101 protein-coding genes and 1 other RNA gene (2 of these 102 only partly in view) are annotated in these 115,343 nt (G+C 40.2%); 70 read left to right on the top strand and 32 right to left on the bottom strand.

Features of this window, described 5'->3' with window-relative positions; genetic code table 11:
- From Q0993_RS08755 to Q0993_RS08715, 9 genes are all read left to right on the top strand, one after another.
- A protein-coding gene (locus Q0993_RS08755) for an aldose 1-epimerase (protein WP_367279597.1) crosses the window boundary here: on the top strand, positions 1 to 687 show its 3' portion. It extends 93 nt beyond the left edge of the window; only the last 687 of its 780 coding nucleotides appear in the window; its start codon lies beyond the left edge, outside the window; it ends in the stop codon at positions 685 to 687.
- Positions 684 to 1,319 (top strand): Crp/Fnr family transcriptional regulator, encoded by a 636-nt coding sequence (locus Q0993_RS08750; RefSeq protein ID WP_299531941.1) that lies wholly within the window; start codon positions 684 to 686, stop codon positions 1,317 to 1,319. Before Q0993_RS08755 ends, Q0993_RS08750 begins: the two co-directional genes overlap by 4 nt.
- A gap of 178 nt (positions 1,320 to 1,497) precedes the next feature.
- Entirely contained in the window at positions 1,498 to 2,088 is a 591-nt protein-coding gene (locus Q0993_RS08745; protein ID WP_299531939.1) for a hypothetical protein, read from the top strand.
- 223 nt (positions 2,089 to 2,311) lie between these two features.
- A complete protein-coding gene (locus Q0993_RS08740; protein ID WP_299531937.1) occupies positions 2,312 to 3,505 on the top strand; it encodes a cytochrome c peroxidase in 1,194 nt (397 codons plus the stop codon).
- A gap of 44 nt (positions 3,506 to 3,549) precedes the next feature.
- Positions 3,550 to 5,280 carry a SulP family inorganic anion transporter gene (locus Q0993_RS08735; RefSeq protein WP_299531934.1) on the top strand — a complete coding sequence of 577 codons (1,731 nt, stop codon included), beginning with the start codon at positions 3,550 to 3,552 and terminating at the stop codon, positions 5,278 to 5,280.
- An 89-nt stretch (positions 5,281 to 5,369) separates the two neighbouring features.
- Positions 5,370 to 6,779, top strand: coding sequence for a rhodanese-like domain-containing protein (locus Q0993_RS08730; RefSeq protein WP_299531932.1), 1,410 nt, complete (start codon positions 5,370 to 5,372; stop codon positions 6,777 to 6,779).
- 171 nt (positions 6,780 to 6,950) lie between these two features.
- Positions 6,951 to 7,157 (top strand): DUF2892 domain-containing protein, encoded by a 207-nt coding sequence (locus Q0993_RS08725; RefSeq protein ID WP_299531930.1) that lies wholly within the window; start codon positions 6,951 to 6,953, stop codon positions 7,155 to 7,157.
- A 111-nt stretch (positions 7,158 to 7,268) separates the two neighbouring features.
- Complete coding sequence (locus Q0993_RS08720; RefSeq protein ID WP_299531928.1) at positions 7,269 to 7,406, top strand: hypothetical protein; 138 nt, start codon at positions 7,269 to 7,271, stop codon at positions 7,404 to 7,406.
- A gap of 216 nt (positions 7,407 to 7,622) precedes the next feature.
- Positions 7,623 to 7,772, top strand: a complete 150-nt coding sequence (locus Q0993_RS08715) for a hypothetical protein (protein WP_299531927.1) — start codon at positions 7,623 to 7,625, stop codon at positions 7,770 to 7,772.
- A 91-nt stretch (positions 7,773 to 7,863) separates the two neighbouring features.
- Here the strand turns inward: Q0993_RS08715 and Q0993_RS08710 are convergent, their stop codons facing one another.
- Positions 7,864 to 9,258, bottom strand: a complete 1,395-nt coding sequence (locus Q0993_RS08710; protein ID WP_299531925.1) for an exonuclease domain-containing protein — start codon at positions 9,256 to 9,258, stop codon at positions 7,864 to 7,866.
- Between the two features lie 5 nt (positions 9,259 to 9,263).
- Here Q0993_RS08710 and Q0993_RS08705 point away from each other — a divergent pair, with 5 nt between their 5' ends.
- The 6 genes from Q0993_RS08705 (at position 9,264) to Q0993_RS08680 (ending at position 19,064) form a co-directional block, all read left to right on the top strand.
- Positions 9,264 to 10,559, top strand: coding sequence for an AraC family transcriptional regulator (locus Q0993_RS08705; RefSeq protein WP_299531923.1), 1,296 nt, complete (start codon positions 9,264 to 9,266; stop codon positions 10,557 to 10,559).
- A gap of 117 nt (positions 10,560 to 10,676) precedes the next feature.
- Complete coding sequence (locus Q0993_RS08700) at positions 10,677 to 11,432, top strand: CPBP family intramembrane glutamic endopeptidase (protein WP_299531921.1); 756 nt, start codon at positions 10,677 to 10,679, stop codon at positions 11,430 to 11,432.
- Between the two features lie 199 nt (positions 11,433 to 11,631).
- The gene (locus Q0993_RS08695; protein WP_299531919.1) at positions 11,632 to 13,245 is read left to right on the top strand and encodes an arylsulfatase; all 1,614 of its coding nucleotides are present in this window, start codon (positions 11,632 to 11,634) and stop codon (positions 13,243 to 13,245) included.
- A 6-nt stretch (positions 13,246 to 13,251) separates the two neighbouring features.
- A complete protein-coding gene (locus tag Q0993_RS08690) occupies positions 13,252 to 14,799 on the top strand; it encodes a sulfatase (RefSeq protein WP_299531916.1) in 1,548 nt (515 codons plus the stop codon).
- Between the two features lies 1 nt (position 14,800).
- Positions 14,801 to 16,957, top strand: coding sequence for an alpha-galactosidase (locus Q0993_RS08685; RefSeq protein WP_299531913.1), 2,157 nt, complete (start codon positions 14,801 to 14,803; stop codon positions 16,955 to 16,957).
- Between the two features lie 10 nt (positions 16,958 to 16,967).
- The gene (locus Q0993_RS08680) at positions 16,968 to 19,064 is read left to right on the top strand and encodes an alpha-L-fucosidase (protein ID WP_299531911.1); all 2,097 of its coding nucleotides are present in this window, start codon (positions 16,968 to 16,970) and stop codon (positions 19,062 to 19,064) included.
- Positions 19,065 to 19,072: 8 nt separating this feature from the next.
- On the opposite strand, the gene Q0993_RS08675 is transcribed toward Q0993_RS08680, so the two are convergent.
- Positions 19,073 to 20,092, bottom strand: coding sequence for a hypothetical protein (locus Q0993_RS08675; protein ID WP_299531908.1), 1,020 nt, complete (start codon positions 20,090 to 20,092; stop codon positions 19,073 to 19,075).
- Between the two features lie 523 nt (positions 20,093 to 20,615).
- Here Q0993_RS08675 and Q0993_RS08670 point away from each other — a divergent pair.
- From Q0993_RS08670 to Q0993_RS08585, 19 genes are all read left to right on the top strand, one after another.
- On the top strand, positions 20,616 to 22,001 hold the full coding sequence (locus tag Q0993_RS08670; RefSeq protein WP_299531906.1) for an MraY family glycosyltransferase: 1,386 nt from the start codon (positions 20,616 to 20,618) through the stop codon (positions 21,999 to 22,001).
- A 52-nt stretch (positions 22,002 to 22,053) separates the two neighbouring features.
- The gene (rfbD, locus tag Q0993_RS08665; RefSeq protein WP_299531903.1) at positions 22,054 to 22,929 is read left to right on the top strand and encodes a dTDP-4-dehydrorhamnose reductase; all 876 of its coding nucleotides are present in this window, start codon (positions 22,054 to 22,056) and stop codon (positions 22,927 to 22,929) included.
- A gap of 7 nt (positions 22,930 to 22,936) precedes the next feature.
- Positions 22,937 to 24,052 (top strand): GDP-mannose 4,6-dehydratase, encoded by a 1,116-nt coding sequence (gene gmd / locus Q0993_RS08660; RefSeq protein ID WP_299531900.1) that lies wholly within the window; start codon positions 22,937 to 22,939, stop codon positions 24,050 to 24,052.
- Positions 24,053 to 24,994 carry a GDP-L-fucose synthase gene (locus Q0993_RS08655; protein ID WP_299531898.1) on the top strand — a complete coding sequence of 314 codons (942 nt, stop codon included), beginning with the start codon at positions 24,053 to 24,055 and terminating at the stop codon, positions 24,992 to 24,994.
- Positions 24,984 to 26,246, top strand: a complete 1,263-nt coding sequence (locus Q0993_RS08650) for a polysaccharide biosynthesis protein (RefSeq protein ID WP_299531895.1) — start codon at positions 24,984 to 24,986, stop codon at positions 26,244 to 26,246. The genes Q0993_RS08655 and Q0993_RS08650 overlap by 11 nt, the downstream gene beginning before the upstream one ends.
- A 23-nt stretch (positions 26,247 to 26,269) precedes the next feature.
- Positions 26,270 to 27,427 (top strand): EpsG family protein, encoded by a 1,158-nt coding sequence (locus Q0993_RS21880; protein WP_367279596.1) that lies wholly within the window; start codon positions 26,270 to 26,272, stop codon positions 27,425 to 27,427.
- Between the two features lie 63 nt (positions 27,428 to 27,490).
- Entirely contained in the window at positions 27,491 to 28,645 is a 1,155-nt protein-coding gene (locus tag Q0993_RS08645) for a glycosyltransferase (RefSeq protein WP_299531892.1), read from the top strand.
- A gap of 6 nt (positions 28,646 to 28,651) precedes the next feature.
- Positions 28,652 to 29,893: a glycosyltransferase gene (locus Q0993_RS08640; RefSeq protein ID WP_299531889.1), complete on the top strand. Its 1,242-nt coding sequence runs from the start codon at positions 28,652 to 28,654 to the stop codon at positions 29,891 to 29,893.
- Positions 29,894 to 29,961: 68 nt separating this feature from the next.
- Positions 29,962 to 31,011, top strand: coding sequence for a glycosyltransferase family 4 protein (locus Q0993_RS08635; RefSeq protein ID WP_299531887.1), 1,050 nt, complete (start codon positions 29,962 to 29,964; stop codon positions 31,009 to 31,011).
- A gap of 30 nt (positions 31,012 to 31,041) precedes the next feature.
- Complete coding sequence (locus Q0993_RS08630) at positions 31,042 to 31,935, top strand: ATP-grasp fold amidoligase family protein (RefSeq protein ID WP_299531884.1); 894 nt, start codon at positions 31,042 to 31,044, stop codon at positions 31,933 to 31,935.
- A gap of 15 nt (positions 31,936 to 31,950) precedes the next feature.
- Entirely contained in the window at positions 31,951 to 34,041 is a 2,091-nt protein-coding gene (locus Q0993_RS08625) for a glycosyltransferase (protein WP_299531881.1), read from the top strand.
- 79 nt (positions 34,042 to 34,120) lie between these two features.
- Complete coding sequence (locus Q0993_RS08620; protein ID WP_299531878.1) at positions 34,121 to 34,843, top strand: WecB/TagA/CpsF family glycosyltransferase; 723 nt, start codon at positions 34,121 to 34,123, stop codon at positions 34,841 to 34,843.
- Between the two features lie 27 nt (positions 34,844 to 34,870).
- Positions 34,871 to 35,923, top strand: coding sequence for a sugar-transfer associated ATP-grasp domain-containing protein (locus Q0993_RS08615; protein ID WP_299531876.1), 1,053 nt, complete (start codon positions 34,871 to 34,873; stop codon positions 35,921 to 35,923).
- A 156-nt stretch (positions 35,924 to 36,079) separates the two neighbouring features.
- Positions 36,080 to 37,534 carry an MBOAT family protein gene (locus Q0993_RS08610; protein WP_299531874.1) on the top strand — a complete coding sequence of 485 codons (1,455 nt, stop codon included), beginning with the start codon at positions 36,080 to 36,082 and terminating at the stop codon, positions 37,532 to 37,534.
- Between the two features lie 5 nt (positions 37,535 to 37,539).
- Positions 37,540 to 38,505: a hypothetical protein gene (locus Q0993_RS08605; RefSeq protein ID WP_299531871.1), complete on the top strand. Its 966-nt coding sequence runs from the start codon at positions 37,540 to 37,542 to the stop codon at positions 38,503 to 38,505.
- A gap of 238 nt (positions 38,506 to 38,743) precedes the next feature.
- Positions 38,744 to 41,059, top strand: coding sequence for a tyrosine-protein kinase family protein (locus Q0993_RS08600; protein WP_299531869.1), 2,316 nt, complete (start codon positions 38,744 to 38,746; stop codon positions 41,057 to 41,059).
- Positions 41,060 to 41,124: 65 nt separating this feature from the next.
- The gene (locus Q0993_RS08595; RefSeq protein WP_299531867.1) at positions 41,125 to 41,880 is read left to right on the top strand and encodes a glycosyltransferase; all 756 of its coding nucleotides are present in this window, start codon (positions 41,125 to 41,127) and stop codon (positions 41,878 to 41,880) included.
- Positions 41,881 to 42,438: 558 nt separating this feature from the next.
- Positions 42,439 to 42,867, top strand: a complete 429-nt coding sequence (locus Q0993_RS08590; RefSeq protein ID WP_299531865.1) for a hypothetical protein — start codon at positions 42,439 to 42,441, stop codon at positions 42,865 to 42,867.
- A gap of 545 nt (positions 42,868 to 43,412) precedes the next feature.
- Positions 43,413 to 44,585: a Gfo/Idh/MocA family oxidoreductase gene (locus Q0993_RS08585; protein ID WP_299531863.1), complete on the top strand. Its 1,173-nt coding sequence runs from the start codon at positions 43,413 to 43,415 to the stop codon at positions 44,583 to 44,585.
- Positions 44,586 to 44,617: 32 nt separating this feature from the next.
- On the opposite strand, the gene Q0993_RS08580 is transcribed toward Q0993_RS08585, so the two are convergent.
- On the bottom strand, positions 44,618 to 44,902 hold the full coding sequence (locus Q0993_RS08580; RefSeq protein WP_299531861.1) for a DUF2188 domain-containing protein: 285 nt from the start codon (positions 44,900 to 44,902) through the stop codon (positions 44,618 to 44,620).
- 629 nt (positions 44,903 to 45,531) lie between these two features.
- Between Q0993_RS08580 and Q0993_RS08575 the strand changes: the two genes are divergently transcribed.
- From Q0993_RS08575 to Q0993_RS08530, 10 genes are all read left to right on the top strand, one after another.
- Positions 45,532 to 46,707, top strand: coding sequence for a hypothetical protein (locus tag Q0993_RS08575; RefSeq protein WP_299531859.1), 1,176 nt, complete (start codon positions 45,532 to 45,534; stop codon positions 46,705 to 46,707).
- A gap of 57 nt (positions 46,708 to 46,764) precedes the next feature.
- Positions 46,765 to 47,796, top strand: coding sequence for a GNAT family N-acetyltransferase (locus tag Q0993_RS08570; protein ID WP_299531857.1), 1,032 nt, complete (start codon positions 46,765 to 46,767; stop codon positions 47,794 to 47,796).
- A gap of 408 nt (positions 47,797 to 48,204) precedes the next feature.
- Complete coding sequence (locus Q0993_RS08565) at positions 48,205 to 48,669, top strand: hypothetical protein (RefSeq protein ID WP_299531855.1); 465 nt, start codon at positions 48,205 to 48,207, stop codon at positions 48,667 to 48,669.
- A 29-nt stretch (positions 48,670 to 48,698) separates the two neighbouring features.
- On the top strand, positions 48,699 to 50,762 hold the full coding sequence (locus Q0993_RS08560) for a S8 family serine peptidase (RefSeq protein WP_299531852.1): 2,064 nt from the start codon (positions 48,699 to 48,701) through the stop codon (positions 50,760 to 50,762).
- Positions 50,756 to 52,006 (top strand): MBL fold metallo-hydrolase, encoded by a 1,251-nt coding sequence (locus Q0993_RS08555; protein WP_299531850.1) that lies wholly within the window; start codon positions 50,756 to 50,758, stop codon positions 52,004 to 52,006. The genes Q0993_RS08560 and Q0993_RS08555 overlap by 7 nt, the downstream gene beginning before the upstream one ends.
- A gap of 49 nt (positions 52,007 to 52,055) precedes the next feature.
- Complete coding sequence (locus Q0993_RS08550) at positions 52,056 to 52,319, top strand: hypothetical protein (protein ID WP_299531847.1); 264 nt, start codon at positions 52,056 to 52,058, stop codon at positions 52,317 to 52,319.
- A complete protein-coding gene (locus Q0993_RS08545; RefSeq protein ID WP_299531845.1) occupies positions 52,316 to 53,215 on the top strand; it encodes a hypothetical protein in 900 nt (299 codons plus the stop codon). Before Q0993_RS08550 ends, Q0993_RS08545 begins: the two co-directional genes overlap by 4 nt.
- Before the next feature lie 58 nt (positions 53,216 to 53,273).
- Positions 53,274 to 54,182 (top strand): hypothetical protein, encoded by a 909-nt coding sequence (locus Q0993_RS08540; RefSeq protein WP_299531843.1) that lies wholly within the window; start codon positions 53,274 to 53,276, stop codon positions 54,180 to 54,182.
- On the top strand, positions 54,175 to 55,371 hold the full coding sequence (locus Q0993_RS08535) for a hypothetical protein (protein WP_299531841.1): 1,197 nt from the start codon (positions 54,175 to 54,177) through the stop codon (positions 55,369 to 55,371). Before Q0993_RS08540 ends, Q0993_RS08535 begins: the two co-directional genes overlap by 8 nt.
- Complete coding sequence (locus tag Q0993_RS08530; protein ID WP_299531839.1) at positions 55,349 to 57,637, top strand: hypothetical protein; 2,289 nt, start codon at positions 55,349 to 55,351, stop codon at positions 57,635 to 57,637. The genes Q0993_RS08535 and Q0993_RS08530 overlap by 23 nt, the downstream gene beginning before the upstream one ends.
- 290 nt (positions 57,638 to 57,927) lie before the next feature.
- Here the strand turns inward: Q0993_RS08530 and Q0993_RS08525 are convergent, their stop codons facing one another.
- The 7 genes from Q0993_RS08525 to Q0993_RS08495 form a co-directional block, all read right to left on the bottom strand.
- Complete coding sequence (locus tag Q0993_RS08525) at positions 57,928 to 59,928, bottom strand: hypothetical protein (protein ID WP_299531837.1); 2,001 nt, start codon at positions 59,926 to 59,928, stop codon at positions 57,928 to 57,930.
- Positions 59,929 to 59,943: 15 nt separating this feature from the next.
- A complete protein-coding gene (locus Q0993_RS08520) occupies positions 59,944 to 60,672 on the bottom strand; it encodes a hypothetical protein (RefSeq protein WP_299531835.1) in 729 nt (242 codons plus the stop codon).
- A 229-nt stretch (positions 60,673 to 60,901) separates the two neighbouring features.
- Complete coding sequence (locus Q0993_RS08515; protein WP_299531833.1) at positions 60,902 to 61,537, bottom strand: N-acetylmuramoyl-L-alanine amidase; 636 nt, start codon at positions 61,535 to 61,537, stop codon at positions 60,902 to 60,904.
- Positions 61,538 to 62,063: 526 nt separating this feature from the next.
- Complete coding sequence (locus Q0993_RS08510) at positions 62,064 to 63,188, bottom strand: hypothetical protein (RefSeq protein ID WP_299531831.1); 1,125 nt, start codon at positions 63,186 to 63,188, stop codon at positions 62,064 to 62,066.
- A 5-nt stretch (positions 63,189 to 63,193) separates the two neighbouring features.
- Positions 63,194 to 63,988, bottom strand: a complete 795-nt coding sequence (locus Q0993_RS08505) for a hypothetical protein (protein ID WP_299531829.1) — start codon at positions 63,986 to 63,988, stop codon at positions 63,194 to 63,196.
- 283 nt (positions 63,989 to 64,271) lie between these two features.
- The gene (locus Q0993_RS08500; RefSeq protein WP_299531827.1) at positions 64,272 to 64,784 is read right to left on the bottom strand and encodes a hypothetical protein; all 513 of its coding nucleotides are present in this window, start codon (positions 64,782 to 64,784) and stop codon (positions 64,272 to 64,274) included.
- A gap of 767 nt (positions 64,785 to 65,551) precedes the next feature.
- Entirely contained in the window at positions 65,552 to 65,884 is a 333-nt protein-coding gene (locus Q0993_RS08495) for a hypothetical protein (RefSeq protein ID WP_299531825.1), read from the bottom strand.
- A 111-nt stretch (positions 65,885 to 65,995) separates the two neighbouring features.
- Here Q0993_RS08495 and Q0993_RS08490 point away from each other — a divergent pair, with 111 nt between their 5' ends.
- The 5 genes from Q0993_RS08490 to Q0993_RS08470 all read left to right on the top strand — a co-directional run bounded on the left by Q0993_RS08490 (position 65,996) and on the right by Q0993_RS08470 (position 71,853).
- Entirely contained in the window at positions 65,996 to 66,211 is a 216-nt protein-coding gene (locus Q0993_RS08490) for a helix-turn-helix domain-containing protein (protein ID WP_367279595.1), read from the top strand.
- Between the two features lie 82 nt (positions 66,212 to 66,293).
- The gene (locus Q0993_RS08485; RefSeq protein WP_299531823.1) at positions 66,294 to 66,623 is read left to right on the top strand and encodes a very short patch repair endonuclease; all 330 of its coding nucleotides are present in this window, start codon (positions 66,294 to 66,296) and stop codon (positions 66,621 to 66,623) included.
- 82 nt (positions 66,624 to 66,705) lie between these two features.
- Positions 66,706 to 68,316 (top strand): DNA cytosine methyltransferase, encoded by a 1,611-nt coding sequence (locus tag Q0993_RS08480; RefSeq protein WP_299531821.1) that lies wholly within the window; start codon positions 66,706 to 66,708, stop codon positions 68,314 to 68,316.
- Positions 68,317 to 68,391: 75 nt separating this feature from the next.
- Positions 68,392 to 70,524, top strand: coding sequence for an ATP-binding protein (locus tag Q0993_RS08475; protein WP_299531819.1), 2,133 nt, complete (start codon positions 68,392 to 68,394; stop codon positions 70,522 to 70,524).
- Between the two features lie 6 nt (positions 70,525 to 70,530).
- Positions 70,531 to 71,853 (top strand): hypothetical protein, encoded by a 1,323-nt coding sequence (locus Q0993_RS08470; protein WP_299531817.1) that lies wholly within the window; start codon positions 70,531 to 70,533, stop codon positions 71,851 to 71,853.
- A gap of 51 nt (positions 71,854 to 71,904) precedes the next feature.
- Here Q0993_RS08470 and Q0993_RS08465 read toward each other — a convergent pair whose 3' ends face one another.
- Positions 71,905 to 73,080 carry a hypothetical protein gene (locus Q0993_RS08465; RefSeq protein WP_299531815.1) on the bottom strand — a complete coding sequence of 392 codons (1,176 nt, stop codon included), beginning with the start codon at positions 73,078 to 73,080 and terminating at the stop codon, positions 71,905 to 71,907.
- A 163-nt stretch (positions 73,081 to 73,243) separates the two neighbouring features.
- Between Q0993_RS08465 and Q0993_RS08460 the strand changes: the two genes are divergently transcribed.
- Positions 73,244 to 73,564 (top strand): hypothetical protein, encoded by a 321-nt coding sequence (locus Q0993_RS08460; protein ID WP_299531813.1) that lies wholly within the window; start codon positions 73,244 to 73,246, stop codon positions 73,562 to 73,564.
- A 39-nt stretch (positions 73,565 to 73,603) separates the two neighbouring features.
- Here Q0993_RS08460 and Q0993_RS08455 read toward each other — a convergent pair whose 3' ends face one another.
- Together Q0993_RS08455 and ssrA are read right to left on the bottom strand one after the other, a co-directional pair.
- Positions 73,604 to 74,845, bottom strand: a complete 1,242-nt coding sequence (locus Q0993_RS08455) for a site-specific integrase (protein ID WP_299531811.1) — start codon at positions 74,843 to 74,845, stop codon at positions 73,604 to 73,606.
- A 234-nt stretch (positions 74,846 to 75,079) separates the two neighbouring features.
- Positions 75,080 to 75,478: a transfer-messenger RNA gene (gene ssrA, locus Q0993_RS08450) on the bottom strand.
- 241 nt (positions 75,479 to 75,719) lie between these two features.
- On the opposite strand from ssrA, the gene Q0993_RS08445 reads away from it, so the two are divergent.
- The 4 genes from Q0993_RS08445 (at position 75,720) to Q0993_RS08435 (ending at position 80,489) form a co-directional block, all read left to right on the top strand.
- Positions 75,720 to 76,928: an NAD(P)-dependent oxidoreductase gene (locus Q0993_RS08445; RefSeq protein WP_299531809.1), complete on the top strand. Its 1,209-nt coding sequence runs from the start codon at positions 75,720 to 75,722 to the stop codon at positions 76,926 to 76,928.
- Between the two features lie 62 nt (positions 76,929 to 76,990).
- Positions 76,991 to 77,722 (top strand): sterol desaturase family protein, encoded by a 732-nt coding sequence (locus Q0993_RS21875; RefSeq protein ID WP_367279594.1) that lies wholly within the window; start codon positions 76,991 to 76,993, stop codon positions 77,720 to 77,722.
- The gene (locus Q0993_RS08440) at positions 77,719 to 79,599 is read left to right on the top strand and encodes a beta-ketoacyl-ACP synthase III (protein ID WP_299531807.1); all 1,881 of its coding nucleotides are present in this window, start codon (positions 77,719 to 77,721) and stop codon (positions 79,597 to 79,599) included. The genes Q0993_RS21875 and Q0993_RS08440 overlap by 4 nt, the downstream gene beginning before the upstream one ends.
- 11 nt (positions 79,600 to 79,610) lie before the next feature.
- A complete protein-coding gene (locus Q0993_RS08435; RefSeq protein WP_299531805.1) occupies positions 79,611 to 80,489 on the top strand; it encodes a hypothetical protein in 879 nt (292 codons plus the stop codon).
- A 366-nt stretch (positions 80,490 to 80,855) separates the two neighbouring features.
- Here Q0993_RS08435 and Q0993_RS08430 read toward each other — a convergent pair whose 3' ends face one another.
- From Q0993_RS08430 to Q0993_RS08405, 6 genes are all read right to left on the bottom strand, one after another.
- Positions 80,856 to 81,506, bottom strand: coding sequence for a DUF1361 domain-containing protein (locus Q0993_RS08430; RefSeq protein ID WP_299531803.1), 651 nt, complete (start codon positions 81,504 to 81,506; stop codon positions 80,856 to 80,858).
- A 16-nt stretch (positions 81,507 to 81,522) separates the two neighbouring features.
- Positions 81,523 to 81,816 carry a hypothetical protein gene (locus tag Q0993_RS08425; protein ID WP_299531801.1) on the bottom strand — a complete coding sequence of 98 codons (294 nt, stop codon included), beginning with the start codon at positions 81,814 to 81,816 and terminating at the stop codon, positions 81,523 to 81,525.
- Positions 81,813 to 83,219 (bottom strand): DUF4173 domain-containing protein, encoded by a 1,407-nt coding sequence (locus Q0993_RS08420; RefSeq protein ID WP_367279593.1) that lies wholly within the window; start codon positions 83,217 to 83,219, stop codon positions 81,813 to 81,815. Before Q0993_RS08420 ends, Q0993_RS08425 begins: the two co-directional genes overlap by 4 nt.
- Before the next feature lie 11 nt (positions 83,220 to 83,230).
- Positions 83,231 to 83,686, bottom strand: a complete 456-nt coding sequence (locus Q0993_RS08415; protein ID WP_299531796.1) for a hypothetical protein — start codon at positions 83,684 to 83,686, stop codon at positions 83,231 to 83,233.
- A gap of 46 nt (positions 83,687 to 83,732) precedes the next feature.
- On the bottom strand, positions 83,733 to 84,023 hold the full coding sequence (locus Q0993_RS08410) for a transcriptional regulator (RefSeq protein ID WP_299531794.1): 291 nt from the start codon (positions 84,021 to 84,023) through the stop codon (positions 83,733 to 83,735).
- Positions 84,024 to 84,088: 65 nt separating this feature from the next.
- Positions 84,089 to 84,736: a hypothetical protein gene (locus tag Q0993_RS08405; RefSeq protein WP_299531791.1), complete on the bottom strand. Its 648-nt coding sequence runs from the start codon at positions 84,734 to 84,736 to the stop codon at positions 84,089 to 84,091.
- 127 nt (positions 84,737 to 84,863) lie between these two features.
- Here Q0993_RS08405 and Q0993_RS08400 point away from each other — a divergent pair, with 127 nt between their 5' ends.
- Positions 84,864 to 85,223, top strand: coding sequence for a DUF1801 domain-containing protein (locus tag Q0993_RS08400; protein ID WP_299531788.1), 360 nt, complete (start codon positions 84,864 to 84,866; stop codon positions 85,221 to 85,223).
- A 108-nt stretch (positions 85,224 to 85,331) separates the two neighbouring features.
- Here Q0993_RS08400 and Q0993_RS08395 read toward each other — a convergent pair whose 3' ends face one another.
- From Q0993_RS08395 to kdsA, 6 genes are all read right to left on the bottom strand, one after another.
- Positions 85,332 to 86,942 (bottom strand): sulfatase, encoded by a 1,611-nt coding sequence (locus tag Q0993_RS08395; protein ID WP_299531786.1) that lies wholly within the window; start codon positions 86,940 to 86,942, stop codon positions 85,332 to 85,334.
- The gene (locus tag Q0993_RS08390) at positions 86,939 to 88,267 is read right to left on the bottom strand and encodes a sulfatase-like hydrolase/transferase (RefSeq protein WP_299531784.1); all 1,329 of its coding nucleotides are present in this window, start codon (positions 88,265 to 88,267) and stop codon (positions 86,939 to 86,941) included. Before Q0993_RS08390 ends, Q0993_RS08395 begins: the two co-directional genes overlap by 4 nt.
- Before the next feature lie 33 nt (positions 88,268 to 88,300).
- Positions 88,301 to 90,280 (bottom strand): DUF3857 domain-containing protein, encoded by a 1,980-nt coding sequence (locus Q0993_RS08385; RefSeq protein ID WP_299531782.1) that lies wholly within the window; start codon positions 90,278 to 90,280, stop codon positions 88,301 to 88,303.
- 93 nt (positions 90,281 to 90,373) lie between these two features.
- Positions 90,374 to 92,344: a hypothetical protein gene (locus Q0993_RS08380; protein ID WP_299531780.1), complete on the bottom strand. Its 1,971-nt coding sequence runs from the start codon at positions 92,342 to 92,344 to the stop codon at positions 90,374 to 90,376.
- A 215-nt stretch (positions 92,345 to 92,559) separates the two neighbouring features.
- On the bottom strand, positions 92,560 to 93,438 hold the full coding sequence (locus Q0993_RS08375; protein WP_299531778.1) for a hypothetical protein: 879 nt from the start codon (positions 93,436 to 93,438) through the stop codon (positions 92,560 to 92,562).
- A gap of 357 nt (positions 93,439 to 93,795) precedes the next feature.
- A complete protein-coding gene (gene kdsA / locus Q0993_RS08370) occupies positions 93,796 to 94,626 on the bottom strand; it encodes a 3-deoxy-8-phosphooctulonate synthase (protein ID WP_299531776.1) in 831 nt (276 codons plus the stop codon).
- A 73-nt stretch (positions 94,627 to 94,699) separates the two neighbouring features.
- Here kdsA and Q0993_RS08365 point away from each other — a divergent pair, with 73 nt between their 5' ends.
- From Q0993_RS08365 to Q0993_RS08355, 3 genes are all read left to right on the top strand, one after another.
- Positions 94,700 to 95,284: a hypothetical protein gene (locus Q0993_RS08365; RefSeq protein ID WP_299531774.1), complete on the top strand. Its 585-nt coding sequence runs from the start codon at positions 94,700 to 94,702 to the stop codon at positions 95,282 to 95,284.
- Between the two features lie 140 nt (positions 95,285 to 95,424).
- Positions 95,425 to 97,224, top strand: a complete 1,800-nt coding sequence (typA, locus tag Q0993_RS08360; protein ID WP_299531771.1) for a translational GTPase TypA — start codon at positions 95,425 to 95,427, stop codon at positions 97,222 to 97,224.
- A gap of 193 nt (positions 97,225 to 97,417) precedes the next feature.
- On the top strand, positions 97,418 to 98,206 hold the full coding sequence (locus tag Q0993_RS08355) for an SDR family oxidoreductase (RefSeq protein WP_299531769.1): 789 nt from the start codon (positions 97,418 to 97,420) through the stop codon (positions 98,204 to 98,206).
- A gap of 88 nt (positions 98,207 to 98,294) precedes the next feature.
- Here Q0993_RS08355 and ppgK read toward each other — a convergent pair whose 3' ends face one another.
- The 3 genes from ppgK to Q0993_RS08340 form a co-directional block, all read right to left on the bottom strand.
- Positions 98,295 to 99,044, bottom strand: a complete 750-nt coding sequence (gene ppgK / locus Q0993_RS08350) for a polyphosphate--glucose phosphotransferase (RefSeq protein WP_299531767.1) — start codon at positions 99,042 to 99,044, stop codon at positions 98,295 to 98,297.
- Positions 99,045 to 99,128: 84 nt separating this feature from the next.
- Positions 99,129 to 100,676 carry a sulfatase gene (locus Q0993_RS08345; protein ID WP_299531766.1) on the bottom strand — a complete coding sequence of 516 codons (1,548 nt, stop codon included), beginning with the start codon at positions 100,674 to 100,676 and terminating at the stop codon, positions 99,129 to 99,131.
- On the bottom strand, positions 100,673 to 101,803 hold the full coding sequence (locus Q0993_RS08340) for a serine hydrolase (RefSeq protein ID WP_299531764.1): 1,131 nt from the start codon (positions 101,801 to 101,803) through the stop codon (positions 100,673 to 100,675). Before Q0993_RS08340 ends, Q0993_RS08345 begins: the two co-directional genes overlap by 4 nt.
- Before the next feature lie 196 nt (positions 101,804 to 101,999).
- On the opposite strand from Q0993_RS08340, the gene Q0993_RS08335 reads away from it, so the two are divergent.
- The 6 genes from Q0993_RS08335 to Q0993_RS08315 all read left to right on the top strand — a co-directional run bounded on the left by Q0993_RS08335 (position 102,000) and on the right by Q0993_RS08315 (position 108,404).
- Complete coding sequence (locus tag Q0993_RS08335) at positions 102,000 to 102,848, top strand: endonuclease/exonuclease/phosphatase family protein (RefSeq protein ID WP_299531761.1); 849 nt, start codon at positions 102,000 to 102,002, stop codon at positions 102,846 to 102,848.
- 349 nt (positions 102,849 to 103,197) lie between these two features.
- Entirely contained in the window at positions 103,198 to 104,136 is a 939-nt protein-coding gene (locus tag Q0993_RS08330) for a GTP-binding protein (RefSeq protein ID WP_299531758.1), read from the top strand.
- Between the two features lie 316 nt (positions 104,137 to 104,452).
- Positions 104,453 to 105,112 (top strand): NAD-dependent epimerase/dehydratase family protein, encoded by a 660-nt coding sequence (locus tag Q0993_RS08325; protein WP_299531755.1) that lies wholly within the window; start codon positions 104,453 to 104,455, stop codon positions 105,110 to 105,112.
- A gap of 31 nt (positions 105,113 to 105,143) precedes the next feature.
- Entirely contained in the window at positions 105,144 to 105,596 is a 453-nt protein-coding gene (locus tag Q0993_RS08320; RefSeq protein ID WP_299531752.1) for a nuclear transport factor 2 family protein, read from the top strand.
- A gap of 379 nt (positions 105,597 to 105,975) precedes the next feature.
- Positions 105,976 to 106,329: an SdpI family protein gene (locus Q0993_RS21870; protein ID WP_367279592.1), complete on the top strand. Its 354-nt coding sequence runs from the start codon at positions 105,976 to 105,978 to the stop codon at positions 106,327 to 106,329.
- A gap of 575 nt (positions 106,330 to 106,904) precedes the next feature.
- Positions 106,905 to 108,404: a glycoside hydrolase family 88 protein gene (locus Q0993_RS08315; protein WP_299531750.1), complete on the top strand. Its 1,500-nt coding sequence runs from the start codon at positions 106,905 to 106,907 to the stop codon at positions 108,402 to 108,404.
- Between the two features lie 55 nt (positions 108,405 to 108,459).
- Here the strand turns inward: Q0993_RS08315 and Q0993_RS08310 are convergent, their stop codons facing one another.
- A complete protein-coding gene (locus Q0993_RS08310; RefSeq protein WP_299531747.1) occupies positions 108,460 to 108,777 on the bottom strand; it encodes a helix-turn-helix domain-containing protein in 318 nt (105 codons plus the stop codon).
- Positions 108,778 to 108,900: 123 nt separating this feature from the next.
- Here Q0993_RS08310 and Q0993_RS08305 point away from each other — a divergent pair, with 123 nt between their 5' ends.
- The 5 genes from Q0993_RS08305 (at position 108,901) to Q0993_RS08285 (ending at position 111,863) form a co-directional block, all read left to right on the top strand.
- Positions 108,901 to 109,752: an MBL fold metallo-hydrolase gene (locus tag Q0993_RS08305; RefSeq protein WP_299531744.1), complete on the top strand. Its 852-nt coding sequence runs from the start codon at positions 108,901 to 108,903 to the stop codon at positions 109,750 to 109,752.
- Complete coding sequence (locus Q0993_RS08300; RefSeq protein WP_299531741.1) at positions 109,749 to 110,072, top strand: hypothetical protein; 324 nt, start codon at positions 109,749 to 109,751, stop codon at positions 110,070 to 110,072. Before Q0993_RS08305 ends, Q0993_RS08300 begins: the two co-directional genes overlap by 4 nt.
- Positions 110,073 to 110,207: 135 nt before the next feature.
- The gene (locus tag Q0993_RS08295; RefSeq protein ID WP_299531739.1) at positions 110,208 to 110,678 is read left to right on the top strand and encodes a Crp/Fnr family transcriptional regulator; all 471 of its coding nucleotides are present in this window, start codon (positions 110,208 to 110,210) and stop codon (positions 110,676 to 110,678) included.
- Positions 110,679 to 110,749: 71 nt separating this feature from the next.
- Positions 110,750 to 111,208: a hypothetical protein gene (locus tag Q0993_RS08290; protein WP_299531737.1), complete on the top strand. Its 459-nt coding sequence runs from the start codon at positions 110,750 to 110,752 to the stop codon at positions 111,206 to 111,208.
- 175 nt (positions 111,209 to 111,383) lie between these two features.
- Positions 111,384 to 111,863: a nuclear transport factor 2 family protein gene (locus tag Q0993_RS08285; RefSeq protein WP_299531734.1), complete on the top strand. Its 480-nt coding sequence runs from the start codon at positions 111,384 to 111,386 to the stop codon at positions 111,861 to 111,863.
- A 2-nt stretch (positions 111,864 to 111,865) separates the two neighbouring features.
- Here the strand turns inward: Q0993_RS08285 and Q0993_RS08280 are convergent, their stop codons facing one another.
- Positions 111,866 to 112,843: a M28 family peptidase gene (locus Q0993_RS08280; protein ID WP_299531732.1), complete on the bottom strand. Its 978-nt coding sequence runs from the start codon at positions 112,841 to 112,843 to the stop codon at positions 111,866 to 111,868.
- 188 nt (positions 112,844 to 113,031) lie between these two features.
- Between Q0993_RS08280 and Q0993_RS08275 the strand changes: the two genes are divergently transcribed.
- Positions 113,032 to 113,874 (top strand): DNA alkylation repair protein, encoded by an 843-nt coding sequence (locus tag Q0993_RS08275; RefSeq protein ID WP_299531730.1) that lies wholly within the window; start codon positions 113,032 to 113,034, stop codon positions 113,872 to 113,874.
- Between the two features lie 41 nt (positions 113,875 to 113,915).
- On the opposite strand, the gene Q0993_RS08270 is transcribed toward Q0993_RS08275, so the two are convergent.
- Both Q0993_RS08270 and Q0993_RS08265 read right to left on the bottom strand, forming a co-directional pair.
- Entirely contained in the window at positions 113,916 to 114,800 is an 885-nt protein-coding gene (locus tag Q0993_RS08270; protein ID WP_299531728.1) for a dienelactone hydrolase family protein, read from the bottom strand.
- A gap of 99 nt (positions 114,801 to 114,899) precedes the next feature.
- Positions 114,900 to 115,343, bottom strand: partial view of a LytTR family DNA-binding domain-containing protein gene (locus Q0993_RS08265; protein WP_299531725.1) — the 3' portion only. The gene runs 258 nt beyond the window's last position; 444 of the gene's 702 nt are visible here — the last part of the coding sequence; its start codon lies beyond the right edge, outside the window — the gene reads right to left on this strand; its stop codon occupies positions 114,900 to 114,902.

Here is a 115,343-nt window from a genome sequence, read left to right as displayed (position 1 = left end):
CAAAAGGGAAGTCCGGGTTGGCGAAGTTCGGATACGGAGATGTTCCCGATAATCGGGCCGACGGCCGAAGCGGATTTTAAAGTTATAACTCCTAGGGGAGAAGCGGTTCAAGACCAACATGGGCTGCTTCGTGAAATGGACTATGAGCTTTTTTTGCAATCCACTACCGAAGTGAGGTTCCAAAAAAAGTATATGGCCGGGAGCAGGGTGAGGAATATGAAATACCCGGAAAAATCTTCTCAAGCAATGTTGTTTTGGCCTTACGATTTTCAATTTGAGAAGCACTTTGTACTGACGAACAAGGGACTTGAAATCACTTTTTCAATTTCTGGGGATAAAGATATGCCGTTTATGTTGGGCTACCATCCAGCCTTTAAACTACATTCAAAAAATCCAATTATACATACAGGAGCCCAGACTATTACTTTAGCAGAAGTCCTGGCTGTGGGGAGCAGGGCATTGCAAGTACCCGACTGTACTGAAATAGTACTAAAAGATGAAAAGGAATTGCGTATCAAGACTCAAGGTTTTAAACACTTTATGCTATGGACGGAAGTCCCAAATATGGTTTGTGTAGAACCGATTACTTTTTACCCCTACGCCGTTGATCAGAAGAATTTGCAACAGGGTTTTCGGAACTTGAAGGATACTCAGGAAGAATTTAAGGTAACCATAGTTCCGGTATGATCAAGGAAGCCTTACATCAAAACTACGGGTATCTCTTTGAGCCGGAATTGCTCAAGGAAATAGGCGGAGTGGCCGTTTATAAAAAAGTAAGGGAAGGTGAACTTTTAATGGACATTGGTCAGACCATTACCCACATGCCGCTGTTGCTCAACGGGGCGATCAAAATACTCCGGGAAGATGATAAAGGGGATGAATTGGTACTTTATTATATTGAAAGGGGAGATACTTGCACCTTGACCTTTTCCTGTTGTATGGGTAAAAATACAAGTGAAATCCGCGCTGTGGCCGAAACGGATACCGAACTTTTCATGATTCCTGTGGGGAAACTGGAAATCTGGATGGCAAAATACCAAAGTTGGCGGGAGTTTATTCTGGACAGCTATCATATACGGGTGAAAGAGCTCTTGGAAACAGTGGACACCTTGGCCTTTATGCGAATGGATGAGCGACTCCTAAAACATTTACGTGACAAGGCCAAAGTGAACCATAATGAAATAATCTCAACCACACATCAGGAAATTGCCTATGATTTAAATACCTCCAGAGTGGTAATTTCCCGATTGCTAAAAAAACTGGAAAAGGATGGTAAGCTTCAAATGCACCGCAACCAGATCAAAGTGTTGGAGTTGTAGATTGTGTAGGATATCATTCCTATCCATTGGCCACTCAGGTCGTCATGTTACCCTGGGCGCAGTTAAAGGATAGTTAAGCGATCCAAGGGTAATTTAATATTAGGGTTTTGGTTGTAAAAAAGCCCATACATAAGAGCATTGTTCGTAAGTTTGGCTCTCAAAAACTCTAGTATCTCCAATGACAAAAATCTTGACCCCACTTTTCCTTTTCATTTGTATCACCTTAAATGCCCAAAATACCATGCTTGATTCCATCCCTTATGCTACCATCCCGGAGGCTCCGGAATTCGTTACTCCCGGTGCTATGGTTTCCAGAATGATAGATGGCCTTGGTTTTCGCTACTACTGGGCCACGGAAGGACTCACACCGAACGAATTGGAATACCAACCGGGCAATGACAGCCGTACCATAGCCGAGACTATGGACCATGTATATGGTCTTTCATTGACCATCTTGCGATCGGCCCAAAAGCGACCACGTGATGTCTCCAAAAAACAACCACAGATGGATTACGTTGAAAAACGGAAAAAAACTTTGGAAAATCTGGCCGAGGCCGGTGCACTATTTAAAACAACAAATGACCTTGCCCAGCACAAGATTGTTTTCTTACGACCCAAAGGTACTTCCGAGTTTCCAATTTGGAACCAGATAAATGGCCCTATAGAGGATGCGGTTTGGCATGCAGGACAGATGGTCATGCTACGTCGAATAGCGGGCAACCCGATAAACCCGAAGGTCAATGTATTTTTAGGGAAGTTGAATGATTGATTTTATCGAATCGGTTACGCCGCGGAAATAAAACCCCAGGTTGGTACATATTTTTTAGGCCTACCACGAAGAATGGGCGATAGCATCATACTACCATAAGACTTTTTCTGAGGAACAGATTCTGGACTAAAGCCTTTGCCCCAATACCATTTTTTGACCTAATGAGTATTGGATTTTTCTGCTATTTTTAAGTATTTTCGTTAGCTATGCTTCATTAATCGATGTGGGAAAAGTTACCTTTGGTTCATTTTTTTTGGTTTGGGCGCTACTGTTTTCAGGGTGCAAGGATGCCGATATAAAAGAGAAAAGGTCTGCTGAAAGACCTACGACGCTAGTTCGGTTTGTAGCCCTGCCGGAAACCATAAAATCACCCCAGGGAAATCCCATGACACCGGAAAAAGTAGAATTGGGGAGACTACTTTTTTATGATCCCATTCTTTCCGGTAATAAGGATGTGGCCTGCGCCACTTGTCACCATCCAAATACAGGTTACGCCGAATTTTTGGATATTTCCATGGGTGCCAACGCCCATGGGTTGGGCAGCAAGCGTAGATTTAATGTTCCCAATGATATTCCTTTTGTAAAGCGCAACGCCCAGACTATTATTAATACTGCTTTTAACGGCATGGATGTCTTCAATAGCTATACACCAGTAAACGCGCCGATGTTCTGGGATGATCGGATAAGGAGTTTGGAAAAACAGGCCTTGGAACCTATAAAGGCCCTCGAGGAAATGCGAGGTCATGCGCATTCCGAGGAAGGAATATTGGAGGTGATTGTCGAGCGTTTAAAGGGAATACCGGAATACCAAAGACTTTTCAGGCTTTCCTTTGAGGAAAACGACGCCATTTCCACAGAAAACCTGGGTAAGGCCATTGCCGCTTTTGAACGCAGTCTGGTCACCAACAATTCCCGGTTTGACCAATACATGAGGGGAGATAGGAAAGCCATTCTTATCTCGGAGCAGGAAGGTTTTGAATTGTTCCAAAAGGTAGGTTGTGCCAATTGCCATAATGGCCCCATGTTCTCCGATTATAAACCCCATGTCCTCGGGGCTCCGGAAAACGGAAAATTGTCGGCTCCCGATACGGGAATCGGGGACAGTTTTGCCTTTAGGACCCCTACCTTGAGGAATCTTCGCTTTACCGCACCGTATATGCATAATGGTAGTTTAAAGAGTTTGAAGCGTGTACTTGAGTTTTATGAGGATATTGCCAACGGTAAAGAGCGAAATCCCCATGTGTCCAAAGAAAAATTTGATCCCTTTGTTCGAGAACTGAAATTGAGCGTTAAGGAAATGTCATTGATTATTTCCTTCTTGAATACCTTGAACGATGATAGCTTTGATAAGGAGATTCCCCAGTCCGTACCCAGTGGTCTGCCCGTGGGCGGCAACATCCACGAGATTGATTCGTAACCTAGGTTACCGGGGCATTCTTCTATTATTGGTACATTTGATCCATGCAACGTTTCTTTCCGTTCCTGCAGTGGTTGCCCGGGTATACCAAAAGTTGGCTGGCCAAGGATGTAATGGCTGGATTTACGGTGGGCATAATCCTTATTCCACAGGGAATGGCCTATGCCATGATTGCTGGCCTGCCACCCGTTTATGGACTTTATGCCTCGCTTCTCCCAGTATTGGTATATGCCTTTTTGGGGACCTCGAGACAATTGAGTGTTGGTCCGGTAGCCCTGGATTCCCTATTGGTTGCCGCTGGCCTTGGGGCCCTTTCCATTACAAGTGTAGAAAACTATATCGCTATGGCTATTTTCATGGCCTTTTTAGTGGGGACGATCCAATTGATCTTAGGGTTTTTTCGAATGGGTTTCCTGGTAAATTTCTTATCCAAACCGGTTATAAGCGGATTTACCTCTGCTGCGGCTTTTATCATCATTTTTAGTCAATTAAAACATCTCTTGGGCATTTCTGTTGAAAACGGTAATTATTTTCACGAGTTGATCGGTGATATCTTGGCGAAAGCAAGTGAGACCAATACCCTTGATTTCGCCATAGGCGGCCTTGGAATTTTGATTATCGTATTGCTTAAAAAATGGAACCCAAAGATTCCTGGTATTCTCTTGGTGGTTTTACTTGGAATTTTGGCTGTTTTTGCCCTGCAATTGGAGTCCTATGGCGTTCATATCGTAGGGCCTATACCCAAGGGATTGCCAAGTTTTCAGATACCCAGGATTCAACTGGAGGGCATATGGAATACCTGGCCAATTGCCCTTACCTTGGCCTTGGTAGGGTACATGGAAGCCATTTCCATAGGGAAATCCCTAGAAGGAAAAAATGGAAAGGAAACCTTGGATGCCAATCAGGAATTGGTCGCTTTGGGCTCCTCCAATATAATTGCGTCTTTTTTCCAGTCTTATCCTATTGGTGCTAGTTTTTCGCGCTCTGCCATAAATCAAGGTTCGGGCGCAAAGACCAATTTGGCATCCGTCTTCAGCGTGATTCTTGTTGTTATCGCCCTTCTTTTTTTAACGCCGATATTTTACCATTTGCCCAACGCCATACTGGCCAGTATCATCATGGTCTCGGTTTTTGGCCTTATCGATATGGAATATCCAAGAAGACTTTTAGTTTACCGTAAAGACGAATTTGCAGTTTTGGTAGTTACTTTTCTTATTACGCTTTTTGTGGGCATTCCCCAAGGTATTTTGATTGGAGTACTATTTTCCTTGATTTTGATGGTCTATAAGAGTTCCAAACCTCATTTTGCAGTTTTGGGCAGGATCAGGGAGTCCGATTATTATCGGAACATAGACCGATTTGGCAATGAAATCGAGTTGCGCGATGAGCTTCTCATTGTACGTTTCGATGCACCATTATATTTTGGCAACAAGGATTACTTTAAGAAGCAATTGTACAAACATATCAAGGCCAAGGGCAAGGAATTGCAAGCCGTGATACTCAATGCCGAACCCATGAATTATATTGACTCTACGGCCACTCAGATGTTGGTACGGATAATAGAGGAATTGCATCAAAAGAATATTCAGTTCTATATCGCGAGGGCAACCGGACCTACTCGGGATATTATCTTTAGCAGTGCCCTGATAGAAGTGCTCGGCAAGGAATCTCTCTTTGCACGAACAAAGGAGGCGGTAGACTACTTTGATCATATAAAGACCCCCACGGAACTTGAGGAAAGGGTAGCGTATCAAAATCTCACGAAACGTAACTAAGGTTACGCAAGATTGCTATAAATCGCCGTACTTTTACAGTAAAGATTAGGAACGTATTATCGATTTGAAAGGAAATAAAAATTGACACTATGAACATAGAACAGATATATACCGGGTGCTTGGCCCAAGGGGCCTATTATATTGAGAGTGATGGAGAAGTTGCCATTGTGGATCCCTTAAGGGAGGTTGGGCCTTATTTAAAAAGGGCCAGGGAGGACAATGCGCAGATCAAATACGTTTTTGAGACCCATTTTCATGCAGATTTTGTTAGTGGCCATATTACCCTGGCCAAGGAGTCCGGAGCTTCCATTGTGTACGGACCCACAGCCCAACCTTCCTTTGATGCCATTATAGCCGAGGACGGCCAAGAATTTCAAGTGGGAAAATTAACGATTACCGTTTTACATACACCGGGTCATACCATGGAAAGTACCACCTATCTCTTAAAGGATGAAAAGGGGGAGGACCATGCCATTTTCTCTGGAGATACCCTATTCCTTGGCGATGTAGGTAGGCCAGATCTTGCCCAAAAAGCGGCCAATATGACCCAAGAACAGCTAGCCGGGTTATTGTACGACAGCCTTCGCTCAAAAATAATGCCCTTGGCGGATAACGTCATCGTTTATCCGGCCCATGGTGCCGGATCGGCCTGTGGGAAGAACATGATGAAAGAAACTGTGGATACATTGGGCAATCAGAAAAAGATAAACTATGCACTTCGCCAAGATATGACCCGGGAAGAGTTTATCGAAGAGGTAACGGAGGGATTGCTCCCGCCCCCAAAGTACTTTCCGCAAAATGTAAGGATGAACAAAGAAGGATATGCCGATATTGATGAGGTCTTGGAGCGAGGTACCCGAGCACTTTCACCAGATGCTTTCGAAGCCGCTGCCAATGAAACAGGGGCTATAATCTTGGATGTGCGCCATCAGGAAGAGTATGTTAAAGGACATGTGCCACGCTCCATATTTATTGGGTTAAATGGCGATTTTGCGCCATGGGTAGGAGCCCTGATAGCCGATACGGCTCAGCCCATTCTTCTACTTGCGCCCGAAGGCAAGGAGGAGGAAACCGTTACACGTTTGTCCCGCGTGGGCTTTGATAACACCTTGGGCTATTTGGATGGAGGTTTCGAGACTTGGAAAAAGGCCGGAAAAGAGTTCGATACTATTGTTTCCGTATCCGCGGATGTAGTTACGAAAAGTCTGGAAAATCACAAAGTTCCTGTCTTTGATGTCCGCAAAGAGAGTGAATACAAATCGGAACATCTATTGAGCGCGGAAAATACACCTCTGGACTTCCTCAATGACCATATGGCCAAATTTCCAGGAGAAGGGACATTTTATGTGCACTGTGCAGGCGGGTATCGTTCGGTAATTGCGGCATCGATTCTAAAAAGTAGGGGCTTCCACAATTTGATTGATATCGCGGGTGGTTTCGGGGCACTTAAGAAAGAGGGCGCCGCAGTGACCGATTATGTCTGCCCAACAACGCTCTAGCATTCGTGGATATGGTATGACGTAGGTCATGGCAATTCGTAAATCGCATATCTAACTTTATATCCATGAGAGCAAGCAAAACCGGTAAATTTCTTTTGGTTTGCCTTATATGTGTCGGTATAATTACCGCAATAGTAGTCATGGTCGAATCTTTAACAAAAACAACATAAAATGAAAAAAAACATGGGAGGCTCCGACAAGGTCGTACGTATTTTATTGGCCGTAGTAGCCGGACTTTTGGTCTATTTTGAGGTTATACAGGGAACACTTTCCTATATTGTATTGGCGTTGGCGGCCATTTTTGTTTTGACGAGCCTAGTGAGTTTTTGCCCTCTTTATGGCATCTTCGGCTTAAATACCTGCGGTCTTAAAAAATAGGTTGCCAATTAAACGGAGCCATTCGAGGAAATTTTTGTTTCGTGATTTATATCATATTTTCAAAAATTTTCGTGATTTACCTTTATTCCCAAAACAATCAAACCCTTAAAAATGCAAACACTACTTCCCTTGGTGAATTGGAGCAATGGCATAGTTATGATCGGCGTTTTTGCCCTTGTAGTCATTACTTTGATAGCGATATTGGTCAGTCTTATGAATAGCGGTAAAAAGGATGAAAGCCAATCTTGATTCCCTTTTTTGCCCTCTTCTTTCCTACGGGATGACATTTTAGAGGCATTTCATTGCTTTTTATACGAATGTATTAATTCTTAATCCGTATCTTTCCGAATCCTATAAATGTTAATAAAATCTTAATATTTTGGGAAAATCGGAGCAAACTAATACGTATATTTAACAGGAATTACTTTACTAATGCTTAAAAATTTTATTGAACGAGTAGGGGTAATGAATTGTTTATTACTTCTGGTAGTACTTTCCATCATCGTTGTCTCGGAATATCTATTTCTAAGCGGAAAAAAAATGGATGCCATTTTTGTAGCCTTTTGGGCACCGACCATTTTAGGTTTTATGAATTATTTAAAGTATAAAAAGTAATGGATTTTATCTTAATATATTCCATTTTCGTAGCCATCATATTTATGGTTTGGCTTCTTTTTATAATTCGTATGTATCGGAAAATGGAAGACTAGGTCTGCGGGCTACTTTCCGTTAGATAGGATTCCACCAAAGTTTTTTCCCCCATTTTGTTTAGAAAGGATGTTAGGATGCCTTGAACTTCCACGGTATCTTTCTGAGGCAACAGGAAGGTTTCCAAATCCTCGAACGAGTTAATGGCAACGTCTTTTTCTATAAACCCATAACCCAAGTAGGTATCGTTGCGTACCAAAACAAAGGCATCTTCCGTTGGGGTCCTTCCCTTTTGTCTGATAATAAAGTCAGTTTTTTTGGAACGAATATGTGCAATGGCTCTTTGCACTTTCTCGTTGTACTCGCGTATGGATTCCGTTCCTCGGCACACCCCGCCACAGGTCGGAATGCGATAGTGATTGCAGGTGTTCACATTTTCCTGCAAATGGCAATATTTGGGACAAAGACCAAAGATCTTGCACAATTCCTCCAAATACAGCCTACAGTTGGTTGGACTGTAAAAGGTGGCTAGCGCATTCGGGGCCATTTTCAGATGATTAAAGGCCAGATGTAGGATGCCCTTACGGTCTTCATAACAAAAAATGCCATAAGGCCGTAAATTTCGTTTTTGGGAGCTGTTGTATTCCGGATAATGCTTTTTGATGGCGGCAGATTCCATAAGGAGCGCCAAAAGATTGCTGCCGGAAAGTTCAAAATCGATATGGTTGGTCTCCCTGCACATTCGCACTTCTTTGTTGGCCTTGTCATAAAAGTGGCTCAACACCCTTTTTTTAATATTTATGGCCTTCCCCACATAGATAATTTTCCCTCTGGCATTTTTAAAATAGTAGATGCCGGGTTTGGTCGGCAAATTCTCAAAAACGTCCTTAGGAAGGGATGGAGGCAGGGTAGCTTCCTGTGAACGGGCGTTAAGGAACATTTTAAATACCTTTTCCGCTCCTGGCGCACGCAATAATTTTTGAAACAACAACACCGTAGCCTGGGCATCTCCGCGCGCCCTATGCCTATCCTTTAGGGGAATATCCAGCGAAGTACATAGCTTTCCAAGGCTGTAGGAGTGGTAACCCGGAAAGAGTCTTCTGGAAAGGCGTACCGTACATAACTTCTTTCGAACAAAGTCGAGACCAATTTCCTTGAATTCGTTTTTGAGGACATTGTAATCGAAGTTAACGCTATGGGCCACAAAAATACAGTCTTTTGTAAACTCCAGAATAGTAGGCGCCAGAGTCTCAAAAGTAGGCGCATCACGGACCATTTGATTGTCAATTCCCGTCAGTCCTGTGATGAAATAAGGAATCTCACATTCTGGGTTTATCAAGGAAGTAAACTCGTCCACAACGGCATAACCATCATATTTAAAGATGGAAATCTCGGTTACCTTGTTCCCCTTTATCCCGTTTCCGGTTGTTTCTATATCTACTACAGTATACACAGGTTATGCTTTTTAAGACGAATTCCCTTCATTTAGGTGTACTAACATCGAATCTTCAAAAGGTTGCCAGAGGATTGTCGAGTATGGGTGTTCCTTCGGAGATTGCATCCCTAAAAATAGTCGATTTTCTCCATACCTCCCTGAACACGAAAATCATTTTTTACATTTGCTTTGTTGTGAAGTACTTTCCGGACATGGACCTAATTCTTTTACTTACCATAATTTCAGTTACCCTTTTTACGGTATTGGGGCTCTTTCTTTGGGTCACAAAAAAAGGGAACAATAGGGCCAATAGACTTCTGGGCCTATTTTTTTTGTTATGGGCCCTGGACTTTTTGGATGGTGTGCTGCTACTTCAAGGTTTTTACCTGAATTATCCAAATTTTGCTTTATGGGCGGAACCTTTCATTTTGTTATATGGCCCTTTGCTGTATTTCTATACCCTACAGCTTACATCCCCCAAGAAAACATGGAATTACCTCCAATTGTTTCATTTGATTCCCTTTTTCGCTGGAATTCTGGCAATGGTTCTGGTGTACCATGTACATCCTATGAACCAGAAATTGGAAATATTGAACAGTATTGTTGGTATGGAACAGGATTTTAGATCTCTGGTGGGTTTCGTATTGGTGTACGTTCATCTTTTCTACTATATCCATATTTCCAAAAAAGAGATCAAAAGTGTTACCAAGGATGTGGAATTGTACTATTCCCAACGGTATTTGGTATGGTTGGATAAACTATTGAACGCCCTTATCGTGGTTCTTCTGATTTCCATAGTGAATGGCATATTTCAATACAGCTCCTTAAAAATGTATTTTGAAATAAGTCTGATTGTTGTTCTGATATTGGTCTGCCTATTTATAGTAAGGCTTATCCTCAATGCCTTGGACGAACCCTTTGTTGTCCCTAAATCGGATGGAATGAGAAAAAATTCGGGAATCTCCCTGGACCCTCAGGAGTCCGAAGAGATCTTTGCCAAAATTCAGACAGCTCTAAAAGAGAAACGTCTTTTCATGGAATCGGACCTTACCTTGGGCCACCTTTCGGAGGCAATAGGTAGTACCAGTAGAAAAGTATCCCAAGTCATCAACGATAGAATGGGCCATAGTTTTTTCGATCTTATCAACACCCATCGCATAGCAGAGGCACAGAGAATACTCAAGGAACGCAGGGATCCCAAACTTACGGTCCTAGAGGTAATGTACGAGGTAGGTTTCAATTCCAAGTCCTCGTTTAACACCCAATTCAAGAAAAAAACGGGCCTTACACCATCTGAGTTCTTAAAATTGAATACCTAGCGTTCGACTTTCTACATGTGCAAACTCGAACCTATAAAAAGGGTTCGACTTCGTTTAATCGGTCGCCGGACTCATTTCCATGCCTAAAATTTGCGGTGAAACCATAAAACAAGCATCATGGAAAAATTATTTGACGTAAACGAAGACCAGATTACCTTAAAGAAACAATTGTGGTATCATTTTTATCCAGGTATTGCCATTACCTTGGTATACATTCTTATTAGCAAATACTTGGTAGATTTGGGCTATCCGGGATTGACGGCTCTCTTATTTGTAGAGGTTTTTGTGCTAGCACCCATCGGCATGGCCCATTTGGCCCGTAAGGGATATCAACTGAACGGAAAATACTCCCTAAAGAATGTCATTGCCTTTACACAAAGGCTTTCAATAGGGCAATATCTAAAATGGACACTTATCGGTATTTTGGGGTGTGCCCTGATTTATGTGCCCCTTTATCCCTTAGGATTATATCTAAAGGATAGTGTATTCCATTGGTTGCCACAATGGTATTTTGATCCAGGCTTTGGGACATCCAATATGGATTTGATCGCCAAGGTTTTCCTCTTTGGTATTTTTATTGATGGTATTGTAGGACCGGTAGTTGAGGAACTTTTCTTTAGGGGATATCTTTTACCCAGAATGGCCTATCTAAAAAATTGGGCCCCCATCCTCAACGGAATCCTTTTTGGGCTCTATCATTTCTGGCAACCCCATAATTATCTTGGGATTATTGGGGTAGGTATTATAATCAGCTATGTAGTTTGGAAAAAGAAGAACGTATATCTCGGGATAGCCATACACTGCACCCTAAATATTCTGGGAGCATTGGGTGGTTATCTCGCTGCCAGTGGGGGAGAGTTGATCGTACGCTAGACCACTGGGGTGGTGTTATTGAGGTTGCCGCATCCCTGACTAGGAATTGTCAAACATTTTATGTTCCTGGCCCAAGTCTTTCCTCGTTTTGTACTTTCAAAACTAAGGGCGTATCCTATACGAGGATTTTATCAGGTACTTTTGGTAAAACCCAAATGATATACAATGTTTATGTATTTTTAGGCCAAATCCGATACAAATGAACGTAAAAAAATATGGCATCCTCGGATTGGGATGCTTTGGTTTGTTATTCTATGCCGGCTCATGCAAGGAAAAACCAGAACCCGTCACCGAAAACCCGAAAAAACACCCCAATATTATTTATATCCTAGCAGACGATTTAGGATATGGGGATATTGGAGCTTTTAATCCAGAAGGGAAGATAAAGACCCCGAATATCGACCGGTTGGCACAGGGAGGCATGAAATTTACAGATGCGCATAGCCCATCCGCCGTTTGTACGCCCACGCGATATGGGATTCTTACGGGCCGTTATAGCTGGCGTAGCCCTCTAAAACAGGGGGTGCTGACGGGTAAATCCAATGCCCTGATCCCGGAAAACAGAACTTCGGTGGCATCGCTCTTAAAGAAAGGAGGTTATCAAACGGCATTTATCGGGAAATGGCATTTGGGTTGGAATTGGGCGGTAAAGGATTCCAATAACCTAGGAGGAGACGGTTGGAATCCCGAGGATTTTGATAATCTGGACTTTACCAAAAGCGTAACGCACACACCCAATGATCTAGGGTTTGATTATGCTTACGGACATTCGGGATCGTTGGATATGGCCCCTTACGTATACGTTGAGAACGGAAAAATTACTTCTGAAGTTGACACAATAACCGAGGATACCGGAAAATATACCTGGTGGCGTAAAGGACCTACGGCTTCCGATTTTGTTCATGAGCAGGTGACGCCCAATTTTTTCCAAAGATCCATTGACTACGTAAAGGATAGGTCCGGGGATGCCGATCCGTTTTTCCTGTATCTGGCCCTACCTTCCCCGCATACCCCGATTTTGCCTACCAAGGAATGGTTGGGAAAAAGTGGATTAAATCCATATGCCGACTTTGTTATGATGATAGACGACTATGTAGGACAGTTAGCCAAAGCGCTTACCGAATCTGGAATTGATAAAAATACCATGATCGTCTTTACGAGCGATAACGGCTGTTCACCACAGGCGGATTATGAGATTTTGGCAGAGTTTGGACACGATCCCAGTTACGTGTATCGCGGTCACAAGGCGGATATTTTTGAAGGGGGGCATCGGGTGCCCTTTATCATAAACTGGCCGGGACATGTTTCGCCGGGCTCCGTTTCGGACAGAACAATTTGCCATACCGATTTACTGGCAACCTGTGCCGATTTAATCGGAGTGCCTCTTGATGCCAATGAAGGTGAAGATAGTTTTTCCCTTATGCCCCTATTAAAGTCCAACGCTACGGATTATACGCGTGAGGCTACGGTACACCATTCCGTAAACGGAAGTTTTGCCATTCGAAAAGGAGACTGGAAGCTCATTTTTTGTCCTGGATCGGGAGGCTGGAGTAGCCCTAAACCCAATTCAGAGGGAATAGATGACCTGCCCAAGTTTCAGCTATACAACTTGGCCGAGGATGTGGCCGAACAAAAAAACCGGTATCTCGATAAGCCTGGGAAAGCAGAAGAATTGCAGAAGCTTATGATATCCTATATCGAGAATGGAAGGAGCACCCCTGGAGAGAAACAAACCAATGCGCCGAAGGATTTGAAGGGCAAGGCATGGAACCCATTATCTACAGATGCCTCATTTGGGATTCCAGAACCATAAATTGAAATGAAAAAGGGAATGATTCGAAAAGCACTTGTATATCTCGGGTTTTTATCCATAATTCTGTTTTCTTGTGAATCCGAGGAGTCAACGGAAACCCCACCAAATATTGTGTTGTTCCTGGTAGATGATATGGGTTGGCAGGATACTTCGGTACCTTTTTGGAAACAAAGCACGCCATTCAATGCCCGGTATAACACCCCTAACATGGAACGTTTGGCACGGGATGGTATGAAGTTTACCCAAGCCTACGCTACTCCGGTCTGCTCGCCTACACGTATCAGTCTGATGACGGGAATGAACGCGGCCAGACATCGGGTAACCAATTGGACGTTGGAAAAGGACTCCATCAAGCGAATGGAAAAGAACCACCCTGATTTAATCTTTCCCTATTGGAATGTCAATGGTATGAGCCCGGTTTCCGGAGATAGTCTTGCCATACACGCCATGCCCCTACCGCAAGCTTTGCACGATGCGGGCTTTTTTACGATTCATGCCGGTAAGGCGCATTTGGGAGCAATCGGGACGCCAGGAGCGGAACCTTTAAATCTGGGCTTTGATGTAAATATTGCCGGTCATGCCGCTGGTGCCCCAGAAAGTTATTGGGGCACCGAGAATTTTGGCAACGGAAAGGAGGGCAAGGAAGTTTGGGCGGTACCCGGTCTGGAAGCCTATCATGGCCAAGATATCCATTTGACCGAGGCGATTACCCTAGAAGCCTTGAAGGCCATCGATTCCGTTGCGACCACACGGCAACCTTTCTTTCTCTATATGGCCCATTATGCCGTACATACCCCTATTATGGCCGATCAACGCTTTGTACAGAAGTATCTTGAAAAGGGATTGGATTCCATTGAGGCCAAGTATGCCTCCATGGTCGAGGGCATGGACAAGAGTTTGGGCGATATTATGAACTACCTGGAGTTAAAGGGGATGGAAGAAAACACCATAATTCTGTTGATGTCGGATAACGGTGGATTGAGTGCGCATGCCCGCGGAGGTGAGCCCCATACGCATAACAAACCTTTGGCCAGCGGTAAGGGCTCCATGTACGAAGGCGGCATCCGTGAACCTATGCTTGTGAAATGGCCTGGGATAACGAAGCCTGGATCCAATACGGACCATCAGGTCATTATTGAGGATTTTTATCCCACTATTCTGGAGATGGCCCAAGTTGATAGTTTACAGACGGTACAAGAAATCGATGGCGAAAGCTTTGTGCAAGTCTTGACCGGGGAATGGAAATACGAAGGGGTTCGCCCCTTGTACTGGCACTACCCCAATGAATGGGGACCGGACGGTCCGGGTATCGGTGCAGCGAGTACGGTGCGCAAAGGGGATTGGAAATTTGTGTATTTCCATGCGGATAGGCGAATGGAACTGTTCAACTTAAAGGAAGATATCGGAGAGACCCAAAACGTGTTGGTGGAACATCCCGAAAAAGCCAGGGAATTGGCGGAGACCTTGACCAATCACCTAAAATCGGTTCAGGCCCAAATGCCTATTGATAAAAAAACCGGGGAACAAGTAGAATATCCGATTGAACTGCTGTAATATGGGCAAAATACGTCTTTTGGTATTTAGAACGTTCTGCGTCATCTCCTTGGCCTGCTATGGCCAGAATAAGGAACAATCCAGGGATTGGCTTATTGAAAATACCGCATACACCGCTAAGGTATTCACCACGGCGGACCGTATTGTTTTGGATAATGGGCTAGTGCGGCGTGAAATTCAATGGGCTCCGAATGCGGCCACAGTAGAATTCAAAAATTTGACTACAGGCGAAACCTTGCTCAGAAGCCTGCAACCTGAAGCCGAGGTATCGCTCAATGGAAAGGTGTATCACATAGGCGGCTTATATGGTCTAAAGGAGCACGGCTACCTTTTGGAGGAATGGTTGAACGATTTAAAATCGGATTCCGAAGCCTTTCAGTACGTGGACTATACGATTCACCCGATACGACCCAAACTACAATGGAGCGGCCAAAAACGACTCCATATGGCCGAAAAGATTGTTCCGACGGGAAAAGAACTGATATTGAAGTTTCAAAATACTTCTCCTGTGTTGAAGGGGGTGATTGTAGAAGTGCATTATGAACTGTATGATGGTATACCCCTGCTCTCAAAATGGATAGTGGTCAAGAACAATTCTTCGGAAACTTTGAGCCTAAATAGTTTTAAGAGTGAGCTTTTGGCCTATCCGGAAGTTGAAAATCCGGTAGAGACCCCAAATGTTTGGAAACGCCCGAACCTGCACGTTGAAAGCGACTATGCCTTTGGCGGGTTTACCACTGGGGAATCCAACGTGACCACTTTTTGGGAAACCGACTCCACCTATACCTCCCAGGTCAATTGGAAAATGGAAACCCCCTGTTTGTTGATAAGTCGATTGCCCGTAGGACCCAATGTCGATTTAAAAACAGGCACCGCCTTCGAAAGCTTTCGTACATACGAATTGTTATTGGATGGAAGCGACCGGGAACGAAACACCTTGGCCATGCGAAAGATGTATCGCCTGCTGGCACCTTGGTCTACGGAGAATCCTATTTTTATGCACTTGACCACCACGGATGAGGATAAGGTAAAAGAAGCCATAGATCAATGTAAGGCCACTGGTTATGAAATGGTAATATTAAGTTTTGGCAGTGGTTTGAACATGGAGGACAACAGTCCGGAGAATATTGCAAAATTCAAGGCCTTGGCGGATTATGCCCATAGCAAGGGAATTGAATTGGGAGGGTATTCCTTGTTTTCCAGCAGAAAAATTGCGGATTCCGTTGATGTAATCGATAAGGAAACGGGAAAACCAGGTGGAGCCAAATTTGGAAATGCCCCTTGCCTGGCCTCTGAATGGGGATACGATTATTTGGAGAAAATCAAATATTTTTTGGAACGTACTGGCTTTGATCTTTTAGAGCACGATGGCCCTTACCCCGGGGATTATTGTGCCTCTACTACGCATAAATTCCATAAAGGGTACGAGGATTCACAATGGAAGCAATGGAGCATGACCAAGGAATTTTATCATTGGCTGCGGGAAAGGGACATTTACCTCAATGCCCCTGACTTTTACTTTTTGCAGGGGTCCAATAAATGTGGTATCGGATATCGAGAGGTCAATTGGTCATTACCCCGGTCGCAACAGCTGGTTTTGGGAAGACAGAATATCTATGACGGCACTTGGGAAAAAGCCCCGTCTATGGCATGGACCTTTGTTCCGCTTAGCGAGTATCACGGTGGCGGTGCGGCCGCTACTTTGGAACCTTTAAAAGACCATTTGCCCGCCTACAAGGCCCATATGGTCCAGAATTATGGATCCGGTGTACAGGCCTGCTATCGTGGCCCCAGGCTTTATGATACCGAGGTTACCAAATCGCTGGTCATAGATCAGATCAAGCATTATAAAAAGTATCGTAGGATATTGAATGCGGATATCATTCATTTAAGAAGACCCAATGGTCGATCTTGGGACGGTTTTATGCATGTTGACCCAAAAGGGGAGCATAAAGGGTTTGTGTTGTTGTTCAACCCGACCCAAAAAGATATCAGGGAGAAAATAACAATACCGCTATATTACACGGGTTTAATGGATTATGCCACAATAATGGACCAGGAAGGAACAGAAAAAAAATTCGAACTGAACAGAAGTTTTGATATTACTTTGGAAGTTACCATTCCGGCAGCATCATCCACATGGTTCGTAATACGCTAAAGAGATGAATATGAAACTATATCAATTTTTGTTGCTTGTGGTTTGGGTCGGGCCAATTTCATGCTCCAGGGTACAGCCACCGACCCCGGTGGGCCCCACCTCTTCCGAACGGCAATTGGCCTGGCAAAATTTGGAGTACTATGCCTTTATCCATTTCAATATGAACACCTTTACCGACATGGAGTGGGGCACAGGGGGTGAATCCCCGAAACAGTTCAACCCTACCGAACTGGATGCCATGCAATGGGCCAAAGTGGCGAAAGGGGCCGGAATGCAGGGTATCATTATTACGGCCAAACATCATGACGGTTTTTGCCTCTGGCCGACCAAGACCACGGAACATTCCGTAGTGAATTCCCCGTGGAAAAAGGGTCAGGGCGATTTGTTAAAAGACCTTTCCGAGGCCTGTAAGACGTATGGGCTCAAATTTGGGGTGTACCTTTCCCCTTGGGACCGGAATCATGCGGACTATGGGAAACCGGAATACGTAAAGGTTTTCCATGAGCAGTTGCGGGAGCTATTGACCAACTATGGACCGGTCTTCGAAGTTTGGTTCGATGGCGCCAATGGCGGCTCTGGTTTTTATGGGGGCGCCAATGAAACCCGGAAGATAGACAATAAGACCTACTACCAATGGGATAAGGCCGTAGCCATAGTCAGGGAACTACAGCCGGATGCCGTTATTTTTAGTGATGGAGGGCCTGATATCCGTTGGGTGGGCAATGAAGAAGGTTGGGCTAACGAGACCAATTGGAGTATCATGAGGCGCGGCGAGATTTATCCAGGCTGGCCCAGGTACAAGGAATTGCGTTCCGGCCATGAGGACGGGACACATTGGTTACCGGCCGAGGCCGATGTTTCCATACGTCCGGGGTGGTACTATCATCCAAGGGAAGATCATCAGGTAAAGAGTTTGCCACATTTGCTGGACATATATTATAAATCGGTTGGGAGGAATGCCGCTTTATTATTGAACCTTCCTGTAGATAATAGAGGTCTTGTCCATGAGACGGATGTACGGCAATTAATGGCCCTTCGCAATCAATTGGACAAGGATTTTGCCATTGAACTTGCCAAAGGTCAAAGAATCATGGCAACGGACGAGCGCCAAAACGGTTCGGACTTTTCAGTAGAAAAAGCTATTGATGGTAATCCGGACACCTATTGGGCTACGAATGACGGTGTAACAAGTGCATCCCTTACCCTTATGTTTGACAAGCCGACCGAGGTAAATCGCGTTTTACTTCAAGAATATATTCCTTTGGGCCAACGGGTTCAAGATTTTAGCTTGGAAGCTAAAGTTGATGGAGCGTGGGTCGAAATCGAAAGGCAAACTACCATAGGATACAAACGCATCCTACGTTTTAAAACGGTAGAGGCAATGGGAATTCGGGTGAATTTCTTAGCGGCCAAAGGACCTTTGACCATCGCAAATCTGGAATTGTACCGTGCGCCGAATCTTTTGGTGCCACCAGAGATCAAAAGAAACAAGGAGGGACTAGTGACCCTTGAAATTCCGGACAATGCCATAGAAATCCACTATACTTTGGATGGCACCGAACCTTCTGCAACCTCCCCAAAATATGCCGAACCATTTCTTTTGGAGACCCCCGCTTCGGTTAAGACAATGGCGTTGGACCCCAGTACGGGGGAGCATTCGGTGGCTTCGGTAAAACATTTGGACATCGCCAAGAAAAATTGGAAGGTACTTCGCGTCTCCTCGGGAGATTTGGAACAGGCCAATGCAAGTATCGATGACGACCCCGACACTTTTTGGGCCACGGACGAGGGAGTAAACGTCCCTCAGGAAATTGTCATCGATTTGGGGAATGTATATGACCTAACTGGGTTCACCTATTGCCCTATCCAAGAACGCTATCCCTTTGGTATCATTACGACCTATGAATTCTCCACGAGCACCAACAAGGCGAACTGGAAAATTACGGCCACAGGGGAATTCGGAAATGTGGTCAATAACCGTATAGAGCAACGGGTAGATTTTAAGACCACAAAGGCCAGATATATCAAATTAAAGGGAATCAAGGTAGATGGTGCCGACTTCAGGACTTCTTTTGGAGAAGTAGGCATTGTTACTGCAGCAGAATAGCGACTAATTTATCTGTTCGAAAGAATTATTTCGGTAAGCCGCTCCTCTACCAAGTTTCCGGGAAGTTCATTGGGCATATCCGGATGATAATAATAACTGATGAGTTTTCGGTCCAACTCGGTAAAATCCCGACCCGCTAGGCCCACACCACCGCACATAATACTATTGTCCCCACTGAAAGCGCATTGACTTTGGGGCGAATGTGCCAATCCGATCATATGGCCCATTTCATGTTTTAACGTGGGTGAATTATGGGCATAATCCGCGATCCATATTCTATCGCCGCCTGCAATACCGCCAAGTCCGGGATTTTCTAGGGCAAGCTCATGGAAGTCCGACCACTTATCGGCCAAATCATCCACACTACTGGAGTAGAGCTGTACATTGGCGGCCAGGGAATCCGCTACAATGCCTATTTCAAAACCATCGGAAAACAGAGCATTGTATTCGTTGACACTGGCTTGTGTAATATTTTCCAAGATAGGTGTTACCGATCCCGATAAATAGATTTCTGCTTTTTCGGTACGTTTGAACAATGGAAATTCTATATCATCGAACAATATTTGAAAAAGAAAGCTGTCTACTATGGCTTTTTCTAAATTGGTAAGGGGGCCATCATCAATGTCTTCTATGACCAAGGTAATCCTTGCCGTCCTATTGGTTTGGCCATCGTTGACGGTAACATCAAACTCGAATTCCACATAGGTTTCATAATCGGCAATGGGACTAAACGGGGAAAAACTTAATTCGCCGGTTGCCGAATCTATTTCCAAACCCACTATGTCCGGATTCAGAAATTGAAGATCGTCCCCATCGGGATCAGAAGCCACTAACGTACCAATAACACTACCTGATTCGGTATTTTCCAATACTAAAAAAGTCTGGTCCGCAAAGGACGGGGCCGTATTGGGTTCTGCTACAGGATTTTCCACTGGACTCTCGTTTATACTATCGCTAGTTGGGCTAGAATCACCGGAATTGCAGTTTATTAAAATGAGGCCAACAATGCAAAGTAAAAATCGCTTCATAATCCAGTTTAGGTTTGGTGTTTCCCCTTATTCGCGGAAGGTTTGTTAAATATAGAAAAAATGAACTAACGAGTATCCGTGAATAGTTATAAGAAAACTTGATAGTGCTTTTATATCCTTGTATTCATGCCCTAAATACAGGACTATAATATGCGTTCCCTACAAGACTTTAAAATAGTAGGTTATGTATTAATCAATTGTAAGCCTTTTCATAACTTTTTGATAACTAATTTGCCAATAACAGAAAAAAATGGATATCTAACCTTAGATTTCACCCAGATATTGATTAAAAATTACATTTTAGGGAAAATCGTTCAAATACATAACCATTTGTATCTCAAAAAATATAAATAATACTACTTTTATCATGATAAGATGAATATTAGTTGAATGCCCAAATTTTATATGATGAGCACAATTGTAATCCAATATGGAAAAGTGCATGGAGCTGTGAGGGAACTGGGTAGATTTCAGCGAAGAATAAGGAAAGCTTTGATTGAAACCGCTATAACCCCCACAATTTATGGCCCAAATTTCCTATTTATTTGACAATCTTTATTTTTTAACCACCTGTTCGGTGGCGGCAACGCTTCTGATTTCGTTTCGATTGTATCCCATTATTATCTACGTGGTCAATAGAAAAGGATTGATGGATGATCCCGATGAACGCAGCTCACATACCAATAAAGTGCCCACCTTAGGCGGTATGGGTTTGTTTATAGTTTTTTCCCTTACCATTATGTTATTAGGCGTTTTAGCGAATTTATCCCGGCCGGAATTGCTTGAATTAGTGTCGCTATTGGCGGCTACCCTGCTGCTCTTGATTATGGGTGTTAAGGATGACTTAGTGCTCATGTCGCCCAAAAAAAAATTGGTCGGGCAACTTTTAGCGAGCAGTATAATGCTTTTTTTGTCCGATGTCCGGATTGAGCATTTTCAAGGACTATTGGGGGTTGGGGAGTTACCCTATTGGGCTTCTGTGGGCTTTACCTTTTTTGTATTTATTTTGGTCATCAACGCAGTTAATCTTATTGACGGTATTGATGGTCTGGCAGGATCTATAGCCATACTTTCGAGTACTACTTTCGGTATTTTCTTTTTGCTCAACGAGCAGTACTTATTATCGTTGGTTTCCTTTGCCCTGATCGGCTCCGTAATCGGTTTTTTATATTATAACCTATCCAATACCCAAAAACTTTTTATGGGTGATTCCGGCTCACTTTTGATAGGTTTTTTACTGGCCTATCAGGGAATTGCTTTCCTGGGCGTCAACGAGAATGCCTTGGCCCCTTTTGCGGTTCCGAATGCACCGATCCTTCTTTTAGCCATTTTATCCTACCCATTATTGGACACCTTACGGGTCTTTAGTATGCGGGCCTGGCAAGGACGGAGTCCATTCAGTGCTGATCGCAACCATATCCATCATCGCCTGTTGGATTTGGGCAATGCCCATGAGCAGGCTACCTTGATTGTTTGTGTGTGTAACCTTTCGATTATTGGTTTGGTATTTTTAATAGGCGATTGGAATATCAATGTTCAGCTGATTATCAGTATTTTGGTAGGTTCGTTTTTATATTTATCACCATTTTTGAAAATTTTTGAAAAACGTCCACTTTCCTTGTCTGAAGAAACGAAAGATACCAATGGTTTTTTAACTAGTGAATCGAGAATACCGATTGAAAACCAAAAGTATAGCCCCAATTCGTCGGAAACTTCCGGGGTAGTCCAAATGGAAAATTCTGCCTTGGAGGATACGTCGTCACCATCAGGTGTACCGGTCATTAATCGTTATATTGGTGCAACAAAAGATTTTAAAAAGCAAAATTTCATCTCGGAACGGCCAGATCCGGAAAATTTAAAGACCATGGATATAAAGGGAGTGGGTAAAAATATGAGGAAACAATCCTAGGGAACCTCCGTCTGTTAAGAGATTAGAACATTTTAACTCCCCATCACCAAGTATGAAAACAATTTGGATCACAGGCGCAAACGGACAATTGGGTTCTGAGATACGGGAGTTGAGCACTTCTCAAACGGCTCATAATTTTATTTTTACAGATGTCAATGAATTGGACATTACCGATTACAATGCTGTGGCTAGCTTTGTAATAAAACGTGAAATTGATGCCCTGATTAACTGTGCCGCCCATACAGCTGTGGATAGCGCGGAAACCGAGACGGAAAAAGCGGATGCCGTTAACCATTTGGCCGTAGGCCATTTGGCAAGGATAGTAAAAGAAAATGATTTGGCCTTTATTCATATCTCCACGGATTATGTCTTTGATGGCAGGGCCTCTGAACCTTATAAGGAAACCGACGCGCCGAACCCGAAAAGCGTATATGGAAGGACCAAGTTGGATGGGGAAAATGCCATTTTAAAACTTAATCCAGCACGCACTCTGATTATTCGGACTTCTTGGATGTATTCCAGCTATGGCTCCAACTTTGTAAAAACCATGTTGCGTTTGGGGAGCGAAATGGAGGAGATTATGGTTGTGGACGACCAAGTAGGTAGTCCTACCTATGCTAGAGATTTGGCTAAAGCGGTTTTAGCGATGCTCCCAAATTTGAATGCCCCGAATACCGAAATATATCATTATGCAAATACTGGAAAGTGCACCTGGTGCGAATTTGCAGAGGCGATTTTCGACATCGCAAAAATAAAGGTTAGAACAAATCCCATCCCGACTACGGAATATCCTACACCGGCCAGAAGACCCACGTACAGTGTGTTATCTACTGAAAAGATAATCCGGGACTTTGGGATTGAAATTCCAGAATGGAAAGAGGCCTTGAAAAAATGTCTAAACAGGAAGAAATTAAAACCCACACAATAGAAAACCAATGAATAAGGTAGCTTTTATTACAGGAGTAACAGGACAGGATGGAGCCTATCTAAGCGAGTTTTTATTAAAAAAAGGATACATCGTACATGGTTTAAAAAGAAGATCTTCTTCATTTAATACGGACCGAATAGACCATCTGTATCAAGACCCCCATGTAGAAAACCGTAATTTTATTCTACACTATGGGGATATGACGGACAGTACCAATTTAATTCGTCTAATTCAGGAAATACAACCGGATGAGATCTATAACCTGGCCGCTATGAGCCATGTTCAGGTTTCGTTTGAAATACCTGAATATACTGCAAATGCGGATGGCATGGGAACCTTACGTATCTTGGATGCTGTACGGTTATTGGGGCTTGAAAAGAAAACTCGTATTTACCAAGCCGCAACATCGGAGTTATATGGCAAGGTCCAGGAGGTTCCGCAAACGGAGAAGACACCCTTTTATCCCCGTAGTCCTTATGGTGTTGCCAAATTATATGCCTATTGGATAACGGTCAACTATAGGGAGGCCTATGAAATGTTCGCCTGCAACGGTATCCTTTTTAATCATGAATCGCCTATCCGTGGGGAGACTTTTGTAACCCGAAAGATAACCAGAGCCGTTTCCCGAATTGCCATGGGCCTTCAGGATACCTTGTATTTGGGAAATTTGAACGCCCAGCGGGATTGGGGACATGCCAAGGACTATGTACGGATGATGTGGATGATCCTTCAGGCGGAAGAGCCCGAAGACTGGGTCATTGCCACGGGAAAAACCACCACGGTGCGGGATATGGTGAGTATGGCTTTTGGCGAGGTAGGTATTCAATTGGAGTTTACAGGAGAAGGAGCAGAGGAAAAGGCCTTGGTGGCATCCTGTGAAAATGTGGACTATCAACTGCCCATTGGGAAAGAAGTGGTACAGATCGACCCCCGCTACTTTAGACCTACGGAAGTAGACCTTTTGGTAGGAGATGCTACCAAGGCCCGCACCAAATTGGGATGGGAACCGATTTATGACCTAAAGGCCATGGTAAAGGAAATGATCGAGAGCGACCTTCAGCTCATGGAAAAGGACAAACATCTCAATCATGGGGGGTTTACAACCTTTAATTATTACGAATAAATGAGGAAAGACTCCAAAATATATATCGCCGGTCATACCGGCATGGTAGGTTCGGCTATCTGGCGTACACTGAAGGGTTTGGGCTATACCAATCTTATCGGTAAGGTCAGTGGTGAACTGGATTTGCGAAACCAACAGGCGGTTGCCGATTTTTTCCAAAGGGAAAAGCCGGAAATCGTGGTGGATGCCGCGGCCAGGGTGGGGGGTATTTTGGCCAATGCGAAGGATCAATATGGTTTTTTGATGGAAAATATGTTGATACAGAATAACCTGATTAATGAGTCAAATAAAAGTCATGTAGAAAAGTTCATATTTCTAGGGAGTTCCTGTATCTATCCAAAGTTGGCGCCTCAACCCTTGAAGGAAGACTATTTATTGACAGGTCCCTTGGAACCCACCAATGAGGGGTATGCCATTGCCAAGATCTCCGGGGTAAAATTATGCGAGGCGTTGCGCCAACAGCATGGTAAGTATTTTGTAAGTCTTATGCCCACCAATTTATATGGCCCTAATGATAATTTTGATTTGGAGACCTCTCATGTACTCCCGGCGATGCTCCGAAAATTTCATGAGGCCCAGGAAAATGGAAATGCGCCGGTAACCCTTTGGGGTAGTGGTACTCCCTTACGGGAGTTTATGCATGTAGATGACGTGGCCAAAGCTGTGGTCTTTTCCTTGGAAAACGAATTGCCCGGGCATTTGTACAATGTAGGTACGGGAATTGATATTTCCATTAAGGACTTGGCATTATTGATACAAAAAGTGGTGGGACATTCTGGTGAAATTCTATGGAATCGTGAAAAACCTGATGGTACCCCACGCAAATTGATGGAGGTGTCCCAATTAAAGGCCTTGGGTTGGGAGGCGCAGATACCTTTGGAAACCGGGGTCATAGCAACTTATAAGTGGTTTTTGAAGCAAAAGATATATCTTGCTAGTTAATTCTATTTTTAAAGGAAAAAGCTCCAAGGAACTTCAAAAACTCTTAAGTGTTTTGGTGGACCAATTCTTTATGAGTTTAACCACCTTTGGAACAACCATTATTCTTGCCAGAACTTTTGACGTATTGGTCTATGCGGATTTTGTTTTGCTTATGACCATCACGGTGTTCGTCTTGGGGTTTCAAAGCTCATTGATTTCTAAGCCTTACACTATTAACCTAAGGGATTTTAAGAAAATAGATGGTAAAGATTACTTTCAATTTACTTTAAATAGTAAGTTATTGTTCACCCTCATTGTTTTGGCTGTTTTCCCATTTACGTATTACTTATTGTTCAAAGAATGGAACACAACAAATGTTGCAGTTTTTACCTTGTTTATTGTTTCCTACACTTTCTACTACTTCATTAGGGAGACACTCCTGAGCGAACGAAAAACTAGAATTAATATGAACTATGGTTTGATTTGTTCTGTATTCCTAATCGGCCTGCTTTTTATTATTTGGATATATAAAATAAGCAACATTTATTTTTATCTTTTTTTTGCCTCCTGTATATATTTGGGTTTATCCACTTATTATTTGACTAGAAACTACAGACGGAAAAGTAACTTTTTTGATAATTTCCTTAAGTTTTTCCGAAGAAATTGGAAGGTGGGGAAATGGCTTATCGGCTCAAATTTCCTGTTCCATTTGGCGGGGAATATATACCCTTGGTTATTATTGCTTCTGACGGAGAAGCGGGATGTTGCTGTTTTGGGCGTCCTATTAAGCATTGCAAGTATAATTAGTCCGGTACTCAAAGCTCTTGAATCATATTTGTTGCCGCTATTTGTGGGTTTTCAAAATGATTTGGCCAAGATAAATTCATTAGTAAAAAGGTGTTTTTTATTATTTGGTGTATTTGCATGTATTGTCCTGATTACAGGCTATTTTTTTGGTCAGAATTTAATGAGTCTGTTTTTTGGCGAGAAATATAACAATTTGGGAGCCGTCGTGTTCTTTCCATTTTTAATTCAGGCCGTAGCTATTTTTTTTCAACCCCTAAAAATTACCTTAATGGCCATAAAACGTACGGATATAGATTTTTGGGTGTTCATTCCAAGAAGCTCAATTGCGGTAATTTTAGGTTATGTATTCGTTAAGCAATTTGGCATATATGGGGTTTTTTATACGATGCTTGTTGAGATTGTTTTTTATCAATTCATTTTATACGGTATTTATTTGAATATCTTGAAATCCAAGACTGGATATTGAAGGTTCCTTAGCAACCCGTTTATATGCACTTTTTATTCTCAACACTATTATTTTTAATTTCACCTGTTTTGGGAGTGTTATTTGCTTTCTTGCATGTGCTAAATGCAAGGGAAGTCAAAACCCAAGAAGTCTTTTTTTTAATTGTTTTGTTCTCGACTTTGCTTGGGATTCTAAATGCATGCAAAATTCCCGAGAGCGATTTGGAAGTGTACAAACTTTGGTACGAGGATGTAGCACATTATAGTTTCTTGGACTATTTGTTTTATTTGGGAAAAGAACCGCTGTTCTTTCTTTATAATTACTTGATGTATTATCTGACCTTTGGTTTTTTTGAACTCTATCTAATTTTAAACACGGCGATTTGCTACACAATTATGGGCTATGCTCTATTGAAAATGCATAAAGCTTTCAAGCTCCCCAATGAATATTTTTTGATTGGTTTGATTTTTTTGTTCTTCTTTCCAAACTTGTTCACGCTATCGGCTCATATAAATCGACAATTTTTGGCATCTTCCTTATTGGTTTTATTTATAGTTGATTTTGTTTTTTATAGCAAAAAGAGGATAGCACTACTATTGTCAACCATATTTATCCACACAAGCTCTGCAATTTATGTTCTTTTGTTTTTCTTAAGAAAATTAAATTCAAACCGGTGGACAATATTTCTGGTAAGCTTAATTTTCATTATTGTCTCCTACTTTCTAAATCAAATTTCTAGACTATTTTCTATCCAGTCTATTGATAATTCGAATGCCATTAACTATGGACTTAGCAGAATACAAAATAGAGAAGGAGCAATAGAATTTGAAACTTTAGGAATTCTAAGTTATGCTTTGTGCCTTTTTGTCGTTTTAGTTTTTTATTGGCTTAAGCAAAGATGGCGGTCTAATAATAGAGCTATTCTTTTATATATTTCACTCTTCATACTGACATTTATTACGGTTAATTATTTTGATACGGAATTAGCGTCAAGATTTTCCTTTTTCATGTATTTTTTGTTCCCCATCTCCTTATACTTTTTTTTGAAATTAATTGAGCTCAAAAAGTTCTGGTTTGATAGAAAAGCAACAGTCCTTTTTTTTCTTTTGATTTTTGGTTATTGGTTTACCTATAAGATTATTTATGGAGTTTGGGAGTACGAAAATATCGAGAGAGTAATATTTACTGGATTTTGGAAGTAATAAACTGTTAATTGTGGATTTTCAATCTGGTAACAATTAATTATTTGCTAACAATAATATTTAATGGAAGTAGCAGTCGTTTGTAAACTAATGCCTTTATACCGTCTGGGTCTTTTTAAGGAACTTTCCAGGAAAAGGCGAGATGTAAATGTAACTATTCTCGGTGATACCAAAGGGCAAAAGGGGATACGTACCATAAGCCTCGAAAATGTTCATTATGAAGAACTGAAAAAATTGAATTGGGCCAAAACCAAAAACTACTTCTACAGGCCGGATTTGCTACTCTGGCAAACAGGTATTGTTAAACGCATTGTAGGGGGAAAATTCGAGGTTTTTGTTTTTGAGGGGGCTATCTCCCATATTGGTATTTGGATTTTTGCCATCTTATGTAAACTTTTTAGGAGGAAGGTTATTTTTTGGACGCATGGTGACAAAGGGTTAGACCATGGTCTAAAACGCCAATTAAGAAAATTGCTTTTTGATGTCCTTGGTGACGGATTGTTTTTGTACGGCCGTACCCAAAAGCAAATTATGGTTTGCAAGGGGTATAATCCACAAAAATTATTTGTTATCAATAATTCCCTCGATTTTGAAAGGCAGCTATTGGAACAGTCCAATTTAAAGGCAACAAAAGTGACTAGATTGAAGTCTCAATTATCTTTTAAAAATAAAGCCTTTACCATACTATTTATTGGGAGATTGGTCCCCAACAAACAAATTGATGAAGTTGTTAAAGCCGTTGGTAGTTTAAAGAATCGAGGACACCTGATCAATTGTATAATTATTGGTGAAGGTCCGGAGAAAGATTGTTTATTGGGATTAGTAAAGGAATTATGCTTGGAGGATCAAGTAAGGTTAGCTGGTGCGATTTATGAAGAAAGGGAACTCGCTAAGTATTTTCAGATTAGCGATTTGTTGGTTTCTCCCGGTAATGTTGGCTTAAATTGTATACATGCCCTGGCGTATGGTGTTCCTGTCTTGACCCACAATGATTTTTCCTTTCAAAACCCGGAAGTAGAGGCCATTGAAGATGGAGTTAGTGGAACTTTGTATGAATATGGTAATATGTCCGATATGACCGACAAATTGGAATATTGGTACAAGAATAAAGCCAAGAATTCCGAAATGAAAAAAAAATGTCGAATGGAAATTGAAAAGAGATATAATCCATCTTATCAATCGGAGCAGATGATCAATGCCTTGAAGAAGTTAACTTAGAGATTCATGCACAGAAGATTAAACATATTGATTTCCGCATACGCCTGTAGTCCCGGAAGAGGATCGGAACCTGGAATGGGTTGGAATTTTGTTTCTGAACTATCAAAGTTTCATACTATTCATGTGATTACCGAGGAACATGAGTTTAGAGAAGCTATCGAGAGTTTTTTGAAAACAAATGAAAGGTTTCGGAAAATTACATTTCACTTTGTTCCAATTGTGAAGAATGATACTTTAAGGGCTATTTGGCCACCAAGCTACTATTGGTATTACAGGAAATGGCAAAAGAAAGCGTATGAAACGGCCTTAAAACTTGAAGCTCAACATAACTTCGACTTAATCCATCAGCTAAATATGGTAGGTTATAGGGAACCTGGTTATTTGTGGAAGATAGACAAACCATTTGTATGGGGCCCTATTGGCGGTTTGGAAAACTCTCCTTGGCACTTTTTACCATCCTTGGGTTTAAGAGGATTTGTATTTTATTTCTCTCGGAACATCATCAATCTATGGCAACGCAATTTTAGTAAAAGGCCTCGGTTAGCGGCCAAAAGGGAAAAAATGGCTTTGATTTCTGCAACAAAAAATGTGGCTCGACTGGCCAAAGAACTGTGGTCAAAGGAACCATTTGTAATTGCTGAGGTTGGCCAACTACAGGATATAAGTCATAGCCGAGCCGGTAATCGATGTTTGGGGGAACCTTTAAAAATAATTTGGAGCGGAACACATACTCCTGGCAAGAATTTACCTTTACTGCTAAGGGCATTAAGGATGACTTCAATTGATTATGAATTAGATGTACTTGGGGACGGATCCATGAACAAAAATTGGAAAAGTTCTGCCAGAAAAATGGGAATCGCCGATAACATTAAGTGGTATGGATGGCTAACCCAAGATAGGGCTTTGAAGATAATGAAATCCGGTCATGTATTTGTCATAACTAGTATAAGCGATTTAACGGCCACAGTTACCTTAGAGGCTCTTTCCTTGGGTTTGCCCATAATTTGTTTGAATCACTGTGGTTTTTCGGATGTAGTAAACGAAAACTCCGGTATAAAGATTAAAGTTTCAAATCCTAAAAAAGCAGCTTACGATTTAAGAATAGCCTTGGAGAGGATTTACAATGATGAAGGATTTCGTTCAAAGTTAAGCAATGGTGCAAAAAATAGATCAACGGAGTATAGTTGGGAGGCCAAAATCCAAATGCTTAATACTATTTACAATTCTTTGGTGACTACAGTTAATTAATTATGAAAAATAAAGTGTTGGTTTTGCACCCTGCATTGGCTCCATACCGTATAGACTTTTTCAATGAATTGGCCGGTTATTTTGATGCCTCCTTTTATTTTTATTACCCGAATCAAGGGTATCACACCTTTTCTGAAAATTATTTGACAAACCAATGTACATTTAAGATTAATTATCTAAAAAAGGGCTTTACCGTTTTTAATAGGTTTTTCTTTTGGGGCGTATCAGAATTGCTAAAACGAGAAAAACCAGACATAATCTTATGTTGTGAATTTAGTCCAGTAACGCTATACGTGTTTTTGAACCGTTGGTTTTTTGGAAAGAAATTTAGATTGTATACTTTATGTGATGACAGTCCTGAAAATACAAAGAAAAGAAAAGGTTACCGTTTATTTGTAAGTCGGCTTATTTCAAAAAACATTGATGGCGTAATTTTTCCAAGTAAAACTACGGGTAATATTTTTAATCAATACGTCGCCGAAAAAGCTAGTGCCCTGGAGCTGCCAATAATACAAAGCGATGAAAGGTTTAGAAACCAATTGAAACAAAGTCTAGATTTATCGAATAATTATATTGAGGAATATCAATTAATCAATACCAAGATAATTCTATATGTGGGACGTTTGGATCAAGAGAAAAACTTAACTATTTTACTAGCGGCCTTTTCCAGACTGAGGTTGGAGCATACCACTAGTGTATTGTTTATTATTGGAACTGGCCGTTTAGAAGCTTCTCTAAAACGAGAGGTTGATGTTTTGGGACAATCCATGGATATTCGTTTTCTGGGCAGAAAAGAAGGTTTGGAGCTTTTTGCATGGTATAACATTGGACAATTATTCGTGTTGCCCAGTACTTTTGAACCTTACGGTGCGGTTGTCAATGAAGCCTTATTGAGCGGTTGTAAGGTTTTGTGTTCTAAATTGGCTGGTGCATCTACGCTTATCAACCGAAGTAATGGTATGTTATTTGATCCCTATGACATTGATGAATTGCAAGATAAAATGTCAATCCTTTTAAACGATACAGCACCTATTGAAAGTCCTTTAAAAGAAGTAAGGGGGAATTATATGCCTTTTTCGTTTAATGAAAAAGTCAACAACTTGCTTTCCGCCTTGTAAAGGATATAGAAATGGGTGAACCGTAAAAAGATGAATACAAAGGAAAGCAAACTTAAAACAAACTTAAAGAGGATACTTCTACAAGTCTTGCGTAAAGTAACCTCGGATAAACTATACTACCAAATTCGCTATTTTATTACCTTTAAGAGATTTCTAAACCTTAAAGCGCCGGATACACTAATGGCCAAAATCATCTGGCAGAATATATACGATAGGGCCTCGATCTACACAAAATTGGTGGACAAATATGCTGTCAGGGATTATGTGACACAGAGAGTAGGTGAGAAATATGTAAACACCCTCTATGGGGTTTACGAGGATTCAGAGGCTATCGATTTTGGGAATTTGCCCGAACAATTTGTTTTGAAAGGCACCCATGGAGCCGATATGATCTTGATCTGTAAGGACAAATCCCAATTCGATATTCCTAGAGCTAAAAAAACCATGCAAAAATGGTTAGATACCAATTTTTATGAGCTTTGGGGGGAACATGCTTACGATAAGGTGCCTCCACGAATCATTTGTGAGCAATACCTGGCCAATGCCAATGAAAGCGCGCTGGTAGATTTTAAATACCACTGTTTTCATGGGGAGCCCAAACATATTCAAATCGATCGGGACCGTTTTACGAATCATACGCTTAATTTTTATGATTTGGAATGGAATCGTCTGCCCTTTGGGCTTTGGTATCCCCAGGCTAAGGAAGATTTGCCCAAACCCAAAAATCTAGAGGTGATGACCCAATTGGCCCGGACTTTGGCCCAAGGATTCAAGTTTGTACGGGTGGATTTTTACAATGTAAACGGGCAAATCTATTTTGGGGAGATGACCTTTTATCCCTGCAATGGCTTTGGTGTTTTTGATCCAGTGGAAAAGGATTTTGAGTTTGGAAGCTGGGTAAATTTAAAAGAAGGACAATCCTAAAAATTCGGTAGCCCATTGAAAATACTGTTTATCCATAACAATTATGCCAGCAACAACAGCGGAGAAGAGCATGCAGCCGAGGCTTTACGGGAGGTTTTGGTAGCCAATGGTCATCAGGTAAAATGGTTTCGACGGTTTTCCGATGTTATCAGCGATTCTTTTTGGAAGAAGGTACAGGCCTTTTTTTCAGGGATGTACAATCCCAAGGCTATAAAGGAACTTAATGGTATTTTAGAGGATTTTGAACCCGATGTTGTCCAATTACAAAATTTGTACCCCTTTATTTCTCCGGGAATTATCAGGATCATAAAACGTAGGGGTATACCTTTGGTGATGCGTTGCCCCAATTATCGTTTGTTTTGTCCCACGGGTCTTCATTTGGATCGTAAGGGGAACATATGTGAGAGGTGTTTGAGTGGCAGCCGTGAACTTAACTGTATTTCCAAAAATTGCGAGAATAACCTGCCCAAAAGTATTGGGTATGCATTGCGGAATTTTTTGGCCCGTACGGTTTGGGGGGTTACCAGGACCATGGATGCCTATATTGTACAGACCGAATTTCAGCGGCAAAAGTTCATAGAAAATGGTATCCCGTCTTACAAGCTATTTATTCTTCCGGGACTAACACCCATAATCCACAAATCGAATAATTCCGTAAAACCGATATACGTTTCTTTTATAGGCAGGGTTAGTGAAGAGAAAGGAATAATAGAGTTCCTAAACGCGGCGAGAATGCTTCCCCAGATACCTTTTAGGGTAATGGGCGGTCTAAAAACTTCAATGGATTATTTGAGAACAAGCTCGCCAAGCAATGTATACTGGAGTGGTTTCGTAGCCGACAAGGCCTTGGATAAAGCAATCAAGCAATCAAAATTCGTGGTGGTTCCTAGTAAATGGTATGAAGGCTTTCCCAATGTGATTACAAGGGCCATGCAACATGGAAAACCGGTTATAACCAGTGATTTAGGAGCAATGTCGGACATTATAGATAACGATGAAAATGGATTGCTCGTAGAGCCAGGCAAAGTGGAGAGCTTAAAAAAGGCAATTGAAACATTGTATTATGATGAATTGAAATGTGGTGTTTTTGGTGAAAACGCCAAGAAAAAAGCGAGTAGTTTATACTCGTCCAAAAATATTTACCATGATTTAATAAATCTATATTCAGGATTAATTCAATATGAACAAAATGATAAAACTGTTATTACCAATGGATTTCGATTGATGTCAGAATCCTCGGTGGCGATATGTTCCATTGTTCGTAATTCCTATAAGGGTTTAGTGAAAAACATTCCTACTATAGAGGAACTTCGATTGCATTTCAAACATAGTCATGTAATTGTTTTTGAAAATGATAGTACCGATAAGACAAAATCAATTCTAAAAAAATGGAGTAAAACTTCTGAGAATGTAGACGTTGATTGCCAGGATTTTGGTGAAAAAACTATTCCAAAGGATGATGTAAATGGCTTTAACAAGTACTTTTCGGCTTTCCGTATATCAAAAATGGCCCGTTATCGAAATCAATACTTGGAGGCACTGGAAAGTAGGAGAAAATCATTTGACTTTGTAATCGTAATAGATTTGGATATTGAAAAATTCTCAATTGAAGGCATTGCTCACTCTTTTGGGTTAGCAAATTATTGGGATGCCGTTACCGCCAATGGATATTCATATTCCCCTTCCTTTCGCAAAAGATACCATGATACTTATGCATTGGTTGGGAATGGTAAGGAGTCTTCCGTACAAAACGAAAAAACCATTTTTGAGAATCAAAAAAAATGGGCCGGTCTTAAACGCGGCGATAAATTGGTTCCTGTGTATTCCGCCTTTGGCGGATTGGCCATTTATCATTACAACGCTATCGCAGAAAAAAGGTATAAGACCATCGAAAACAATGATGATAGGGTTCAGGTTAGGTGCGAACACTTTTCAATTCATCATCTCATGCAGTGTGACGGTTATTCAAGAATTTTTATCAATCCAAACATGCCTGTGTTTTATGAAAAAATTACATTTGATAGGGTCAGGAATTATTTTTCTCATTTCATTTCACAGAAAAAGGAATATTTTTTCAAAAAATATTTGAAGCCCATAATTAGTTAAGGTGTCTTAGGGTTAAATTGAAAATTGACATATCAAATTTTGGTGAGAACATATGATTGGAAATCTAGATAAAATTTAAATGAGACTTTTAGGGTACAACATCTCCAAGGACTACCCGGAACTTCCTGCTAATGGAGGAATGATAATTATTAACACTTTAAATCCACATAGTTATTGTATTTCCAAGAAAGATAGGGAATTTGAAGAGGCCCTGCAGGATTCCGATGTTCTACTTCCGGATGGTATCGGTATTGTTTGGGCAGCTCGAACCTTGCAAAGGAAAAAAATACAAAAAATTGCGGGCTATGATATCTTTATACATATCATGGAATATTTGAATCAGGTCAAGGGTTCCTGCTTTTTTTTGGGAGCTTCTGAAGAAACCTTAGCGTTGATCCGTAATCGTGCTAAAAAAGATTATCCTAATGTAAAGGTCCATACCTATTCACCACCCTATAAAGCCAAATTTAATCTGGAGGAGAGTAATAGTATGTGTTCCAAAATTGAGGCCTCCGAAGCCGATGTGCTCTTTGTGGGCATGACGGCCCCCAAACAGGAAAAATGGGTTTATCAAAATAGGGCGGTGCTTTACCCTAACATTGTTTGCTGCATAGGGGCCGTATTTGATTTTTATGCAGGTACGGTAAAAAGGTCACACCCCTTCTGGATCAAACTGGGATTGGAATGGTTGCCGCGCTTCCTTAAGGAGCCCAAGAGGTTGGCGGAGCGCAATTTGGTCTCTACCCCAAAGTTCATTTTAGAAGTATTCTCCTATAAACTTTTTAAAAGAGGTTTGTTATAACCTTAAAAATCCTATCTGGCGTACAAAATGAAAATAATCCATTCCCTAAAATTGGTGATGAGCAAAGCGGAAACCTGGCGTTTCCATTTTTTGCATAAAAGGGAGGCAAATGAAATCCTGTGCCAAATTGAAAAGGAAAAAGGCAAACTTTCCGTACAGCTTAGGAAAAGGGCCTCGGAATATGCCCTGGACGTTTTTGGGACGGAGCGCTATGCGCCATGGCTTTACGTCTATACGGCATTTGCGGGAACCTTTAAGGAAGGTTGGATTCCCGATAATTATTATAGGGAAATTGTAGTGCCTAAAACACAAGGTGCCTATGGCAAATTGTCGTTTAATAATATGCTTACGAATTCTTTTTTTAAGACCGAGCAATTTCCGGATTCGGCCTATTTTATCAACGGCCAGTGGCTTTCAAAGGATTTACGGATAGTACCATTTTCTCAAATAAAGGAAATACTTTTTCAAAATCACGCAGAAGTTGTGTTCAAATTGGACCAATCCTTTCAGGGTAAGGGGATTTATCTTTTCAATAAAGCCACTTTTGAGGAAAAGGTCATACGGCGCTTGGGCAATGGGGTATTTCAATATCGGGTGCAACAACATGGTTTTTTTGATGATTTTGGATCTTCTGCCTTGGCCACTTTTAGATTGACTACGGTTATTGACCCCTTAGGCAACCCCTCCTTGCGTTCGGCCTACCTAAAATTGGGTAGACAGGGAGAAACACATATTCATGCCAATGCTGCAGTTTCGGTGCCCATAAAGATTTCTTCGGGCAAACTTGCTGATGAGGGCCATTTGACCAACGGAACAACAACACTTTGCCATCCTGATACAAAGACGAATTTTAAAGGTAAGATCATCCCGAACTTTGGCGAAGCAGTACAATTATGCAAAGACTTGCACCTTAAGGCACCCTATATTAGGATTATCGGTTGGGATGTGGCCATTGATTATTTGGGGAAGGTACAGCTCTTGGAATGGAATGGATACCACAATGACATCAAGTATTCCGAAGCGACCCAAGGGCCTTGCTTTGCGGACTTGGGTTGGGAACAGCTTTGGAAGGATAATTGAATAGTGAACAGGCATAATATTTTTTACTTAAATTCTTTCTTTTTATTGGTAAACCGAGGGTATTTGGGTTTATTTGCAGCTTTGACAAAAAAAGTTTTGGAAATCTCCCCTAAACAAAACTTGGTTGATTTTAGTTAGGATTAAAAAAGTTTCCAAGTGCTTTTTAACTCGGTACAGTTTGCCCTTTTTCTACCCATAGTTTTCCTAGGCTATTGGGTAGTGACCAAGATTAATCGCAAAGCACAAAATTTTCTTTTAATAGTTGCTTCCTATATCTTCTATGCGTGGTGGGATTGGCGTTTTCTGGGGCTTATCGCTTTCAGTACGGGGGTGGACTTCGTAGTAGGTCAACGCATTTATGTACACCTGGACGACCGTAAAAAAGCCAAGGCCTGGCTCTTGTTGAGCGTAGTTGCAAATCTAGGGTTATTAGGATTTTTTAAGTACTACAATTTTTTTGTGGACTCGCTTGTGGATAGCCTTCAGGTATTAGGGTATAGTGTAAAAAGCAAGTATACCCTAAGTATTATTCTTCCTGTGGGGATATCCTTTTATACCTTTCAAACGCTGTCCTATTCCTTTGATATTTACTATAGAAGGTTAAAACCAACGACCAATTTTGTGGCATTTGCTGCTTTTGTCTCCTTCTTCCCCCAATTGGTAGCCGGGCCCATAGAACGGGCATCCAATCTATTACTACAAATAGAACGGCCCAGGAAGTTTCAATACACTCAGGCTGCTGATGGGCTTAAGCTTATTCTTTGGGGATTGTTTAAGAAATTGGTCATTGCCGATTCCTTGGCACCTATGGTCGATGATATTTTTGCCAATTATGGGACATATCCGAGCTCCACACTTATTTTAGGCGTGGTGATGTTTAGCTTTCAAGTTTATGGGGACTTTAGCGGCTATTCAGATATTGCCATAGGTACGGCCAAGCTTTTCGGGATAGAGCTGATGTCCAATTTTCGATTTCCCCATTTCTCACGGAATGTGGCCGAGTATTGGCAACGGTGGCATGTGTCCCTCTCCACTTGGTTTCGACACTACCTCTATATTCCTTTGGGAGGTTCCAGGGTGAGCAAACAACGTGCGGTTTTCAATATCCTCGTCGTTTTTTTGGTGAGTGGACTTTGGCATGGCTCCAATTGGACTTTTGTTTTTTGGGGTGGTTTCCACGCCTTGTTATTTATCCCGGTTTTTTTATTGAAACGAAATCGGATTTATATGGATAGTGTTATTGGACAGAACACCTATCTTCCCTCTTTGAAGGAGACAGGGCAAGTGCTGTTGACCTTTGGTTTGGTTACCTTTTCACGTATTTTTTTTCGTTCGCCCAACCTTGCGGATGCCTTTGCCTATATACGCGGAATTTTTACCGATTTTCAAATGGAGTGGTATACGCATCCCCTCGGTTACCGCATGGTGGATTATTACATTTTGATGTTACTTTTTGTGGTGTATGAATACCGGATTCGGAAAAATGAACGCAGTCCGTTCCATTTTAAATCGCCTTTTGTAAGGTTTGTGCTCTACGTGTTGGCTATTTTTGGCATATTGTTGTTTTATGATGATGGTATAAATAGGTCGTTTATCTATTTTCAATTTTAACAGGAATGAAAAAGTTTATTTTCAAAACGGTAATATACTTTGGATTGATTCTGATGGCGTTGGAGCTGTTGGTAAGGGCCTTTCATCTGCATGCGGACGATCCCCCAAAAATGATAGATGAATTTGGCGTAGAGAAGCGGGTACCGGGAAGCACGGGGCATTACGTAAAGGGCAACCGTAGGCAGAATTTCACCCATTTCTCGATCAACAACTCCGGTTTTAATTCCTACCGGCAGTTTAATCCTTCCGAAAGCAAGTATGAGGTGGCCCTGGTGGGGGATTCCTTTATCGAGGGGTTTCATCAGAATTTTGATAATTCCTTAGGGAAAAAGATTGAACGGTTGCTGCCGGAGTTGGAAGTCTATGAATATGGTTATACAGGTTCAACCATGGCCTATCAGATGCATCTGGTCAATGCATATCAGGAAGAGTTCCGGAATATAGATAAGATAATCTTGTATATGAAGTTCAAAAATGACTTCGATACCCATGAGCATGAAGCGAACTATGAATTGATACGAACACTAAATACACTTCCCTTTAGGATACGAAAAAATTGCAAGCTATGGGTGTATGGATCCAATTATGGCATGACGATGCCCATAAAGAATATTGCAAGCGCTATTTGGAAAGGGTTTATTTTTTTAAGGGGAAAGGGCAACCTGGAGGTTGCCATTCCCGAAATGGAAGCTACCTCGGTAACCGACCGTATCGAAAATTTTAAAAAATTGATAGCGACTTATGGATTGGATACCCAAAAGACCGTATTGCTGCTGGATAGTCGGGTTACCGATAATCAGTTTTTAGATTTTTGTAAAGAAAACGGCATAACGTACCTTGATTTTTCGGAAGCGTTTCAAAAGGCTCTGGACCCCGTGACTTTGATATATGACATGCATTGGAACGATTATGGCCGGGAATTGTTAGCCGAAAGTATAGCAGATTATCTCCAACGGGAAATCGACCGTTAGAAGCGTTACTGCTTTTGTCCCTTCAAAGATAAAACACTCCAAGTCTGTTGGAATATCAATTTTTGTTGAAAAGGAGATGAGTCTTGCCACACTTTCAAAAACTATCATCGATATGAAAACCACTTGGCAAATAAGGACTATCGATGAACGGTGCGGTAATCGACCTTGAAATAGAGGTTGCAGGCTATCTTTTCAAGATTGTTTCCCTATTTTTACCAAAGTTTTTGAATTGTAAAAGATGTCGGAATCACCCTTCAGTTTAGATTATGACGAGGCAGAGGAATCTGTCAATATATGGGAGCTCACCAAAAAATATCTTCGGTACTGGCCCTGGTTCGTAATGTGGGTCTTAGTCTGCCTAGGTCTAGCTTATGCCTATATGCGCTATGCCCCCATAGTTTATGAATCTGTCGCCAAGATCAAGATTATTGATGAGGCCAAGGAAATGGATATCACTCCAGATCCCGTGGCCATGCTTAGCGGAAATGCAGGAATCAATTTGGGCAATGAGATACAGGTCCTAAAGTCGTACCGTATTTTACGGCAGGTGGTGGAGGCCCTACATCTGGATGTGTCCTATTTCCACAAAGGGAATATAAAGACTACCGAAATTTGGAACCCCCCTTTTGCCATTACTAAACTGATCGCCGAGGACAGCATAGGAAAGACTAGGATCTATGATATTACCATGGATGCCTTTAAGGCTCAAATTACGGATGGGAACGGCGAAATGACTACTATCGGTTTTACGGAACAAGATACTTTACCGACAGGACTTCCCTTCAATATCACGTTTTTGGAAAGTGCCCAGCCTATGGAATATGAGGGTATAGAATTTAGGATTGTCCTAAAATCGATAAAGGATGCGGTGTTCGATCTGTCCAACAAATTGCAGGTGAACCCTACCGATAAGAAAAGCGAGGTACTTTCCCTTTCCATAAAAGGGCAGAGCCCTGATAGATCGGAAACCGTAATCAATGAATTGATTAATAAATTTAACCAAGATGGTATTATTGATAGGCAGTTGATTTCCAAACGTACCCTGGAATTTATCGATGAACGGTTCGTTTACCTATCCGGGGAACTGGATTCCATAGAAGTGGGAAAAGAAAGTTTTAAGCGGGCCAATGCATTGACCTATATTGAATCCGATGCTGATTTTTCCTTACAGCGGAAAGCGATAACACAGGATGAAGTGACCAACCTGGAAACCCAGATTTCCTTGGCTTCCTTACTCAAAAATGCGGTTGTGGGGCAATCGGCCTATGGCTTGTTGCCCGTTGATGTGGGATTGGAAAATAGCGGTATTAATTCCTTGGTAGCCGAATACAATGAGATGGCCATACAACGAGAAAAATTGGTGGCCACCGTAGGTGAAAATCACCCTACCCTGGTTACGCTGTCTGGTCAATTGGAGAATCTAAAGGTAAATATTCTAAGGTCCTTAAATGTATACCAAACCCAATTGAAGTTATCCCTGAGACAACTGAATCGCGAAAAGAGCCAGGCCAATAGTATGTTTTCCCAACTTCCTGAAAAGGAAAAAACCTTGAGGGCCATAGAGCGACAACAGAGTATAAAGGAAAATCTTTTTCTTTTGCTATTGCAAAGGCGTGAGGAAGCCGCTATGAACTATGCCACTACCGCGCCTTCCATAAAAGTTGTCGACTATGCCTTGACCAGCACTGAGCCTTTGTCTCCAAAAAAGCGAATCGTATACCCAATTGGCTTGCTTATGGGTTTGCTACTGCCCTTTGGACTCCTGTATCTTAAGTTTTCGATGAACGGCAAGATTGTAGAACGTTCGGATATTGAAAATAGCCCATCGGAAATTTCAGTATTGGGTGAAATTCCCCATTTAAGAAAGATAAAAAAGTTCCATAACGCCCATGACCGATCTATTCTGGCCGAATCGTTTCGGATTTTGGCAACCAATGTGAATTATTTTCTGCCAAAATCCGATAAAGGACAGGGTAGGGTCATTTATGTGACCTCATCTATAGAGGGTGAAGGCAAGAGTCTATTGGCCTATAACTTATCGGTGGCCTTTGCAAGTTTAAACAAGAAGGTACTGCTACTGGACGCTGACTTGCGAAGTCCTACGCTCCATGATTATTTTGGTATGGGCAAAAGTACTAAGGGTTTGGCGGATTATTTGAAAGACCCTAGGATACATTGGAATGAATTTGTGTACCCCGGACTGGAGAATAATAGATATCACAAAGTGTGCCTAAGCGGGCCTGTTCCCCCCAACGCTCCGCAATTGTTGTCCAATGAAGGTTTTGAAACTTTTATCACTTCCGCCAAGGAAGCTTACGATTATATGGTTGTAGATACAGCCCCTACGATGTTGGTGGCCGATACACTGTTAATTTCAAAATATGCTGATATTACGCTTTATGTAATGCGCGCCGGCTTTACCGACAAAAAGCTCTTGAATTTTTCCAAAGACTTGCACAACAAAAGGAAACTTGCCAATATGGCTTTCGTACTTAATGATGTGAGTCCCAAAGATTCAAAACAGTATGGCTATGGTTATGGGCAGAAGTCATGATTGGAGGTGATTTAGCTTAATTCCAGGGCGGCCTCGTAATTCCCAATGGAAACAACCGTTTGTATATGCCCATCAAGAAAAAGGCATTTAACGATATAACAATGATACCAAAAATAATACATCAAACGTGGAAAAATGATGAAATCCCATCGGAATGGATATTATATGTAGACAAGGTAAAACAACTAAATCCGGATTGGGGATATAAACTTTGGACAGATGATATCATGCAAAAGTTCGTAGAAGAAGAATTTCCCGATTTTTTGGAAACTTATTTGGGTTTCCCTACGAATGTGATGCGAGCCGATGCTTTTCGCTATCTAATTATGTTTAAAATCGGTGGGGTGTATCTGGATTTGGACTATGAAGTTCTTCATCCTTTTGATTTTGATACTCATAGAGTTGTACTTCCTTATAATAGACAACTAAAGTATGGTGACAAGTTTGACGGTATCGGTAATTGTTTCTTTGCCTCAGAGCCAAGTCATCAATTTTGGCTTGATGTTATTGAAGACCTAAAAAGTGGGAGAAATCGGAATCTGAATAAAAATGAACCGTATTCCACCTTAGAAGAGGAAACCACGGGTCCAGCCTTTTTGACTAGAGTTTTTAAGCAAAATAATTATCCTGATATCTTCAACCCAGACAGATTAAGTTATCATCCTCCGACGCCAAGGAACAAAATGCAGATGGGAAAAATAAAAAACAACGGCGTATCCCTGGGAATACACCATTGCGCTGGTAGTTGGAGAGAAAAGGGGTTAAAAAAGCGTTTTTTGACAATGTGTAAAAAAACACTAAAGCTTTCTTACATAAACTAAGGGGATAGCATTGATACATGCTTTCTGAGTTTTAATTCTGCCCTCGTTGGTTTTGACACCTTAATTGATTATCAAGGTATTTAACATCGATTAAGTACAAAATCACTAAAAAATCTTTGAGCCTCCATAAAGATAGTTTTCCAGAGTAAGATCGTAGATAACTCTACCGTAAAGTACAGAGGGAATAATTTTATCTAAAAGTTAAATTTTTGTTTTTTTAACATTAATTTTTTTTAGAAAAAATGCTCTTATCCTAGTATTTATTTGATATTTTCAAATCCTAAATTGTTTTAGTTTGAATTACCTAAACCATTTTTCCCACAAATGGACTAACTTTTTTTATCTTTTCTGATAATAATAGATTTCGGGTTTATTCTTTTGCACTTAATCCTTCCGTTTGTCAATAAAAGAGTGGAATTTTTAAATTTAGGTTATGATGGAGGCTTACCAGAGATATTTCAATATATAAAATTTGCCATAATCTTATTAATCATAACGTACCTTATATTTCAAAAAAAGAGAAAATTCCTTTTTTGTTGGTTTGTACTTTTTCTGGTAATGCTTTTGGACGATGCTTTTAAACTCCATGAAACTACGGGCAAATTCTTGGTAACATATCTGGATATTCAACCCATTATGGGTTTGGAGTCTGTGAATTACGGAGAGTTGCTCCACGCATTTATTGCTGGAATAACAATTTTACCATTGATTGCCTATTGCTATATCTCAGGAGATAGAACTTATAGAAAATTCTTTCTGGATTTGACCCTCCTACTTACTGTTTTACTGTTTTTTGGAATATTCATAGACATAATACATTCCTATTTTTCGGATACCTATCTCTTGGGAGGTTTTTTTGGATTAATTGAAGACGGGGGTGAGATGATTGCACTAAGTTTGATTGCTTGGTATGTTCTGTTTATTGCAATTAGCAACAATGGGAGGCAAGTATATTTGCACAGTCCACTCTTTAAAATGATAAAATAGATGCTCAAGTCATATAAAGTTGGGCAGTGCTACAAATGGACACTCATTGCAAACGGCCTGGGTAAATTAAATCTCTTATGACCACTTCCGAGCTGTTATCGCCTTAGCCATGGAAACCCAAATTATATCATTGTGTATACGGCTCATACCATTGTGATAGCCGATTCACTACTAACATGAAATGGCTCTATATGTGAAGCCGGCCGGCTAAAAAGCTCTTGAATTTGTACATCGAAGGGAAACTTACCAGTATAGCTACGGATATGGAAAAAACCTGAAGGAAAATTTGGTATCCCGGGTTTTGAACTGCACCTGGATTTAGAGTTATTTCCACCTGCGGAATGGACCAAACATATTCATGAGTCTCGTACTCCTAAAAATGTTGACTATTGTCTTGATTAAAGTTGTTAACCTCGATTTGTAGTTTTGTATACTGATGAAGTTGTCCTGTCCTATACCTTCAAAGCCAAATTCAGATGCCAAGGCGAAAAGAAATTCCTTAATTTAGAACGAACCGTATATAAATACTTAAACGAACAAAGCTTATGGAATTTGGCAGACGCAATTTTTTGACAAAAGGGGTTTCTTCGGTGGCGGTAATCGCTGCTGCTTCAATGATACCAACTTCATTATTTGGGCAGAATTTACACACTGCATCGCAACTCCAAGAAATTGTCATAAAGCTCCAAAAACGGTCCGCGCCAAAACATACCATTCGATTCTCGGTAATAGGGCTTAATCATGGCCATATCTATGGGATGGTCAATTCGTTGTTGGATGGAGGTGGAACCTTGGTGGCCGTATATGCCAAGGAGCCGGATTTATTGCAGAGCTTTACCAAGCGATATCCCCAAGCGACCATTGCCAAGAGCGAGGATGAAATAATTGAGGACACCACTATACAATTGGTAGCCAGTGCCTCCATTCCCGTAGAGCGTGCCCCGTTGGGAATTCGGGTTATGAAATCGGGCAAGGACTTTATGGCGGATAAACCCGGCATTGTCACTTTGGAGCAGCTGCGTGAGGCAAAGCAGGTACAAAAGGAGACCCAACGTATTTATTCCATTACCTACAGTGAACGTTTGGCCAATCCCGCTTCGGTTCAGGCTGGGAAACTGGTGCAGGATGGGGCCATTGGTAAGGTGGTTCAACTTATAGGCCTAGGCCCTCACCGTATGCGGCCCAAGAGCAGACCGGATTGGTTTTTTGAACCAGATCGAGCCGGGGGTATATTATGCGATATTGGCTCCCACCAATGTGATCAGTTCCTGTACTATACCAATTCCAAACAGGCCGAGGTTAGTTTTGCACAGACCGGAAATTTCAATATTCCCGACTATCCCGATTATCAGGATTTTGGGGACATGAGCGTTCGGAGCAAGCATGCTACTGGTTATATCCGGATAGACTGGTTTACCCCGGAAGGCCTGGGCACTTGGGGCGACGGGCGTACTTTTATCCTAGGCACCGAAGGGTATATTGAAATGCGAAAGTATATTGACGTAGCAGGCCGTGAAGGCGGTAACCACTTATTCCTTGTCAATCAAAAAGAGACCAAGTATTTTGATTGTAGTGAGGTATACATGCCTTATGGGGAACAGTTGGTCACCGATGTGGTGGAACGTACGGAAACGGCTATGACACAGGACCACTGCTTCCTAGCTGCGGAATTGGCCATTACGGCCCAGGATATGGCGTTTCGGCTGAATACTTTGTGACCTTCGGAATAGGGCTTTAATGAATCTAGTTTCTACTCACCATAATTAATCCGGTCTCGCATCCCTCCGCTAGCGCGGTGGATAATGACATCCGCCTTGTATTTTCGAGCCAACCTTTTGGCCTTATTGATGGCCGTACTCTGTTTTCGGTGTTTACTTGTTATCCGTTGGTTCCCTTCACGGCGCACCGCCCAGCCTTCTTTATAGGGCACCACATGTTGGTGCCAGGTTCGGCCGCGTTTGTTGCGTTGCGCGCTATTCAAAAAGACTTCAATGAGGTCTATAAGGGTTCGTAACCAAGAGGTGCCTTTGGACATGGAATTGTATCGTTGGTTTCGAAGATAGGGGTATTCGCTGAATTTCTACCCATAAAATGTCCTCCAAAGCTAAAGTATATCACGTAGCGAGGGGGAGGTTTGTCCATCGGAGACGTCCCAACGTTAATAAAATCTGTTGGACTTTTTTGGTACTTGGACCACTTTGCCATTCTTTGCTTGCTGCTGCAAAATGTACACCGCTTTTTTATTGTTACTGGAAACGTATGCTTTATTTTTAGTCGTTGGTATCTGACCGAAAAATCTTACCCTTACGGATTCTCCTTGTAATCGTCCTCTACTGTTATTTGGAAAAGTTATGTCTTGATTTTCGAAAAATTAAAATTTAGAACCAAAAAATTCAGAAAATCATTAAAAAATGTGTCCTACTTCGTGGCATTGATAAATAAATCTTGCTATAGCACTTGATTACCCGTGTAGCTTTAATCGTTAAAATTATCTGAAGTACAGAATTATCTTATCGGAAATTAAGGATGCTTTATCGATTAATTCTTATGGAGTATCCTTTCTCATACTATATTGGCCCCCAATACATTTGGCCATCAATCTTGCTCTTTGGTTTTGATTTTGGTGGACCTCATAGTTAAAATCGGATATATAGTATTAAAAAGATGCGTAAATCACTAGAAATTTCTTCAATTGCCCCTTTGGATGCCGCTAACGATGTGTTCACTACAGCATTGGCACATCGTTCTGAAACAGAGAACAGTAGAAAGTTAGCTCCTAAACTTGTAGCACATCTTAAAGAAACGGGACTATTTAGGATGGGTCTGCCCAAATTTCTAGGGGGTTGGGAAGATGATCCGGTAGAAGTCTTAAAGGCCTATGAGATTCTAAGCAGTGGGGAAGCCGCTGCTGGATGGAGTGTATGGAACAATCATTTGGCCTGTACCTTTGGTCGTTTTCTCAATGAGGAAAGTATGTATGAGGTATATAATAATCCATCCCATGTTTATGCCAATTCAGCCCGCCCAGAGGGGGTAGCTCAAATAGTACCCGATGGTTATCGGATAAATGGTAGATGGACTTTGGTTTCCGGCTGTGAGTTGTCCGACTGGTTTGTACTGCGTTGTTTGGTTACGGGTGAAGGTCTACCGACCGTCCTTGGGCCCGGTGCAAAGTTGAAACTTTTCTTTATACCCAAAGAGGCTATTGAAATCGTGGATACTTGGCATGTTGGGGGATTACGAGGCACGGGTAGCCATGATGTTATAGTTAAGGATTGGTTTGTTAAGGAAAGTTACGCGGTAGACTTCGAAAGTCCCGTAGCTATAGACAATGACTATAGCCGTTTACCGATCGGGTGCTATAATTCCGCCGGTAACGCTGCAATCGCACTAGGCATATTCAAGGCGGCAATGGACGATTTGGTGAACATCTGTTTTGAAAGGATAACACCCGGAAATAGTCCAGATTTAAGAGACCGGGAACGTGTGCAAAATGTTATTGCCAAAAGCAAGGCATTGCATAAGGCAATGAGAAAACAATTACATGACGCCATGGCTGTTATCTGGGAAGAATCCAAAAAAGGCAATCGCTATACTGATGAGCAGTTAGCGGATGTATGGTCTTCTTCGGTTCAGGCCGCGGAAATCTCCAGAGGTATGGTCTCCGAAATTTATGCTGCCGCGGGAACCGTTTCCTTGTACAATGAAAATAGGATAGAAAGGGCACATAGAGATATTCATGCCGTTCTTCAGCATGGAATTATTCAACCCCATTGGCTTAATCAGGCAGGTATGGCTTACTTGGGCATACAACCGAAAGGTGCCATGTTCAGAATTTAATTTGTTAGACGGAATTTCAAAATATTTTCCCCTAATCAAAATTATAATTCGCAAAAAATGATTGAAGCAATTACATGTAAAACCAAATGGCAAGAGTTACTGTCTTTGGCGGAAAATCCCGATTTTTATTATACGCATAGTTATCATCAAGTTTCCAAGAGCACTAATGAACATCCCGTACTTTTAAATTATACAAATGGGAATTCATCGGTATTGTTACCCCTGCTGATTCGGGATATTGAAAATACGGGATTAAAGGATGCAACTTCCGTTTACGGATATGCAGGTCCCTTAACTATAAATTTAGATTCAAATTTTGATCAAGAAAAATTTGGAAAGGAATTGGACACATTTTTTAATGAACATAATATTGTGTCCGTCTTTTCAAGATTACACCCCTACATGGAACATCAAGAAACTATTCTTGAAGGGCTAGGTCACGTAAATACACTTGGAAAAGTGGTAAATATCGACTTAACCGATACGATTGTAGATCAAAGGGCTAAATTTAATAGAAGGCTAAAAACCTACCTTAATAAATCGCGTAAGTCCTGCACGGTCATTAAAGGAGATATAGAGGAACATCTGGATGATTTTATTCGCCTCTATCACCAGAATATGAATCGGGTAAATGCCGGTGAGGACTACTATTTTTCTAAAGACTACTACAAATCAATATTGACCAGTGATGAGTACGAGTCGGAATTGTCCCTTTGCGTATGCAATGAAACAAAAGAAATCATCGCAGCCTCAATGTTTATGAAAAAAGGGAAAATTGTTCAATATCATTTGTCCGGATTGAGTGAGGCCCACTTTAAATTAAACCCAATAAAGCTCATTATCGATGAAATGCGGATAAAAGTTACAAATGAGGGATATACCTACTTTAATCTTGGTGGTGGTTTGGGCAGTAGGGAAGATTCACTCTTTAGATTTAAGAGTGGTTTTTCCAAGGATTTTAGAGAATTCAAGATATGGAAATATATTGTTGATGAAGAGGCATACAGAGAACTTAGCAGTACCATGTTAAATGGACAAATCAATGGCAATACTTCGAATTATTTCCCCCTATATCGGCTAAAAAATTAAATGACACTTTTAAGCTAAATTAACCTCGCATATCTTTATCTTTCAGTACTACTGATAGGCCTTTTTGGCCCATCGACTTCCGAAGGCGAAACGAAAAAAGCCACCCTAAAGGTGGCTTCTGAAGTGGAGCCGGAGGGACTAGAACCTGTCTTTGAAAACCTTACAAAATAAAGGCTTCTCACCAACATGGAAATTCATGCTCACCGAATAGGTGACTTCTACATAAAAAACATCCAAAATTGAGGAAAAACCTCAGTTTTTTTAAGGTTTTCGTGCAATTACTTCTTATGTTTTTTTAATACTTTTCAACTTCCCCTCCCCAAAGAATTGCAAAATTAAATCTTTCTGGCTGAGCTCAGCTACCTCAGTTTGTGGCATAATTCTTTAGTAAACATTAAAATATTTGAAATGAGCAGATTATATTATGAGAAAGTTACAAGTCCAAGAAGAACTACAATAGCCACTGCAGATGGCGACCACCCTGAAGTAAACAACAATCAGAATGTAAGAGGTTACCTAGAAAAGGTCTCAAGTTTGATTCCCGCAGAAGTAATAGCGGGATATTTGGCAATGTTTGGTTTTGTGCCGTTGATTGATGAAACCACACAGGGGAGTCTTTCTAATACTGAAACAACTGTAGCCTGGATTATATTCTTTTTCTGCTTTTTGCTAACCCCAATATATCTCAACTACCAAGCAGAAAAAGGAAAACCAAAACAAATTCACTTGTTTATTTCTACTATTGCCTTCGTGATATGGTCTTATGTTACTACCGGTGCATCATTGATTCCAGATTATTACAACGCTGCTGTTGGATCAATTTTTCTAGTTGCCTTTAGTTTGATTAGCGGAGTTATTAAACTAAACAAATAATCGGTTACATAAATACCATGTAAAAATCTATGAAGTCTTCAATAACATCAAAAAAGTGTCATGCGAAAATTAGGATGTATTCAAATGCAGGGCCAAATGTAAATAAAAATCGGGCTGAACTAAGTAGTTCTTTAGGTATCCGGAAGTCAATGAAGTTAGATTCATCACCAATTTTTACGCAAAAAAAGTTTGAAAGCGAAAAAATGGAGATTACAGGTGGACAACTAAAATCTAAAGGAGCTAGCAAAAAAGAAATTTATAATTCATGGTCAGATATTAAATTAAATGTATTCATTGAATACAATCCTTTGGTTGTTGATAAAATAAGGAAAGAAAAATGGGAATTAAATCGAAAAGGAAATATAGTAATTGCCAACATAAGTCTTCTAGACTTAGATATTTTACTAGAAAATGATAAAGAGGTCAACAATATTTTTAATGTTGAATTAGGACAGACATTGAAGATACCTAAACCAAAAAAACGAAAACCAACAAAAAACAATTTAAAAGTTTCCCCTCCTTTTTTGGCTGATGACCAGAGTGGATCGTCCAATGTCTTAATTGGAATTATTGATGTAGAAGGATTTGATTTTTCACATCCGGACTTTTTGGATAAAAATGGTAATACCAGATTTATATCCATTTGGGACCAAGGAGGAACCCATAGAGAGTCTCCAAGAGGAGGAAACTTTGGATATGGATCGGAGCTTACAAATGAACTAATGAATTCCGCAATTGAAAGTTCAAATGAATATAAAGTTCCAGCTTATGAATTGGAGCCTCAATCTACAATGATCCCAGGATCTCATGGTACTCATGTGGCTAGTATAGCAGGTGGTAATTCGGGAGTTTGCCCTAATTCCTTGCTTGCGGGTGTTTTAATACATCTAACTGATAGAGATTTCGATCGAAGGAAATCATTTTATGATTCAACGAGATTAGCAAATGCAGTTGATTATTTGCTGAGCCTCGGTGATGAAATGGGATTACCCGTGTCAATAAACATTAGCCTAGGTACTAATGGTCATGCTCACGATGGATCGGCTCCGGTTTGTAGATGGATTGATTCTGAACTAAAAATCCCCGGACGAAGTGTTTGCGTAGCCGCTGGGAATGCAGGTCAAGAAAATCCAGAATATGTAGAAGATTTAGGTCACTTCATGGGAAGAATTCATACGTCTGGAAGAATACCTGCGAATGGATTGGAGAAAGACATCGAATGGATTGTTAAGGGAGACGGTATTGTAGATATTTCAGAAAATGAACTGGAAATATGGTATAGTTCACAAGATCGATTTGCCATTTCGCTTAAACCACCAGGTCAAGAGTGGATTGGGCCAATTGAACCAGGAGAATACATAGAAAATTTTCAACTAAACGACTTAAGTTTTGTCAGTATATATAATGAACTTTATCATACGTCAAATGGTAGTAATTACATAGCGATTTATCTTACACCTGACTTAGAAGACAGGAACAATATAAAAGGGGTGCCTCATGGAATGTGGAAGGTACGCTTATATGGGAGGCAAATTCGAGATGGTAGCTTTCATGGGTGGATAGAAAGAGATGACGTTTTTCAATATGAAGAAACAAATTTCTTTGGTGGCACAAAATGGTTTTTCCCTTCATACTTTACAGATACTTCCAATGTGAATGACTATTCTATAGGTTCACTCGCTTGTGCTAACGAAGTGGTAGGCGTAGCAAATTTGAATCCAATTAATAATGCAATTAATTCTTCCAGTAGTCCTGGACCAACCAGAGATGAAAGATTTAAACCAGAGGTTGCTGCTCCTGGAACAAACGTTCAAGCGGCTAATGGATTTGATTACGATGATTTGTGGATTGAAATGACTGGGACTAGTATGGCCAGTCCGTTTGTATGTGGAGTAATAGGCTTAATGTTTAAGGAAGAAAGAAACTTAACAGCTTCTCAAATAATTGGCATTCTTAAATGTACAGCTAGGCCACTACCAGGAATGAGTTATGATTGGGACAACGATTCTGGTTATGGTGTAGTAGATGTAGAGGCTTGTATTGAGCATGCAAAAAAAATAAACAAGAATACTGATATTACTAAAAGATGGTAGTAAGAGTTTTTCAATCTGACAAGGGCGATTGTGTGCTTTATCAAGGGAAAGATGAGAAGATGATTCTGATTGATGGGGGAATGGCTAAGTCCTATAATAAGTACGTTTCCAAATTTCTTGAGGGTAAGACGCTTGACTTGTTATGTGTATCACATATTGACCAGGATCACATACAAGGAATACTTGAGATGATGAAGCATATTATGAAATGGCGTGTTTACGATTACCAAACGACACAGAATAATCGAAGGTTTAAGAAACCCAACCTTCCCAAACCTCCTAATGTTTTATCAGTTTGGCATAATGCATTTAATGATAGTGTTTTAGAGAATGATGGTAGAATCGAAGATATGTTAGCCGCAGCTTCGGCTATTCATTCGTTGACAAATATGTCAAATTCTAATTTATTTCACAGCAAAAGAGAAGCGATACTACTTTCTAATAGGCTAAGACCTTCTCAGCTTCATATCCCATTGAATAAAGAGTTCAATGGCAAGCTCGTTTATTATGATAGGAGTTCAGCAAAACAGGCAATAGGTGGAAGCAATATTATTATAATTGGTCCTTTCAAAGATGATTTGGATAGGTTAAGACATGAGTGGAACAAATGGTTAAGAGAAAGCCGAAGTGTTATTGCTCGGCTTAGGAGGAAGGCTGAGGAAGATTCTGATCTATTGGGAAATGCAGGTAGAACAGAAGCAATGAGCTTAAGTGAACTAGGTATACGAAGTAAAGTTTCGACTCCCAATCTAGCTTCAATAATGTTTTTAATAGAAGAAGATGGCAAAACTGCATTGTTTACTGGGGATGGTCATGCAAAGGATATTTTGAAAGGTTTAAAAGTGAACAGGAAACTTGATAGAAATGGACGCCTACATTTAAATCTACTAAAAGTTCAACATCACGGTTCTGAGCATAATATAGACTTGTCTTTTTGCAAATCAATTACTGCTGACAATTATGTTTTTTGTGGCAATGGATCACACGAAAATCCAGACTTAGAAGTCGTGAAGACTATCATTGATTCCAGAATAGGGATTGCCAAAAACAGAAGCCCCAATGAAGAGGTAAGCAATAAATTTAAGCTTTGGTTTAACAGTAGTGAAAGTAACACTTCAGGTGACGAATCTAGGCATATGAAAAAGCTAAGGGACTATGTACAAAAAAGGGCTAAGTCAAGTAGAGGAAAGATGAGTTTTTTCTTTATGCCGAAAGGAAGAAGTTCATTTAGTTTGGAAGTTTAGTATTTGAAATTTAAGGGAGCTACTTAATAATGATATAATTAGAAGTATAATGAGTCAAAAGGTTATCAAAGATGTAAAGGCCTATATAGGTTCTCATACAGGCATTAATCCTAATAGGATTAAAGATGAATATGTTTTAAAAAAGCACCCCTTAAAATTTGATGATGCGAAGCTTGCTTTTTTGGCTTTATCCTTGAGAGGTTACATCAAATCACATAATCCCTCAGCTACAATACTTGTCAAAGAACTGCGAAAAAAGGATTTAGACGTAAAGAAGACCTATGAATTGGTAATCCAGAGAATAGGTCAATGAAAAAAGTTGTCTTCTATGTTCTGTTTCTTGTGACAAACTATTCGTTTTCACAAAATTCGTTTCTTTCTAAACTTGAAGAATGGTTCGAGAAACATAGTTTTAGTGTAAGAAATACGTTTGATGGTTCCAAAAATGAACAGAAACCAGCAAGCATTTTCTTTCGGGAGAATCACAAATCGGATAATGATTTTTTAAATGTAGATTTAGCTTTTAAAATTTCAGAGTTTGAACTATTTGTTAACAAGCCAATGGCCTTAATCATCTATCCTAAGGTAGAATGGCATAAATCGACTGATACCACAGATATTAAGGATAAACTGGATGGGGGGATTAATCTAGAATGGATTCCATTTGCCCTTAAAAGTCCAGACTTGGACGAGGCTCTTGATAACCCCGGGGTTAAATTGTCCCCATATTTTCAGGGAATCTCTTCCTTTAAAAGAAATTTCATTGACAATGTTTACGAAACGAAGTTATCGGGGAACATTTCTTTTGTAAGTAACTATAAATTTATGCCAGGGTCGGATTTTCGGAACAACAATGACGATTTTTTAGGGCGATATTATCCTTATTTAGGAGTTGAGTATAATAGGATTCCTGACTTATTAGTCGATGGAGAAGTAGAGGAATTCACCACTTACTTTTTTAGGGTTTTCATTGAGAGCTGGGTAATTCCTCAGGACTTACAGCTAAATCTTGATTACACATTTCGAAGAAATCTAAGTTCAGGGTCAGATATTAGGAAATCATTGCCAGTTTTCATTTTGTCCCTTAATTACTACCCTGGTAATCAAGAGTCAGTTGGTTTGGGATATGAATATAAAAATGGCTATGATAATGAGGGTCGATATAACTTAATCGAAACCTCTTCACTTAAGTTGAATGTCAAATTTTGAGCTAGTTGGATACTATTCAATTGTGCTTTTCGGTGTTTTCGAAAAATCCGTTTAGATTATGAGTTGGAACGAAATTCTGGATTATTTAAGGCAAAGTATTAGTCCTCACTTAAAAAGTGTAGAGATTCAAAAAAGATTCGCAAACTGGCTTGAGGGCTTACAGTATTCAACGGAAGGAATGAGACTGGGAATATGTCTCTATATAGACCTAAAAAGTAATTCAATCAATAAAAAAATGTTGGTATTGCTTTTTAACGAACTTCCTTTGAAATTCTCTGACTCTCAACAGATTTTTGCCTTGACTTTAAACAAAATCAAAGGGATGGATCGATTTGTATGTTATTCCTCCTTTAGAGCAAAAAGTAGGTATGTTTATTCTAGAATACTTTACGGAGACGAGCTTCTTTATTTAATTCAAAAGAATTTCGGGAATAAGTACGGGAATGATTTAGACTATATAATGGAAAACGTACTAGATGAGAATAAAAAACTGGAGGTCGATTTTTCATTTTGGACCAATAAGAGGAGTTCTGGATGGTTAATGAAAACAGAAGACTTTAATCAAATACAGGAGAGAGTTGCTAAACTTACTGGTAAAAACGATACTAAGAAATTGGTCCAGATTCTTGTTAATGAACTTGGCTTAACTCATTATAAAGATGGTTGGAGAGTTTTTCATATTCAATTACCAATGAATATTTCATTTTCACGTGTTGGTAAACCATCTGTTTTTGACAATAATTGGAAATACGAAAATGATAATTACTTGTCCAGTCCAGAAAAACATGAGTTCGGTTCTTCCTTTAGTATTGATGGTCTGGGAGTCTCGCAACTTGAACAGGTTTTTTTTAAGCCTAAGGAAGAAAAAATAAAAATCTTCATTGAAGAAATAGACATTTATTCTTTTATAGGCAATGATAGAAAAGCGTTGATTAGCGAATCTTTCAAAAGAGCAAAAAGTGCATAAGGATTTTTTAGATTTTAACATTGATAATTGGAATAAATGGGTTGAGGCCTTTTTTTCTGAGGAATTGGAGTTGGTGCCGTCTTTGCAATCAGGAAAAAGCCTTGATCAAGAAGCATTGCTGGATTTATACCTTTATTTGGCAGAGAACTTTAAGACTGAGGACTTCATAAAATGCTTACAATCCCTATTGGAAAATGAAAGTAATAAAAGTGTTAAGGATGACTATAGGGTTTTTATGATTCTTAAGCTTTTTGAAAAAGCCAAACCTTATCAAGTAGAATATCAGCTTAAATCAATGATAGCAGACGGTAAGTTCATAAATTCATTTCACCACAATATTAGTAATAGGGCTCTCCTTATTGGCACTTACTTTTCAGTTTCTTGCTTACAAAGTGCTCAGTCGTCAGATAACAGAAAAACTTCAAAACATGTATGGGAATTTCTTTTAAATCTTGGGGTAAGAACCAAGTTTAATCAAGAAAAAATCGAAATATTAAGGCTTTTCAAGACCTATAATATCGAGTATTTTTTAATTCTTCTTGATTATCATTTTAATAGCTCTAATAAACTTCCAAAGGAGCACTTGGAGATCTTAATAGATGGTATGAAGGAATTCATTTATAATTATGGGGCTGGAAGAATTCTTGAGTACTTTATCGATAAAGTTGAAAACAAAGATGAATTTATTGGGGCTTTTGAAGATACCACTTTGAATGAGTGGGCTTCCAAAATCTTATTATCTCATTTTGAAAGCTCACATAAAGTATTACTTGCTTTTATGATTCATTCTGAATTTAACCTCATCTCCGCCTCATTAATTTCCAAAGTGATGGTATTTATAATCAATTCAAATCTAAATTTAGAGGAGGAAGTGGATTTTATATTCGGTAGATACTTTATTAGAGTTAGCAGCTCCAAATTTTGGTCCAAGTATATCAAAGTTGAACCAGGGCAAAAGGAGGTACAAGACTTCCTTTATGAAGATTCAACTGATGATGTACCAAGTCCTCAGAATAGAGACAAGTATATTATCTATTCTTATTTGAATGAAAAGCATTTGCGTAGTAAGTTTCAACCGCAAATAGGAATGATTCCATATAAGAAACCTAGAGAAATAGCTTATTGTAACATAATAATAAACTATCTTAATAACTATTACAAGAAAGATGAATGGTTACACCAAAAATGATTCGATTATATATCACCTTACTGATGGTGATATTGAGGAATTATTGATTGAGTTAGAACTTTTAGAAAAGGGTTTTTCCTTTTTTTATGTTGTAGATACATTCGACTTACTTGATTATTGCTTTCCTTTTGGAATTTATTCTACAAAAGCGGATGACTATTCTTTTCATGAAATCATTGACAATCAAATAGCTCTTTCAGAAGTCTTTCACATTCATAAGAATAAACCTATTCTTATGGACGAGTATTATAGCGAAATTAAAAACAAGTTGAGATCAATAAGTAGACTTGCCAATAAAGATAACATACTTATCAATCAGTTAGATGATTTCTACACATTATCAGGATACGACTCTAACAACCTGGAACTCCTGAAATCATCAGATTTCGAAGGACTTCTAAATGAATTGAAAGCAAATCTAAGTTCATTGCTTACCATTGCCTTTGGCATTTTTAATCAGGGCGTGAATCGGTTGAAACAAATTGTGGATGGACGTATGATGTTGAAAGAATTTGACGCAGGTAATAATGAAATAGATTCAAAATCAATTACTGCGAAGTTTAAAAATACTATTGAATCACCTTTGGCTAAAAAAATAATGGATCATTATGATAAAGCCCATCTGAAGGATAAAAAGAACTATTTGGACTATATCAGAATGAAAAAGTCTTTGAAAAATGATGCTTTAGTAATTGACAGAGTTTTACAAATTAACAAGAAGTTGTTTGCCGAAAAAATTATTATACTCTATTTGTCGTCCAATGAACGGAGCAGACGAATTTTTGATTTTCCGGAAGTGAAAAACGGAAGTGTCAGACTTAATGAAAACATAATTAATATAAGAAGAACAAGAGCACAATTGTTCGCAAAAATGGTGTTAAATGAAACTAACAATTTTCAGAAGAAAAAAGAAAATCTTGAAATTCTTAAAAGAGTTATAAAAAAACGAGTAAAACTCTTAAAAAAGGATACTAGGTACGATTTTGAAAGATTTTCTCCAGAGAGACTGTTTCTTCATAGCAAAATTTCAAGAGCCCGTGAAAGACATGAAAACCTTAAGATATTTACGAACAAATTTCAAGATTACAAAAGATTTTTAAATGAACTAAGTAGAGTAAAGCACCTAGAAGAACGTGATGGAATAGTAATTCATATTCTTCAAAAGTTCTACGGACAGAAGAAAATTAAGCAAGTGGCAAGTGATTATGCTAAATCCAGTTTATATCTGTTCGAACTGCAGTTTAATTACGACTATGTTCTGTATGATATTATTTCGGCTAGTGACCCAGATTTCAGAAGCTATTTTCGAGAAGGGCGAGATACTGTTCAAGGTGTATTTCAGCAGTTGCCAATAATGGTTTGTTCCATTAAGAACGAATTTTATAAAACTGTTCTAGAAGGTATAGTTCAATTCATACTAGCATGTCCTTATAAAAGCGATGTAAAAGAAAAGTTTTTGAACTTACAGAATTTTACAAGAGCATTCATCAAAAAAGACGAAGAAAGCCAACAAATTGATTTTGAACATGAGATAATACGGACACTGTTAATTTGTTGTTGGGGTAAGAATTTGGGAGACGAGCATGCCTCAGATCATGCCTTGGATATTCTAAGAATGAAAATCCCCAATTATAAAACTATTTCAAAAATTGATGTTTCAGAATTTGAAAAGGATTTCTATATGTTGGCAATATGGTGTTTAAGAAGGAGTAAAAAATTTGATGAGGCGAATACAATTGCTACCGCGGCAATTGCAAGTTTTGGAGATGACCCTCGATTTTTTCATGGTAGGTCCTTAAATTGTTTTTCGATGTATATGGAAAGAGATTTAACAGGTGTAAGCAAAAGTCTAAAAAGTGCTCTTGAAGATGCGCTAAAAGCAAAAAAGCTTTATGAGGAATTCGAATTGGATTTGAGGCCACACATGATTACTAGTATTATTAACACGATTAGTTATTATTACTGTTTTGAAGGATCCGATATTTACAATCTTGAAGAGTCAAGGTATTTTATAGAACTCCTGAAAAAACGAATTGATAAGATAAAGTGGATGGATTTCCCGGAATATTTTGAAACAGAGGCATATTTAGAGTATGAGGAGTATAAAAGTCTTGTAGCTAAGCAAGCATCAGAACAGAAGAAAAAAGACAAATTATCCAATGCATTAAGGGAAATAGAAAAGGCAGTTCAGTTTACTACAAACAAGAATGAAAACTTTGTGCATTTAAGAGACGTTATCAAAGAAGAGTACAATAAGTATGTATGATTATTGAGTACTGAACACTTATAATTATCATAGCGGAACAAGTTTAAATTCATATTGGTTATAAACTCCCAGACCTAAGTCCAAATGAAAAAATTTGATTGAGTCTTCGCTGTTTTGCAGCCTTCCCTTAAAAGAGTAAGGCTACACTATGTAAGGGTCCGAACTTATCCACGGACCATTTACGTCAAAGCTAGTTACAAGTTAATAAACCAAAACTTTGGGAAACGGCAAATCACCCAATGTTTTACAACTATTGTTATTAGCTTTTTTCAAAGGGTCTTTTGAGATATTTAAATGCTAAAAAACTCTCCTTCAAAATTAAGTTGAATATCTTCTACAGAGCTTAAATCAACCCGATCTACATCTTCCCTAGCTATTGACAAGGACCATGGGCCAAAAGGGGTGAGTTGGATAAAATTAGCACCATCCCCTCCAAGGCTAACGGGTCGTACCGAATTACCATTCTTTGGATTAATAACTATAAATGTTTTTCTTGTGTCATGATTGAATTCCATGAAGTTTCCTTCACGTGTTCTTATTCTTGCATAGCCTAAATGCGACAGATTTGCTCCAATAAAATCATCTCCTCTTCTCCTATGTCTAAGTTTCAATCCAGGAAGAGAAATAACTACTTTATTGAATTTCACAAGAGCCATATTCTCATAGCGCAGGTCAGACAAGAAAAAGAACACCTCACCTTTTTCCCGAAAGGTTTTTAATTCTTCTTCTCGGTAGTCTTTTAAAAGAGAAAAATGTGCAATCTTATCACTAAATTTAATAACCTGAGGATTTCTCCCCCTGTTCTCCATTTCAGCAACAATTCTACGTTTAGTATTTGCATGGACTTGTGACAAGTGTGCAACGCTATCTCTATTGATTTTGAATTCTGATCTTTGAGCAGTGAAATACTCCATGGCCTTATGCTCTGAATATAATAATTGAATAATACTCTTTTTGTTGGCTAAATTAGATCGACCCATAAAGTTGGCAAATTCAGGAAGTGATTGAGCATTTGCATTGTTTAATAGTAATCTTAGTCGTCCAATTTCAGATTCCTGTTTTTCTATTTCAAAGGAGATATCAGATCTCAGGCTGTTTAATTCATTGTATTCTAGAATTTTAGAATTTCTAGTCGTAACCAATTCAATAAAGTCGTCAACCGCTGCCAAATACTCTTTTGCCTCAGGGAGATGTCTAAACGGTTCAATTGTTTTTTCTAATTCTTCTCTTTTAGTTAGTAGCTTACCTGCATCTGAAGGTAGATTAACATCAGGATTATCTGAATCCAAGACATCCACAATCTGGGTAAGACCCTTTGCAATGTTTGAAACTCCTTCGCCTACTTTTGCAATTTTTTTGACCTTATATACAGGCTCCGCAAGATCTCCTAACTTGTCATTTGAGTCTTTTTTTGCATCAAAACCGTTATATGTTTTATATGCTTCTGCGGCGAGAGCCCAACCTGCACCCATGGTTTTGATACTTACCGCTATTGTGGCCGCAGTTTTTAGTACATCTCCGAAGGAACAATTGTTAGCTTCCGCCCGTACAGCGTTTTTAAAAGCTTCACTAGCTTGTTGTACCGCATACCATTTACCTTCATATTGATTTGTGAGGAATTCAAGGTCAGATACTAGTTGTATCTCAGATTCATTCATATGATTTAACCCTCTTTCCATACTGGAGATAAAATCAAGCTGTGAATCTACATTATCTCGTATGTCTTTTATCTCTACAGAAAGCTTATCCTCTGCATCCCTGAACTTGATATATGAAGATTCAATGTTTTTAGCGTGTTCTAAGAACTCATCAAGTACATTTGAATAAAATTGATATGCAACAAGAGGGACATGGGTTGGGCTATTGCCATAATAATCCAAGTTTAGTGCTATTCGCCTAATTAACATAAACACTCGCGACCTAATGGCGTTAATTTCTTGTTGGTTTATTACTTCATTTGAGTCGCCAAAATCTAGTACGCTTTCCCTGTTAGTTGAAATGCTATTGTAATTAAATAACAGTTTTCCTAACCAATTTAATCCGTCTAACGCTTCCTCAATTTTTCCGTTAACATAATCTACTTCTATTGCCCTAAGGGCTATTTCATAATATATCAGGCTAAAGTTCTTGGATATTTTATTATATGTTTCATCTGAATTAACATACTCTATTTGGTTGATGTTGCCATCAAGACCATTACCAGCAGTAAGGGGTGCCGTTGTTATATTTGTTCCTGGGTTTCCTGGTTTGGCATCTGGGTGTCTACATTCCTCGTATCTCTGTCCGCTCATAATTTTTATTTGTTTTTAAATCGTTCGTGAATCACAACCCATCCAATCGAATCCATAAACAACACCTCCTTTTCCTGGATCGCCACCCTCTCCTCTCGTTCCATGAGTTCCTGCTTTTCCTGCTTTTCCTCCCTTCGCACTTAAAGTCAGCTGACCTGTCTCAGGAGCATTAACAAAACTAAATGATATGTTTCCTCCTTTTCCTCCATTGCCTGGCTTTCCCGCATTTCCCGCATTGCCTCCTTGATGTCCATTGGTTGGTTTTGCGCAACCTTTCATGTCAGTTCCTCTTTTTCCTTTTACGCCATTGCCTCCATTTTGAGCTGTGCCACCATTGCCTCCATTAGCATAAAGAGATAGTTTTCCTTTAAGTGATTCGGCAGTTATACTTATGGTACCTCCTACTTTACCGTCACCACCATTCTTTCCATTGGTACCATTATCACCTGGATTAGGGCCGGGAAGAGCGCTTGCCCTATTTTCGAAGTCAGGATCACCTTTTTCTCCAGAGACATCTATTTTTCCATTATTACTATGGATAGTTCTAGCAGAAATATCAACGGTTCCTCCAGGAAATATTAAGTCTCCATCTATAAAAACCTCATTAGCTTTGACTACAATTACTTTTCGATTTTCAACAATTTGATCTATTGACAAATTGCATTTCAATCCAGTAATAACTATTCTGTCCGTCCGGCTTTTGTCTATAAACAGTTTTTCGTTGTCTGGTATTTCAAAATACATATTAGTTGAGTTTAGAGAAATGTTTGTTAAGTACTGTTAATTTTCTATTCTTAATTATTTTGTTTAGTAGTAAAAAAGAGTACATGATTATTGATTAAGCCTATATAGAAGAACATTACACCTATTTGGTTTTAGTTGGTTTTTCATTGAATAGAATTTGTTAATAATGAACGTTTTTATTCGAACTCAAATTCTTTTTTCTTCCTGAGTATTCCATTCTCATATCGGCCTAATTCTGAATTAGAAAGTTTAATATTCCTTGATAAATATGCCAGGCCAATTCCTTTTGAAATTCAGGATTTTTAAGGAGTATGAAATCTTGATAGAAATCAAAAAACAGACATTCTAATAAGACTGCAGGACATTTGGTTTTTCTTAAAACATAGTAATCAACCTCTTTATCTAAATCTCCATCACTATCAAAGTCAAATCTTAATTTCAGATTTAATTTGTCATAAAAAGGCTTAATTCGATTTCCAATAGAAGTAGCTAGAGCATCACTTTTAGTCACTCCCTTGGTAGTGAATATTTCAAAACCACTTGCATTGTGATGTTTAGAAGCATTACAGTGAATTGAAATGAAAATGGTTTCTAAAGGGGGGAGTTGATTTGCAACTTTAACACGATAAGACAATGACAAATCTCTTGGGTCGATAGCTTTAACAGTTGTTACAATGTTGAAATTTGGGTGATTCGATCTCAAGTAAATTTCAGTTAAACCACCAATTTGTCGATTTAAAAAACCTTCATAAGCTATCTCTCCATTTGGGAACTTAAACATCTTATTTGGTGCGGTGGTGTATTTGCCACTTTTATCAATACCGCCGTGTCCAAAATCCAGTACAATATTTTTAATGCTTGCCATGACAAAGGAGGTCTCTGAAAAATTAAAAACAAAAATGCCCTATATTAAACAATACAGAACAAGAATGGTTTTAGAAGAAAAGTACTGGGGGGAAAGGAACTTTTTTCTAGTAAGAAAATATTAAAATTTCTTACAGGAGTTTATTGGTTTCGATGAAATGCAGATAAAAATGATAAACGTAAAGCACGAGAAAAAACCCCTGGTTCAATTGAGGTTTTTATCATTTATAATTGCCTAAAAACCACAAAAAGAATGGGCTTTTCAAGTAATGTCACTTCAGGTTCTGTTAAGCTGTCATTTTCGGAATTATACAATTTTTGTGTTTGAAAGCATAATAGTTGGCTAAACATAGTACGGATGTATAAAGACCAGAACCTAACTCCAAGAATATAGGTATTATCGGCTCTCAAAGACCTTCTATTTTTCATACTCACCGAATAAGTGATTTTTTAATACTTCCACCTCGAATTGAAGAAAAACTTTTCTTTTTTTAACAAACAAAGCCATTGAAAACCTTTCGGTTAAACTATTCTAATAGAATCTCGATTCCAGTAGAAATATTCTCTATGTTGGTTAGAATTTGAAAAATGAAAACAATTAGAGGTACTAGGATTGTGGCCATGAACTTAGAGTAAGTTTTTGTGTCAATTGGCCATTTTGGAATTTTTTCCATCCATGAAAAAATTTCTTGCAGGTCTTTCATGTTCTCAATATGCGATCGACTTTGGGTTAAATCAGTATCATTTTTATACTCATCAAATATCTTGTCAAAACCTTTTCCTATGACAGTAAGATGAATGGCCCTTTCTTTTTCCATTTTTTTGTGGATTGGAATAAGGGGGTAGAAAAACAAGAAAGTAGCACCAATCAAATAGATTGGCATAACGAACAATACGCGAAATGAAAATATATCGTTGAAAATATTCAAATCAGCAAGAAGAAAAAGCAGTAATGTTATTGCTAATAAGAATAAGGCATAATTAAGGGTCATGCATAAATCTCCTACTTTTTTCAGACCTCCACACCTATCTTCATGGAGTAATTCTACTTTTACATTCTGACTGAAAACTTTTCTTTTTAAACGAATAAGAAAAAATACTTGCTGTAAACTGTATATCAAAAAGTAAACGTATAATGTTGTCAAAACTATAACATAAATACCCGTTATACTCATAAAATTTTCTCCATGGAAAATAAAGTAACCGTCGTACCTTGAAATGTTTAGCGTATGAAAAGTCATGGCTAGAATGCTGATTAGCATAGACAGCAATACTGGAATGGGCGTGCCAAAGTATTTCTTTATGGTAGAAATTTCTTTCCTTATTCCATCCGTTTGAACGTTAATTATTCCTTTTCCATTTAGTTCATGGAATACTCTTGAAAATTTTGACAAATACTTCTGAATTAGAATAACCACAAGCGGATTTAAAATTAAAAAGTCCAAAAACGTGGAATAATCCTCAACATACGAAACACTCAATCCTTTCTTACCTGGAATAAAATTTCCCTCAAAAACTGCAATTAAAAAGGACAATAAGCCATAGATGCCAATTAATATTAAAAAACAGGCTATTCTGGAGAGTTTGAATTTTTTAACCAATAGTTTAGTAATTGGTTCTTGCGTGCTTAAATCTATTGCTCGTTCTTCCAATTTATTTAGATTATCTCTGACACATAATTTTTAAATACTTCTATCCACATTTTTTCCTCTTCCAAAAAACCTTCATGACCTCCCGGAAGGAAATGAAACTTTGCATTTTTGAATATACCATAGAGGCCTTGATAATAATCTCCTTTAAAATCCTTTAGTAAAAGCGTGTCCCCCTTTCCAATTAAAAAAGTGATATCCTCTTGATTGAATCTATTCTCTTCTAAAGGGCTTGAATATAAATAATTTAAGGGATTTACCAACATTTCGTACATGAGGTTCCTATCTCGCTTTAATTGAACTAAACAATATTGTAGTCTTTTAGAATAGTAATTTTTGTTTCCCAATAACCTTCGTGTAACTAAGACTTCTTTTGGGCCAATAAGTCCTTTTGTTCCAAATTGACCAATTTTACTATTCGCAAGCATTTTTGTAATCCTGACTAATCTTTCATGATTTTTACAACTGAAAGCGAATTTTTTTGGAGGATGATACAAAGGATTAAATCCGAATATTTTCGAAACCTTTGAATTTTTATACAAATAATGGTAGGCTATTTTAAATCCAACAGACTGTCCAACCAGGACTAATTTGTTATAATTGATGCTCTGCACACTTTCATGTATTCTTGAGATTATATCTTCAAGACTTTTTAAATCAAAGTAGTCAATTGAAAGACATTGCCAATCTCCAAGATGAGCGCAGTAGTTTCTGAAAACACTCGATAGAAGTGTATATCCTGGAATAAAGACAATAAGATTTACCTTATTAGAGCTGTTATTTGGTTTTAATTCTTCACTCAAAAAATTATAGGCTTTGATTGGACGTATTTTTATCCTAAATTACGTGATAAATCAATATCAATCTGCCAATTGTACAAACTAGAGAAATCTGAAAACATCTAATCGGAATTAAAGGTTGAAGGGATCTACTCACAAACCCTTAATCGTCGTCATCATGTATTTAAAAGATTACTAATACGTATTTGACTATCCCAAAACGCTCTAAGAATCCTTCATAAAAAACTACTTTGAGGCCTCTTGGAGTTTGAACTTTCTAAGATTGTTTTGTTAATCAGCGTATTAATTACTTAAATAGCTTTGCCAATTCCTGAAAGGCTAGATTTCGTTCTCTTGCCCTTCCTACCCTTAAGGCATCAGCCAACGCCAATAATTCGTGAAGTTTGGGATCTTCCAAGCATGCCTTGGGTACATTGGGATGTAATGGCTCAATAGCAAATCCTCGATGTGAACCAAGGGCATAAGGCCAAACATAATCTTGTTTACTTTCAATGACTTTGTTGAGTGGAGGAGCGCTGTGGGACGTTGGTACCCCTCTAACAGAGGATGAAGGCCGTTCAGGGTAAACGTAGCGCAGACCATGGGTTAAAAAATCAAGAAGCGCTAACTTAAAAACGTCTTTTTTATCTCCTGAAACAAGCCTTGCAATTTTACTTCTATTCAAAGACTCGCTCACCTCACTTTGGCTTATATGTAACTCATTGGCCAAGTCTTTATTAAACCATGGCTCATCACCCTTGGCTATAATCTTAAGTAGAATGACTATGTCATGTGGACGCATACCACTATGTTTTTTCATATTGTTGATTTGCAATTCGCGAATCGCGAATCTACAATAATTTTTACAAAATGTTGATAAATCAAAACACATCATTCCCATTTCATTTGGTATGAAGCGTATTGCCTTGAGATTCCTTTCCAGACACAACCAAGTTTCCTTAAAACTGGGTTAAGTCTTACTACTGAACAAAAAAGACCATTAATTAACTATTTTGATATGAGTTCATATCAATTGGATTCAATCCATATTTCTCAAAATCTCCTTTGCTATGAATTTTTAGGATACATGAAATCTGTTATGTTTTATTGGGATTTGATAGGTGCAGAAAGCACATTGTGTTTACATTTTTTGTCCTGCCAGCAGGACGAAGCATGTAAAGCAAGAGGATAACACGCTAAAGCGATGTTATGGTTTTTAGTTGATTGGTTTTCAATTCATTATGGAGGTTTGAAAACTAGGAGAAAATATTTTTTGTAACAAAAACCTTGGAAACCTCTATAAACATTGAAAAATTTTGATACAAAAAATAGTATTTGCTTCTAATTGTTGGTGTTTGAGGTACTATTTTTTTTCGGATTTAATTTGATATAGTTTGTTGCTATTTGAAGAATGCCAGAAGTAGAATTGGAAAAAGAAAAAATAATTTAAATATAGCAAGTGCGCCCTATTTCAATTTTATTTACCCGCCTTTGGCGGGCTGACGCTTATCAACCGGAACACTATAAAATCGAAACAGGATCCAGCGCAGGTTAGTTATGGTGGATTTGGGGAAAGTACTTTTAACATTATTCTATTTCCTTTTTATTCACGAGCAGTTCTGCCATAGCATCCAAGAATTCCCCTTCCTCAAAGGGGATAAGTTTAACAGCCAGCTCTAGCACGGTTTGGACATGGACCTCTGGCTGTATCACTTGAGTATTGGAAAAATCTTTGGTATCCAGTGCCATAACGCAAATATTAATTAAGGCACGAAGTGTAAAAAAGAGGTTCTGGTAACCATCCAGTGGTAAATGGTTGACGTAGAACTTACCGGTGTTTTTATCAAATTTTAGCATTTGGAAATGTTCCTTAGCGAGAAACTCTAATCCTTTAAGCGTGTTGATTTCTTGGTTTTCCATATTTGGGTAGCTTCAGATGTCATATAAATGTATGACAAACATACGTAAAACCTATCTTTTGTCAAATTTTAGTATGACAACATTGTCATATAATAAGGTGACATTTGTTCGGTGACAAAGGAGGAACTTAAAAAGAGGGTGGGACAGCGTATTGTCGAATTAAGGACTCAGAAGAGCTGGACACAATCTGATTTGGCAAGAGCCTGTGGGAAAGATAGACAGGCTTTGGAAAAATTGGAGAACGGCAAAGTGAATCCGACAATCTATACGCTTCTAGAAATTTCTAAAGCTTTGGATTTGCCTTTATCAGCCTTGATTAATTTTTGAAAACAAGCTTGGCTCTTTGGGGTCATCTGGGAGTTATTTGATTTTATTCAACTTGGCTTTTTAGACTATTAAAACCATAAATATGACTAACGTTCATCAGCCTGCTTTCAGGTCTTACAATATGAGCCAAATCAAGGGTAAGAATACTAAACCTGAGATGCTTATTAGAAAATTTCTTTATAGCCAGGGATTTAGATATAGGTTACACGACCTGGGGCTCCCTGGTAAGCCAGATATCGTTTTAAAGAAGTTCAACTCAGTTATGATGGTTCAAGGTGGCTTTTGGCATGGCCATGAAGACTGTGAATATTTTGTACTGCCCAAAACCCGTACTGAATGGTGGTCAGAAAAGATAGCTGAGACCAGGCAAAGAGATGAAGAAAATGAACTAAAACTCAAAAATTTAGGTTAGCGGGTCATAGTAATACACGGATGAGAATTGAAGTCAGGGCTTAAGGAATTGACCTTGAAAAATTTGATAAAAGATTTAAAATTTGGCAATACCGGTAATTGATATATTCGCAGGGCCCGGAGGTTTGGGTGAAGGATTTTCCAATCTTTTTAATTCTGAAAAAGAACGGCTATTTAAGATTGTCTTGTCCATTGAAAAGGACATTAACGCTCACAAAACACTATCTCTAAGAAGTTTTTTCAGACAATTTGATTCTGGAAAGGCACCCGATGATTATTATAAATTCTTAAGAAAAGAAATATCATTAAAAACTTTATACGAACAGTGGCCGGAACAACATAAAAAGGCTCAAGATGAGGCATGGCTGGCTACTTTAGGTGAAGGAAAGGACGCCGTTTCTAATTCACTAGTCGATAAAAAAATTCAATCTGCTCTTAACGGGAAGAATGACTGGCTGCTTATAGGAGGACCTCCTTGTCAAGCTTATTCCGTAGCTGGTAGGAATAGAAGACAAGAAGTGCTTTTGGATGAATCCACCGATGAACGAGTAGGTCTTTATAAACAGTATTTAAGGATTTTAGCTATACACAACCCGACGGTTTTTGTAATGGAGAATGTTAAAGGAATACTATCCGCGGCGACAAAAGAAAGTCCAGTTTTTACCAAAATCTTAAAGGATTTGGTTGACCCTGTAAAGGCTTACCAATCAGATTTCAAACAAAATGGCGAGTTGCTTGAATGTCCAGGCTATAAAATCTACTCGTTAGTAGTTAAACCTGAATTTGACAGTAAAGGTTATCCCATACTTAAGCAAAAAGATTATGTAATTTATTGTGAGAACTATGGCGTCCCTCAGGCAAGGCATAGGGTTATACTTTTAGGTATTAGAAAAGACTTAGATATCGTGCCGGATATTCTAGAAACCTGTGAGAAAGTAAACATCTCTCAAGTACTCTCCGGTCTTCCAAGATTAAGAGGTGCCCTTTCAAAGATTTCAGATAGTGGTACGGCTTGGAAGAAAACAATTGTGAATATCAAGAATAACAATATTCTTAAAGAAGTTGACGAGGAGGTAAGGAAAGAAATCATTAAACAACTGAAATTCATTAGGTTGCCGCAAAAAGGAACGGGAAGTGAATTCATAAAGTCAAAAAAAATTGTGGCTAAATACAATTCGGAATGGTTTGTGGATTTAAAGCTTAACGGCGTTTGCAATCATAAGTCACGCGGTCATATGGAGAGTGATTTAATACGCTATTTCTTTGTTTCCTGTTACGCAAAGGTTAAGGGGATTTCCCCTCAGCTCAAAGATTTTCCAATTGCCCTTCTTCCAAATCACAAAAATGTTTTTGAAAAGGACGGAACAGTAACAAGTAAATTTCCAGATCGATTTAAAGTTCAAGTAAAAAATAGGCCTTCTAGGACTATAACAAGCCACATATCCCAAGATGGTCATTACTTTATTCACTATGATCCATCTCAATGCAGAAGTTTAACGGTAAGAGAGGCCGCCAGAATTCAGACGTTTCCAGATAACTACTATTTCTGTGGGCCCAGAACACAACAATTTATTCAGGTTGGAAATGCGGTTCCTCCAATTCTTGCTAGCGCAATTGCGAGAATTGTAAGTGATGTTTTTCAAGTAATAAAAACCAATGAACACGAAAACCTACAATTGGCAACTCTAAGATAATAGCAAAATAAGCATGTCAAAATCCGGGATCGGAATGGGAGAGTTAAATAATAGTGATATCCAACAAATGTATGTATGAGTGATTTAATAAAAAATAATCAGTCCGGTGAACTTGAAATTTCTGTTAAGTTCCGGCCAAGAGCAAGACTTTTAAAACAACTAGGAGATCAGTTAATTAAGAATGAAAGTATAGCATTAATCGAGTTGGTGAAGAATTCTTATGATGCCGATGCTAGTAAGGTCGATATATATATGGAAAACGTTGATTCTGATGAAAAAGGAGTAATTATTATTGAAGATGACGGGTTTGGGATGAGCGCTAAAATTGTTGAAGACGTTTGGATGGAACCTGGCAGCGACTTTAAATCAAAAAAATTTGATAGGAAAGAGGTGACACCCAAATATAAAAGATTACCAATCGGAGAAAAGGGTATTGGTCGCTTTGGTGTTCACAAGCTTGGCAATCATATTGAAATGACTACTAAAATGGAAGATAATCCTGAAGTAGTGGTAAGAATCAATTGGGAGGTACTGGATGAACATAAGTATTTGGAGGATGTGCCTGTAAAACTGATAGTTAGAAGGATACCAGAGTTTTTCAAAGACGGAGCGACTGGAACAAATATTGTGATTTCCAAACTCCAAAATCTTTGGAAAAGGGGGGTGGCCAGAAGTGTTAAAAGATCAATCAACTCTATGACTTCGCCATTCGAAGCAGACGATTCTTTTAAAGCTAACTTCGAAATTCTCGATAAGCCCGGTTGGTTTGAAGGATTACTGCCTTGGAAAGATATAAAGGAGTATTCTCTTTTTTATTTTGAGATTGAAATGGAAGGCAGCAAGATTACAAGATTTAAGTACTCATTTAAGCCCTGGGATACAATGAATAGAGTATCTGGGAGAACACTCAACGAAAATGATGATATCGTTTCCAAGTTTCTAGAACTTAAAGATTCTGATAAAAAACTTTTTTCACTATCAAAATATGCTATAGGCAAAATTCGATTTAAGGGGTTTATATTTGATAGAGATAGTTTTGTTTTTAGACTTGGAATGCAACTAGAGAAAAGCTCTTTCAATGGATACCTAAATTATAATGGAGGTGTAAAGGTATTTAGAAATGGCATGCGTGTTTATGATTATGGAGAACCAGAAAATGACTGGTTGGACATGAACCAAAGAAGGGTAAACGATCCTTCCAAAAGAATAAGTAAGAATATTATTATCGGGGCGGTTTACTTAGATCGTCACTCAAGTACAGATTTAGTCGAAAAAACGAACAGGGAAGGATTTGTAGAAAATGAGGCGTATAGCTTTTTTAAGGATGCCGTCATACATGGTATGGAGTTAATAGAAAACTTTAGATTTCAGGATAAAAGAAGGCTTAAGGAAGTTTATGGACCCACCCGAAAATCTGAGCCTGTATTGCAAATTTTGGGTGAGCTAAAGGGATTTGTTGATAAAGAGGTTGAAGATGAAGAAATACGATCTACAATAAACAAATACCTTGTTAAAATTGAAAACGATTATCAACGAATAAATAATAATCTTCTAAAAGCAGCTGGTGCCGGATTAAGTCTTAGTGTTGTTGTTCATGAGGTCGAGAAAATCATAATTGAGGTTCAAAAAGTTTTGAAGGCAGAAAAAGGTTCTGAAAGAGTTCTAAAACTAGTAAGACATTTATCATCTTTGATTGATGGGTACTCAGAAATAATCAGAAAATCTACCAGAACAAATGAGGATTTAAGGGGGGTCATAGATCAGGCAATTTTTAACACAGAGTATAGATTATCATCACATAAAATTGAGATAGTAAAGGGTTATCTAAGTTTGAAGTCTGGGATAAAGGTTAGAATTGCTAAAAGTCTCTTGATAGGTAGTTTAATGAATTTGATAGATAACTCGATTTTCTGGTTGGATAAAGCAGGACGGGAAGAAAAAAAACTGTTTTTTGATATCTCGGAATCGGAGCCAGGGTTCGTTAATTTGATTATTGCGGATAATGGAACAGGATTTTTACTACCCACGGATGAAATTTTAGAGCCGTTTGTTTCTGGAAAACCCGGAGGAATGGGACTTGGTCTTCACATTGCTTCTGAAATAATGGCTGCTCACAAAGGAAAATTATGGTTTCCGGATGTGAATGACTTTGAAATACCGCACGACTTCAAAGAAGGTGCGATTATTGCCCTAGGATTTAAAAAATGAATGTACATGAAGCTTCCAACTAACGGTAGAATAGTATTGGTTGATAATCGGTATGAGGAAATTAGTCCAATTGTAGATTTTCTTTCTAGAAACCGAATTCCATATAATTATTTTTCTGGAGAGATGGACAAATTACCGGACAACCCTACTAACTCTGTGAGAATTATTTTTTTAGATCTACAGATAACGGAAGGTTCAAATCCTAAGCTGGCAATTAGTACTGTCGCATCGATATTAAAAAGGATTGTGGTTGTCAATCCGTCACCCTATATAATAGTTGCTTGGAGTAAACATGCTTCTGAGGATGACTACACTTCTCCATTGGAAGAATTATTCAAAAAAGGTAAGATTCTTGAGAAAATAGCACCTGTTAAAATACTTTATTTGTCTAAGTCAGATTATATGCATTTTGATACAGATATAGATAAATGGGTCTTAGACGAAGGAGGAGATATAAAATTAGCTTCTGACATTCCTGAGAAACTTTCTCGACAATCTGTGCTTCTAAATTTTATGCAATATGAAAACATTGTTCATGATGCTACAGGTGAATTAATAAACTATATCTCGAGCTACAATTTTGATTCAAATTGGAATGCCGAAACAAAGACGATCCTATACCAACTAGCTAAGGCAATAATCGGTGAGGAAGAAATTCAAAGTTCTTCAGCATCACAACGTCTTGAAAAGGCCCTTTTATTATCAAATAATATTTTACATGAAGAAATTGAAAATCTCATAAAGATTAGGGGACTTGGGGATATTGACTCTATCACAAAGGGGAAAGTAGATCAGAATGCTGTAATTCGGTTAAATACGAAAATTCATTTATCAAAGGAGAACAGTAAATCTAGCATTTTAGAACAGGGTAATCTTTTTATCAATAAGAGAAAAAGAACAATAGTAAAGCAAATAATTGATCAATATGTTGTGATAGGCCGGGCTAATGAGCTAAAACAGGCATATATTAAAGAAATACTTGATGATAAACCGTGGGAATTAATGTTAGATATTACTCCAGTTTGCGATTATGCTCAATCTAAAGATTATATGAGATTTATTTATGGTGTGGCCTTGCCGAAAAAACACGAGGAAAAAATAAAAAGTCCAGGTCCTGTCTTTCTGTATTCGGAAAAAGTAGTCTTTGAAATTGAAGGACAGTTTAGATTTTTCATATTTGATTTCAGAAAGATTTTGTCCATACCAATTTCAAAGTTTAAAAAGCAGGGACTTAGTCCAAACTATAAATTAAGGAGAGAAATTGTTACCGATATACAAGCTCAATTATCGAACCAAATAAACAGACCTGGAATAGGTAAAGTTTCCTGACAAATTATAATTTGGCCGAAGAATTTTAAAGAGATTTAAATCAAATTAAGGTTAGATTTTATATTTGGAAAGGTCAAAGACGCTCTGCGCTTTCGGCAATTGCAATAAAAACTTATTATTCCTATGAAGTATAACCACATGATAGTACATACGCTGCTCATTCTCTGTAGTCCAAAATTCACCAACATATGGCTCAAATTCTGCATAGGGAATTAAAAGTGTATTTTTTGACGAGCCACAGCCATATGATATATAGGAATTCTGATATCCTTGTAAAAATTCTTGTTGATGTGGATATAAGGAAAACCAATAGCTTTCGTTTTTTCCAGGATCATGTATCTTAGAAATGGAACAAATTAGTCCTACAGTTTTGTCCTTATTATCGTATGCAATTCTGGATTGTTTTTTAAAATTTAATTCAAGGTGTTTCTGAATCTTATATATACATTCATTGTGAAAATTTACCCTGCTAAACTTAGGTCCGGGTAAGCTTTCTACCTCCTCTTGAGGAACGGAATCTTCCTCAATTTCATCAAGTTGCAAATCTTTTGAGGTCAAAAACAGAAGGTCAATGAGCGAGTCAATTCTTGTATATTCTTGAGGTTTTAGTAGTTCATTGATTTGTCTAATGGTTCTAGTATCGTTAAAGGTTTCTTTAAGCTTTAAGAGTTTTATCAGTGATTCAGTACTAATCAGACGAACGTCCCAAGCGTGTCTTGATCCTCTTATTTGCGCCTCTAAATCACCGGTATCATTTCTTCCCACAACAATGAGAATAGATGAACGGCTCTTATCAATCTGTGCGTTCTCGATAAGTCGATCTCTATAGGAGGCAATAGTGTTCATGTTAATTCGGTACGTATCGGTTGTTTTTACCTCCACCACAATTGAGTAACCTTCACTTGATGTCCATATGCCATCATATCCAATACCATTTCTTTTACCTCGATAAAGCCCTTGATTTACTTCAAAACCAAGCCTTACACCTATCTGATTAACAATGTCTTGCAATGCAAACCCACTCCCATCGAATTTTGTAGATAAACAGTTTTCAGAAAACTCCATTAGCAATTTTGAAGGGACCTGTTCAAGTAAATCTCTCAGTTCATGAGAAGTTGCATTCCCATCCGTTAATCTCCCGTCGCCTGTGAAAGCTAATATTTGAGACAAGGTTTTCGTTTCAAATATCTTTTTGTTTTTAGTCCACAAGTGCGAAATACTTTTCATATGCCTAGAATAGATAATAAATTCTTTACAAATTAGTTAAAACTATACTTTCTTTGCAACAACAAATAAATAAGCTCAAAGTCGGTGATAAGAAAAAGTAGGGAAAATAATATAAACCAGGGACGCCTTTTGCTAATCTTAAAAGCACATTAAATAATTTTTGATGGAAGAAGATATCACAAGTAAGTTAGTTGAAAAATTAAAAGAGTATTTTCAGGGTTACAAGATCCCTGGAAGCGAGGAAGAGATAATCAACGTTCAAATTTTTCTTCCCTTTGAATTGAACTGTGCAGATTTTGATAACATTAATACAGGCCAGATGACATTTAGGTGTTGGATAAAAAGCAAAATAGAAGGGGCTGTAAAGGAGATCAGAACTTTTTCATTTAGAATTTCGGGCATAAAAACCGTGATTCAAGAGAACAGATTAGTAGATTTAAATATTGACGAAATTGTAGTTACAAATTTTTACAGAGAAGCTTAAACATTTTATTTAGCATTTAAGAAGTTGTTCGTTGCTCCTTTATAAGGCCAAATTCTGCTTTGATTTCTTCTCCTCCAATTTCTCCTTCAAAAGGGCCATATCCTCTTCTACTTTCTGATCAATGATTTTTGCATAGTGTTGCGTAGTACGCAAATTTTTGTGTCCTAACATTTTTCCGACTGTTTCTATGGGCACGCCATTGGAAAGAGTGACGGTGGTGGCAAAGGTATGACGCGCCAAGTGGGTGGTCAGGTTCTTTTTGATATCACAGCGGTCAGCAATTTCCTTGAGATAGGCATTGGATTTTTGATTGCTCAATACTGGTATTACACAGTTTTTGTTGACCACCCTGGGATGTTCTTTGTATTTGTCAATGATGGCTGCTGCTGTAGGCAACAGCGGAATCATAAACCCTGTATCTGTTTTGGAGCGTTTGGATTTGATATAATACCCACCTTCCTCATTTTGATAAATTTCTTCTGGTGTCAAGGATTGAATATCAACATAGGCAAGACCTGTAAAACAACAGAGCACAAACATATCTCTCACAATGCCTAATCGTTCACCCTCGATTTCTTTATCGATAAGCCGTTGCAGCTCGTCTTTGGTTAAAAACTCCCTTTCTACGGTTTTAAACTGCACCTTGTAATTATAAAAAGGATCTTTGAGCATCCAATCATGCGCGACAGCCATCCGGATAATCTTTTTGAAGTTGTTGACATATTTCAAAGCTGAATTATGATTACAGTTCTTGGTCGCTTTCAAAAAGTATTCAAATCCTTTGATGAATTTTAAATCAACATTTCTGATGGGTATATCTTCCTTTAGATACTCGGCTTTTACATATTCTGATAAATGACCTTTGGTGGTCTGATATCTTTTATACGTACCTAAGGCGAATTCTACATCTATCAATTTTTCCATTTGCTGATTGTGTTCTTCAAAGAGCTCAAGCAGCATTTTGAATTTCTTGTCTTTGTGTAGATACGCATTCTTAATGTCTAGGGAAGTATAGGGCTCATCGGCGGCAATAAACTTTTCCTGTATAACTTTTATCCGATGCCGTACCGTGTGCATTAGCCGATTCAATTCTTGAATTTCTGCACTCCAGCCTTTTAATTTATCGCCTTTAAACTTCCATTTAGAGGGTAAAATTTTACGGTTAAGGCTTATCTCACTTCGCTTCCCATTTACTGTTATCCTAGCATATATAGAAGCTTTGCCATGTTTGTCAAGCCGATATTCTTTAATGTAGAATAATATTGCAAAGGTAGAAGGCACCGATTACTATTTTTTGTTCGAATAAATGTACAAAAAATAAAATAAATTATGCTTGTAATTAAATAATAATGAGTAGATTATAGGAAAATAGGTGAGCAAAATATAAATTTAAAAATAGGGCACCTATTTGTGTTAATTTGATATGATTTTAAATGATATCATTTGAACATAAATAAAATAAAAAACCTGTAAATCAGTAATTTACAGGTTTAATAGTTTGAAATTAAATCATTTCAGTGGAGCCGGAGGGATTCGAACCCTCGTCCAAACAAGAAATAACCATGCTTTCTACATGCTTAGTATCTGATTGGTTTTCGATGTACACCTGACCAGAAACCGCCCAATGTACACTTAGCTTCTTTGGATTTTAGAGACGGTGCCGAAGCTACACCCTCCTTATGTTGACTTTTATGGTGCCCCGGAACGAATCGCCATCAACAAGGGCTATTCTGGGACATCTCGCTTCTCCGCCTTGCGGAGACGAGGCTAAATCCTACTGTAATTCAGATTAAGCGGCAAGAGCGTAATTAGATTCGCCATTTAAAAGTGTGAAATATGAGATTTACGAGCTGTATCCCAGCGCTCGGCATGCTTACATCGCCATTGGTCTCGCTGTCAAAACCGGTCGGCCCCTTAATGGGATAGGCAAGCTATTCTTCCCATTGTTTTTTCAAAGAACAAATTGGTTGGCGTTCCCTGCCCCAAGGCAGGTCGGGCTATCGCGGGTACACGCCCCCTGTCGTGGGCGGGGTACCGGGCTCTATCCCTAACGCGGCCCGCCTTCATTTTCATTTCGGCGGGCGGGGCAGCAAAGCTAATAAAAACTTTGCTATCGCTATTATTCCGTGTATTTTAGGACAAAATTTGTACCAAAGTGAACCTTAAGTTTGGAATCATCAGAGAACGGAAAAACCCTCCGGATCGGCGGGTGGTATTGCCCCCAAAGGCCTGTCAAAAAGTCCAGTCCGCCCATACCAACGCACAACTGATCGTGGAACCTTCGCCTATTCGCGTTTTTACCGATAGGGAGTACCAAGAGGTCGGTATTGAAGTCGCCCCGAAAATGGAAGAGTGCGATGTACTACTCGGGGTAAAGGAAGTGCCCATCGAAGCCTTGATTCCCAACAAAAAATACTTCTTCTTTTCCCATACCATCAAAAAACAGCCGTACAATAGGAAATTGCTCCAAGCTATTCTGGAAAAGAATATTGAACTGTACGACCATGAGGTCATCACGAATTCCAAGGGAATACGCCTGGTTGCGTTTGGCCGGTATGCGGGGATTGTAGGAGCCTATAATGGACTAAGGGCCTATGGGCTTAAATCCGGTACATACCAATTGCCCAAGGCTGAAACCTTGGTGGACCAATTAGCCTTGATTGCGGAGCTAAAAAAAATGGCCCTCCCAAACATTAAAATCCTCTTGACTGGAAAAGGTAGAGTAGGGAACGGTGCCAAGGAAATGTTGGACGGGATGCAGTTACGGCAAGTAAACGTAACGGAATACCTGAATCAGGATTTCGACGAGGCGGTCTATTGCCAGATCGATGTGTTGGACTATAACCAAAGGAGGGATGGAAGGAATCTCGGGCAGCAAGACTTCTTCCAAAATCCGGAAGCGTATGAATCCACTTTTATGCGGTTCGCCAAGGTGAGCGATTTGTACATAGCGGGGCATTTTTATGGGGACGGTGCCCCCTATCTCTATACCCGGAAGGATGTAAAACATCCGGATTTTAAGATCAAGGTCGTCGGGGATATCAGTTGTGATATCGATGGACCCGTGGCCACTACGCTACGGGCCTCTACCATAGCGGATCCCATTTATGGCTATGACCCCCAATCCGAATCGGAAACCGAGTATACTAACCCCAATGCCATTGCAGTTATGGCTGTGGACAACCTACCGGCGGAACTGCCTAGGGATGCCAGTAACGGCTTTGGCGATGCCTTTGTAAAAGAGGTGATTCCTGCCTTTTTTAATGGAGATGTGGAGGGCGTCCTACAACGCGCCAGAATGACCCAAAATGGTAAACTCACAGAACTATACTCCTATTTAAATGATTATATAGCTTGCAAATAGTTTTGGGAAAGTTGGATGGATGTCAATCTGAATAACGGTCTAAGAAATATTTATCCAGTCGTATGATAGATTCAACCATAGCTTACATTTTCTCTGCGTGGTGGCTAACCTTCACTTTCGTTTTCATATTTTTTATGGGACTATACTTTGGAGGAATAGTTTTCATACGACCTGTATTAGCGCTGTTGAAAAAAAAGAAGGCCATCCGGCCCATTCTTGATTATAGAAAACCCAAGCAAGAAAAGATGGAGGTCAAAAATTCAATGATTAGCATATTAGTTTTTGCTTTGCAGGCTATTCCATTGCAGCTACTTTATGAAAACGGATATGTTCAATTTGGACATAACAGTATTTGGAATTGTCTTTGGGAGATACCTGTTTTATTCCTTTGGAATGAAATCTATTTTTATGTTAGCCACAGGTTGTTGCACCAAAAATGGCTATTCATAAAAGTGCATTATATGCACCATGTGTCTAGAGAACCTACATTGTATTCGGTATATAGTTTTCATTGGTTTGAGGCTTTTCTTTTGGGTGCTGTAATTTTTGTGCCCATCCTGGTGTATCCCTTTCATATATTATCGGTTCTGAGCTTACCGATTATCAGTATATTATTAAATTTTTTAGGTCATTGCAACCATGAGGTAGAGACTATAAAGAGTCCTAATTATCTAGGCAGATTTACCTTTAGACATACAATGCACCACAAATGGAGCGAAGGTAATTTCGGTTTTATGCTCCCTTACCTTGATATGATTTTCAATACGGTAACACCAAAAAATAATATGAAATGAGCAGACCTGTTTACATAAGTGCCATAGGAAAATTTTTGCCCGGCCACCCTATTGGGAATGATGAGATGGAAGACTATTTGGGGTTCATCTCCGGGAAACCTTCTCGAAGTAAAAGCCGAATGTTGGCACAAAACGGTATCAAAAACCGATACTATGCGCTGGACAAGAATCAGAACACCACTCAATCGGTTGCAGGAATGACCGCCAAGGCCATTGATGATTGTTTGCAAAAGAACGGTATGGACAAAAAAGATATTCAGTTTCTGAGTGCCGGCACCACGCAGGCAGACCTTCCTGTTCCCGGTTTTGCGAGTATGGTGCACGGAGCATCGGAACTTCCTATTTGTGGTATAGCCAGCCACCAAAGTGTATGTGCTGCGGGTATGATGGCCATAAAAAATGGATTTATGCATGTGGGTTCAGGTGAGGTCGACAATGCAATTGCCTGTGCTGGTGAACTCCCAAGCAGAATGTTCAAGGCAAAACGTTTCGAAAATCAAAAATCGATAATGGACAACGGCTCTCCTCCATTGGAAACCGATTTTTTAAGATGGATGCTGTCCGATGGGGCGGGAGCTTTCTTGTTAAGGAATCGCCCAAATAAGGATACTTTCAATTTAAAAATCGAGTGGATCGAATTGAAATCCCATGCAACATTATTTGAACCCTGTATGTACACGGGAATGAATAAGACCGATATTGGCGAACAAGGAAAATCATGGATCGATTATGATAGTTTCAGTGCTGCGGATAAGGCGGGAGCCATTAATCTAAAGCAAGACATACGTTTGGTGAACAACATAGTGAGCTTGGGTGTTCAACATTTTTTCCAACTTGTTGAGGAGGGTAAAGTAGATCCTAAAAGACTTGATTGGTTGTTGTGTCATTATTCCTCTGAATATTTTAAACAACCTGTTATTGATCTATTGAAAAAAGGTGGTGTCACTATTCCCGAAAAAAAATGGTTCACAAATTTACACTCCAAAGGAAATACCGGGTCTGCATCCATTTTCATAATGCTTGAGGAGCTTTTGTATCACCATAGTCTAAAGGATGGCCAAAAAATTCTTTGTATGGTCCCCGAGAGTGGACGATTCATTACATCGTTCATGATGTTGACCGTCTTAGGACCTACCCATAAAAAGAAGATATTACCATTGACCGAGGAAGATAAGATTTTGGCTCCTTCGATTTCCACCAAAGGCAAGCCCATACAGGAGCGGTTGGTTCGCGGTCTCACCTCGGTATGGGTCGACTTTGAAAATGATCTTCGAAATGTGCCTATCATCAAAAAAATATATAATGGCACGATTACTTTGGAAGAATATCGACTTTTGTTATTGAATCTTAGGCAACAAGTAGTTGATGGGTCACAATGGATTGCAAGGGCCGCATCCAATATTAGTATGGAATATTTTGATGTACGATCTTCTTTTATCTCCCATTCAAGAGATGAACATCGTGATTATCAAATGCTGGAAAAGAATTACATCAATTGCGGGGGAGACAAAGAGGACTTATACAAAGGTGAAAAAAACTTAGGAAGTGAGGCCCTTAGCGCTTTCATGTTCCACACGGCGAGCAATCCAAATCCATTTAATTTGCTCGGGGCAATGTTCATTATTGAGGGCCTTGGAAACAGAATAGCCGGCAAATGGGGGCGGGCAGTACAGCAATTATTAAATTTAAACAATGATCAAGTGTCCTTTTTTACATATCACGAAATCAGCGATAGCAACGAGAACCATTTTGAAAGGTTTGAGAATGCGATTAACTCGGATGCGCTGACCGAAGATTTGGCGAAAAAAATTTTGAAGACAGCGAAGGTAGTTGCTAAATTGTATCGCATGCAATTGGTCGAAATTGGGAATTATTGAAATACTGAGTTATGCTACACAAAAGTGAATATTTTGAAAATTTGGAAAACAATCCGAAGGATCCCAGTCACTGGCATGCTTTATTTTTGGATAAGAGCATTCCTTTCAGTGCCGATGCAAAAGCTGCTTTTCTATATGATTCCGGAAGAAAATCAAGACAATACCTGTTACCCTTTGTCCGGGTGATTGCCAGATTTTTTATTGTCCTAATGCAATTGTTCAAAGCAATTTCGCCTAACCTTATCAATGCTCCTAGAACATTGCATCGATCTTTATATATGGGGATGAAATATTTAGTCAGCCCTGAGGCTAACTTTTTGATTTTGCGTCACTTCTATTTGGGATCTGAAATATTGAAGTTTATAAAGGACAACGTAAAGGGCAGCGAAGAAATACCAATGAATCCGTTAAAACCCTTATCCGTCAATAATGTTAATGATAATTTGTTCTTGGATCATGATTTGAACTTATACAACTTTATAATCAATCTCAATGGCGCTATTGCTGGAAAAGGGTTGAAAGTAGAAAAAGTGGACAGACCTAATTTCGCGGCTATAACGATTGGTGAGATTCCTTTTGAGACTTTTAGGGATAAATGGTCAAATTTTTTGGACTTATCCACTGCTATTGAAATTTTCACTCCTGTTTACCAATTTTTTCTTACAGATAATGATTTTTGGAGGGCTAGCAATTCGCTACAATTGGATGAGGTAATCGGTATTTATGCTACTACGATAATGGACTGTCCTGAAAAGCTAGTAGGTCTTAATAATAAGCACCCTATGATACCCTTACCGACCTATGGTGCTGCATTCCGCCTAACGTTACATGGGCTGTCTACCGAAGTATTACATGCACTTCTTGTGGAAGCGAAAAAGAAAAATGTATAGTATTCGATTGGCCTTTGTAGTCTCGGCTTCTTTAAAAATGATGAATATGGTATTCTTGAACGTATTTAAATAACCCAAAACGGAAAACTAACGGAACGTTAAGCCTTTCTACAGGACCATTTGGATGGGAGGGAGTAAACAACGAACAGTTGGTAGTTGGTAGTAAACTGTAAAAAATGAAAGGTAAGGAGTAAGTGGTTTGCAATGGACAATGAACAATAAACAATGAAGAGTTGACAGGGGCAGGGGAGATGAACCTTAAGTAGTAGCGAAAATAGGTTTTACCAAAGGCAAGCAATTGCGTCTTTTTAGAATATTCAAAGTGGAAGCGCACCGATATGGAATAAAGTGAAAACCGGGATTGATTTAGTTCTTGCATTGTCTTGTCATTGCTTGTAGAAATCGAAACAAAATCCATAATAATCCGCCGAAGGCCATGGTTATTCCCCATACTTCGATTTCGACAAGGCTTTGGAAGATTTTGGTTGTCAAAATGATAGGCTTTGTTAGAATGTCCCAAGAATTGAAACGAAGAAACCTGCCCAAATAAATACCATAGCCACTGAGTATGCAACTCACGAAAACGAGGCTATGAGCGCATCGCCTATCAAATCTATCTTTCAATAAGGCAAACATATCCAATAAAGACAGTAATCCTAATAGCAGCCCGTTGATGGCAAACACAAAGACTAGGATAAGGTCTAGCCATAATGGACTAGAACCTTCAAGGCGTATATGTATAAAATCGGTTATGATATAGGGGCTATTCGGTAGGAAAAGCAGCCAAGTCAAAAAACTGGAAAGCGCTAAAAGATTGGATTCAAGCACTTTCTTCGTATTACGCAAAACCTGAGTAATCAAATAGGGTACCGAAGCCAAAAAAAGGTTCCATAGCAAAAAAAGATAGAAAAAGCTATCGGTAAGCTTCATTCGAAGGACCAAAAGCAACAATCCAAAACAGGTGGAGAGTCCAAGGTTTATATATTGGGCATTGATTTTCGATAGGACTATCTGCATGGTTTTGTTTTATGGTTTAAAGAACAAAATGGATATATAAAAAAGTGATGGGATAATGTAGCAAAGCCACGACCAAGGCAAGGGCATGCTGCTCTACATACTTAAAGTTCAGGAATAGGGTCACAATCAAACAGAATACCGTAATACTGTTTACCACCCCGGAAATACCTAAAAAGATAAAGGCGCATACAAAAAGGAAATCCGCTTTTACAAATAGCAGTAAAAGCATCAACAAAGTGCTTGTGAGAAAATTGAAGCATGTCATTTTTATAGCGAAACGATTGACCGGACATGTGAAATATGTCATCATTTTTCCCTGAGATTTTGGATATGGAAGGCCGTGTATTCCTGCCAAGTCCGTGCTTTCTGATCAGAGCGAAATTGAGAATACCTTTTTTCAATTTCCTTAATTGTGTCCTTGTGAAAAGTGTTTTCCCTAGGCGGTGTTTGGACATAGTGATATAACTGCGGACTATTGGTATCCCCAAGATCTAGTAAATAAGGGATATCGGGATGCGCAATATGTTTAAGATTGTACCAAGTAATGGCACGGTCCCAGGGGATGCTTGCGCTCAACAGGAGAAGCCCAAAAACAACGGCAATATTGGTGCGTACCAAATATATGAAACCACGTAGACGGGCCACTTTGATATAGACGGTAATCAATCCTGAAAGCGTGAGCAATAAGTATACAAAAACACCGATGCGTTTGTAGGTAAACCCTAGCGCATCAATGTATTGAAAGTTCTTGTACCATGTAAAAGAGACCAAAACTACATTCAGCCCTATCCAGAGGTAGGTCAATTTTTTCAGTCGTTTGTTGCCCTTATAAAAGTTAAGGTGTCCCCGGAAAAGAAATAGAATAATCAGTATGGCACAGACAATGGAGAACATGAGTGCGTATACGCCCTGGTGTACAGACTTGGAATACCCTGAGTTACTAATAGGGTCTGCTTGCCACAAATATATGATATCCGTTACCAAAAACAGGATTAAAAGGAGATTGAGCGATGAAAGGACAATGCTTCCCAGAGTTTGTTCGCTTTTCAATTTTTCTAGTACAGGTATGGTGAACGGCTCTTCCGGATGTTTAAGTTCGTTCGCTTGTTGTAGATCTAAATCCAATAATTCTTGGGGACTATAAGGATTTAGGATATGTAGAAACAAGATATACCCCAACAGGGTAAAGACTAGCCATGGAATACTTATAAAATTGAAATCGATTTGCTGAATCAAACCCTCAAATATAGGATTGGCCTTTTGGTACAATAGTGCAAAGAGAATAAGTAATAAGAAGGAAATTATGCTTCCTTTTATATAATCCTTCCTTTTCTTGGAAAGTCCCTTCCTTGTTGATTTGGGCTGATGTATACGATTATTCAATTTAACAAGAGAGGCTATTATCATATTGACCACCCCGATAAACCAACTTAGATATAACGAATTTGAAGGGGCGATGTATTTTCCTATCAAGACGAAGAAAGCCATGAAATGGAGGCATATCTTAAAGTCGGTCGGGTTCATGAATACCATAATGGCGGTAAACAAGTATGGGATGGAATATAGCCAAGGTATGGGTCGTCGTTTACGGCATATGAATAAGAATACTAAAACCACAATGGATAATAGTACAGTATTAAGTCCAAAACTTTTGGTATAGAACAAATAACTGAACGCTAAAGAGCCTAAGATTGATTTAATATGTGAACCCATAGTGAAACTGCTTAATTGATTAAAAATGTATGTTGAATATGCCGAATCGGCTGATTGAGCATTTTGGAAAAATCGAGATAATAAAATCGAAAGGCCTTGCGGCCCCGTTTAAATGCCTCCATAAAGTGTTTGAGATAATCTGGAAATATTAGTATACCGAACAGAAGAATTGCGAGAAGGCCAATATTTCGCTTGCCATTGCCAAAGAGGTAAAATTGCATATAAATTTCTTCGTGAACCGAAGTTCCAATATTGGTGAGCACATGAAGTACATCTCGATTTTCCAGTTTGGGTTGTACCTCAAAATGGTATTTTAGCAAGAATGTGGCCAGATGAAAACCTAAACTAATTTTGGGATATTTTAATAAATCTGATATCGGAATATCCCATGAATCTTTTCGGGATACATATTTCCGATAAGGTTCCTTGCCCCATTCATATAGCGTTTCCAAAATGATAGTTCTCATGTCAAATATAAAGTACTTTGAATTTCAAAGTGTAATGATAAAAAAATTACTTCCCGATTAACTTTTCCAAGGCATCTATGTGTTTTTTAAACTCCTTTTTTCCTACGCTGGTAACAGAGTACCGGGTATTGGGTTTTCGGCCAATGAACTGTTTTTCCACTTTTATATATTCTTCTTTCTCAAGGGCTTTTACATGGCTGGCCAGATTACCATCCGTAGCTCCCAATAGATCCTTGAGCAAATTGAAATCGGCATAATCGTTTACCATTAAAATGCTCATAATCCCTAATCGGATACGATGGTCAAAGGCCTTATTTATGTCATTGATTATGCTCATTTATTTCATTCCATGTAAATTGGAAATCCCAATTTATGGGTTTCTATTTTTATTTGGGGATAGTTTTATTTCTTATCATGTTTAAAGTACATCAACGTCCCATAGATGATATGAAAAACACCAAAGCCCAATGCCCAAAAATAGAGCCCATAACCTATAAACTGTGTGGCTATTAAACCAATTATTATATTGGCAATGCCCAAGTAGCGAATATCTCCCAAAGTATATTTTGAAGCATTCACGCATGCCAGGCCGTAAAAGATCAGTGTAGCGGAAGCGACAAGGCCTACATAACCATATTGCAACAATACTAGGCAAAAAAGACCCCCGGCCATTAAAGGAATCAGAAAATTCAGGACAAGGCGTCTGCTTGAGGCGTTCCAAATATCCTCCCCACTTTTTTTAGCTTTTCTATTGGTAAGGATGAACCCGGTTACAATAGCCAACAAAGCAACACTTGATGCAATTAGAAGGAGGTTGAAGATCAAATCTGAAGTCTCTATTATTTCGTATAATCCGGCCTTCGCTGAGTCCTGATGATTTTTTATACTTTGAAGATGATTATCTAAGAGTAGTTTTGCGATAAAAGCCCCGATCAATGCATAAATTCCGGCCATTATTCCTGATAAGCCACTTAAGGAGATGAATCGTGAGGAACGACTCATCATATTCTTAATTTCAGTGATGTCCTCCAAGTATTTTTTTGCTTCCATTTATAAAGTACTTTGAAATTCAAAGTTATACTTTTTTTTGAAACTTTAAACAAAATCATTAAAAAAAAGACGAAATACACCTTTTTCAACCAGATTGACTATTTTCATTAATCCATTAACCCAATTCATGAATCCCGCGGAAGACTACATCCTCAATCGCCCAGAACCGTATCGCAGTATATTGTTGCATTTGCAATCGATCATAGAGCATACGGTACCTGGGGTAGATTTAAAGTTCAAATACCGGATTCCCTTTTACTACATAGCGGGAAGGCCGCTCTGTTATTTGAACCATACGAAGGATTACATCGATGTCGGTTTTTGGAATTCGGCCCACCTAACGGTCCATTTGGAACATATGACCACGGCAGGGCGCAAGGTAATGTGCTCCCTACGTTACCGCTCCCTGGAGGAAATCGATGATACTATCTTAACGGAAGTGCTCCAGGATGCCTATCGGGTACGGGATAAAAGGTTCTGGAAATAGTCCTCCTTAAAGCTTTTTTAATTTTGAGCACCAAGCACCAAGCACCAAGCACCAAGCACCAAGCACCAAGCACATTTTGGAATTTGGAATTTTAATGTTGGAATTTAACTATTTGATCCATCCATTATCCTTGTAGATCTGAATGTACTGATTGCTGAGTTCATCGGAGTCCTTGTATTTTACACGTAGTCCTTCAAGTTTCTCCTTCAACTCGGCTACGACGGTGGCATAGGCCGGATCGTCATAGACATTGTTGACCTCCTGGGGGTCGTTTTTGCGGTCATAAAGTTCCCATTCGTCTACATTGTAATAAAAATGCATGAGTTTAAAGTCCTCGGTAGCAATACCATAATGGCGTTTTACGGCATGTACGGCGGGATATTCGTAATAATGGTAATACACGGCGTCCCTGTCCCATTTTTCCCTTTCCCCCTTCAATAGGGGTACCAAACTTTCACCCTGCATTTCCTCGGTAGGGGCTGCACCGGCAATCTCCAAGAAGGTTTGGGCAAAATCCAGGTTTTGTACCATTTCGGTAGTGGTAGTGCCTGGGGTGATGACATTGGGCCACTTGATCAATAAAGGGGTCTTAAAGGATTCATTGTACATAAAGCGCTTATCGAACCAACCATGTTCACCCAAATAGAAGCCCTGGTCCGAGGTGTATACGACCAAGGTATTTTCATCAAGTCCGGTCTCGTCCATATAATCTAAAAGTCGCCCTACATTTTCATCCACCGCGGCAATAGTGGCGAGATAATCCTGCATATACCGTTGGTATTTCCAAACAGTTAAGGTGGAATCGTTCATGTTGGGATAGTCCTTTTTGAACTGTTCGCTTATCGGCCCATAGGTAGCATCCCACGCCGTTCTCTGTTCCGGGGTCATCCGATCCAAAGGGGACCACTCGTATTTGTCCTCTACCTTTAGCTCGTCCGTCACGGCCTGGGTCAGTTTATTGTCGTAACGTAATTGCATTTCCTTTAAAATCCCCATCTCCGCCGTTTTGGAAGCAGTACCTCGGGTCGCATAGGTATCAAAAAGCGTTTCGGGCAGGGGGAAACTCTTTTGGGTATAGGTCGTGTAATGGCGTTGGGCAGGGAGCCAAGTTCTATGCGGTGCCTTATGCAGGTACATCAACAAAAAAGGTTGGGCTGTGTCCCTGCGCTTCTGCATCCAGTCCAACGTAAGGTCGGTGATGATATCCGTTACGTATCCCGTTATGGTGGTATCTCCGGCTGAGGTAATGAACTTGGGATTGTAATAATCGCCTTGGCCGGGCAGTATCTTGAACTCATCAAACCCTTTGGGATTGTTGCCAAAATGCAATTTTCCGAACATCGCGGTCTGGTACCCCGATTTTTTAAGGATTTGCGGAAAGGTAACGTTGGTGGTATCAAAAGGCATACGATTATCGATTTTCCCATTGAGATGGCTATGCTTTCCCGTTAGGATTACGGCCCGGGACGGGGCACAAATGGAGTTGGTGACGCTGGCATTGGTAAACAGCATTCCCTCTTTGGCAATCCGATCGATATTCGGGGTCTGTATCAACCTATCGTCATAGGCACTGATGGCCTGATAGGCATGATCGTCTGACATGATGAATACGATGTTGGGCCTTTTCGGGGTTTTGGATTCTGTGCTATCGGCGCCATCTTTACAGGAAATTAGGCAGATAAAGCCTAGTGATAACAGTACGTTCGTCGACTTTTTCATGGGTTTTGGTTGTTATAGGTTTCCAGTACTTTTTTAAATTCTTGTAGGAGCGGTTTCAAGGCTTCGGGCTGTTCGGCGGTATCCAACGGATCTTCTTCCAAAGGGTCGTCCTCGAGATTGTAGAAGGCCCCATTTCCGTACAATTTCCATTTTTTATCCTGTACATATCTTCGAGCCTTGAATTTTCCCCAATTTGGGGCATAATCGCAAAAAATCCAGTCCCGGACCTTGGTTTCCCTGTCCAACAACTGGGGATAGAAACTATGGCCATCGGTCTGTGACGTGTTCGAAAGGTTTGCTTTAGCCGTCTCTAGCAGTGTCGGTACAAAATCGGTAAAATCGATAAGATTTTCATTAACGCTACCCGCTTTTATTTTTCCCTTCCAGTTGGCGATCATGGGAACATGGGTTCCCGCATTGGTAGTATTGCCCTTGTCACCGGTCAATGCCACGCCATTAATAACGGAGGTAACATCGGTATCCGTTCCATTGTCCCCGATAAAAAGGATCAAGGTGTTCTCGCGTATGCCTAGGTCCTCTGTTTTTTTAACGATTTTACCCACCAAAAGATCCATATAGCCCACCATTTCACCAAAGTAGGTGGTATCGTTTGTTTTTGAGGCATTGTCGAAATCTTTAAAACCTGGATTTTTAGGAGTGGGAACAAAAGGGTCGTGCGTCAGTACCATGGGATAGTAGATGAACATCGGCCCATTTTGATGGGCATCCATAAAGGATTCTATGTAGTCTACAAAGAGATCGGGGCCATAGGCCCCCGGAAACGTCTCGGTATCCTTTTGTTTACGGCTCAAATGGGGGTCTTTGTAGCGCGACCCGCGTTCATCTATTTGCCAAAGGCAATAATCCTCAAATCCGGCTTGTTCGGGAGTGCTTCCCACACGACCTCCCGCCAATTCCTGTTGTCGTTCATTGCCCCATAATTGCCATTTCCCGGCCACCAAGGTTTTGTAGCCCGCCTGCTGCATATAATGCCCAAAAGTCTTTTCCTTGGCATCCAACAATCCAAAACCGACATAGTTTCTAAAATTGTACTTTCCGGTCATCAACTGTACACGGGAAGGGGTACAAAGAGGTGTGGAGTAACAGTGGTCAAACCGCATGCCTTCCCGGGCCAAGTTGTCCAAGTGAGGCGTGTGGTAACTGTCGCTTCCGTAGACCCCCAAGGTCTCGTAACCCAGGTCATCGGCCATGATGAGGATAATGTGGGGTTTGTTGGAACGCTGATCCAATTCCTTACGTTTTTCGGTACAGGAAAGGCAGCAAAAAGTAATTACGCAAATCGGGAAAAACAACAGGGATTTCAAGAAAACCGGTTTAGAAATCCCAAGATACTAATTTTATGGTTGCACGGTTTTTTTCTTAAGTACGACCAAGGAATTTTTTTGAATATCCACAGCTTCCTTGAACAGCGATTTTAAGGCCTGGTAATCCTTTTCGTTAAAATAGGAACTGTTCAGTGCTAGTTCAAAGGAAAATGAAATCTGACTTGTATTCCCGGTACTGTAAAACTTAAGCGTAGCTAGGGTATCGCCCAAGGCAATCGATTTATTTTCAGGAAATTCCTGAATAGCGTATCCATCAGGAATCGTGAAGATGATCTGATATCGGTAATTTCTTGGGTAACCAAAATCAATAGGATAATTACGCTCATCCAGTTGAAAGGGATTTCGGTTGAAGAATTGGATAAAAAATGGATTCAAGTAGGCCATATCACCATTGAGCACGTCTTCTATTTCGAACTTGAATCGTTGTGAAACGCCCTGCTTGTCCGTTCGTTGTTGTACCAATTCATAGGAGGTAATCGCAAAATTTCCCGAAATTTCCTCTTCTACCGAGTCCAAGTATTCCTCTTCACTTTTTTCGTTCAAGGTCTTATGCATATTTATGGCATTATACCCCGTGCTTACAGCGTCAAAAACACCAACGGCCTTGTTTTCCTCCGGGTCAAATTTAATTTGGGCCCTCACTTGATGGCGATTCTTGGTTTGGGGTCTAATATCATACCAATAGCTATCGTTTTTAAAATCCATGACCCTGCCGTAATGGTTTAAGGCCCGAAAAGGTAAAAAGCCAAATGGCATATACTTATCGGTCGCATCCAATAGATAACTTTTCCCATCAATTTCAGTCTTGGCCACAACATAGTTGAAGTTGGACATTACAGGATGTACCTTCGTAGGTAATCCCCTTTTTCTTGTAGATAAAAGCATTAAGTTAGTTGGAATGTTCGCGGCGTTTAATAGGTTGATCAACGACATATTTATCTCCCAGGCATTTCCCTTTCCAGCATCGAATGCCTCCTTTACCCTTGCTTTTCCATAGGATGAATACTGCTTGTTCCAAGCATAATGCTGTTGCACAAATTCAAAAATATTCTTGGCCCTGGTCAGTTCATCGCCTTCAATTAGAAGCTTTTCAGGCACGTGGCGTTCAAAAAAACCTTTCTTGGTCAGTTGCCTTCCAATATCCTTGTCGGATCTAAATTCCCTGTCCACATCTTTCCAGCTTTTGGTATACTTATTTGTAGTGCCATCGAGTCTATTGTATTGGGAAAGTTCAAAACTCAACTGTGACCGGTAATTTTCTGCGGAAAGCATAAATTCCTTTTCCTCCTTAAAGGCTGGAATATCCTTCATGGTATACTTCAATACCTCACAATCCGCAGCTTTTGGATATCCCTCAATAGTGAAACACCCTTTTTGAATATGAGCATCGTTTATATCCAATTCCAAATTACCTCTTAAGGAACGGTTGTAGACCCAATTTCCTGGGATTTTAGCATTGAATTCACTGTAGATTTTGGGAATCGATCCCTGGAAATCCCACCCGTTAAAATTGAAATCATATGGGGTGGTTATGGTATAGGAGTATTCTAGGATACTTCCTTTTTGCATTTTTGGAAAAGTAAAGGCTTTTACTTTCCACCTTTCGGAATGGTCGTTTTCAAAGATTTCCGAAGGCAAGACATTGTATTGAGTATCACCATTATGTGTAACTGCCTTTAACGCCGTCACCTTTTCGGTCAACGTACCCTTGTGATATAGTGGGATTTCGACGGTGCCATAGGCAAACCCCTTTTCATCCAGAATTTTGATTTTGGTGTGATATTCCTTGATCAAAAGTATCCTCCGGTCGACTACCTTAAAATAGTTATTGCCCCATTCATAAAGAACTACGGCATGGGCCGAAGGATCTTTTTCATAGGTAATCATATTTTTTTCAGTATTGGAAAGCTTTCCAAAGGTACCTTTCTGTTGGGCGGGCAAGGTCCAAATTACGGTTGTAAGGATGAGTACGAAGGTTAAAAAATGGTTCATTGTTAGTAGCTGGGTTTTAGAATTAGCTCTAGTGCTATATGAGGTCTTATGGCGAACACTAATTTTAAGAAAAGTTGAATCATATGGGAAAGGTTAGTTCATTTTTTTTTCGATTACGAATAGCGAGTTCCCCTGTATTTTCATGGTGCGGTCAAAAAGTTCACGCAGTAATTTATAGTCGGCAGGCTCAAAATATGCCGTATTAAGCGCCAAATCAAAGGATATCATAACTTCCTTGGCATTTTGCACATAGAAATATTCCAGAACAGCTAGGTTATCCCCGAGTCGCATCGCGTCTTTTTGAGGTAGGTCAATTAGCTGATATCCTTCCGGGATTGTAATATTGATTTGATATCTATAACGCCTTGGATAGCCAAAATCTACGGGATAATTTCTCTCTTCTTCAATAAAGGGGTTTTGTCTAAAAAAAATCGGAAGGAAGGGGTTAAAATATATCCTGTCGCCAATAGGATTGATACCGGCGCTGAATTGAATCTGCTCCGAAATTTTCCTTTCGTCAGATCTTTCTTGGACAAGTTTATAGGAGCCTATCTCAAGATTGTTTTGGAATTTCTCTGTCAAGGCACTCAAGTATTCTTCTTTATCTTTTTCATCTTTCATTTCCCTGGTTTGGATAGCGTTGTACCCTTGGGTTATCATTTCCAAACCACCGTTGGCGGTCTTGGAATCTGGATTTAGTTGTACCCTGGCCCTTATTTGACAACCATTGTTAGCATACGGCTTTATAGTGTGCCAGTAGCTGGCATCTGAAAAATCCATGACTCGGCCATAGTGATTTAGGGCACGGAAAGGCAGAATTCCAAAAGGATGATATTTGTTTGTCGCGTCCAACAAATAATCTTTATCGTCTATGGTTGCCTTGGCGATGATATAATTAAAGTCGGACATGACAGGGTAGGTTTTTTTGGGCAGACCGAGCTGTCTGGTTGACATTAACAATAAGTTGGATTTAATACCGGCAGAGTTTAATAGATTGATCAATGACATGTTGATTTCCGCCACGTTTCCTTTCTTTTCATTAAAAGCCTCCTTTACACGTACTTTTCCATAGATCCCAAAGCCGCCATTCCATGAATAGTGATTTCTGATAAAATTATAAATATGGGTAGCTTTGGTCATTTCGTCCGCTCCCTTTAGCAAATGGTCCGGTATCTTCCTGCCAAAAAAACCTTTATAGCGCAATTGTTTTCCAATATCTTTATCAGTCCTATATTCCCTATCTACATCCTCCCATGAAGTGGTCAATTTTGTGCCCTCATTAAGTCCGTTGATCTTGGAAAGTTCAAAATCTAACCTAGAAATATAATTGGAAGGGCCTAAAGTATAACTAGCATCATATTTAAAAGCAGGTATATCCTCCATTGCATAAGTAAGCTTTTCACAACTTAGGGCGAAAACACCTCCGGGAGGAACGAAACAGCTACTTAACTTTTCGACTTGGTTAGTACATAATTCCAACTCGCCGACCAAAGTTCTATTGTAAACATACTTCAGCGGAACAATGGCTTGAAACTCACTGTAAATCTTAGGAATGGTACTTTGAAATTCCCAACCATCAAGTTTAAAGATAAACGGAGAAAGTAAAAGGTACTCATATTCCAATATGCTACCTACACTTACATTGGGCAAGGTAAACTGCGCTTCAACAACTCCTGGCTGAGTATTTGAAAAATAGATTTTTTCTTCTTGAAGATGGCTTTTTATGCCATTGTTATGAGTAGTTGCTTTTATTCCAGCCACATCTTCATGCAAGTCCTTTCCAATTAAAAGTGGTATGGAAACATTACTATGCTTAAAGCCCTGCCTATTTAAAATTTTTATTTTGGTATGGTATTTTTTAATCAAATGAAGCCTTTTGTCCTTTACAATGAAAAAAACATCACCTTTTTCATACAAGACTACTGCAGGGGCATCGGGATCTTTTTCATAGGTATCAAATGTTCTGTCGAAGTAGGTAAGTTCTCCAAAAGGGATGCTATCTTGGGAAAAGGAAGGTAAGCCGTACATCAAAATAAGTAAGGCCGCAATATAATAAGACCGCATTGTATGGTATCGGTTAGGGGGTTGTAAGACCTAACAGATTTTAAAAGTAATTATTGTAATCGGGTACTAAAAAATAGGCCTTAGTATCTTTTTGTTCGGGGTATACCTCAAGTAAAAGCCACCCCAAAAAGTCTTTTGGGGCGGCCAACGCAAAAACGAAAACATAAAATTAATTGTATTATCCAGGTTTTGGCAAGACCCTTTATTTTCAAGAATCAGGAACCGGTATCATCATCTTCATCATCGTCAACAATATCATCTAGGTCAATTTCTGTGGTATTACCGTCATCATCGGTCTCCAGGGCACTATCATCACATTCCCCGTCACCATAATCCAAAGTAACGGTTTCCGAATTCTGGGTACTTACAACCACTCCGCTGACGTAATACCTACATCGCGGCTCGCTGCGCAACGGTTCGGTGATCTGGAATGTATAACTGTCCCCATTGCTGAAAATCGTTTCCCCATTACCGGTTACAAGATTATAGAAGTTAAGGAAGGTTTCTTCATCACTTTCGAAAATGGTTTCAGTGGCATAGCTGCTATTATCCGTCGCTTCCAGGCCATCCGGCCAGGTAAAACTAAAATCAGACTCGTAAGCGTAGACCAGATTCCCTGCCTCGTTTTCAAAATCATAAATGGCTTGGGCACTTCCGGTAACCATTATGTCGTTGTAGGTGTAATTTTCCAGAGTGTAGTCTATCACAAAGTCATTATCCTCACTATCTTCTGAAGTATAGGTAATTACTATCCTACCCGAGACCACATCCTCATTTCTAAGTTCGCAGGTCTCCCCATAATCGATGATGACCGCAATGTTTCCATTCTCATCTTCCTCGGAAGTGATATCCATACAACCGAAGGTCTTCTCTGTACTTACGGTTTTGCTTGTACTCGTATCTACGCCAAAATTGTTGCCTACGGCACTATTTATTTCATTAACGGCCGCTTCCAGTTCATTTTTTTCTGTCCGGGTTATTACTGTCAAAGAGTTAAATTCACCCGTGTCACTACTTTCATTGTCATCCTGACAACTCAAAAGAAATATAGCCCCTATACAGCAGAAGGCTATTTTTGCAATTCGCTTTTTCATAATGCTTCAAATTTTTAGTATTGAAAAATGGATTCCCGACCTCCCATGGGCCATGGCAGGTAAGCATACCGCTAAAGGGGCTTTACAGGTGTTGCTCCATGGATGAAGACGCGCGTAGTAAACACCTGCTCAATGTGATGGATATCCCTGTCCATTGGGTAAGGCCAACACGGTACTAGATCAAATTCAGGTTTCAAGATACCCTGAACTTAAAAAAGGAAAAAAATAGATATACTAATAGTCTGATTTTGTAGACGAAAAAAGAATTTCTATCGATTAGTTAATAGGATAAAAGGTAGATTTTTTAAAAGGGGAAAAGTGCTTAGCTATATATTGAAAATCAAGCAATTAAATGATTTATGAAGTACTGGCCAGCCCATTTATGGTTTGCCTCAATGTCGAAAGATTGGTCAAGAGTTGCTCCAGTCGCTCCAAGGGCAACATATTGGCCCCGTCGCTTTTGGCATTGGCCGGATCAAAGTGGGTTTCCATAAAAAGTCCATCTACCCCGGTTGCAATTCCTGCCCGTGCCATGGTCTCTATCAAGGCAGGTCTTCCACCGGTTACCCCGGAGGATTGGTTGGGTTGTTGTAGGGAGTGGGTCACATCCAAGACCACGGGAGCAAATGCTTTCATGGTGGGTATGCCCCTAAAGTCTACTACCATATCCTGATAGCCGAACATGGTACCACGATCGGTAATAAGGACTTGTTCGTTACCGGAATCCGTAACCTTGGTGACGGCATGTCGCATACTCTCCGGACTCATAAACTGCCCTTTCTTAAGATTTACCGTTTTGCCGGTTTTAGCGGCCGCGACCACCAAATCCGTCTGGCGTACCAAAAAAGCCGGGATTTGAAGCACATCCACAAACTCGGCCGCCTTGTCCGCATCCGAGACTTCATGGATATCGGTTACCGTGGGTACTTCAAAAGTCTCGGATACCTTACGGAGTATTTTCAAGGCTTTTTCATCCCCTATGCCCGTAAAGGAATCGACCCGACTCCGATTGGCCTTTTTAAAACTTCCCTTAAACACATAGGGAATGCCTAGTTTGTCCGTAAGCTGTACGATATGCTCCGCAATCCGTAGGGCCATATCCTCCCCCTCGATGGCGCATGGACCCGAGAGTAGAAAAAAATTATCGCCACGGGCATGTTTAATTTGAGGAATAAGAGACAGATCCATATCATAAATTTTGCATAAAGATAGTATTTAACCCTGGTTTCCTTTTTAGATTTAGCGAAACGAATCAAAATCTATGGGTAAATTAGTACTGCTGTGTTTTGCAATTTCCTTACCACTTTTGACAAACGGACAGCGAATGGAAATCCAGGAAAAAGGCAGTGGCCTTATCAACCTGGAGCGACACCAGTTTAAATTCGACCTTCTTGCACCAGGGTTGAGTTATGAGCTTGGCATTTTTAGGAACCAAACCATTTCCACCAGTCTGGGTCTGGGTCTGGCTACCTATCAAGAAGGATATGCCCTAGGATTGGCTTGGAATAACCGGTATCGCTATTACCACAATTTAAACAGGCGCGTAGCCAGGAACAAGAACGTATCGGGAAATTCGGGAAATTATATCGCTGCGGCCCAGGCCATTTTCTTCTCCCAACTCCGACTCGCCACGGACATTGAAGGCCCCGACGATTTTAATCTGGGATTTTACGGATTGGTCTACGGTATTCAACGCACCTATCCCAAAGGTTTTAATTTTAATGTAGAACTCGGTGCGGGTTATTATCGGGGAGATGGTGCCCTTTCCGGGTATGGCCCTTTGTTGAATATCAACTTCGGGTGGGTCGCCACCAAACGAAAATCAAAAAAACCGGTATTTGAATGAAACAGGTTTTGTGATAGGGTTATGAATCGTTGTTTTTGAGCGCTAAAATAACTTCCTAAAAATCAACAACATAAAATTAATATAAGATCTGATCGACAAGAGAAAATTAGGCGTATCTTTGCACGCTTAAAATCAAGGGTATGACCAGTACAAAGAATATTGCCATCATCGCGCACGTAGACCACGGTAAAACTACCTTGGTCGATAAAATCATGCACCATTGCCAGTTGTTTCGGGAGAACGAAACTACGGGCGATTTGATTTTGGATAATAATGATTTGGAACGTGAACGGGGGATTACCATAGTTTCCAAAAATGTATCCGTAACCTACAAGGGTACCAAAATAAACATTATAGATACTCCTGGGCACGCTGATTTTGGAGGGGAAGTGGAACGGGTGCTGAACATGGCGGATGGCGTTTTATTGCTGGTAGACGCCTTTGAGGGCCCTATGCCACAAACGCGATTTGTGTTGCAGAAGGCCATAGATATGAAGCTGAAGCCTTGTGTGGTGATCAATAAGGTGGATAAGGAGAATTGCACCCCCGAGGAGGTGCATGAAAAGGTATTCGATCTTATGTTCGAACTTGGTGCGGAGGAATGGCAATTGGATTTCCCCGTAGTATACGGATCGGCAAAGCACAATTGGATGAGTGATGATTGGAAAAAGGAAACGGACTCCATAGAACCTTTGTTGGATATGGTCATTGCCCATATTCCCAGTTTTATGGCGGAAGAGGGCAACACCCAAATGCTGATTACCTCCCTGGATTATTCTTCCTTTACCGGTAGGATCGCCATCGGTAGGCTTCAAAGGGGAAGCTTAAGGGAGGGTCAACAGATTTCCTTGGTAAAAAGGGATGGGAGTCTTGTTAAATCAAAAATAAAGGAGCTCTTTACTTTTGAAGGTTTGGGCCGCAAAAAGGTTCAGGAGGTGGCAGTAGGTGATATCTGCGCTATCGTGGGTCTGGAAGGGTTCGAAATCGGGGATACCATTGCCGATGTTGAAAATCCCGAGGGATTAAAGACCATAGCCATAGATGAGCCTACGATGAGTATGCTTTTTACCATTAACGATAGCCCATTTTTTGGGCAGGATGGCAAATTTGTCACTTCCAGACACATTAAGGAACGATTGGAGCGGGAACTCGAAAAGAACCTGGCCCTTAGGGTAGAAGAGACCGATAGTGCCGATAAATTTATGGTCTTTGGACGAGGGGTGCTCCATCTTTCCGTTTTGATCGAAACCATGCGGAGGGAAGGTTACGAATTGCAAATAGGTCAGCCGCAGGTTATTATCAAGACCATTGAGGGTGTAAAATGTGAGCCTATGGAACAACTGACCATAGATTTGCCGGAGGAGGTTTCCGGAAAGGCGGTTGAAATGGTCTCCATTCGTAAAGGGGAAATGACCCATATGGAAGCTAAGGGGGAACGGATGCTCTGTGAGTTCCATATCCCGTCCCGGGGAATTATTGGGCTACGAAACCAATTATTGACGGCGACGGCCGGAGAGGCTATAATGACCCACCGTTTTTTGGAATACCAGCCTATGAAGGGCGATATCCCACAACGCCAGAACGGTTCCTTGGTCTCCATGGAGAATGGGAAGGCCATACCCTATTCCATTGATAAACTTCAGGAACGGGGCAAGTTCTTTATAGACCCGGGGGAGGATATTTATGAAGGACAGGTCATTGGGGAGAATTCCCGAGGCGATGACATGACCGTTAATGTCACCAAGACCAAAAAGCTTTCCAATGTACGTTCGGCCGGAGCGGATGACAAGGCAAAGATTGTACCGGCCATAAAATTTTCCTTGGAAGAGGCCTTGGAATACATCCAAAAGGACGAGTATGTTGAAGTGACCCCGAAACACCTTCGCTTGCGAAAGATATTTTTAAAGGAGGTGGACCGTAAACGGAATAAAATCGATTGATACTGCCCCAAAAGACCTTGAATCCGATTCGAGGTTTTTTGTTTTGGGTGGTCTATTTTGTCAAATCGGTAATCTGCACGTCCTGTATTTGCGGCTTCAATATTAATTGCACAAGCCAGGATTTTTTTGAACCAAGTGCCATGTAATTTGTATAAATTGAAGAAGCTAATTCATTCAAAGAAAATCGATTTACATGAGACTAAAAGGGAAAAAAGTCCTTATTACGGGCGGTTCCCGTGGTATTGGAAGATGTATGATCGCGGAACTGATAAAACAGGGCGTTAAGGATATCGCGGTCATAGCCAGGGATAAAAAAAATTTAGAGCGGCTCCCGGAGGATTTTGAAAAAACAAAATTTCTGTTGGTCAATGGAAACGTTGGCGATATCGGTGTGCTTCGCGAAATGTCCTCCAAAATTGAGGACCAATGGGGCCGTTTGGATGTATTGATCAACAATGCAGGTATCGTTTCGGCAGGGTCGTTGGAGGATATCCCGGACGAAGAGATCTATGACCAAGTGGCCGTAAACCTAACAGCCGTTCTATTCCTTACCAAATATTGTCTGCCCTTACTCAAATCTTCCAGGGAGGCGGCCATTTTAAATGTTTCTTCGGGATTGGGACTTTTGGGTATGCCGTTTTATTCGGTATATGGAAGTACCAAGGCAGGGATTCGTCAATTTTCGGATTCCTTGAGACGAGAGCTTAAACCTTTTAAAATTTCGGTTACCTGTGTATATCCCACCGCAACGGACACGGAAATGATGCAGAAATTTAAAGGCCGGGAAATGGACTCACCGGAACATGTGGCCGAGAAGTCCATTCAAGCGCTGATGCAAAAGGAACTACATTTTATCTTTGGAGGGGAACAGCGGCTTAAGGACCATCGACTCAACTTTGAATCCCCAAAGAAGTTCGACAGGCAGATTTCCGATAGCTATGACCAACGAAGAGAGGCCAGTCAATCCCACAGGGCCATCTAAATTTTAGGAACAAGGCCAGGTGGATGGTCACTTCCATTACAATTCAATGCATCCGCGCAGTAGCGGAAAAACAAGGACTGGAGAACGATTAATCTAGCGGGGCCTGATGCAATGCCGCGGCGGCGGCGCCAACAATACCGGCATGATTTCGGAGCTCTGCGGGTATAACCGGAGTATCGATCTTTATGTAATCCTTGAACTGGTCAAAATCCTTGGAGGTTCCACCTCCCAAAATAATCCAGTCCGGGGATACCAACAATTCCACGAACTCCAAAAAAACGTTGAAGCGCTTACCCCACTTTTTGTAACTCAGCTCCTCGCGCTCCTTGGCCGATGCCGCGGCCCAAGTTTCAATTTTTGTATACTTTTTGTAGGGAATCTGGCCCAATTCAAAATTAGGGATCAGTTCACCATCCAAAAATGCACCACTGCCCAATCCTGTTCCAATGGTAATCATAATCACCAAGCCTTCCTTTCCTTTGCCAATACCATAGTTCATGGTGGCATAACCGGCGGCATCGGCATCATTGATAACCGTCACCGGGAGTCCTGTGACATCACTAAAAAGCTTCTGGACGTTGACCCCTAGCCACTTTTTATGGAGGTTACCGGGCGATTTACAGATGCCGTGCTTGATAACCGTAGGAAACCCACAGCCTATGGGCCCCTTATGCCCAAAATGGTCTACAATTTCCTTGAAGACCTTGGCCATGTCCTTGGGTTTTTTGGATTCAGGAGTGGGAATCCTAAAGCGCTCCGTAAGCATTTCCCCTGTCAATGAATCTATTAAGGCTCCTTTCATACCGGAGCCGCCAATATCAATACCAAGAACGTCCATCGCTAGATTTTGTATTACCGGGGCAAATGTAACAAAAGTTTTTACTTATGCTAATCCTATGTTGTAAAGAGGGTTTTTCTGTAGCTAAAAGTCATATAAACCGGTATTGCCCTCTTCCAAAATGGGCACCAACTCTTGTATGATGTCTGCATTATCCTTGGCAATATTTCTGGATTCCCACGGATCCAGGGTATGGTCATAAAGTTCCAAGGTCGGTTCTTCCTCTCTGTAATATTGGGTCAATCGATATGCGTCCGTACGCAACGTAATACCATTTTTAAAATAGCCATAGGCCACTCCGTCTGATGACTTTTGGATAGATTCCATGGTATGGGCAAAACTTTCCCCATCAATGGCATAATCCATTTTCAAGTCACAAAGCTCCATAAGCGTTGGATAGATATCCACGGTTTCCAGGATTTGATCTACTTTCTGGTTTTTGTGATCAAGATAGGGCGATTTAACTATCAGGGTACTTTTCAACGCATTCTCGAACAAGGTATGTTTACCCCATACCCGCTGGTCTCCCAAATGCCAACCATGGTCGCCCCAAACAACGATGATCGTATTCTTGTCCAGCCCCAAAGTCTTAAGTTCCTTCCATAGTCTTCCGATTTGTGCATCGATATAACTGATGGACGCCCAATAGGCATGTCTCAATTTTTTGGCATAGGCATCCGATACTGCCTCTGACAAGCTCGCTTTCTCCTCACCCAAGGCATATTGGTTGAATTCCCCGCTTCCATGCAGACTTTTCAAATGGATGTCTTCTGGAATTTTGGGGTATGGAGCAAGCGGAATACGATCGCTGTCGTATAAATCCCAGTACTTTTTTGGGGCGTTAAAGGGCAGGTGGGGCTTAAAGTAACCTACCCCCATAAAAAAGGGTTCTTCCTTGTTTTTGAGCTCCCGCAATTTAGTGAGGGCAAGCTTGGTGGTGAGTCCATCCGGGTAGCCGTCGTCATCCACATAACCTTTTTCATAGGGTTTCACCTGCTTTTTTAGGCTCTGTCGGTTTTCCCCACTGGCATAGGCGAAAAAAGCGTTCCATCCGGTCTCCCATTTTCCGGGGTCAAAGAGCAGTTCATCCCAGCTATGGGGCAATTCCCTTTTATTTGAAACGGGCTCTTCATAACCATATACCAATCCATCCGCGGAATGGCTTATTTTCCCTATGCCCGCGGTATGATAGCCCTCCCTTCTGAATTTATGGATAAAGGTCTCGGGAATGGCCTGTTCCGGTTTTTCGGAGATTTCCTTTTCTATGGCTTGGTTGGATAGATGGATGGGTTTTGAGGGTCGCATTCCTGTCAATAGGGCATGCCGGGAGGCTCCGCAAGTAGGAACCTGAACGTAGTGATGTGTAAAATAGGATCCTGCACGGGCCAAGCTATCCAGATTGGGAGACTTAACATCGGAATTATAGATACCCAGTTCGGTCCGTAAATCGTCAACCGCTATAAAAAGGATATTGGGTCTGATTTTCTCAGGAGCAGGGCTTTTGACGCATCCCGAAAAAAAGAAGGTGAAACCTAGAACAAAAAAAAGTCGAAACATCCAGTAGTGTATTATACATCCCGTGAGTTCCAAAGTAATCAAAAAATAGGAAGTAGGCCAAAATGATAGGATCATAGCCCCGTTTTGAGCAGGTGTACTATTTTAACGATTAAAAAGGCCGGCATTGTAACCACCAATTCCGACTGATTAATGACGGTGACCACCGTAATATCCTGGTTCTCCAAATAAGTCAGATAACAGGTATATCCCGGATCAAAACCACTATGGCCCATTACCCGTCCTGTTCTTTTTGATTTATCGAATAGCATTACCCCCAAACCATAGCCTTTTTTAAAATCCAGCATTTTAGGTAACGTTGCTTCGGATTTGAATAGTTTTCCCCGGAACAACCCTTGGGCAAAGACCGTCAAATCATCCGTTGTGGTAAGGATACCTCCTGCAGGGTTCATTTTGTTGAAATGCAGGGTAAATTTGGTCAGGTCCCAATCCGTATAGTATCCCTTGAACATTTGGGGAATAACATCGTCGGAGGGTTGCAAAGAGGTGTTTTTTAACCCTAGCGGGACTATTATTCTACGTTCAATAATATCGGCAATGTTGGCATTGTCCACCTTTTCGGCAATCATTCCCAAAAGGATATAATTGGTGTTGGAATATCCGTACTTACCTAGTTTGTGGGTCGCAGCCCCCAATTCCAGGGCGAAATCGATTCGCTCTTGCAACGTATATTCGCGCTCCGGGTCGTTTTCGTAACCATTCAGATGTACTTGGCCTTTATTAAGATAATCAAAAATACCACTGGTGTGGCGCAAGAGATGTTCCAGGGTCAATTCCTGCTCATAGGATTTTCCATTATACTCGGTCAGGTTTTTGATTGTGGATTCATCCAAATATTGGATAACCTTGTCATCCAAAGAAAGGAGTCCTTCTTCTTCCTGTTGTAAAATACAGGCGGCCACAAATGTTTTGGTGATGCTCGCCGCGATGAACTTTTCATTGCCAGACAAGGGAGTATTCCCATCCCTACCCACATGTCCCGGACTGTATTTCCAGTTGGTGGCATTTGGATAGCTGACCGAAGCGATTACCCCACTGGCCTCGGGATTTATCCTAAGGTACTCATCGGTCAAGGCCATTAATTCTTTCTGAAGTGATTCGGACTGCGCAACGAGTTTCGGATATCCCAAACAACAGCAGATACCATAGATTAGAACAAACTTCAAACGTAAACCTTCTGCCATAACCTTTAATTTTACCACTATAGAGAGGAAGGCGTCCTATAATTGTTACAAAAAATGAATGTCATGATGGATAAGGTGTGCAAATCTTTTTTTGGGTCCGCAAACTTCTTTTCATTTATCGGCTATATTTGAAAAGAAGGATTTTGGACTACCCTTTCTGACATAAATTTTAATTCTACCTTGATTTTCGGATAAAATGAATACGTTTCAACGAATCGTCCCACTTCTTTTGATTTTCCTTCACCCTATTGACGGAATGTTGGCCCAAGAAACCCCATCGACCCTAAGGATATTAAGCTATAACATTCATTATGGGGTGGGAATGGACGGGAAAAAGGATTTGGCTCGAATCGCCGATGTGATAAAGGCCACGGACCCCGATATTGTAGGACTTCAGGAGGTAGCCGATTCCACCATGATGGCCACCCTAGGTAGATTAACGAATATGCACAATATTTTGGGGGCTTCTACCGAAAAGGAAGCACCCAACTTATACCATTTGTTGGATATTCCCGTACCGGATTCCCAATTGCACTATGGCGATGGTATATTGTCCAAACAACCTTTTGCCTATGTAGGCAATCTTTCCATTCCAAGTGCCAGCAGCAGCCGATATGAGGCCATGTGCATTGATGTGGATTTTTCCAAGGAGCCCGGCAAAAAAGAAATCGTCCGATTTATAACCACCCACTTTGATTATTTGGAAACCATTGGTTCCGAGATGGCTAGGAAAGCCGCGGTCGCGGTAATCGAAGCGGCGTTTGTGGACGATAAAATGGATATGGGCTATATCCTTACCGGCGATTTGAACGCAACTCCCGATTCCGAAGTCCTGAATCTTTTGGAACATAAAGGTTGGGTAAAAGAGGATTTTGGCAAGGAATTGCCAACGGTTCCCTCCACAGCTCCCCGTAAGCAAATCGATTACGTTCTCGTACGACCAAAAAAGCGATGGAAAATCATGGATATTCGGGTAATCTATGAACCGGACGCATCCGATCATTTGCCTATTCTCATGACCTTGGAACGCATTTCCAGGGATTGAATTTAAACGATTTTCTTCGGTTTATGTAGAAATAATAGCTTTTGGAACACCAAAGGAAATATCTTTCTTACCGAAAAAGCGATGGGAGGAGAACCAAATGTCCTTATAACCGCTCATGTTGTCCAATGAGGGCATAAATTAGGGTGCGTACAACACGTCGGTTTGCATACGACAAGATAACCGACAAGTCTGGATACCCGGACCGGGCCAAAGCTTGGATGATGGAATGATTTAAGAAAGGGAATGGAAGAAGTGCCGACATAGGTATTACTTAAATATTGACCAAGGTGACAAAAAAAGAGAGTTTAAAGGCGTATTTTTATGCTCTAAATGGCAATACTACATAGATATGGATAGAGAAAATAGGGAAGCTATTATCACGGTTGTTGGCTTTTTGGGTGCGGGAAAAACGACCTTGTTGAATCATTTGATGACCAGCTATATGGAGGAGGGTTGGAGTCCCTTTATTATTCTTAACGACTATGAAAATGCAAATCTTGATATTCAACAATTTATTGGACGGGTAGAGTCCAAATGGGTGAAGGCTCTTAGCGGTAGTTGTATTTGCTGTAGTGGTATAGACCAACTTAGGGATTTCGTCAATGGAATACCGGAGCGAACAAATGGCATAACATTGATTGAGGCCAATGGTACCTCAGACGCTTGTTCACTTATGAGTTTCCTTGGCGTTGGGATTAACGAACGGTTTCTGCCACCTATCCAAATATCCGTGGTTGACGTCAAAAACTGGCAAAAAAGGGGTGAGCATAATGAACTTGAAGCGAATCAGATTCAGGTATCTTCCTTGATTGTTTTGACACATATTGACAATGTAACATCGGATCGACTAAATTCAGTGGTCGAAGCGCTTAAGAGCCTTAATCCATTAGCGGAAATTATGACCCTGGATGACATCAACATTTCCTTTCTTCCCAAACTCTCTCCCTCCCAAAACGATGCCCAAAAACTTGACCATCTTAAAGCGCATTGGTCTTCTTGCTCCATTGATTTACCTAATTTGCCCAATCCTAATTGCATATATGCGATTTGTAATGCCTTGCCGAAGGATATTCTGCGCATAAAAGGCTGTACACAAATCGGAAACGAGGAACAATATACCTACTTTGAGCGTACTCCGGATGGTGAGGTACGTGTTAGACCTTTTAACGGGGTCCCGATCACAGGTCCCAAACTTTTGACCATAGGGCCCGGAAGTGATTTGGCATTACTTGAAAAAGCGGTTGGAATAGGTCTTTCACAACAACAGGAGGTCAACAACGCAAAATGACTTAAAGACACCCTACAGAAATATATATACAGTACTAAAACGGCCACCTAAACATACCACACCGTATCCAATGCAAATCAATGGACCGGCGGTAAAATTAATGTAGTGGCCCAATCCTCATATGTAGTCGTCTACCTCTGGTTATGCATAAATGAATCGATTTCTTTAATTTTATTGGGTATAGTGAGGTCATAGGAACCCTAACAAGTGGATTATTGCATTCACCCATTGATATTTTTGGAATTTGGTTCGGTTTGGAGAAAGCAACTTCACCAAGCGTAAGGATAACCTATAAGTTATATAATCCAGGCAACGCATGAAAATTATCATTACAGGAAGTACAGGAATGATAGGAAGTTTGGTTTTGACCCATGGCCTGAACGCCCCTCAGATAACCGAGATACTGAGTTTGGTTCGAAAACCGACCGGGCAAAAGCATGCCAAACTCAAGGAAATCGTAGTTGGGGATTTTGAAGATTACAGCAAAGACAATGACTTGTTCAAAGACATCAAGGTTGCTTTTTTCTGTCTCGGTGCCTACACCGGACAAGTTTCCGATGAGCTATTTAAAAAAATCACGGTGAATTATGCCGTTGAATTTGCCAAGGCCTTGGAGAAGAATAGCCCAGGAGCGACCCTTTGTCTATTAAGTGGGGCGGGAGCGGACAGGACGGAAAAGAGCAAAACCTCCTTTGCACGTTACAAAGGAATGGCAGAAAACCAAATCTCGAGTTTAAACCTTAGATTTTATAGCCTTAGACCAGCATATATTTACCCAGTGCAACAAAGAAAAGAGCCGAATTTCGGATATAGGCTACTTCGGGTTTTGTATCCCTTACTTAAAGCCTTTGGCAAACGCTATAGTATTACATCCGTAGAATTGGCGGATGCCATGTTCCATGCGGGACTTAATGGTGCGGACCAGGAAATTTTGGAAAATCAAGACCTATTGAGATACCATAGCGAAGAAACTTAAAATCGATATAACATTAAAACTGAAGTTCACGATGAAGCCATCCCTTTTCCTTATGATAGCTGTTTTTTCCCTGATTGTATTTTCAGTTCAGGGGCAGACTCCAAAAGACTCCCTGCAAATCAAACAGGTAGCGTTGGATTATATCGAATCCCAACATAACGTAAAGCCCGAACAATTTGAACGGGCCGCCCACCCTAGAATGGTCAAAAGGACCTTTTGGACGGACAAGGAGACCGGGAAGGAATATTTACGGGAGACCTTTACCGATGCCATGATTCTGCTGGCCGAAACCTATAATAAGAATGGGGACGGTTTTCCAGAGAATCCCAAAAAAGAGGTCATCATACTGGATATCTATGACAAGACCGCTTCGGTAAAGCTTATAGCCGATGATTGGATCGATTATATGCACATCGTAAAACTGAATGGAAAATGGCAATTGGTCAATGTCCTGTGGCAATTCAACGATTCTGGGGAGCATTAGAGAAAAAGCCATAGTTGGCTTTTAACCAATTAACTAAAGATAGGGTCTTCTTCAAAATCAAAAGACATTTTTTGACTAGGTCAATCGCCAATTCGCATTTTGGCCAAAGGAAAACTGCTTTAAAGGATTCATGTGAAAATAAGCCCTTCGGTTTTACAAAATACGATACAGTATTATAGTTCAATACAAAGCCGGTAATGTCAAATTGCTGTATCTATCTGAATATTTTGACTTAAAAGTTTTTTGAAGCAAATAATTTATATTATATTGTTTTTTGTAGTTTATTTTCTATAAATGATATATAAAACTCCTCACAGGTTCATAATTTTACCTGCAAAATTATAAATAGACACTTGTTACAATCTGTTATATATTAAGAATGATTAGCCTATTCGTTATCCCGGCAGTTTTAGTTTTGTTTTCTCTGTTTTGGATATTTTATCCCCCAATAAACAGAAATCGATTGTATGGGTATAGAAGTGGTAGATCTTTAAGAAGTGATTCCGCTTGGCGAAAGGCCAACTTTATTTGCAGTAGAGTATTATTGGTTATTTCAATACTAATTTTCTTAATGCAGTTGGTCGCCTTTTTAATTATAGGAACTGACAATGATGAAGTAGTAACCGTATTGACCATCTCTTATGTTATCTTAATTTTTTCCATAATACCCATAACTGAAATATCATTATCTGAAAAATCAGCAAGCAACGAGATAAATAAAGAAAACAGCTGATTATGTTGCAACCTTATTTTGAAGTGTCTTCCAAAAATTTTCTAGTACCCAATTAAAGTAGATTATTTACTCAATAGATTTTGACACAATATTTTTCCAAAAAGGGAGGTTGGCCTGAGAAATGCCATTGGTAGATTACAAATTCACGGCTTTAAAAGTAGATGAGCCAAAAGAAATGGAATCTAGGGACAGTGAATTCAACACAGAACACGAACAATACCTAGACAAAAACTTGACAATCTCCGTAAAGTTTAAATCTTCAATAAGATAGGGCTTCCGCGAGGGCAGCTTCGGAAAAAGCGATAAAAAATGAGGACTTAGTGGAAATTTTTAACAAGATCGATGAGCGGGAAATGATTTTTCAACACTTTGAAGTTTTTAATAGTACGGATTAGTCGGCTACAAAACGGTACTGAAGTTATAGCGGTTTGGGCACTGACCTAAACCGCTTTTTTTATATATTATCCGCAAATTGTCAAAATAAAAAAGGTATGCCTTTAGCTGGCTGCCAAGTATACGCGAACCTGTTGGCAGTATTTTAAAATACTACGTACCAAATGAAATATTTACCTGGAATGAGATGTCTTATCATAGTACTGACCATTGTTTTTACTAGTGTGGGATCTGGTTGTGAAAAAGACGTAAAAGCACCAACGGATAATCGAAAGGGAGCAGCTTCTTATCTCTTTCCCAAGATAACAGGTAATTACGCGCTATTTAAGGGGGATGAAATAGGTGGAGTAAAAATGAGCTATGAGTCCGCCACAATTTACCCAGATTCTACCAAGAGCGAATTAATTTTGAAATGGGATAATGTAGCCAGTACATTGTTTAAGGGCAGTGCTTCTTTCAGACTTACCCTGGTTTCGGATCTAAATACCTTTCAAAAGTTTTCAGTGTACACCACGGGCAATGTACTGATAGATTCAATGGATCTGTCCTTAGGGACGCCATTTCAGTTGGTACAATGTAAAATACAGGAAAAACATGTATCGGATGTCCTTGAGAATGGATTGAAAGTTCAGTTAAAGGGAAAAGGCTCACCAGTAGGGGTAATCACTCGAACTGAACATAATCTGGACAACTTTTTACCCCATTTGCTTATGCCGGGCAGCCGACCGATCCGTGAGGAGTTTTTGGATAAAATGGCTTCCCTGGCCTGCCTAACCGAATACGGATGGCAAGAAGGGTGTGTAATTGACGGAATAGCTCGGTTATCCGAAACAGCAAAAGACGGGAAGCGCTATAAGCAAAACCTTGAAAAACATCTATCGGTTATTTTCCCGGATGACGAAGGCATAAATCATGATTACGAAAAGATAGGGATGGAGTTTACCTCTTGTCTGGCACAACTGGCGTTATGGAAACCGGATCACCCGGAAATCAATCACGTTTTGGACTATTGGAAAAGAAAAACCGATTCCATGGGGGTAATAAAAAATGGAAACAAAATTGTTGCTGAAGGAAACTATACCGTGGCATGGCCATTGGCCGTTATGGCCCAACAATTGAATAGGCCCGAACTGGCGCAGGAAGCCATTCATCAGTTAAGGTTGCGTCGCAAATACCTGGTCGATGAACACGGTGCGATTTGGCTTAGATACAATTTTAAGACTCAGGAAAGAACATTTCCCATGTGGTCTCGGGGGTTGACCTGGTATGTATTGGGACTTGCAAGGACATTGGACGTCCTTCCCGATCCTCCCAAGGACTTAATCGAAGAGTTACGGCGGGCCACCGATTATTTAATTTCTATGCAAAGAGCGGATGGAATGTGGACGGTCTTTGCGGGAGATCCCGAAACCGCACCCGAAACATCGGGCACAAGCGGTGTGGCCACCGCAATGGCCATTGGAGTGCGAAGAGGATGGTTAGGGAAAGATGCGGAAGCCTCGGCATTATTGGCAATGAAAGGAGTGGAAAAAAGACTAACGGCCGATGGCTTTCTAGATGGCGTTGCCGAAGAAAACAAAGGTGGCCTGCAATTTCAAAGAGAAACAAAAGGGGCTCTATGTAATTGGGGTATGGGCTTATTTGCGCAACTTCTGGCCGAATTGGCCCCTCCAGTAAACTAATTCAAAAATGCTACCAACGACCACCCAAACGGCCTAAATAAGGCAGTTTTGGCAATTATAGGTTTATGCCCCATTGTTCCATTAATTCAATGATAGGTATTAATTCCTTGCCTTTTTCGCTTAAACTGTATTCGACATTTACCGGGACCCTATCTGTTAACACGCGTCTTTCAATAATGCCATCTTGTTCCAGCTCGCGTAATTGTTCCGTTAAGACCTTATTGCTGATACTTGGAATGAAGTGATTGATCTGCCCAAAACGTTTGGCCGACTTCCGAATAGTGTAGAGTATGATGAATTTCCACCTTCCGCCCAAGACGGACATTATCTTGGTAACAGGGCAATTCTCGGGATTGTTATAGACATATCTCATTTTGTGGTTACTTGCAGGTTACTACAAACAGCATTGTTGCTTCCGAATCGGGAATTCTGGGTCGTATCTTTGCCACACAAAGTTACATAAATAAACATAGTTACTTAAAGAAACTAATATATTATGAAAAACAGTAATCTACAGGTAGAGGTATTCAAAGGCAAAGAGGCCTCCGTAAACAGTTACATCTTCAACAATACCAAATCCATAGTGGTTATGGATGTGCTGCGAAACTCAAAAGAAGCCCTGGAATTGGCAAAGTACATCAAATCAAAAGGATTGCCGCTCACCCACATCTTGATCACCCATGGGCATCCTGACCATTATATCGGAATGGATTGCCTCAAAAGGGAATTTCCCGAAGCCCAGATAGTAGTTTCCATTCCGGAAGTAAAACAGGACATCATTGGTTTCAGTAAATGGATGGAAAGCATCGGTTGGTTGGACAACGAACCGAATTTAAAACCAAAATCCGAGGAGAACCCAACCGGATTTGATTACGAAAACCAAATAGAGGCGCTCGATAACACTAGTCTTACGCTGGAAGGTGGGGGTACTTTGGAATTGAGCAATGACTATAATCCAGCGGAGGCAGAACACTTGACTACGGTGTATTCCAAGGACCTAAATGCTCTTTTTACTTCTGATTTCTGTTATAACGGGGTGCATCTGTGGCTCGGGCAGGGGGTGGACGCGACGCATATAGCCCATTGGAAGGCACAACTCGAAACCTTTAAGGCCCGTTATCAGGATACAGATTTAATGATTTATCCAGGGCATGGAGCATCCTCTGATGTTCAACTCTTTGATGTTGTACTAAAATACATTTCCGATTTTGAGGCTACCGTAGCAAATGAAACAACAAAAGAGGACGCCCTGACCAAAATGAAAGAATTGTATCCCGATTGGGAACAATCCGATTTCTTGCTAGCGTACAGCGTGGATTACCACTTTAGCTTAAAAGCAAACGAATGATACTGATAACATTGGGACTATTCGTGATGGTTCTTACCCTATTTTATCCTCAAAACAAAGGAGAACTTACGGTTGGTGAAAAAATCCATTTCAACAGGATCGAGTGCAAAAAAACCATCACGACTGTGGAGGAAATCAGGTTTAAAAGTTCCATCGAGTGCGTAAAGCACTATAATAAATTGGTTTGTAAGCTCGCAAAGCAGAATACCGACTATGATTTGGATGCTTGGACCCATAACACCTTTGTAATCTCAAACGGTTCTCTGGAGGTATCTAGGTTTGGGAATCATATCAGATTAAGGAAGACCTTGGAAAAATAAAGCAATGCATCCGTATAGGTAACAACGGTTAGGGAAAACGCCCAAACCGTTTTTTTGTTGAATTAAAGTATATTGTGCCTATAAGTGCCGTAGGATAACCCCTGCTGCTAGTACACCATTTAATACCTTGGACCAATGCATCGGATAACGGTAAAAAAAGGGGAAATTCTACAAAAACCTGGAGAGTTTAATAGCAAAATCTATGTAGTAAAGTCGGGTTTGTTACGAAGTTACACCATCGACAAAAAAGGAAAGGAACATATCTTTATGTTCGCTCCCGAGGGTTGGGTCATCGCCGATAACATTCCTCCCGAATTGCAAACGAGTTTATATATAGATGCCTTGGAAGATTCCAACATTATTGTTAGAAACAAGGACATCAACAGTGAAGGTGAAAATGTAGGCCCTTTGGTAAAAAGACTGTGGGTCCTTCAAAAAAGGGTACTCATGTTAATGAGCTCATCCGCCATAGAACGCTATCAGGACTTCATTGAGACATATCCTGAAGTCACCAAAAGAATTCCACAACGTATGATAGCCTCTTATTTGGGGATTACCCCGGAAGCACTTAGCAAAGTAAAGACGGACAGGATGCGCAAATCGTGACCTCCTTTCTTAATCTACATTAATGCATAACCCCTTGGGATCTTGGATATTTGGACTTAAAATATATTCCCATGAAAAATAGGTCCGTTTTATTCAAGATATCTGCTGTACTATGGATTATATGGGGGCTTGTCCATATTCTTGCCGGTGTAATGACAATGAAAGGTGTATTGACCGATGATATTTCGGCATCGATTGCCGGAATTGCCGATGCTGTTGATTCGAACATCTTACAAATGGACTACCCTAAAGCTGCCGGAGCAATTATTGGGCAGCACGGGTTCAACTTGCTTTGGATCGGATTGGTTACCTTTTTATCCGCTTTTTACATTTGGAAGGGAAATAAAAATTCGATTTTCTTGGCAGCGATCACCGGGGGTTTGGCCGATTTGGGCTATTTCCTTTTTATGGATTTGGGCGACTACGTAAAATTCTTTCCCGGAACGGTCATGACTATAGTCTCTTCATTGGCCATTATCACCAGCTTTTATGCCCATTTTAAAAACAGGAAACCGGATAGGGCGGAATAATAAGCAGGCACGATATAAGATAATTGAGTCAAGAGCGCAGGCCATTGGGTTTGCGCTTTTTTAGTATCTTTTCCTGATGGAACGGTGCCACGGTCAAATTGCACATCTTCTATGCGAAAAAGTGCTGGGAGCAATTTTTAGGATTGGGTCATAACCGCTCATAAATTTGGTATAGATGAAGAAAGTAATAGTTTTTATGGTCCTGGCGATTATCGCCGGTTCCTGTAGGGATCGCGAGAAACCCAATGAAACGCCAAAAACAGTAGTGGAAAAAATAACAGAAGAAGAAGCTTTGGGTCTGTTGCATCAATGGACGGGCGCCTATCTGGCAGGCGATGCCGCACCGCTACGCGAGATTCTTGACGAATCCTGGGTGTACTCGGGTTCCTCGGATGGCACGGTATCGGATAAGGACGCTACTATTACGGAATTCGCCAATGCCGACTATACCTTTAAGGACATCGTTTATGAAGGCTTGGATGTTCGCCTGTATGGCGATGTTGCGGTGGTCCGGGGTTCGGAAAGCATGGTGATTGTCGGAAACTCGGGTGGGGACACCACAAAGTTGCGACTGCGCTTTACCGATGTGTATCAAAAAAAGGATGGGAAAATCAAGGCCATCGCAACACATAGCTCTCCCATTGCGGAAGAATGAAATCATTGCTCCATAAACAAGGAGGGGTCGGTTACCTCAATTCCATCGGGATGTTCAAGAAAGTAATCGGCAATACGTTTATAGAGCCCAAGATGGTCCTCTACGCCATCCCAATTCCAATGGTCGTTGATTTCGTCTTGCGGGGTATGTATGCCTCCCAAATCCAAAGGTTCCGCAATTTCACCGCCTTTTAAGCGATTTCCGATCCAAAGTGTTAAAGCTGGAATTCCTTTTGAGAGGAAGGATGCCGTATCAAAACTCGCATTGAGATCATCCACCCAATCCGGACTGATATAATGCCACCCTAAGGGCGTCAGCAAGGTTTCGATCTCATCGACAAAATCCACCCCCTGTCTGGGAAAAATAAAAAAATCCTCCCGTGGTCCGGAAACATTGAACCCGTCTATGTTTAAGCAAATGATGGTATCCGCATTTGGAAAAATGGGGTGGTCCACATAAAATTGGCTGCCATGACGACCAAATTCCTCCCCTGCGGTTGCTACAAAAACCAGATTATGCTTGGGAGCACCGGCATTTTTGAATATCCGGGCGAGTTCCAGTAATGCGCCGACACCGACCGCATTGTCCAGTGCCCCGTTATAGATCGTATCCGTTTGGCCTGCTTCTTTTTGTATCCCGAGGCCATCATAGTGTGCCACAAACACCACTGATTTTGTGCTAGGGGTACGGGCCTCGATAAACCCTACTATATTGGATTCCATTTCCGCTTGCCCTGGGAATGGAAATTTTTGGTAAAATGAGTTACCATTAATTTTCTGGAGCCCTATTGCATTGAACTGCGCTGCAATATAGTTTGCCGCAAGGCGTATTCCCCGGCTACCGGTTCCCCGACCTTCCAGTTCATCCGAAGCAAGAAATTCGGTGTGTTTCCTTATATTGTCCTTGGACTGTGCATGGAGTACAAATGGCAACAGGAATAGTACCAGCCCCCATGGGATTCTTTGGTATAAATTCATCATTAAAATGCATTGTGGTTCCCTTTAGGGAGTCCGGTTTTTCCCATTCGTTTCATCAGGGTGAAAAAAACTTGGAACGGGCAGAAGATGGCTGTTAGCATTGAGAGCAGTATATTGTAACTTGTACGGTCACGGTACGGAAGGCCCAAGTGACCCATTGTAGACCCTTTCGTTGAACTTAAGAAAAAAGTATGACCCAATTAAAACTACCGGAAGCCCCAAATTCCATTCAGAAAGGAGTTCCATTAAAGCTTGTTCTGGATGAACCGGCCATTACACAGTTGGGAAGCAATTTGAAGTTGGTCCATAAAGCATTTGACGAGCAGGCCTTTGTTAAGGAAGCGTTGTCCCATATAGGACCCCTTTCCCTTAAGGAGCGCGGTTTAAAGATAGCGGAGGTGTTACGAAAATACTTGCCCAATATCTATTCGGAGGCGATTGCCGTACTCTTGGCATCGCTTACCCCGCCTTTACAGGATACGGAAAACCTGGGTCTGTCCGTGATGTTTTATTTGCCCCATGTAAGTTTTGTGGAACAATACGGCCTGGACAAAAGTTATAACAACAATGAAGATCCCTTTGCGATTTCCATGAAGGCACAATACGAATTGACCAAGCGATTCTCTTCCGAATTTTCGATTCGGGCCTTTATCATCGACCAGCCGGATAGGACATTTGCCGTGTTGTATGATTGGATGAACGATCCCGATCCCCATGTACGTAGACTGTGTTCGGAAGGGACCAGGCCTAGATTGCCTTGGGCGCAAAAAATTGGTGTATTGGTAAAGGACCCAAGTCCTTCCTTACCGATATTGGAACAATTAAAAAATGACGGGAATCTGTATGTGAGGCGAAGTGTAGCGAACCATGTGGGGGACATCGCCAAGGACCATTTGGATTTGGCCCTGGAATTATGCGAAAGCTGGCTTAACAACGCCTCCAAGGAGCTAAAATGGGTCATTCGTCATGCTTTGCGGCATCCGGCCAAAAAAAATGTGGAGAAGGCCCTGGAACTGCGCACAAGGGCAAAATAAGGAAACCTAAAGCATCCGCATAAAACCGGGATATGCTTTGATCAATTCAATTTCTCCTTAAAAAAGTCCATCGTTCTTTGCCAGGCCAGTTCCGCGGCCTCCTTATCGTATCGCGGCGTGCTGGTATTGTGAAAGCCATGGTTTACATCCGGGTACATAAATGCCGTATATTCTTTCCCATGGGCCTTCAAGGCTTTTTCATAAGCGGGCCAGCCTTCGTTGACCCGGGTATCCAATCCGGCAAATTGGAGCATAAGAGGTGCATTGATTTGATCGATATCCTCCTTGGGCTGTCCCCCATAAAAAGGAACGGCCGCGGCCAAGTCCGGTACTTTTACGGCCATCATATTGGAAATCCATCCTCCGAAGCAAAAGCCGACCACCCCGATTTTTCCACTACAATCCTTGTGTGATTTTATATAGTTATACGCAGCGATAAAGTCTTCCAACATTTTGTTACGGTCCCTTTTTCGTTGCATGGCCCTCCCTTCATCGTCATTGCCGGGATACCCGCCCAGAGGGGTCAAGGCATCGGGTGCCAAGGTAATGAACCCGTCCAAGGCCGCCCTCCGTGCCGTATCCTCAATATACGGGTTCAACCCCCGGTTTTCATGGACCACCACGATTCCTCCCAACGTTCCCTGGGCATCTTTGGGTTTGGAGAGTAGTCCCTTAATCTCTCTACCACCTTGGGGCGACGTATAGGTAATATAATCGGAATCCAACCGGGGATCATCTTTTTTGACGAGGAGGGTATCCACATAATTCGGCATCAAAAAGCTCATCAATGCGCCGACAGTAATACCGCCTACGGCATAAAGCCCTAATTTTTCAATGAACTCCCGACGTTGGATTTTATTATGGGCGTAGTCATCGTAGAGGTCGAAAACTTCTTGTTGAATGTCGTCTTTTTTTAGTGTTTTCATATTTGGTGTTTTAAGCAATCCACTGGGTTTCGTATTGGATTAAAAAAATATATTCATTTCATGTGCTTAGTATCGTTCGCCGATCGCGCCCTAATTCCTTTATTTGAGCAAACTTTTCATGAAGGCTTCCTTATAGGCCCTTCCGATCGGGATTTTGATCTGATTTACCAAATAGACCAAATTCCCTGAAATTCGCTCGATTTTCTCCGTATTTAAGATAAACGATTTGTGGGTCCTAAAAAAATGATGACCCTCCAACGCATGTAGCCAATGCCGTAGAGGCTCATTGGACAGGAATTTCCCCTTGGAGGTATGTATTTCGGTATAATCCGCATCGGATTGGATATGGACGATATCACTTATCCTGATCTTGATATGCTCATGGCCCGATTTAATATAGATTTCCGTTTTCGGCTTATTTTCCGTAATCGATTTTTGCCGCCCGTCCGTTTGGGCCGTAAGGGGTACTTTGGAGATGGCCTGTAGGAAACGTTGAAAGGAGAAAGGTTTTAAGAGGTAATCCACCACGTTGAGGTCATAACC

The sequence above is a fragment of the Ulvibacterium sp. genome, from assembly GCF_028285715.1.
In the GTDB taxonomy this organism is placed as follows: Bacteria; Bacteroidota; Bacteroidia; order Flavobacteriales; family Flavobacteriaceae; genus Ulvibacterium.
Note: the sequence above shows the minus strand (reverse complement) of the source record. Positions and strands in the feature narration are given on the sequence as shown.

Bases quoted from the DNA above. Each gene is read 5' to 3' on its own strand.
- Q0993_RS08345 (WP_299531766.1), bottom strand. From the start codon at position 100,676: ATGATCCTATCATTTTGGCCTACTTCCTATTTTTTGATTACTTTGGAA.
- Q0993_RS08570 (WP_299531857.1), top strand. From the start codon at position 46,765: ATGATTGAAGCAATTACATGTAAAACCAAATGGCAAGAGTTACTGTCT.
- Q0993_RS08750 (WP_299531941.1), top strand. From the start codon at position 684: ATGATCAAGGAAGCCTTACATCAAAACTACGGGTATCTCTTTGAGCCG.
- Q0993_RS08430 (WP_299531803.1), bottom strand. From the start codon at position 81,506: ATGCAGATAGTCCTATCGAAAATCAATGCCCAATATATAAACCTTGGA.
- Q0993_RS08325 (WP_299531755.1), top strand. From the start codon at position 104,453: ATGAAAATTATCATTACAGGAAGTACAGGAATGATAGGAAGTTTGGTT.
- Q0993_RS08715 (WP_299531927.1), top strand. From the start codon at position 7,623: ATGAATTGTTTATTACTTCTGGTAGTACTTTCCATCATCGTTGTCTCG.
- Q0993_RS08300 (WP_299531741.1), top strand. From the start codon at position 109,749: ATGATACTGATAACATTGGGACTATTCGTGATGGTTCTTACCCTATTT.
- Q0993_RS08375 (WP_299531778.1), bottom strand. From the start codon at position 93,438: ATGAAAAAGCGAATTGCAAAAATAGCCTTCTGCTGTATAGGGGCTATA.
- Q0993_RS08310 (WP_299531747.1), bottom strand. From the start codon at position 108,777: ATGAGATATGTCTATAACAATCCCGAGAATTGCCCTGTTACCAAGATA.
- Q0993_RS08695 (WP_299531919.1), top strand. From the start codon at position 11,632: ATGAACGTAAAAAAATATGGCATCCTCGGATTGGGATGCTTTGGTTTG.
- Q0993_RS21870 (WP_367279592.1), top strand. From the start codon at position 105,976: ATGATTAGCCTATTCGTTATCCCGGCAGTTTTAGTTTTGTTTTCTCTG.
- Q0993_RS08305 (WP_299531744.1), top strand. From the start codon at position 108,901: ATGAAAAACAGTAATCTACAGGTAGAGGTATTCAAAGGCAAAGAGGCC.
- Q0993_RS08720 (WP_299531928.1), top strand. From the start codon at position 7,269: ATGCAAACACTACTTCCCTTGGTGAATTGGAGCAATGGCATAGTTATG.
- Q0993_RS08270 (WP_299531728.1), bottom strand. From the start codon at position 114,800: ATGAAAACACTAAAAAAAGACGACATTCAACAAGAAGTTTTCGACCTC.
- Q0993_RS08495 (WP_299531825.1), bottom strand. From the start codon at position 65,884: ATGGAAAACCAAGAAATCAACACGCTTAAAGGATTAGAGTTTCTCGCT.
- Q0993_RS08685 (WP_299531913.1), top strand. From the start codon at position 14,801: ATGGGCAAAATACGTCTTTTGGTATTTAGAACGTTCTGCGTCATCTCC.
- Q0993_RS08295 (WP_299531739.1), top strand. From the start codon at position 110,208: ATGCATCGGATAACGGTAAAAAAAGGGGAAATTCTACAAAAACCTGGA.
- Q0993_RS08410 (WP_299531794.1), bottom strand. From the start codon at position 84,023: ATGAGCATAATCAATGACATAAATAAGGCCTTTGACCATCGTATCCGA.
- Q0993_RS08355 (WP_299531769.1), top strand. From the start codon at position 97,418: ATGAGACTAAAAGGGAAAAAAGTCCTTATTACGGGCGGTTCCCGTGGT.
- Q0993_RS08670 (WP_299531906.1), top strand. From the start codon at position 20,616: ATGGCCCAAATTTCCTATTTATTTGACAATCTTTATTTTTTAACCACC.
- Q0993_RS08640 (WP_299531889.1), top strand. From the start codon at position 28,652: ATGCACAGAAGATTAAACATATTGATTTCCGCATACGCCTGTAGTCCC.
- ppgK (WP_299531767.1), bottom strand. From the start codon at position 99,044: ATGGACGTTCTTGGTATTGATATTGGCGGCTCCGGTATGAAAGGAGCC.
- Q0993_RS08730 (WP_299531932.1), top strand. From the start codon at position 5,370: ATGAACATAGAACAGATATATACCGGGTGCTTGGCCCAAGGGGCCTAT.
- Q0993_RS08395 (WP_299531786.1), bottom strand. From the start codon at position 86,942: ATGAAAAAGTCGACGAACGTACTGTTATCACTAGGCTTTATCTGCCTA.
- Q0993_RS08460 (WP_299531813.1), top strand. From the start codon at position 73,244: ATGGAAGAAGATATCACAAGTAAGTTAGTTGAAAAATTAAAAGAGTAT.
- Q0993_RS08440 (WP_299531807.1), top strand. From the start codon at position 77,719: ATGAGCAGACCTGTTTACATAAGTGCCATAGGAAAATTTTTGCCCGGC.
- Q0993_RS08340 (WP_299531764.1), bottom strand. From the start codon at position 101,803: ATGGCAGAAGGTTTACGTTTGAAGTTTGTTCTAATCTATGGTATCTGC.
- typA (WP_299531771.1), top strand. From the start codon at position 95,425: ATGACCAGTACAAAGAATATTGCCATCATCGCGCACGTAGACCACGGT.
- gmd (WP_299531900.1), top strand. From the start codon at position 22,937: ATGAATAAGGTAGCTTTTATTACAGGAGTAACAGGACAGGATGGAGCC.
- Q0993_RS08590 (WP_299531865.1), top strand. From the start codon at position 42,439: ATGCTTTTGGACGATGCTTTTAAACTCCATGAAACTACGGGCAAATTC.
- Q0993_RS08565 (WP_299531855.1), top strand. From the start codon at position 48,205: ATGAGCAGATTATATTATGAGAAAGTTACAAGTCCAAGAAGAACTACA.
- Q0993_RS08520 (WP_299531835.1), bottom strand. From the start codon at position 60,672: ATGTATTTTGAAATACCAGACAACGAAAAACTGTTTATAGACAAAAGC.
- Q0993_RS08620 (WP_299531878.1), top strand. From the start codon at position 34,121: ATGAGACTTTTAGGGTACAACATCTCCAAGGACTACCCGGAACTTCCT.
- Q0993_RS08405 (WP_299531791.1), bottom strand. From the start codon at position 84,736: ATGGAAGCAAAAAAATACTTGGAGGACATCACTGAAATTAAGAATATG.
- Q0993_RS08540 (WP_299531843.1), top strand. From the start codon at position 53,274: ATGAGTTGGAACGAAATTCTGGATTATTTAAGGCAAAGTATTAGTCCT.
- Q0993_RS08400 (WP_299531788.1), top strand. From the start codon at position 84,864: ATGAATCCCGCGGAAGACTACATCCTCAATCGCCCAGAACCGTATCGC.
- Q0993_RS08550 (WP_299531847.1), top strand. From the start codon at position 52,056: ATGAGTCAAAAGGTTATCAAAGATGTAAAGGCCTATATAGGTTCTCAT.
- Q0993_RS08330 (WP_299531758.1), top strand. From the start codon at position 103,198: ATGGATAGAGAAAATAGGGAAGCTATTATCACGGTTGTTGGCTTTTTG.
- Q0993_RS21875 (WP_367279594.1), top strand. From the start codon at position 76,991: ATGATAGATTCAACCATAGCTTACATTTTCTCTGCGTGGTGGCTAACC.
- kdsA (WP_299531776.1), bottom strand. From the start codon at position 94,626: ATGGATCTGTCTCTTATTCCTCAAATTAAACATGCCCGTGGCGATAAT.
- Q0993_RS08690 (WP_299531916.1), top strand. From the start codon at position 13,252: ATGAAAAAGGGAATGATTCGAAAAGCACTTGTATATCTCGGGTTTTTA.
- Q0993_RS08700 (WP_299531921.1), top strand. From the start codon at position 10,677: ATGGAAAAATTATTTGACGTAAACGAAGACCAGATTACCTTAAAGAAA.
- Q0993_RS08575 (WP_299531859.1), top strand. From the start codon at position 45,532: ATGCGTAAATCACTAGAAATTTCTTCAATTGCCCCTTTGGATGCCGCT.
- Q0993_RS08470 (WP_299531817.1), top strand. From the start codon at position 70,531: ATGAAGCTTCCAACTAACGGTAGAATAGTATTGGTTGATAATCGGTAT.
- Q0993_RS21880 (WP_367279596.1), top strand. From the start codon at position 26,270: ATGCACTTTTTATTCTCAACACTATTATTTTTAATTTCACCTGTTTTG.
- Q0993_RS08380 (WP_299531780.1), bottom strand. From the start codon at position 92,344: ATGCGGTCTTATTATATTGCGGCCTTACTTATTTTGATGTACGGCTTA.
- rfbD (WP_299531903.1), top strand. From the start codon at position 22,054: ATGAAAACAATTTGGATCACAGGCGCAAACGGACAATTGGGTTCTGAG.
- Q0993_RS08530 (WP_299531839.1), top strand. From the start codon at position 55,349: ATGAATGGTTACACCAAAAATGATTCGATTATATATCACCTTACTGAT.
- Q0993_RS08290 (WP_299531737.1), top strand. From the start codon at position 110,750: ATGAAAAATAGGTCCGTTTTATTCAAGATATCTGCTGTACTATGGATT.
- Q0993_RS08745 (WP_299531939.1), top strand. From the start codon at position 1,498: ATGACAAAAATCTTGACCCCACTTTTCCTTTTCATTTGTATCACCTTA.
- Q0993_RS08320 (WP_299531752.1), top strand. From the start codon at position 105,144: ATGAAGCCATCCCTTTTCCTTATGATAGCTGTTTTTTCCCTGATTGTA.
- Q0993_RS08365 (WP_299531774.1), top strand. From the start codon at position 94,700: ATGGGTAAATTAGTACTGCTGTGTTTTGCAATTTCCTTACCACTTTTG.
- Q0993_RS08725 (WP_299531930.1), top strand. From the start codon at position 6,951: ATGAAAAAAAACATGGGAGGCTCCGACAAGGTCGTACGTATTTTATTG.
- Q0993_RS08275 (WP_299531730.1), top strand. From the start codon at position 113,032: ATGACCCAATTAAAACTACCGGAAGCCCCAAATTCCATTCAGAAAGGA.
- Q0993_RS08525 (WP_299531837.1), bottom strand. From the start codon at position 59,928: ATGAGCGGACAGAGATACGAGGAATGTAGACACCCAGATGCCAAACCA.
- Q0993_RS08280 (WP_299531732.1), bottom strand. From the start codon at position 112,843: ATGATGAATTTATACCAAAGAATCCCATGGGGGCTGGTACTATTCCTG.
- Q0993_RS08645 (WP_299531892.1), top strand. From the start codon at position 27,491: ATGGAAGTAGCAGTCGTTTGTAAACTAATGCCTTTATACCGTCTGGGT.
- Q0993_RS08485 (WP_299531823.1), top strand. From the start codon at position 66,294: ATGACTAACGTTCATCAGCCTGCTTTCAGGTCTTACAATATGAGCCAA.
- Q0993_RS08425 (WP_299531801.1), bottom strand. From the start codon at position 81,816: ATGATGACATATTTCACATGTCCGGTCAATCGTTTCGCTATAAAAATG.
- Q0993_RS08500 (WP_299531827.1), bottom strand. From the start codon at position 64,784: ATGAAAAAACATAGTGGTATGCGTCCACATGACATAGTCATTCTACTT.
- Q0993_RS08735 (WP_299531934.1), top strand. From the start codon at position 3,550: ATGCAACGTTTCTTTCCGTTCCTGCAGTGGTTGCCCGGGTATACCAAA.
- Q0993_RS08385 (WP_299531782.1), bottom strand. From the start codon at position 90,280: ATGAACCATTTTTTAACCTTCGTACTCATCCTTACAACCGTAATTTGG.
- Q0993_RS08580 (WP_299531861.1), bottom strand. From the start codon at position 44,902: ATGTCCAAAGGCACCTCTTGGTTACGAACCCTTATAGACCTCATTGAA.
- Q0993_RS08545 (WP_299531845.1), top strand. From the start codon at position 52,316: ATGAAAAAAGTTGTCTTCTATGTTCTGTTTCTTGTGACAAACTATTCG.
- Q0993_RS08630 (WP_299531884.1), top strand. From the start codon at position 31,042: ATGAATACAAAGGAAAGCAAACTTAAAACAAACTTAAAGAGGATACTT.
- Q0993_RS08675 (WP_299531908.1), bottom strand. From the start codon at position 20,092: ATGAAGCGATTTTTACTTTGCATTGTTGGCCTCATTTTAATAAACTGC.
- Q0993_RS08285 (WP_299531734.1), top strand. From the start codon at position 111,384: ATGAAGAAAGTAATAGTTTTTATGGTCCTGGCGATTATCGCCGGTTCC.
- Q0993_RS08705 (WP_299531923.1), top strand. From the start codon at position 9,264: ATGCTTTTTAAGACGAATTCCCTTCATTTAGGTGTACTAACATCGAAT.
- Q0993_RS08315 (WP_299531750.1), top strand. From the start codon at position 106,905: ATGAGATGTCTTATCATAGTACTGACCATTGTTTTTACTAGTGTGGGA.
- Q0993_RS08600 (WP_299531869.1), top strand. From the start codon at position 38,744: ATGTCGGAATCACCCTTCAGTTTAGATTATGACGAGGCAGAGGAATCT.
- Q0993_RS08680 (WP_299531911.1), top strand. From the start codon at position 16,968: ATGAAACTATATCAATTTTTGTTGCTTGTGGTTTGGGTCGGGCCAATT.
- Q0993_RS08605 (WP_299531871.1), top strand. From the start codon at position 37,540: ATGAAAAAGTTTATTTTCAAAACGGTAATATACTTTGGATTGATTCTG.
- Q0993_RS08465 (WP_299531815.1), bottom strand. From the start codon at position 73,080: ATGAAAAGTATTTCGCACTTGTGGACTAAAAACAAAAAGATATTTGAA.
- Q0993_RS08615 (WP_299531876.1), top strand. From the start codon at position 34,871: ATGAAAATAATCCATTCCCTAAAATTGGTGATGAGCAAAGCGGAAACC.
- Q0993_RS08655 (WP_299531898.1), top strand. From the start codon at position 24,053: ATGAGGAAAGACTCCAAAATATATATCGCCGGTCATACCGGCATGGTA.
- Q0993_RS08435 (WP_299531805.1), top strand. From the start codon at position 79,611: ATGCTACACAAAAGTGAATATTTTGAAAATTTGGAAAACAATCCGAAG.
- Q0993_RS08585 (WP_299531863.1), top strand. From the start codon at position 43,413: ATGGAATTTGGCAGACGCAATTTTTTGACAAAAGGGGTTTCTTCGGTG.
- Q0993_RS08420 (WP_367279593.1), bottom strand. From the start codon at position 83,219: ATGGGTTCACATATTAAATCAATCTTAGGCTCTTTAGCGTTCAGTTAT.
- Q0993_RS08335 (WP_299531761.1), top strand. From the start codon at position 102,000: ATGAATACGTTTCAACGAATCGTCCCACTTCTTTTGATTTTCCTTCAC.
- Q0993_RS08595 (WP_299531867.1), top strand. From the start codon at position 41,125: ATGCCCATCAAGAAAAAGGCATTTAACGATATAACAATGATACCAAAA.
- Q0993_RS08475 (WP_299531819.1), top strand. From the start codon at position 68,392: ATGAGTGATTTAATAAAAAATAATCAGTCCGGTGAACTTGAAATTTCT.
- Q0993_RS08560 (WP_299531852.1), top strand. From the start codon at position 48,699: ATGAAGTCTTCAATAACATCAAAAAAGTGTCATGCGAAAATTAGGATG.
- Q0993_RS08415 (WP_299531796.1), bottom strand. From the start codon at position 83,686: ATGAGAACTATCATTTTGGAAACGCTATATGAATGGGGCAAGGAACCT.
- Q0993_RS08515 (WP_299531833.1), bottom strand. From the start codon at position 61,537: ATGGCAAGCATTAAAAATATTGTACTGGATTTTGGACACGGCGGTATT.
- Q0993_RS08555 (WP_299531850.1), top strand. From the start codon at position 50,756: ATGGTAGTAAGAGTTTTTCAATCTGACAAGGGCGATTGTGTGCTTTAT.